The sequence below is a fragment of the Actinomadura sp. DC4 genome (assembly GCF_030406325.1).
Lineage (GTDB): Bacteria > Actinomycetota > Actinomycetes > Streptosporangiales > Streptosporangiaceae > Actinoallomurus.
In genome coordinates, this window is sequence record NZ_JAUEQY010000008.1 from 1 (window position 1) to 115343 (window position 115343).

A 115343-nucleotide genomic window follows, 5' to 3' on the forward strand; every position below is an offset into this window, starting at 1 on the left:
ACGTCGCCCAACAACTCAACGCCCGACCACGCAAAACGCTCGGCTGGCAAACCCCAGCCGAGCGCCTGCGTGATCTACTGACAGCCACATAGGCCATCAGGTGTTGCGAGGACCCCGAGAATTCGCCATCCTGGCGGGGCCTTCGCGTTCCGGACGCCTCAGATGAGGTCCCACGGGACCGACTCGTACGCCTCCGTCACCGTCTTCATGAACTCCTCCGAGACCGGCAGCCGCAGCTCGTTCACGCGCCCGACCGCGGCGACGCCCCGTGAGTTGGTGACGAACACCGCTTCGCACGACTCCAGGTCCGCGATCCGCACCGGCCCCCGCCGTGAGGGCACGCCCCGCGCGGGCAGGGCCTGTTCGAGGAGCTGCATCGTGATGCCGTCCAGCGCCGGCGCGTCCGGCCAGATGACCGAACCGCCGTCGTAGCAGCCGAGATTGGTGACCGAGCCCTCGGAGATGACGCCGTCCGCGTCGACCAGGAGCGCGTCGTCGAACCCCGCGCGCTCGGCGCGGCGCCCGTAGTAGATCTGCCCGAACGTTCCGGCGTGCTTCACCTGGGGGACCGGACGCTGGTAGATCGCCGTCTGCAGGCTCTGCGGCGAAGAGGGCGGATCGTCCGGCGGGCGTACGACGACCATGATCGAGGGAGCGTCGTCCCCCGCCGGCCAGAAGACGCTGACCCGTACGCCGGCGTCCGGGGTGTCGCCGAGCGCGTGGCGGATGCGGTCGCGGACCAGCACGGCGTCGATGCCGGCCCCGAACAGCACGTTGCCGGCCGCGTCGAGCCGGGCGAGGTGGAGGTCCATCCCGCGCGTCCGCCCGCCGCGTACCTGCATGACGGTGAAGTGACCGTAGTTGACGACCGCGGGCCGGGCCAGCTCCTCGGCCGTCGCGGGATGACCGTTGATCTCGATGCGCGGAAGGGCCGTCACGGCGTCCACGGTAGCGCCCGCGAGGCTTCCGAACGGCCCTGCGAGAATCGGATCCGATGTACCGACTCCTTTTCACAACGCTGCTGCGCCGTCTGCCCGCCGAGACCGTGCACCGGCTCAGCTTCCGTGCCCTGGGTCTTCTCGCCGCCGTGCCCGGCGCGCTGCCGCTGCTCCGCCGCCGGAGCAGGCCCCGCGACGCCGCGCTGCGGGTGCGGGCGCTCGGCCTGGACTTCCCCAGCCCCGTCGGGCTCGCCGCCGGTTTCGACAAGGACGCCGAGGCGTACGAGGCGCTGGGCGCGTTCGGCTTCGGCTTCGTCGAGATCGGCACGGTCACCGCGCGGCCGCAGCCGGGCAACCCCAAACCGCGGCTGTTCCGCCTGGTCAAGGACCGCGCGATCGTCAACCGGATGGGCTTCAACAACGAGGGCGCGCGAGCGGCCGCCGACCGGCTGCGCGGCCGGCGCACGGTCATCGTCGGGGTCAACATCGGCAAGACCAAGGTCGTCCCGGAGCACGAGGCGATCGCCGACTACGTGGAGAGCACCGAGCGGCTCGCCGCACTCGCCGACTACCTCGTGGTCAACGTCAGCTCGCCGAACACCCCCGGCCTGCGCGACCTCCAGGCCGTCGAGCACCTCGAACCGCTGCTCAAGGCGGTACGCGCCGCGGCCGACCGGGCGACCCCGCGGCGCGTGCCGCTGCTGGTGAAGATCGCCCCGGACCTCGCCGACGCCGACATCGACGCGATCGCCGACCTCGCGCTCACGCTCGGCCTCGACGGCATCATCGCGACCAACACCACGATCTCCCGCGACGGCCTGGCCGGCCGCAACGTCGAGGCGGCGGGCGCCGGAGGGCTGTCCGGCGCGCCGCTCAAGGCCCGGTCCCTCGCGGTTTTGCGCCGTCTGCGCGAGCGCGTCGGCGACCGGCTCGTCCTCGTCTCGGTCGGCGGCATCGAGACCGCCGACGAGGCGTGGGAACGCCTCCAGGCCGGCGCGACGCTCGTCCAGGTGTACACCGGCCTGATCTATGGCGGTCCGTCCTGGCCTCGGCGGATCAACCGGGGCCTCGCCGGCCGGCTGCGCGGCGAGGATCGTACGACGGCCTGACCATGACTCGGTCGACAGCTCGTCAAATGCCTTGATCCGGTGCCCGCCCGACATCACTCTTTCCAATGAGGAGGAGCGGTGCCTGGACGAGGTGCTTCCGTGGCCGGTGCGTCGGCGCAAGCCCGCTATCGGAGGCTGCGGGCCGAGTACCGGCAGGAACGGGTCCTCGCGCGGCTCGTGCTGGCGGGCGTCGCGGGCTCCATGACGGCCGGGGTGTTCGGCTGGCTTCGGGGGATGTCCGTCGCGCTCGGGCTGCTGCTCGCGCACTCCCTCTTCCTGCGGGTCAGGCCGGACGCGGTCACCCGCTGGCGGCGCGGCGCCGCGGCCGAGCGGCGTACGGGCCGGCGGCTGTCGCGGCTGGACCCGGCCTACTTCCACGTCCTTCACGACCGGGCGCTGCCGTCGGCGTCGCGGGCCAACCTGGACCACCTCGTCGTCGGCCTCACCGGCGTCTACGCGATCGTCTCGCGCCGATTGCCACCGCTCACCCGCCTGCGCGTGGCCGACGACCGCCTGTGGGCCGGGCCGCGCCCGATCGATCGCCTCCCGATGATGGCGAGGAGCGCCGCCCGTACGGTCGGAGAGCGCCTGTCGGCCGATCTCGGCCGGCGGATCGAGGTCGACGTCATCGTCGCGGTGCACGGCGGGCGGATGCCGCACCTGGGGATCACGATCGCCGGTGTCACCCTGCGGCGGGCGAAGCGGGCGCGGCGCCTCATCCAGCGGCGACCCGCGATCCTCACGACGGCTCAGGTCACGGCCATCGCCGCCGCGGCGGAGCGGATACTTCCCCCAATGATCGACGTCTGACGAAAAACCGGCACGCTTTGTGACGGATTAGTACGCTCAGCGCAACAGACCGAACCCGATTCGCAGCTGAGGGGAACCGTCATGGCGGGCCGTATCGTCGTCTTCGGCGCCACCGGCTACACCGGGACGCTCACCGCGCGGGCCCTCGTCGCCCAGGGCGCGCGGCCGGTCCTCGCCGGGCGGGACACGACGGCCCTCGCCGCTCTTGCGGAGGAGCTCGGCGGCCTGGAGACGGCGCGGGCCGACGTGGAGGAACCGCGTTCGGTACGCGCGCTGGTGGAGCACGACGACGTCCTGGTCACGACGGTCGGCCCCTTCCTGGAGTACGGGCACGCCGCGCTGGACGCTGCGGTGGACGCCGGCGCGCACTACATCGACTGCACCGGCGAGCCGCCCTTCGTACGCGAGGTCTTCGAGTCGTACGGGCCCAAGGCCCGGTCCGCGCTGATCACCGCGTTCGGCTACGACTACGTGCCGGGGAACCTCGCGGGCGCCCTGGCCCTCGACCGGGTCGGCGAGGACGGCTTCCGCGTCGACGTCGGTTACTTCGTCGGCGGCGGCGACCTGTGGCGCGGGCTGACCGCGGGCAGCCTGCGGTCGGTCGCCGGGGTGGCCACCGCCCAGATGTACACCTTCCGGGGGCGCATCCACGACGAGGCCCGCCCCCGGGTCCGCGACTTCGAGGTGGGCGGGCGGTCGCGGATCGGCCTGTCGATCGGCGCCTCGGAACACTTCGCCCTGCCCGCGTCGTATCCGGCGCTGTACGAGGTCAACGTCTATCTCGGCTGGTTCGGCCGGGCCACGCGGCTGGCCGCACGCGGGCGGGCCGGCGCGATCGGCGCGAAGGTCGGTCTGGGCGCGCTCGCACGCCTCGCGGGACGGCGGCGGAGCGGGAAGAGCACCCTGACGTCGCGCATCGTCGCGGTGGCGTACGACGCCGAGGGTGCGCTGCTGACCGACGTGCACCTTTCCGGTGGGGATCCGTATGAATTCACCGCCGGCGCCCTTTCCTGGGCCGCCTGCCAGGCCGCGCAGGGAAAGGTGGAATCGGGTGCTCTCGGGCCGGTCGCGGCATTCGGTCTTTCCGAGCTGGAGGCGGGCTGTGCGATGGCCGGAATCGCCCGCGTCACCGGCTGACGTACGCCGGCCCGTTCTGGAGTCCTGCCTGCGGGTGCATAGGGCGTACAACGCGGTCAAAGGAGTCCATAAGCCTGGAAAGCTTGGCTTATAGCTATAAAGAATTGTTTTTCTCGGGCGCTTCCCTGTAAGGGCGGTAATAATCTCCGTTGGTTCTTCGAAAACTGTTGAAGAAGTGACGGAAAAGGCTTTAACTTCAGCGCCATGGAAGACCGGCTTTTGGTCGAGGCGCTGCGGTCGCGTGATCCGATCGCGATGGGTTCGGTCTACGACGACTATGCCGAGCGCCTCTATGACTTCTGCTGGTTCCGGCTGCGCAACCGCGACGCCGCCCAGGTGGCGTTCCGCGACACGCTGATGTGCGCCGAGTCCCACATCGGGCGGCTGCGGGCGCCCGCGAGGTTCGCCGCCTGGCTCTACGCGCTCGCCCGCATCGAGTGCCGGCGCCGCCGTCCGGCCGGCCGGGTCCATCCCGACCTGACCGTGGCCCGGCACGACCAGGACGACGTCGACCTGCGCCTGATGGCCTGGCGCGCGGTCACCGGCCTGCCATCGCTCAGCCGCGAACTGCTCGACCTGCGGCACCGGCGCCACCTCGACGACGCCGAGGTCGCCCTCGTCCTCGGGCTGCGGCCGCGGGAGGTCGGCGAGCTGTTCCGCCAGGCGGGCGTGCTGCTCGAGGCCGCCCTGGTCGCCGAGATCCTCGCCCACGACGGCCTGGACGGCTGCGCACGCCGCGCGGCGATCCTGCGGCCACGGGTCCGGGAGATCGACGACGACCTGCGGGAGGCGCTCGTACGCCACTCGCTCGAATGCCCCGGGTGCGCGCGGCACCTGCCGGACAACATCGCGCCGGGCAAGGTGTACGACCTGCTGCCGCGCGCACCCCTGCCGCCACCGCTGCGCGCGCAGGTCATGAACTGCTTCACCGACCCCGAGCTGGCCGGCTACCGGCTGTTCGCGGCGGCGCGGGTGTCCCGCTTCGCCGCGAACGGCTTCCCGCTGCAGCCGGGCGCGGGCCGTACGGCCGCGTTCCGCCGCGCCGTACACGACCCCAGCGGCGCACACGGCTGGGCGCGCGCCCTCACCGCGATGGCGGGCGCCGTGCTCGCGGCGGTGGTGGCGACGGCTCTGTGCGGCTACTTCGGCAGGGAGTCCTCACACGGCTCTCACGGGGTCGTCGCCGCGCCGCCGGGTCCGCGCGCGCCCAGCCCCAGCCCGGCGCCCCCGGGACGGCCCGGAGGGACCCGCCCGGTGGCGGCGGCGCTGCCGCTGGGCCCGACCGGCCCGACCGGGATGGCCGGGCCGGCCGTCGTGCTGGGGGAGGTGCCGCCAAAGGAGTTCCTGCGGGCCGCCGCCGTGCTCGGCGTCTCTCCAGCCCGGCTGACGCTCCCGCCCGGTGGCACAGGCGTCCTGTGGCTGACCGCGAGCTCGGCGGCCGTGCCGTGGCGGGCGACCGGCGCGGGGCCGCTGCGCCTCAGCACGGCCGGAGGCACGCTGGGGCCCGGCGAGGCACAGAGCGTCGTGGTACGCGCGCCGTACGTGGGGCCGGGGGCGGAGGTGATCACGTTCTGGCCGGGCGGCAGGCAGGTCGAGATCGCCTGGGGCGGGCGGGTGGCGCCGCCGCCTTCGTCGTCGCCCCCGCCACCGTCCTCGACGCCCACATCCGAGCCGACGCCGGCCCCGACACCGCCGCCGCCCAGTACGAGCGGGCCACCGTCCTCACAGCCGACACCCACCGATACCGCGGCGCCCCCGCGCTCCGACCCGCCCGCGCCGGCCCCGTCCCCGTCTGGATCGGGCGGGTGACGGCCGGTCGAGAGGTATGGCGAGAAGGTGCCGATCTTCTCCTGTCCGTACGAGCCGGGTCTCGCCGAAATCCGAGACGCAGCCGTGGATCAGTCACCTTCCGGGACGTGAGTGACGGCCGCCACCGCGTGGCGCCGGTGTTTTCACAGCGTCGCCAGTGGTAACCCTTCGTGTTGGCCCGCTTCCGTCGGGCGTAGCTCCGGGGGGAGAATTTGGCAGGTTCTCATCGGCGCGGGCGAACGCTCGGCGCCCTCGTGTTCGGCGTGCTCGCGGTCACGGTGCTGCTCGCCGCCCCCTCCACCGCCGACCCGGCACCGAGCGCGCGTGACCTGGCCAAGAGCAAAAGGGACGTACGCGCCCGCGCCGCCGAGGTCGGCAAGATCAACGCCGCGCTGGCGCTCGCCGACGGGCGGCTCGACGACCTGAACGACGAGGCCGAGACCGCCGTCGAGCGCTTCAACGGCGCTCGCGCCCGGCTCGAACAGGCCGACCGCGACTACCAGGCCGCGCTCGGCCGCTCGGCGAAGGCCCGCGACCGGCTGGGGCAGACCCGGCGCGACGTGGCGGCGTTCGCCGCGCGCGCGTACCGAAGCGACAACGGCTACCCCTCGCTCGTGGCGGTCCTCGGCGGCAGGGGAGGGCCGGCCGGGTTCCTGGAGCGCGCGTCGTTCATGCAGGTCCTCGCCAACCGGAAGAACTTCGCCCTGGACCAGGAGAAGGCCGCCCACGGCATCGCCGACATGTTCGAGAAGCAGTCGCGGCGCGCGCTGGGGACCCAGCGCGAGGCCACGCGCGCCACCGCGGCGGCACGCGAGGCGGCGAGCGCGGCGGTGGCGCATCAGCGGGCGAGCGTGAAACAGATCCAGCAGCACAAGTCGGGGCTGGTCGCGGCGCTGGGCCGGGCCCGGGCGCGCGCCGCCGGACTGCGGCGCGCCCGCGAGGCGGCCCTGGCGCAGAAGGAGGCGGCGCCCATGGGCGGGGCGCCGCAGGCCGCCCCCGCCGCCCTGCCCAAGGGGTCCGCGCTCGGCTCCGTGGCCGCGCGCGCCGCGCTCAAGTGGCTCGGCACCCCGTACTCCTGGGGTGGAGGCACGCCGGCCGGCCCCTCGCTCGGCATCGCCCAGGGCGCGCGCACCGTCGGCTTCGACTGCTCGGGTCTGGTGACGTACGCCTGGGCCCGGGCCGGTATACCGCTCACGCACTACGCGACGGCCCAGTACAACTCCGGGCCGCACCCCACGCGTGACCAGCTCCGCCCGGGTGACCTGGTCTTCTTCGCGCACAACCCGACGAACCCGAGCACGATCCATCACGTCGGGATCTACATCGGCAACGGTCAGATGGTCGAGGCTCCGTTCACCGGGGCGCGCGTACGGGTCTCGAACGCCTTCCGCCCGGACTACGCGGGAGCCACCCGGCCGGCCGGACCTCGGTGAGAACTCAGTGGTCCTGCGCTCGCTTGAAGGAGCGCTCGATCTCGACCTCGGCGTCCTTGCGGCCGGCCCAGCTCGCACCCTCGACCGACTTGCCCGGTTCGAGGTCCTTGTAGACCTCGAAGAAGTGCTGGATCTCCAGCCGGTCGAACTCCGGCACGTGGTGGATGTCGCGCAGGTGTTCCATCCGGGGGTCGGTGGCCGGCACGCACAGCACCTTGTCGTCGCCGCCCGCCTCGTCGGTCATGCGGAACATGCCGACCGTACGGCAGCGGATCAGGCATCCCGGGAACGTGGGCTCCTGGAGGAGGACGAGCGCGTCGAGCGGGTCGCCGTCTTCGCCCAGCGTGTTGTCGATGAAGCCGTAGTCCGCCGGGTACTGCGTGGAGGTGAACAACATCCGGTCTAGGCGGATTCGTCCGGTTTCATGGTCCATCTCGTACTTGTTGCGTTGTCCCTTGGGGATCTCGATAGTGACGTCGAATTGCACAATGTCCTCCGCTCCCCGGGGCGGGCCGAGGTCGTTCTGGTTGGATGTTGGCGTTATAAGGATGTCGCACGTCACTAGTGCTGCGGCGATGAGAGGGGCGTTAAGGTGCGGAGGCCCGAGCGCGCCGTGGCCATGATCACACTGGCGCTGCTGAACGTCTTCCTGGTGACCGCTGCCCTGGCAGTGGTGAAGCTCACACCGGATCGTGCCCTCGCGCTGAGACCGCCGACCGTGGCCGACCGGGCGATCGTCTCGGCGGCCGCGCCCCCGCTGGCGCCGGTCGGCGCGACCGCGCCGCTGCCCGCCTCGGGCTCACTGGCGTCGCGGCTGGCCGGGCCGATGCAGGCGTCGGGGCTCGGCGCGAACCTCAGCGGCACGGTCATCGACGCCCTGAGCCACAAGACGCTGTTCAGCAGCGGCGCCGACCTGCCGGCCGTACCCGCGTCGACCACCAAGCTGACCACCTCGGTCGCGGTGCTCGCCTCGGCCGGCCCGGACCACCGGATCACGACGAGCGCGGTCCGCGCGGGCAACGACGTGGTCCTCGTCGGCGGCGGCGACCCGACGCTGACGACCTCGGCGAGCCGGCTCGCCTACCCGCGTCCGGCGACGCTGACCGACTTGGCCAAGCAGACCGCCGCGGCGCTCAAGACCGCGGGGGTACGGCGGGTCGCGGTCGACTACGACGTCTCGGCCTACCAGGGCAGCCGCTCGGGTCCCGGCTGGAAGCCGGGCTACTTCGCCGAGGGCGACGTCGCCCCCGTCTCCGCGCTCGAGATCGACGAGGGCCGGGTCGCGCCGGGCGTGCCCGGCCGCGTCTCGGACCCGCCCTCGATCGCCGCCTCGGCGTTCGCCCGCGCCCTGAGCCGGCAGGGTGTGAGCGCCCACCTCGGCATGCGCCGGGTCGCGCCGAAGGGCGCCCAGCGCCTCGGCGCGGTCCAGTCCCCGCCGATCTCCGCGCTCGTCGAGCGGCTGCTGACCGACAGCGACAACGACATCGCCGAGGCGATGGCCCGTCAGGTCGCGATGAAGCTCGGCCGCCCGCCGACCTTCGAGGGCGGAGCCGCCGGCGTACACGACGTGCTGGCCGGCCTGGGGGTCGCCTCCGGCATCGACACGGTCGACGGCAGCGGCCTGTCCCCGCGCAACCGGATCACGCCCGGCGGCCTGGCCCGGCTCCTCGCCCTGGCCGCCTCGTCGGCCAAACACCCCGAGCTTCGTACGGTGATGTCCGGAATGCCGATTGCCGGGTTCTCCGGGACCCTCGCGAACCGCTACAGCGTGGGCACGGCGGCCAACGGGCGCGGGGTGGTCCGCGCCAAGACCGGCACGCTCGACGGCGTGAACACCCTGGCGGGCGTGGTCGACGACGCGGACGGGCGGCTGCTGACGTTCGCGTTCATGGCCAACAAGGTCCAGTCGCCGGCGGCGGCGCTGGCCGCCCTCGACACGCTGGCCGGAACCCTCGCCGGCTGCGGCTGCCGCTGATCGACACCGTGTGATCGATCAGCGGCCCGCCCGGGAGTTCATCGAAGGTTCTCGGGCGTTGGAGCTTGTGAGGCATGCTCCCCAGGCGATCGGGGACGTACCGTTAGGTGGAGAGCCCGGCCGGAGAGGGTTGTAATGCCAGCATCCATGATCGACTGGAACGTCGCCGTTCAGACGGGGACCCGTCTTGTCCGCCCGGGGCCGCAGGTCAGCCCCAAGGAGGCGCGTCAGGTCGTCGCCGAGCTCCGTGAGCTCTCCGGCGTGGCCCAGGGCCACGTCCGCGAGTTCACCGGGATGGACGGCGGCATCGACTCGTCTCCCGCCAAGGTCGTCGACCGGCCCGGCTGGATCCAGGCCAACGTCGACGGTTTCCGCGTCGTCCTCGAGCCGCTGATGGAACAACTCCAGGCCCGCCGGGGCGGCGGCCTGCTCGGTGGCGGCGCCGGCGGCGCGGTCATGCAGGCCGTCGGCTCGCGCGTGACCGGCATGCAGGTCGGCGCGATCCTCGCCTACATGGCGAGCCGCGTCCTCGGCCAGTACGAGCTGTTCCTGCCGCCGGACCCCACGGGCCGCGCGCCCACGGGCCGGCTGACGCTCGTCGCGCCCAACATCGTCGGCGCGGAGCAGGAGCTCAAGGTCGACAGCCGCGACTTCCGGCTGTGGGTGTGCCTGCACGAGGAGACCCACCGGGCCCAGTTCGCCTCGGTCTCCTGGCTGCGGGCGTACGTCCAGGACCAGATGACGGCGTTCCTGCTCGCCTCCGACCTCGACCCCGGCGCCCTGCTCGACCGGCTGCGCGGTGTCGGCGAGGCGGTCGCGGACGCCGTACGCGGCGGCGAGGGCAACCTCATCGACGCGATCCAGACTCCCGAGCAGCGCGAGATCCTCGACCGCCTGACCGCGGTCATGACGCTGGCGGAGGGCCACGGCGACTACGTCATGGACGCGGTCGGCCCCGAGGTCGTGCCGAGCGTCGCCGACATCCGGGCCAAGTTCCAGCACCGGCGGGAGGGCGCGTCACAGGTGGACCGCGCGATCCGCCGCCTGCTGGGCCTGGAGATGAAGATGAAGCAGTACGCGGAGGGCTCGCGCTTCGTCAACGCGGTCATCGACCAGGTCGGAATGGACGGCTTCAACCGCGTCTGGACCTCGCCCAACACGCTCCCGACCCACACCGAGATCAAGGACCCGGCGCTGTGGGTGGGCCGCGTGATCGGCAAACCGGAGCTCCCGCCCGCGGAATGATCCTCGATGTTGCGTGAGAAGCGTGAGGCGCCTCACGCAACAATGGGGGTGTGGGACCTGATCCGGCGGTCGCGGCGGTACGCCTCGCGGTCCGCCGTACCCTCGCCGCGGTCGAGGCGGGCGACCTCGTGCTCGTCGCGTGCAGCGGCGGGGCCGACTCGCTCGCCCTCGCCGGGGCGCTGGCGTTCGAGGCGGCCAGATCCGGCCACCGCGCCGGCGGGCTGACCGTCGACCACGGCCTCCAGGACGGCTCCGCTGAGCGCGCCGCCGGCGTCGTGGCCACCATGGCCGCCCTGGGGCTCGACCCGGCCGAGGCGCGGACCGTCACCGTCGGGTCCGACGGCGGCATGGAGGCCGCCGCGCGTACCGCCCGCTACACCGCCCTGGACGAGTCCACCGCACGTCACCGGGCCACCGCCGTCCTCCTCGGGCACACGCTCGACGACCAGGCCGAGACGGTGCTGCTCGGGCTCGCCCGCGGCTCCGGGGCCCGCTCGCTCGCCGGCATGGCCGCCGTCTCAGGGCACTACCACCGCCCCCTGCTGGACCTCGGCCGCGACCTCACCCGCCGCGCCTGCCTCGCCATGGGCCTGGCCCCCTGGGACGACCCGCATAACGAGGACCGCGCGTACGCCCGCGCCCGCGTCCGCGCGGACGTGCTGCCCGCCCTGGAGACCGGCCTGGGCCCCGGCATGACCGCCGCGCTGGCCCGCACCGCGCGGATGCTCCGCGACGACGCCGACGCCCTCGACGACTGGGCGGCCCGTGCACTGGAGGAGGCGGGCGGGCCGGAGGCGCTGGACGTGCACGTGCTGGCCGGGCTGCCCCGTGCCGTCCGCACGCGCGTGCTGCACCGTACGGCGATCGCCGCCGGCAGCCCGCCGGGCGCGCTCGCCGCGGTGCACGTCGAAGCGGTGGAGGCCCTGGTCACCGCGTGGCACGGCCAGTCGCACGTCGACCTCCCCGGGCGCGTACGGGTCTGGCGGAGGTATGAAAAGCTGCTCTTCGGGCCATCCCAAATGGGTGTTTCATCCCAGTGATTTGTTCTGCTATCGGTGAACACGGGAGTGGCGGCGACATGGCCGCGCGATCTAGAAGGGTTTTTTGGTGGACGAAGCGGACATGCGGGCGGACCTCGAGAAGGTGCTCATCCCGGAGGCCGAGCTCCAGGCCAAGATCCGGGAGCTCGCCGCGCAGGTCGACAAGGACTACGAGGGGCGGGACCTCCTGCTCGTGGGAGTTCTGAAAGGCGCGGTGATGGTCATGGCCGACCTGGCCCGCGCGCTGCACTCCCCGGTGTCCATGGACTGGATGGCGGTGTCCTCGTACGGCTCGGGCACCAAATCGTCCGGCGTCGTGCGCATCTTGAAGGATCTCGACTCCGACATCATGGGCCGCCACGTGCTCATCGTCGAGGACATCGTCGACTCGGGCCTCACCCTTTCCTGGCTGCGCAGCAACCTCGAATCCCGTGGCCCGGCCTCTCTCGAGGTCTGTACGCTGCTGCGAAAGCCCGAGGCCGCCAAGATCGAGGTCGGCGTCAAGTACGTCGGTTTCGACATCCCGAACGAGTTCGTGATCGGTTACGGGCTCGATTACGCCGAGCGTTACCGGAATCTGCCGTTCGTGGGGACGCTTGCCCCGCACGTCTACGGTGGAAGTGGGGAACAAGAGGCTTAGCCTCGTACGTTCCTAGTTGCGAAGTGGGGCGCCGGACGTCGTGCTGCGGTCTTCCGTGACTCCGGTGTACCTTCGTTATCTCAGGCTCCTTGCGGGCCACACTAAGGAAGGCCGCCTCGGCGGGCGTTCGCGCGACGAGGTCTGATGACGCTGGTCAGGAGGGACGGGGCCCCATCGCGGGGCGCCGCATAAATGGATCTGAAGCGCTACTTTCGCGGGCCGTTGCTCTGGATTCTGGCCTTCGGGGCGCTGGTACTCCTCGTCATGTACGGGATCAATCCCGGTGGCTCGTACGAGAAGGCCGACACCTCGAGGGTCGTACAGGCCATCCAGAACAACGAGGTGACCTCCGCCCAGATCATTGACAAAGATCAGCGGATCGAGGTCAAGCTCAAGAACGGCAAGCAGCTGCAGGCGTCATGGGTCGACGGCCAGGGCCTCGACCTCGCGCGGCAACTGCAGACCAAGGCCGCGGCCGGGCAGATCAAGAGCTACACGGTCTCGGTCCCCAAGCAGAACGTCTTCCTGAGCCTGCTGTTCAGCTTCCTGCCGATCGTCGTCGTCGTGCTGATCTTCCTGTTCATCATGAACCAGATGCAGGGCGGCGGCTCCCGGGTGATGAACTTCGGCAAGTCGCGGGCGAAGCTGGTGACGAAGGACACTCCGAAGACCACGTTCGCCGACGTGGCCGGGGCCGACGAGGCCATCGAGGAGCTCCAGGAGATCAAGGAGTTCTTGCAGAATCCGGCCAAGTTCCAGGCCATCGGAGCCAAGATTCCCAAGGGCGTGCTGCTCTACGGCTCACCCGGTACCGGCAAGACGCTGCTCGCCCGCGCCGTCGCCGGCGAGGCGGGCGTGCCCTTCTACTCGATCTCCGGTTCGGACTTCGTCGAGATGTTCGTCGGTGTCGGCGCCTCCCGCGTGCGCGACCTGTTCGAGCAGGCCAAGGCGAACGCGCCCTCGATCATCTTCGTGGACGAGATCGACGCCGTCGGCCGGCACCGTGGTGCCGGGCTGGGCGGCGGGCACGACGAACGCGAGCAGACGCTCAACCAGCTGCTCGTCGAGATGGACGGCTTCGACGTCAAGGGCGGCGTGATCCTGATCGCGGCGACCAACCGGCCCGACATCCTCGACCCGGCGCTGCTGCGCCCGGGGCGGTTCGACCGGCAGATCGTCATCGACCGGCCGGACCTGGAGGGCCGCAAGGGCATCCTGCGGGTTCACGGCCGCGGCAAGCCGTTCGCGCCCGACGTCGAGCTCGACACGATCGCGCGTCGGACGCCGGGCTTCACCGGCGCCGACCTGGCCAACGTCATCAACGAGGCGGCTCTGCTGACGGCCCGTATGGACCGCAAGCAGATCGACATGGACACCCTTGAGGAGTCCATCGACCGCGTCATGGCCGGCCCGGAGCGCAAGAGCCGGGTCATGTCCGACCGGGAGAAGAAGACGATCGCCTACCACGAGGGCGGCCACGCCCTGGTGGCGCACGCGTTGCCGAACGCCGACCCGGTGCACAAGATCACGATCTTGTCCCGCGGGCAGGCGCTGGGCTACACGATGACGCTCCCGATGGAGGACAAGTTCCTGGCGAGCCGCTCGGAGATGCTCGACCAGCTCGCCATGCTGCTCGGCGGCCGTACGGCCGAGGAGCTCGTCTTCCACGAGCCGACGACCGGCGCGGCCAACGACATCGAGAAGGCCACCTCGATCGCCCGGAAGATGATCACCGAGTACGGCATGAGCGAGCGCCTGGGCGCCCGCAAGTTCGGCGAGGGCAACGGCGAGCCGTTCCTCGGCCGGGACATGTCGCACGCCCGTGACTACTCCGAGGAGATCGCGTCCGCGATCGACGACGAGGTCCGGCGTCTGATCGAGGCCGCCCACGACATCGCGTGGGAGATCCTGGTCGAATACCGCGACGTGCTCGACGATCTCGTCCTCCAGCTCATGGACAAGGAGACCTTGTCCAAGAACCAGGTCATCGACATCTTCGCGCCGATCGAGAAGCGGCCGGCCGCCCCGTCCTACAGCGGGTACGGCAAGCGGCTTCCCTCGGACCGTCCGCCGGTGCTGACGCCCAAGGAGCTCGCGCTCATGGGGCCGAAGGACGTACAGGATCTGACGCAGGGCAACGGCAGCGGAAGCTCCCGTAGCACTGCGGCGGACCACGAGGAGCAGGACGACCGCGAAGGCCCGGCGTGACCCCAGCTCCAGAGCCGCACGGACCGCCGATCGACCAGGCACGCGTCGAGAAGGCGGTCCGCGAGATCCTCATCGCGGTCGGGGAGGACCCCGACCGCGATGGTCTTGTCGACACTCCGGCCCGGGTCGCCCGCGCGTACGCCGAGCAGCTCGCCGGCATGCGCCAGCGCCCGGAAGACGTCCTCAGCACGGTGTTCGACGCCGATCACGACGAAATGGTGATCGTCAAGGACATCGAGGTCTACAGCCTCTGCGAGCACCACCTCGTGCCGTTCCACGGGGTGGCGCACGTGGGCTACACCCCCAACGAGAAGGGCCAGATCACCGGGCTCTCCAAGCTGGCCCGGCTCGTCGACGTCTACGCCCGGCGCCCGCAGGTGCAGGAGCGCATGACCTCGCAGATCGCCGACGCCCTGGTCGACGTGCTCAAGCCTCGCGGTGTCATCGTCGTCGTGGAGGCCGAGCACCTGTGCATGACCATGCGCGGGGTCCGTAAGCCCGGTGCCAAGACGCTGACGTCGGCCGTACGCGGCGACTTCCGCGACGAGCCGAGCACCCGCGCCGAGGCGATGAGTCTCATCCTCGGCCGCTGACCACGCGCGAACCAACGTCCCTGACTCAACGTCGAACAAAGAGTCTGCGGTGTTACCGTGACTCGGGGACACGTCGCCACAACCGCCTGTTAAATCGGGCAAAGTAAAATAGTCAAGATCACGTGCGGCGGATATCCGGCTGACTACGCTGTGGGGCCGTGATGGTGGTGGAGTCGAAACGTAAGACCTCGGAGCTCCCCGAAGGCGAGGGGCGCGAGGCGGTTCAGGAACGTCGTCGTCAGCGCCGCTGGGTTCCGGCGGTCGCCGGCTGGATGACGTTCCTCATCGGGCTGCTCGACGCGCTCGGCGCCCTGCTGCCCGAGTGGCACCGCCGCATGGTCCGCGTCGACGAGTTCGTCCCCGGCGCCGTGAACAACGCCGCCCGTACCGCGACCCTGGTCGCCGGCGTGCTGTTCCTCCTGCTCTCACACGGCCTGCGCCGCCGCAAGCGCCGCGCCTGGCGCGCGGTCGTGGGGCTGCTCGCCTTCACCGTCTTCTCCCACATCGTCAAGGACTTCGCGATCTCGGCGATCGTGGCCGCGGCGATGCTCGCCGCGCTGGTCTACCTCCGTGAGGAGTTCTACGCGACCGGCGACCCGCGCACGCGCTGGCGGGCGCTGTGGGTGGGATCGTTCCTCGCCGCGTTCAGCGTGGCGCTCGGGCTGCTGTTCATCGCCCTCAACTCCGGCGGCCTGGACCACAACTACCCCTTCCCCGACCGGCTGGAGCACGTCATCGGCGGGCTGTTCGGCGCCACCGGGCCGGTGACATTCGTCTCGGACCGCAAGAACGACCTGTTCAGCCTCATGCTCGGCTCGCTCGGCCTGTTCACCGGCCTGATGACGGCCTTCTTGTTCCTGCGGCCCGCCGAGCCCGCCCCGTCACTGTCCGCCGAGGACGAAGAACGCATCCGCGCGCTCCTCGACCGCCAGGGCGCCCGCGACTCCCTGGGCTACTTCTCCCTCCGCCGCGACAAGAGCGTGATCTGGTCGCCCACCGGCAAGGCCTGCGTGACCTACCGGGTGGTGTCCGGGGTGATGCTGGCGGGCGGCGACCCGATCGGCGACCCGGAGGCCTGGCCCGGCGCCATCGAGGCCTTTCTGGAGGAGGCGGCCCGGCACGCCTGGGCGCCCGCCGTCATGGGCTGCAGCGAGCTCGGCGCCGAGATCTGGTGCCGCGACTCCGGGCTGTCCGCGCTGGAGCTCGGCGACGAGGCGATCGTGGACGCGGCGGAGTTCTCCCTCGACGGCCGTACGATGCGCAACGTCCGGCAGATGGTCAACCGCGTGGGCCGGCAGGGATACGTCGCCGAGATCCGCCGGGAGAAGGACTACGAGCCGGATGAGCTGCGGTCGTTGTGGGAGCGGGCCGGGACCTGGCGCGGCACCGACAACGAGCGCGGCTTCTCGATGGCGCTCGGCCGGGTCGGCGAGCCGGGGGACGAGGAGTGCGTGTTCGCCACCGCGACCAAGGACGGCGAGCTGCACGCCATCCTGCACTTCGTGCCCTGGGGCACCGACGGGCTCTCCCTCGACCTCATGCGCCGCGACCGTTCCGCCCAGCCGGGCCTCAACGACTTCCTGATCGTCGAGGCGATCAAGGCCGCGCCCGACCTCGGCGTCAAGCGCGTGTCCCTCAACTTCGCGGTCTTCCGCGCGGCGCTGGCCCGCGGCGAGCGGATCGGCGCCGGCCCGGTGCTCAAGGCCTGGCGCGGCCTGCTGGTCTTCCTGTCGCGGTGGTTCCAGATCGAGTCGCTGTACAAGTTCAACGCCAAGTTCCAGCCGGTCTGGCAGCCGCGGTTCTTCGTCTACCCGAGCCTCAACGACGCCCCGCGAATCGCGCTGGCGGCACTGGAGGCCGAGGCGTTCATCGTGTGGCCCCGGCTGCGCATCCCGGGCCTCAAGCGCCCGCCGAAGCGCACCCTGCCCTCGCCCTGACGCCCGCACCCGCGCAGGCCTCGGGCCTGTCCCGAGGTCTCCTCGCAGCCGGACAGCGAGACTTCGGGACAGGCCCTAGGCTGATCGGTATGACCATGAGCATCGACGGCCTGCCCAGCCCTGGGCGCTGTCTCGTCATGGGCGTGGTCAACGTGACCCCCGACTCCTTCTCCGACGGCGGGACCTATTTCGACCACCGGGCGGCGATCCGGCACGGTCTGGACCTCGTACGCGACGGCGCGGACATCGTCGACGTCGGCGGAGAGTCCACCCGGCCCGGTGCCCAGCGGGTCTCCCTCCAGGAGGAGCTCCGCCGGGTCATCCCGGTGATCGAGGCGCTCGCCGCCGAGGGCGTACCGGTCAGCGTGGACACCATGCGGGCCGAGGTGGCCGAGCTGGCGGTCGCGTCCGGCGCCCGGCTCGTCAACGACGTCAGCGGCGGGCTGGCCGACACGGCCATGTCGCGCGTGGTGGCCAAGACCGCCGTGCCGTACGTCGTGATGCACTGGCGCGGGCACAGCCACGACATGGACACCCGCGCCGTCTACGCCGACGTCGTACGCGAGGTCACCGACGAGCTGCGCGCCCGCATCGGTGCGATCGTCCGCGAGGGCGTCGACCCGGCCCGGCTGATCGTCGACCCGGGGCTCGGCTTCGCCAAGCGGCCCGCGGACAACCACAACTGGACGCTCCTGGCGCACCTCGACGCGCTCGTCGAACTCGGGCATCCGGTGATGATCGCCGCCTCCCGCAAACGCTTCCTCGGCCGGCTGCTCGCCGCGTCGGACGGCACCCCGCGGCCGTTCGCCGAGTCCGACGACGCGACCGTTGCGATCACCGCCCTGGCCGCGGCGGCGGGCGCCTGGTGCGTACGCGTGCACAACGTGCGTCCCAACGCCGATGCCGTGCGCGCCGCCGCCGCCTGGGGGGCCGCCGCCTCCCGTACGGAGGAAACGTGACCGAGATCGACGTGAGCGCGGTGGAGGCGGTCAACGCCGAGTTCTACGCCGCCTTCGAGTCCGCCGACCTCGACCGGATGGGCCTGGTGTGGGCGGACGGCCCGCAGGCGGAGGAGGTCGTCTGCGTGCACCCCGGATGGCCGCTGCTGCGCGGCCGGGGCACGGTCCTGCGCTCCTGGGCGTTGATCATGGCGAACACCCCGTACATCCAGTTCGTGCTCACCGACACGCAGGTGCGCGTCTCCGGTGACCAGGCGATCCTCACCTGCTCGGAGAACATCATCACCGCGGTCGAAGAATCCGCGAACGCGCTCACGTCCGGAGGAAGCGTCGTGACGACCAACGCGTTCATCCGTACGGACGAGGGCTGGCGGATGTGGCTGCACCACGGTTCGCCGGTGCTGAACCGTGAAGAGGACGGCGAGGATGAGTGACCGGATAGCCCTGACCGGGCTGCGCGCCCGCGGACGCCACGGCTGCCTGCCGGCCGAGCGTGAGCTCGGCCAGGAGTTCGTGATCGACGTCGTCCTGGGCCTCGACACCCGCCCGGCCGCCGCGGGCGACGATCTGTTGCGTACGGTGGACTACGGCGCACTGGCCGACCGGTTGGTCGCCGTGGTCGAAGGTGAGCCCGTCAACCTCATCGAGACTCTGGCCGACCGCCTCGCGGCGCTGTGCCTCGATCCGCCCCAGGTCGAGGAAGTGGAGGTCACCGTGCACAAGCCGAGTGCTCCCGTGCCGCACCCCTTTTCCGACGTTGCCGTGACCATTCATCGGAGCCGCCAATGACGACATCCACGGAGAAGCGCCACACCGTGCTCTCCCTCGGCAGCAATCTCGGCGACCGGCTGGACAATCTCCAGGAGGCGATCGACGCGCTGTTCGACGCCCCGGGGCTGGACTTCATCGCCCTCTCGCCGGTCTATGAGACCAAGCCCGTCGGCGGCCCCGAGCAGGGCGACTTCCTCAACGTCGTGATCGTCGCGAACAGCCGTGTCGCGCCCGAGTCGCTGCTCGAACGCGTCCTGGCCATCGAGGACGCCATGGACCGTACGCGCGACGTCCGCTGGGGGCCGCGCACCCTCGACATCGACATCGTGACGATGGGCGACGTGACCTCGGACGACCCGGACCTGCTCCTGCCGCACCCCCGTGCGGGCGAGCGCGCCTTCGTGCTGCGGCCGTGGTGCGACCTCGAACCCGAGGCCACCCTGCCGGGCCGGGGCCGGCTGACCGACCTGCTGCCGGACGTGGCCGACCAGGACCTGCGCCGCCGCGACGACCTCTCCCTCCAGCCGCCCGCGTGAAGCCGACCCGTCTTTCCGTCCTGGCCGTCGCCCTGATCGTGGCGGCGGTGCTCACGTGGTCGGTGGTGCGCTTCCTGTACGGTTCGCTGCCGCTCCTGCCATGGACGATGGTCCCGTCGCTGCTGCTGCTCGCCCTGGGTGAGCTGTACACCGCGCTGGTGACGCGGGCGCGCATCCGGCGCCGCCCGGGCACCAAGCCGATCGAGCCGCTGGTCGCCGCGAGACTGGCGGCGCTGGCGAAGGCGAGCGCGCACGGCGCGGCGGTGCTGGCCGGCGTCTTCGGCGGCATGGTGATCTACCTGGCCTCGTCGCTGGACAAGCCGACGCCGCGCCGCGACTTCTTCGTGAGCGGCGGCACGGTGTTGGCGGCCGCGGCGCTGATCGTCGGCGCCCTGATCCTCGAACACGCCTGCCGTGTCCCCAAGGGCCCCGAGGACGAGGACGAACACCACTCGGCCTCGCGCATCTGATTCCGTCACCGCCGTCGCGTAGCGTTTTCTTCGGCGACGGCAGGAGGCTGTGGATGGCATCGGGTGACGACCTTCGTACGATCGCGCTCGCGCTGCCCTCGGCGGAGGAGCGGCAGACCTGGGGGAGCGCGACCTTCCGGGTACGCGACAAGATCTTCGTGATCATGTCCGAGGACGGCAGCGGGGCGAGCGTGAAGGCGACGAAGGACGAGCAGTCGGCGCTGCTCGCCGAGGATCCGGAGACGTTCACCTACCCGGCGTACGTCGGGCACCACGGATGGGTCGGCGTCGACGTCGAGCGCATCGGCCTCGACCACCTCCGCGAGCTCGTCACCGAGGCCTGGCGCATGACGGCCCCGAAACGCGTGGTCAAGGACTTCGACGCTTAGCGCCTGTCCCGCTGTACGACGCCGCGCCGCGTTGTCGTCGGTCGCCGGCCGAACCAGGCCGACTTCCTCCTTCGCCTTGCGAGACGCCGCCTGGACGCCGCTCGCCACGGACGGGGACTGCGAGCCAGGCCCTAGCCCACGGTCTCGTCGAGGTGGTCGGCGTAGTACTCGATCGCGCGGCGATACGCCCGTACGTGCCCGTCCTCGCTGGTGGCGGCCAGTGCCTTGAGGAGCCCGCGTACGGCCTCACGAGGCTCGCCGGCGCTGTACAGCGCCATGGCCAGGAAGGCCTGCAGCGCCGCGTCGCCGGCGAACTCCTCCAGGCCCCGGCGCAACGTCGTCAGCGCCTCGTCACGGCGGCCCAGGACCCGGAAGGTGCTCCCCAGCCCCAGCCAGGCTCCGTGCCGGTCCTCCGGCGAGAGCCCGGCGCCGCTCAGCGCCCGCTCGTAGAACGGGACGGCCTCCGCCTCGAGCCCGAGCACGTCGTGCGCCCAGGCGGTCTGGTAGGCGATCTCGGCGTCCTGCGGATGCCGGTCCGCCAGGGTCAGCAGCCGCTCGCGCGCCTGCGCCGGCTGTCCCTGTTCTCGCAGGTGTACGGCCTCGGCCAGCGCCGTGTCACGTTCGTCGCTCACGCCGACGTACGCTGCCAGCCGCGGGCCGCCGGTGGCAAACCGCCCGGCGGCCCGGGGACGGCGGTCAGCCGGTGGCGAAGTCGGGGTCGAAGGTCGCAGCGGCGACCTTCATGACGTACGGGGCCTCCGCGCCGTCCTTGTTCCCGGTCGGGTTGAGGGAGTAGACCAGCACGCGGCGCAGGTCGCGGGTGGCGAACATGCCGCTCGTGTAGCCCGGCCGCGAACCCGTCTTGCCCCAGCCGGTCAGGCCGTTCGGCAGCGTCGACTTCATCAGGCCGGCGCTGTAGCAGGCCTGGCCCGCCTCCGGGCCGATGTTGCAGTTCTCCGTGCCGGCGTACTTCACCTTCGGGACGGTGAACATCTCATCCAGCTCCGACCGCGGCACCAGACGGCCCTGGAAGATCGCCGAGATGAACCTGGCCAGGTCGGCGCTGTTGGAGATCAGGCCGCCCTCCGCCCACGGGAACGGGCTCTGCTCCGACACGTCGTGCAGGGTGGTCGTCCCGTCCTTGGTGACCGCGACGTACCCGTGGGCGTGCGGGCCGGGCAGCCGGGGGTCGTGACGGTCCAGGACGTACGTGTTGCGCAGGGACAGCGGCGCGATGACGCGCTTCTCGACCTCGTGCGCGTACGAGTGGCCGGTGATCCGCTCGATCAGCAGGCCGGCGATGTAGTAGTTCGTGCCGTTGTAGTCCTGCAGTGTGCCGGGGGCGAACTCCATGGGGTGCGTGACCGCGTCCGCGACGATCTGGCGCGGGGTCCAGCTCTCGAGGCGGTGGTCCACGAACCACTGGGCGTCGCCCGCGCCGAGGTCGCCGCCCGGCAGTCCGCTGGTGTGGTTGAGCAGCTGGCGGATGGTGATCGTCGGGTACGAGGCCGACAGCAGCCCGGGCAGGTAGTGCTGTACCGACTTGTCCAGGTCGACGCGGCCCTCCGCGGCGAGCTGGAGCGTCACCACCGCGGTGAAGACCTTGGAGATGCTGCCGACGCGGAAGTTCCCGTCGGCGGCGACGGGCTTCCCGGTGCGGATGTCCCGTACGCCGGATGTGCCGCTCCACTGCCCGCCCGGTCCGGTCACGTTGACCAGGGCACCGGTCACGATGGAGTTCGGCAGACCGGCGATGGCGTCCTGCATGACGGCCGGGTCGAGGGGAGGCAGCGGGTCGGTGCTCCCGAGGGCGGGAGTGGCGGCGAGCGCCGTGCTCGCGAGGGCGAGGACCGTGCCGATGGCGGCGAGATGTTTTCTCATGGGCCTTATCGTGCGGCTCCGGGGCGGTCGAGCGGATCGCCGGGCGCACCGATCTTGGAGGCTCGCCCGCACGAGCGAGACGGGCCCCGCATCTCCGTCGTACGGGCGAGGCGCGGCGCGCCCACCTCGCCGGATACTGGGGCCGTGCGCATCTCCCGACAGCGGATCATCGACGCCTACCTCCCCGACGCCGTCGTCGCGCTGCTCGTCCTCGCCGTGCTCTACGCGCCCCTCGTGATCCCGCGCGCCAGCCAGCCCGGCCCCTTCTCGCCGTGGGCCTGGGTGCTCATGGCCACTTCGGCGCTGCCGCTCGTCTGGCGGCGGCGGGCACCGATGCTCTGCATCGCTGTCATCTTCGTCTCGCTGGTCGCCTACAACGTCGTGCACCACGTGCCCAACCAGCCGATCGCCTGGGGCCTCCTCGTCGCGGCGTACTCCATCGCCTGGGGCGGCCGTCGCTCGCAGCAGGTCATCGTCCTGGTCATCATGGGCTGTACCGCCCTCGTCATGTCCAAGAGCCTCACCACCAGCATGATCGGGCTGCTCACCACCACGTGCGCCTACATTCTCGGGATCATGGCCCGGCGGCGGGAGATCCGGCTGCAGGCCCTCGCGCGAAGGGCCGGCGAGATGGAGCGCGAGCGCGAACTGGACCTCGCCCGCGCCGCGACCGGCGAGCGTGCCCGGATCGCCCGCGACATGCACGACATCCTGGCCCACGCCGTCAGCCTCATGGTCGTCCAGGCCGAGGCCGGGCCGGTCGTCGTACGGACCGATCCGGAGCGCGCCGAGCGTGCCTTCGACGCCATCGCCGGCGCCGGCCGCGACGCGATGGTCCAGCTCCGCCGCATGCTCGGCGTCCTCAAGGACGAGGGGGAGGAGAAACCGCGGGCGCCGCAGCCCACGGTCGCCGGTGTGCCGGACCTCGTGGCCCAGGTCGGCGGGACCCCCGGCCTGAACGTCGAGCTCCGGACCTCGGGCGATCCGCACCCGCTGACCGCCGACGCCGAGGTCGCCGCGTACCGGATCGTGCAGGAGGCCCTCACCAACACGGTGAAGCACGCCGCCGCGACCCGGGCGACCGTACGCCTCGACTGGACCGACGCCGAGCTCCGGATCACGGTCACCGACGACGGGTGCGGGGAGAGCGGGCCGCCGGGGTACGGACTGGTCGGCATCCGCGAGCGCGCCGCGGCCTGCGGGGGCACCGCCGAGGCGGGCCCGATCGAGGGAGGCGGTCACCGGGTGACCGCCGCGTTGAGGGTGGGCGCGTGAGCATTCGCGTGGTGATCGCCGATGACCAGGAGCTCGTACGCAGCGGTTTCGCGATGATCCTGGAGGCGCAGCCGGACATCGAGGTGGTCGCCGAGGCCTCCGACGGGAACGCCGCGCTGGCCGCCGTACGCGAGCACCACCCGGACGTCGTCCTCCTCGACATCCGCATGCCGAACCTCGACGGCATCGAGGCCGCCCGCGTCGTCTGCGCCACGACCGACTGCCGGGTACTCATGCTGACGACGTTCGACCAGGACGACTATGTGTACGACGCGCTGTACGGGGGAGCGAGCGGCTTCCTGCTGAAGGACGTCCGCCGCGACGACCTCGTGCACGCGGTACGCGTCGTGGCCGCCGGCGAGTCGCTGCTGGCCCCGACGATCACCCGCCGCCTGATCTCGGACCTGACCGCGCGCCGCCCCCGCCCGAGCACGTCCCAGGGCCTGGAATGCCTGACGACCCGCGAACGTGAGACGCTGAAGCTCCTGGGCCGCGGCCTGTCGAACGCCGAGATCGCGGTCGCCATGGTGGTGAGCGAGCACACGGTGAAGACCCACGTGAGCAACGTCCTCGGCAAACTCGGCCTCCGCGACCGAGTCCAGGCCGTCATCGCGGCGTACGAGTCGGGCCTGATCTCCCCAGGCGCGGCGTAGCTACTTGTCGACGTCGCCGACGACGAAGAACATCGAGCCCAGGATGGCGATCATGTCGGCGACCAGGTTGCCGGGCAGCATCTCCGTCAGCACCTGCAGGTTGTTGAACGACGCCGAGCGCAGCTTCAGCCGCCACGGTGTCTTCTCGCCCCGGGACACGAGGTAGTAGCCGTTGATGCCCAGAGGGTTCTCCGTCCAGGCGTACGTGTGGCCCTCCGGCACCTTCAGGACCTTCGGCAGGCGCTGGTTGATCGGGCCCTGCGGCAGGGACGCGAGCTTCTCCACGCACGCCTCGGCCAGGTCCAGTGACACGTACACCTGCTCCAGCAGGCACTCGAACCGGGCCAGGCAGTCGCCCTCGGTGCGGGTCGGGACGCGGAGCACGTCGGCCAGTTCGCCGTAGGCGAGGTACGGCTCGTCGCGGCGCAGGTCGAAGTCGACGCCGGCGGCGCGGGCGATCGGGCCGGACACGCCGTACTGCTCGATCTGCTCGCGCGTCAGCACGCCGACGCCGCGGGTGCGGGCGCGGAAGATCTCGTTGCCCATGATGAGCCGATCGATCTGGGCGACCCCGCGGCGTGCGGCGGTGACGGCCTCGGTCACGCGGCCCAGCCAGCCCGCCGGCAGGTCCTCCTTCAGGCCGCCGACGCGGTTGAACATGTAGTGCATCCGGCCGCCGGAGATCTCCTCCATGACCCGCTGCAACTGCTCGCGTTCGGTGAAGGCGTAGAACATCGGCGTGATCGCGCCGATCTCCAGGGGGTAGGAGCCGAGGAACATCAGGTGGTTGAGCACCCGGTTCAGCTCGGCGAGGAGCGTACGGGCCCAGACCGCGCGTACCGGCACCTCCATGCCCAGCATCCGCTCGACCGCCGTGACGACGCCCAGCTCGCTGGCGAACGCCGACAGCCAGTCGTGCCGGTTGGCCAGCACGATGATCTGCCGGTAGTCGCGGACCTCGAAGAGCTTCTCCGCCCCCCGGTGCATGTAGCCGATGATCGGCTCGGCGGCGGAGATGCGCTCGCCGTCGAGGGTGACCTTCAGGCGCAGCACGCCGTGTGTCGAAGGGTGCTGGGGGCCGATGTTGAGCGTCATGTCCTCGGTCGCGAGGTCCTTGACCCCGGCCCCCACGCCAACGATGCGCTCAATACTCACAAGGCCCATCGTGCCACGCCGGGTCTCGCGGAATGCCTCCCCGTTGAGGTTGACTTGTCCGCGTTGGCGGCAACGCTGACTTCTACGCCGTAAGACGGCCGGGAATCCGGCTGAGCCGTACCGAGGGGGAGAGCACGCCCCATTGCTAGCCTGGGGACCCTCGCCCACGCCCACGACCACGAGAGGGGAGCGGCGTCCCTGCTCCGGCACACCACCGCCCGGAGCACACACGCCCGATGCCCGATGAACGCTGGTGATCCCTACCCGGTCCCGGGCGAGCCACAGGACCTGCCGCCGGGCAAACCGCGCATTCTGCCGCACGGCTCACTGGCGGTGCCACAGCGCGGTCCGCTGCCCCCGGCGCCCGCGCCGAGCGGTCCGTCGGGGCCCTCGCCCGTGCCGATCGGCGGCCGGGCCGAGCAGGCCTTCGACCCGCCGTCCGGGATGACCTGGGCCCGCGTGTCGCCCCGGCTCACCTGGCACCGGCGCATCGCCGTGCTGCTGTGGGCCCTCCCGGTCACGATCATCGGCGCGTTCGTCCTCTCCCGCATGAGCGGGCTGCTCGGCGGCCTGATCTGGCTCGCGGTGATCGTCGTCGGCTGTGGGATGGGCTGGATCGTGGCCGAGCTGGTCTACCGCTCGTGGGGTTTCGCCGAGCGCGCCGACGACCTGCTGGTCACGCACGGCTTCTTCGTCAAGCACCTCGTCGTCGTGCCGTACGGCCGCATGCAGTACGTCGACGTGACGGCCGGGCTGCTGGAGCAGTGGCTGGGCGTCGCGACCGTACGCCTGCACACCGCCGCCGCGGCCACCGACGCGCGTATCCCCGGTCTGCCCGCCCGCGACGCCGCCGTCCTGCGTGACCGGCTCGCGCAGAAGGGCGAAGCGAGGTCGATCGGCCTGTGAGCATGGGACCGCCCTACGGGCCCCCGCCCGGCCACCGGCCCCCGTACGGACCAGGACCGCCCGGCTCATACGGCCCGCCCGGCCCGTACCCCTACGGTCCCCAGTACGGTCCACCGCCCAAGCCCCCGGTGCACTTCTCCCAGGGCGTCCACCGCCTGCACGCCTCCACCGCGGTGATCAACGCCCTGTCCGCGCTGGTGATCGTGTTCGTGCTCGGCGGCTACTCACTGCTGATCACCCAGACGGCGACCGGCATCGGCCTCGTGCTGACGCCGCGCTCGCTCGCGCGGTTCGTGCTGGTCATGATGCCGGTCACGGCCGTCGCGGCGATCGTGGGCTTCTGGACCTGGTGGTCGACGAAGTTCCACATCGCCGGCGACGACCTCGTCGTGGAGACCGGCATCCTGCGCCGCCGCAGCCGCCGGGTACCGCTCTCGCGCGTCCAGGCGGTCGACGTCGTACGCCCCCTCGTCACCCGCATCTTCGGCCTGGCCGAGGTACGCGTCGAGCTGGCCGGAGGCGACGAGGCGGAGACCAAGTTCCGCTACCTCTCCCGCGCGCTGGGCGAGCAGCTGCGCGCCGAACTCCTGGCCCGCGCCGCCGGACTGCCCGGCCACACGCCCGAGGCGCCCGAGCGGCCGTACTGGCGGGTCGGTTTCGGCTCGCTGCTCGGTTCGCAGCTGCTCAAGCTGCCGGTGATCGGCGGGCTGGCCCTGTTCGTGGCGCTGCTGGCGTTCGGCGTGGTGTTCGGCGAGCTGAGCGTCCTGGCCGCCGCGCTGCCCGTGCTCCTGGGCCTGGCGCGCGGCGTGATCGCCCCGCTGGTCATGCACACCAACTTCAAGGCCGCCCTGTCACCCGACGGCCTGCGGCTGCGCTACGGGCTGATGGAGACGCGGATGCAGACCGTGCCGCCGGGCCGGGTGCAGGCCGTACGCGTGATCGAGCCGCTGCTCTGGCGCGGGTACGGCTGGGCGCGGCTGGACGTCACCGTGGCCGGGTACGTCGGCGACCGGCAGGTCCTGTCCTCGGTCCTGCTGCCGGTCGCGCCCCGGCACGTCGTCTTCCAGCTCGTCGGGCTGATCTTCCCGGGCATCAACGCCGAGGCCGTGCCCCTGCTGCCCGCGCGGCGCTCGTGGCTGCGCTCGCCGTTCGGCAAGGGCGCGGCAGGCACCGACGACGCGATCTTCGTCACCCAGCGCGGCCGGATGTGCCGCCGCCTCGACGTGATCGCCCACGCGCGGGCGCAGAGCGTACGCCTGACGTCGGGGCCGCTGCAGCGGCTGCTGGGCCTGGGCACCGTCCACGTCGACGCGCCTCCCGGCCCGGTCCAGGTCACCGCGGAGAACCGCGACCTCGGCGAGGCGCGGGCGATCGTGGAGTCCGCCGCGGGCCGCGCGTACCGGGCCCGCGCCGCCGACCAGCGCACCGACCGATGGGCGACCTGAACATGCGCTATGACCCGTGGTCTCCGGACTTCGTCGCCGACCCGTACCCCGCGTACGCCGAGCTGCGCCGCGACCGGCCCGTCTTCTTCGACGAGCCGACCGGCCAGTGGGTGGTCACGCGCCACGAGGACGTCAACGCGCTGCTGCGCGACCGCCGCCTCGGCCGGTCCTACCTCCACGTCGCCACGCACGAGGAGTTCGGCCGGCCGGACGAGCCGGAGTTCCTGGCGCCGTTCTGGAGCCTCGTCCGCGCGGGCATGCTCGACGTCGAGCCGCCGGACCACACCCGGCTGCGGCGGCTGGTCTCCAAGGCGTTCACACCGCGCATGGTCGAGGGCCTGCGGACCCGCATCCGCGAGCTGGCCGGGGACCTGGCCCGGGGCCTGGCCGAGCGCGGCGGAGGCGACCTGCTCGCCGAGGTGGCCGAGCCCCTGCCGGTGACCGTGATCGCCGAGATGCTCGGCATCCCCGAGGCGGACCGCCCGCTGCTGCGCCCCTGGTCGGCCCAGATCTGCGGCATGTACGAGCTGGACCCCGCGGACGACGTCCAGCGCACGGCGGTCCGCGCGTCGGAGGAGTTCTCGGCCTGCCTGCGCGACCTGGCGAGGCACACGAAGGGCGACAACCTGATCGCCGCGCTCGCCGCCGTCGAGGGCCTGACCGAGGACGAGCTGGTCGGCACCTGCGTGCTGCTGCTCAACGCGGGCCACGAGGCGACGGTCAACGCCACCGGGAACGCCTGGTGGGCGCTGTTCCGCAACCCGGACCAGCTCGCCCGCCTGCGCGCCGACCACGGCCTGATCCCGACGGCGGTCGAGGAGCTCCTGCGCTACGACACCCCGGCGCCGATGTTCGAGCGCTGGGTGCTGGAGGACGTGGAGGTGGCGGGCGTACGGGTGCCGCGCGGCGCGGAGGTGGCCCTGCAGTTCGCCTCGGCCAACCGCGACCCGGAGGTCTTCGCCGACCCCGGCGCCCTGGACCTGTCCCGCGACCCGAACCCCCACATCGGCTTCGGCGCGGGCATCCACTTCTGCCTGGGCGCGCCCCTGGCCCGGATCGAACTGGCCGAGTCGATGAGCGCCGTCCTGCGCGCGGCCCCGGACCTGCGCCTGACGGCCGAGCCGAAGTGGAAGCCGGGCTTCATCTTGCGTGGCCTGGAGTCGCTTCCCGTCGAGGTATGACGGAGGTCAGATTCCCAGTTTCGCGCCTACATGGGCAATGGTCGCCGTGCAAAGTTCTGGCACCAGCCGAAAGTAGGCGCGGCCGGGTCCTGGAGTGAACCGACCGTGCAGATCGAAGATCCGTACTGTGCCGTCGAAGTCCTCGAACATGCAGAGCCGCTTGCGGGTCTCGCTTTCGGGAGTCACCTTTGATCGCCAAGTGGGTTCATGCGTCCGCTTCGGATCCCAGTCGCCGATGGCGTCGTTGATCCGGCGGAGTTCGTACGCGGCCGGCACGACCCAATCCGACCTGAGATCGTGCATTTGTCGTTCTGTACGTGGGAGGAAGCGGAGGTGGGGGAAGATGACGCCGCGTGCCGCCCAGAGCTCTGCGCCATGCTTGAGATTCGGTAAGCCTGCGCGATCGAACCAGGCCCGGTGAGATTCCGCGTGCAGGAGCGTGGCCGCGTGGCGCACGTCGACGGCTTCTTCGATTAAGACCGGCTCGCCGTCAGGAGCGGCGGTGAGCACTTTTCGATTCGCTCGAACCCATGAGTTGTCCCAGAGCGGGTCGACGAGCAGGCTGACCACGATGCCATCCAGAAGGTGGGCGGCGCGCATGGCCATCGCGATCTGTCCATACCAGGAATATTCGACTCCGCCCGCCTGGCCAGGAGGGGTCTCGGCGCTGGACGGGGCACGATTCTGCAGACTGCGGATCTGCCGTCCGAAGTCGACATTCGCGGGCTGAGCGGCCCACTCTGCGAAGTAGTAGCCGGGAGCGAACTCTACTCCTTCAGACTCACCTCAGAGATGAGCGCGACGTCCCGTCGCCACTTGGTGATCCCCCTGAGCATGTGGACGAACCCTCGCAAGGCCTTGTCCACTTCCTCCCGACGCTGAGACGTCAGACAGGACAGCTCGTTGAGGAACAACAGGACGCGCACGCGAGAGCCTTTCGCCGGGGGAGCGCGGAGTGGTCAGTCCAGAAGCTGGTCGAGCGAGCGATCCCACTCGTCGAAGAATCCCGGTGGCCAGTGGGAGAGCATCCCGTCGGACCCGATGACCGGGCTCGTGATCTCGATGATCCCGTCGGCGTCCCGCTGAAAGTAGTGCAGCCGCACGTCTCCGGCGGAGAGGAGCCCGCGTTTCACCGAGAGTCGGACGCCGTTGAGGATGTGGTCGCTGTGCGTCTCGACGATCACCTGAGCGCCGGCCGCCGCGGCGGCGCAGGTCAACTTGGCCATGGCGCTTTGACCTTGCGGGTGAACGTGCGCTTCCGGGTTCTCAAGCAAGATCATCGATCCCGGCTGCGCCGTCAGGCAGGCGATGACGATCGGGAGCACGTAGGTCAGCCCGAACCCGACGTTGGTCGGCCGGCGCTGATTCGTCGTCAGCCGTCGATGGCGAGTGAACTGGAAGCCGAGCCGGACGAGATCGGTCTGTTCGATCGCCGTGGCTTCGATCTTGACCCCGGGGCAGATCTCGCCCATCCAGGCCTCGGCCTGGTCGAGGAGCCGAGGTGAGGCCCGGGGGTGGTGGAGCCTCGCGGATGCGACCGCCCGATCTTGATAGTGCCGCAGATAGTCGGTGGTGTATTCGCCGCGGGTGCCGAGGAAGCCCCGTCGTACGGACATTTCATGCGACCGGGGATACGTCGCGGCAGGGTTGATGCGGTCGGCCCGGAGATATTGGAAGCCCGGGTTGAACAGAGTGAGGTCGGTCTCGTCTTCCGGGTTCGCCTCCCGGAAGACGGTGGGCGGCTCACAGAAGGTCAGCGAAAGGAGATCATCCTCGCGCCCATAGCCGGCCCGCCACTCGTAGGATCCAGAATCTGTCCCCAGACCGAACCCGATTTCGGGATTCTTGCCGTCTTTGGTGTCGTAGTCCTCGTGGAGGATGTCCTGGCCGGTGCCCAGTTCGACGAGCTCGCCGTTGAGTGGAAGCCCACCTGGCCTGCTGTCCGGGTAGTCGCCGTAGTCATCGAGCAGCCCTGCGGCGTTCGCCTGACGTAACAGCGCGATGGCCTGGAGGACCGTGCTCTTGCCGGAGGAGTTGAGGCCGGAGAGCAAGGTGTAGTGCCCCAAGGGGATGTTCGCCGAGGCGAACGCCTTGAAGTTGGTGATGGACAGCCTGTCGATCAACCGATGACCCCTCTGAACAGTGCCTCCACGGCGGCGAAGCGGTAGCGGACCTTCTCCACGTCACCTGTTCCCACGGAGACGGCCTGCTGGAACCTACTGTCGTCCATCAGGTCGGCGAATCCGTCCTGGACCAGGTCACCGGCGTTCAGCAGTGAACCCAGCCCATCCGGCCCCAATCTCGCCAGATTGACCGAAATCGCTTCGAACAGTGCTTTGTTGATCGGGGAACGATACTGCTGCCCGCGAAATCGCTTGCGGAAGGCGTGTTCCTTAAAAAAGAAGGAGGCCGCCGCCATCGCAGCGCGGAACTCGTCCTTGAGCTGATGAAGTTCCGATTCGCCCAATACGTGAGTCGTTTCATGGCCTGCCGGAGGAACGCGTCCAGGTCTCCACGCCGGTACTCGGCAGGATCAGTAAGACGGAAGGCAAGGAATCGCAAGACCATCTCACGGTCGGCCATCCGATCGGGCTTGACGCTGCGGTGCGTCGCGTGCAAGAACGCCTGGCCCTGTGCGAGTTCACGCAGTAGCTCGCGCGCTCGGCCCGGGATCAGCGCGTGCCGTAGCTCCTGCGGGGTGAGCGGCCGGCCGCCGGTGTTGATACGAGCGAAGATGTTGAACTTCACCGGCTCGGGTGTGCCCGCCCGAATCAGATGGATGATCAGCTCGGTCTCATCGATCCGGGTCTGCAGCCCGCCGGGCAGATCGTTGTACTCGAAGCCGTCGTACGGCAGGTACTCAAGGCCGCTCAGCTTCAGCGGCTCGGCGTCGACGGTATCGGGATCAACGAAGCGCGCAATGGTGGTGAGGCGCTGGATGCCGTCGACGATGGCCCAGCTCTCCTCGCCGCTCTCCGCTGCGTAAAGCGTGGGTAGCGGGATACGGAGAAGCAGGGACTCGATCAACCGGCTCTGCGCTTCGGCACTCCAGATCCCGGCGATGCGCTGGAAGTCGGGGGCAAGATCGAGTACTCCGCGACGGAGCCGAGCCAGGAGAAGATCGACCGTCATGGTGCGGGTCTGAACGTCGATCAGCGCGGGGTCGAACGGCTCATCGATCAGGTGGTCCGATTGCTCCTCGAGCTCGACGCCGGTACTCCGGCCTTTGTCGTCGTACTCGACTGCAATTTCAACATCCTCGGGGCTCTCGTTCACTCCGCTCGCGCCGATCCTTCCTTTGAGCAGGCGGCACCCGGGCTGGGCGGTTATCGGGCAACAGTAGTGGCGCCGTCGCTCATCTTGCGTGGCCTGGAGTCGCTTCCCGTCGAGCTGTAACGGCCAGGACGCGCGGCACCGGGACGCCGACCGTCTGGACCAGCCAGCCGAAGCCGCCCAGGCCCTCGCGGTCGATGAGTTCGGCGTCCTCGCCCGCCGCGCGCAGGGCCTGGAGGTAGCCGCGGGCGTCCGTACGGGCCAGTTCGAGCGGCGGGCGGGTGCCGTGCAGGCCCAGGGCGCGCAGCGAGGCGCGCTGGGTGGTCAGCAGGGTGCCGTCGGCTCCGGCGCCGACGCCCGCCTCGGCGCAGGCGTCCAGCGCGACGTGGGCCGTGATGTCGCACGAGCCGTCCGGGATCGGGGACACGCACCGGCCGTCGCGGTAGCCCGTGAGCGTGCCGTACACCGGGCGTCCCTCGCGTTCGTGGGCGTAGTCGATGGCCAGGGCCATGCCGCCGCGCATCCGTTCGATCACCGAGGCCCAGGCGGCGCAGCGGTAGCGGCCGATCTCGGCGCGGTCGCCGAGTTCGCCCAGCGGCCACCAGCGTTCGAGCCACTCGGTGTCCTCGCGGGAGGGAGCGGACCCGTGCAGCTCGGCGCCGGTGCTCGGGTCGACCACGACGAGCCGCGGCCCCGAACCGGTCAGCTCGACGACGTCGAGCGGCACGTTGTCGAGCCATTCGTTCGCGATGACCAGACCGGTGATGGAGTCGGGGAGGGCGTCGCGCCACTCGATGGCCGGGGTCAGCCCGGCGGGACGCGGGGCGACCTCGACGGCGATCGGGTGGAGCCGGCCGCCCAGGCCCGCGGCGGGCGCGATCTCGGCGAGCAGCTCGCCGGAGCCGGCGCCGACGTCGACCAGGTCGAAGCGCGCCGGATGGCCGAGCGTCTCGTCCACCTCGGCGACCAGCCGGGCCATCGCCTGCGCGAACCGCTGCGAGGCGTGCACCGAGGTGCGGAAGTGGGCCGCGGGGCGTTCGCCGCGTGTGTAGAAGCCGCCCGGCCCGTACAGCGCTCGCTCCATGGCCGTTCGCCATCCGACCTGACTCACGTCTTCGACCGTATCGCGTGCCCCTCAGGTCGTACGCGGGTTCCGCCCTGGGTTTGACGCGCGGCGGCCGAACGGAAAATACGCTTGGGCGATGTTCGCCCGACTCTTCGCCTGGCTGAGGCGGCACCAGCGGCCGGTGGACCTGGTCCTGATGCTGCCGTTCGGCCTCATGGGCGTGCTGGTGCGGTCCCGGTACGTCGACATGACGACGAGCGGCCTTCCCCGCGAGGTCCCGCTGGACATCCACCTGCCGCTGGCCGCCGCGATGTGCCTGCCGCTGATCTGGCGGCGCCGATGGCCGCGGGCGGTCTTCGCGATCCTCGCCCTCGCGGCGCTCGTGCAGTGGCTCATCGGCATCAACATCGCGGCCTGCGACTTCACCGTCATGGTCGCGATGTACACCATCGCGGCGCAGTGCGCCTTCCGGTGGGCGCTCGCGGCCCTGCTGGTCTCCGAGCTGGGCATGGCCATGGCCATCTACCACCTGATCGAGCAGCCGCACCCCGAGGACACCTGGAAGTCGCTCGTCCCGTTCTCGATCATGATCGGGGCGATCTGGCTGGGCGGGCTCTACATCAGCACCCGCCGCAAGTACACCCTGAGCCTGGAGGAGCGCGCCCGCAGGCTCGAACGCGAACGGGACGCGCAGGCCGAGGTCGCCGCCGCCGCCGAGCGCGCCCGGATCGCGCGAGAGCTGCACGACGTCATCGCGCACAGCATCAGCGTGATGGTCATCCAGGCCGACGGCGCGGCCTACACGGTCGACACCGACGCCGCGCGGGCCCGCCGGGCGATGGAGGCGATCGGCGCCACCGGCCGGCAGGCGCTCATCGAGATGCGCCGCATGCTCGGTGTGCTCCGTGAGGACGGCGCGGCCACGCTCGCGCCGCAGCCGGGCGTCGAGCAGCTGTCCGACCTGGTCGAGCAGATCCGCACCGCCGGGCTCCCGGTGGAGTTCGAGGCGGAGGGCGAGGCCCTGTCGATGCCACCGGGCCTGGAGCTGACCGTCTACCGGATCGTCCAGGAGGCCCTGACGAACGTCCTGAAGCACGCCGGTCCGGCGGCCGCCGCGTGGGTCGCGCTGCACTACGGTGATCGGGCGATCGAGGTACGGATCCGCGACGACGGGCGAGGCGCGACCTTCTCCGACGGACGCGGGCACGGCCTGGTGGGCATGCGCGAGCGTGCCGCGGTCTACGGCGGGCACGTGAGCGCCGAGCCGGTGCCGGGCGGCGGCTTCGAGGTCATCGCGCGGCTGCCGGTGAAGGAGGAGGTCAAGGCGTGAGTATCCGGGTGCTGCTCGTGGACGACCAGGAGCTCGTACGAACCGGATTCCGGATGGTCCTCGACGCACAGGAGGGCATCGAGGTGGCGGGCGAGGCCGCCGACGGGCGCGCCGCACTGGAGGTGCTGCGCTCAACGTCGGCCGACGTCGTCCTGATGGACGTGCGCATGCCGAAGATGGACGGGATCGAGGCGACCCGGCACATCTGCGCGGCCCCCGACTCGCCGAAAGTGATCATCTTGACCACCTTCGACCTCGACGAGTACGCCTTCTCGGCGCTCAAGGCCGGCGCCGCGGGGTTCCTGCTGAAGGACGCCGGGCCCGAGCAGCTCATCGAGGCGATCCGCGCGGTCAGCTCGGGCGAGGCCGTCGTCGCGCCGAGCACCACGCGCCGGCTCATCGACCGGTTCGTCCAGCACATCCCCGACGAGCAGGAGCAGGGGGAGACCGCGCTCGACACGCTCACCGCCCGTGAGGGCGAGGTGCTGAAGCTCGTCGCGCGCGGCATGTCCAACGGCGAGATCGCCGCCCGGCTGTACGTCTCCGAGGCGACGGTGAAGACGCACGTCGGACGGATCCTCAGCAAGCTGGGCCTGCGGGACCGGGTGCAGGCGGTCGTGTTCGCATACGAGACGGGCCTCATCAGAAGCGGACAGAATGATGACTGAGAGTAACGATTTCATTACGTGAGGCGGCGATCCATTGTCGTTCACACACTGTGTCTGGATAACTACCGTACGTGTCGACCGCACACTGGGCGGTCACGAATCTCCATGTACGGGAGGATTCACGTGCTCAAAAAGCTCACCGCGGCCGGGATCGTTGCGGCCGCCGCCTCGGGTGCTCTGCTCATGGCCGCTCCTGCGAACGCCGGCATCGACACCAGCGGCGACGGCGGCATTCTCTCCGGCAACCAGATCATTGCGCCGGTGTCCATCCCCGTGAACGTCTGCGGCAACTCCGTCGCGGTCCTCGGTATCAGCGGAGCGGGCTGCCGCGGCGGCGCCTCGGTCGGGGCTCCGTTGCACCACCACGGCTACCACCACCCCTGGGACTCCTGACCGGCCGCCGGCCTTCGCGGGCGGTCACACCCCCCGAATGGAGACCCCCGCACGGATCACCGTGCGGGGGTCTCCGTACGTCTCAGGTCGTACCTGCGTCACCACGACGGGCGACGTGACGCTGGCCGCGAGGCCGATGGCAGGGACTCCGCCCATCCCTAACTTTGGTCACGTTCCCCCCAGTGACCAAGGAGTCATCGTGACCAGCACCGTGATCCACGCCCCACCCGCCGTCGTCGCCACAGACGTGACCAAGGTGTACGGCTCCGGGGACGCCGCAGTCCACGCGCTCCGCGGCGTCAGCGTGGGGTTCGCGAAGGGCGCGTTCACCGCGATCATGGGGCCCTCGGGCTCCGGCAAGTCCACGCTCATGCACTGCCTGGCCGGGCTGGACACGGTGGACCAGGGTTCGGTGACCCTCGGGCAGGTCGAGATCACCAAGCTGTCCGACCGGCAGCTGACGCACCTGCGCCGCGACCGGGTGGGCTTCGTCTTCCAGTCGTTCAACCTCCTGCCGACGCTCACCGCCGAGCAGAACCTCCTGCTCCCGCTGGAGCTGGCCGGCCGCCGCCCCGACCGGCAGTGGATGGACCACGTCGTCGACACCGTCGGGCTCCGCGACCGGCTGTCGCACCGGCCGGGCGAGCTGTCCGGCGGCCAGCAGCAGCGGGTGGCCTGCGCACGCGCCCTGCTGCACCGGCCCGAGGTGATCTTCGCAGACGAGCCGACCGGGAACCTCGACTCCCGCTCCGGCGGCGAGGTGCTCGGTTTCCTGCGCTCCTCGGTGCGCGAGATGGGACAGACCATCGTGATGGTCACCCACGACCCGGTGGCGGCCTCGTACGCCGACCGCGTGGTGTTCCTGCGCGACGGGCGGATCACCGCCGAGATCTTCCAGCCGACGCCGGAGTCGGTGCTCGACGCGCTGAAGCGGCTGGAGGCCTGAGGTGCTGAAGACGACGTTGGCCGGCCTGCGCGCGCACCTGATGCGGCTGACCCTGACGGCGCTCGCCATCACCCTGGGCGTCGGTTTCGTGTCCGGCACGTTCGTGCTCACCGACACGGGCCAGGCGGGCTTCGACCAGCAGTTCACCGCCTCCGCCGACCGGGTCTCGGTCGCGGTGCTGAAGAAGCGCGGCGCCCCCGATGACGCCGTCATCCCTACCGCACTGCTCACCCGGCTCAAGGTCCTGCCCGGCGTCCAGGACGCGCAGGGCCAGGTACGCGGCGACGCGCCCCTGATCGGCAAGGACGGCAAGGCGTACGGCGACTTCCCGACGCTCGGCCTGTCGATCCCCACCGGCCCGCTCCAGCGCTACCGGCTGTCCTCCGGGCACCTGCCGACCGACGCCGGCGCGGTCGTGCTCGACACCAAGACCGCCCGGCGCAACGACGTCAAGGCCGGCGGCACCGTCAAGGTGCTCGACCGACAGGGCCGCCCGCGCTCGTTCACCGTGGCGGGCCTGATGGACTTCGGCGTCGACCAGGACATCGGCCTCCGCGGCGCGGTCGGCTTCACCCCGCCCGTCGCCGCCGAGATGACCGGCGCGCGCGGTTTCACCGAGATCGACCTCAAGGCCGCTCCGGGCATCGGTGACGAGCGGCTGCGCGCCGCGGTGGCCGCGACCGCGGGCGGGTCCTATGACGCGGTCACCAGCGCGCAGCTCGCCAAGCGGCTGGCCGCCTCGTCCGGCGTGTCGGCTGCCCAGCTCGCCCTGTTCTTCCTGGCCTTCGCGATCGTGGCGCTGTTCGTCTCGGCGCTCGTGATCTACAACACCTTCAACATCCTGATCGCCCAGCGGACGCGGGAGATGGCGCTGCTGCGCTGCGTCGGCGCGACGCGAGGACAGGTCTTCCGCGGAATCCTGACCGAGTCGGTGGTGGTCGGGTTCGTCGCGTCGGCGCTCGGCGTGCTCGTGGGCGTCGGCCTCGGCGCCGGGGGCGCCGCCCTCTTCTCCGCCGCGGACAACGCGCCGATGGGCCCGCTGACGGTCTCGCCCACCCCGGTGATCGTCGGCATGGTGGCCGGCATGGTCATCACGCTGGTCGCGGCCCTGCTGCCGGCCCGCGCCGCCACGCGTGTGCCCCCGATCGCCGCGCTCAACCGTCAGCTGGAGGGGCCGGTCACGGGCCGGGCGGGCATCATCCGCATCGTGATCGGCGGGCTGGCCATGGCCGCCGGCGTCGGGCTGACCGGGCTGGCGCTGGCCTCCGATCCCGGGCCGCAGGCGTTCCTGACGGTGCTGGCCGGCGGAATGGTGACCTTCTTCGGCATCGTCGCGCTCAGCCCGCTCATCGTGCGGCGGCTCAGCACCATCGTGGGCTGGCTGCCCGCACGTTTCATGGGCGTGCCCGGCCGGCTCGCGCGGGAGAACGCCGGCCGCAACCCCAAGCGCGCCGCGATCACGACCATCGCGCTCACCGTGGGCGTCACGCTGATGACCACCTTCTCGGTCGCGCTGGCCTCCCTGCAGGCGACGGCCGAGGCCAGGCTCGCCGAGCACTTCCCGGTCGACTACCAGCTCGTGACGCAGGTCGGCAGCGACCGGCTGATCCCCCGGCAGGTCGCCGCCGACCTGCGGGCGAAGCCGCAGCTCGCCAGCGTGATCGAGCAGCGTGAGGCGTCCGGCACCCTCGCGGGGCAAAAGCGGGACATCGGCACGCTGTCCGCCGGCTCGCTCGGCCACTCGATCAAGCCGAAGGTCGTGGCCGGCTCGGTCACCGACCTGGCGCCGGGCACCGTCGCGCTGGGCGAGGACGAGGCCAAGAGCCTCGGCGTCGGGGTGGGGCGGCGGCTCGGCCTGAAGACCGGTACGGGCGTCATCCCGCTGAAGGTCGCGGGCGTCTTCGCCGACGACGAGCCGATCCCGTCGATCACCATCGCGGAGAAGGACTTCGACCACGCCTTCGGTGCCAAGGACGACGAGAAGGTCGCCATCATGGCCAAGAAGGGCGTGTCGGCGGACGAGTCCCGCCGGGTGGTCGATCAGGCGACTGCGGCCTACCCGATGATCAAGGTGGCCAGCCTCACCGACATCAAGGCGCAGTTCACCGACGCGCTGAACCAGTTGTTCGTCCTGTTCGGAGCGCTGCTCGGCCTGGCGATCCTCATCTCGCTGATCGGCATCGCGAACACGCTGACCCTGTCGGTGGTCGAGCGCATGCGGGAGTCGGCCCTGCTCCGCGCCCTCGGGCTGACGCGTCAGGGGCTGCGCTGGATGCTGTCGCTGGAGGCGGTGATCATGGCGGTGATCGGCGCGCTGCTGGGCGTGGTCCTCGGCACCGGCTTCGGCTGGGCGGCGCTCGGCGTCAGCTTCGACGGCGCCGTGCTGGGCTTCCCGGTCTTGCGTATCATCGCGTTCGTCCTGGTCGCGGGCCTGGCCGGGCTGCTCGCGGCGGTGATCCCGGGCCGCCGGGCGGCACGGGCCTCCATCGTCGAGTCACTCGCCGGCGACTGAGGGCTACCGCTTGTCGGCGGCGTGTGGAGACAATCTTCACGCGCCGCCGTCGCGGTGCCGGCGGGGGTCAGTACGGGCCCGCGGGTAGGCTGGGCCGGACCGTCCGGTACCCCCGTAAGGACTGGAACGAACGTATGACCGCTTCTGACCAGCGTCCGGGGCGCCTCTCCGTGGGCGTGGTGGGCGCCGGCCGCGTCGGCTCGGCCCTCGGCCGGGCCCTCGGCCTCGCCGGCCACCGGGTCGTCGCCGCCTCCGGAGTCTCCGACGCCTCCCGCGAACGCGCCGCGGACCGCCTGCCCGGCGTCCCCCTCCTGCCGGTGCCCGAGGTCGTCGCCGCCGCCGACCTCGTCCTGCTCACCGTGCCCGACGACGCACTGTCCTCGCTGGTCGGCGGCCTGGTGAGCACCGGCGTCGACGTGCGCGGCAAGCTCCTCGCCCACACCAGCGGGCGGCACGGCGCCGCGGTCCTGGAGGCCGCCACGCGCGCCGGCGCGCTGCCGCTCGCGCTGCACCCCGTGATGACCTTCACCGGCCGCCCCGACGACGTCGAGCGGCTCGCCGGGATCTGCTTCGGCGTCACCTCGCCCGACCCCCTGCGCCCGGTGGCCGAGGCCCTCGTGGTCGAGATGGGCGGCGAGCCGGTCTGGATACCCGAGGACCGGCGCACGCTCTACCACGCGGCCCTGGCATCCGGCGCGAACCACCTGGTCACGTTGGTGGTCGAGTCGATGGACCTGCTCGGCCGCGCCGGCGTCGACAACCCGGGCCGGATGCTCGGCCCACTGCTCGGCGCCGCCCTGGACAACGCTTTGCGGCTCGGCGCGAAGGGGCTGACCGGCCCGGTCGCCCGCGGTGACGCGGGGACGGTCGCGGACCACGTCGCCGAGCTCGGCCGCGTCTCGCCCGAGGCGCGCGGAGCGTACGTCGCGCTGGCGCGGCTGACCGCCGGGCGCGCGCTGGACGCGGGCCTGCTCAAGCCGGACGCCGCCGAGCGGCTGCTGGACGTGCTCGCCGAGGAGCGCCGTCCGGACGCCGACGAAGGGAACCACCCATGACCCTCGTCATCGCCCGTACGCGCGAAGAGCTCGCGGCGGCCCGGGACTCGTTCGGCACCATCGCGCTCGTGCCCACGATGGGCGCGCTGCACGAGGGCCACCGCTCGCTGATCCGCCGGGCGCGCGGGCTGGCGAACACGGTCGCGGTGAGCATCTTCGTCAACCCGCTGCAGTTCGGGCCCGGCGAGGACCTCGACCGCTATCCGCGTACGTTCCCCGAGGACCTGGCGATCTGCGCGGAGGAGGGCGTGGGGCTGATCTTCGCGCCGACCGTCGAGACGATGTACCCCGAGAACGGGGACGGCGGCGTGACCGTCAGCTCCGGCGAGATGGGCACGGTCGTCGAGGGCGTCACGCGGCCGGGCCACTTCGACGGCGTGCTCACGGTCGTGCTCAAGCTGTTCAACCTGATCCGCCCGGACATCGCGGTCTTCGGGGAGAAGGACGCCCAGCAGCTCGCGATGATCCGCCGCATGGTCACCGACCTGAACGTCCCGGTGTGGATCGACGGCTGCCCGACCGTACGCGAGGAGGACGGGCTGGCGCTGTCGAGCCGCAACCGGTATCTCTCGTCGGCGGAACGCGTCACGGCGCTGTCGTTGTCGCTGGCGCTGCGGATGGGCGCGACGGCTTCACCGGACGGCCCGGCCAAGATCCTTTCGGCCGCGCGCGTCGTCTTGGAGGAGGCGGCCGAGACCGAGCCGCCGCTCGAGCTCGACTACGTGGTGCTGGTCGACCCGACGACGTTCCACGAGGTCGGCGAGGAGCACGTCGGCCCCGCCGTCCTCGCCGTCGCCGGCCGGGTGGGGTCCACGCACCTGATCGACAACATGCCGCTCTACCTGGCGCCCGCGCCGTCCACGGAGTCCTGATGTTCCGCACCATGTTCAAGTCGAAGATCCACCGCGCCACGGTCACCCAGGCCGACCTGCACTATGTGGGGTCGATCACGATCGCCGAGGACCTGATGGAGGCGGCGGACCTGCTGCCGGGCGAACAGGTGCAGGTGGTCGACATCGACAACGGCGCCCGCCTGGAGACGTACGTCATCACGGGCCCGCGCGGCAGCGGTGTGATCGGCCTGAACGGCGCGGCGGCCCGTCTCGTGCAGCCGGGCGACCTGGTGATCATCATGAGCTACGCGACGATGACGGACGCGGAGGCCCGCGCGTACGACCCCAAGGTCGTGCACGTGGACCGGGACAACCAGATCATCGCCCTGGGCTCCGACCCGGCCGAACCCGTGCCGGGCGCCGAGACCGTACGCGGGGACGTCGTCCACCGCTGAGGCCGCCTCCGGAGACCAGGGGTGTAACCGGGAGTTAACCGGCCCCCTGAGGAATCGGGCACACCGGAGACGAGTTAGAGTCAGTTTGACGAGAACTCGCCTCCCCCCAAGGAGGGGCCTCATGCTCCCTCGACGCCTCACCGCCTCCGACCCCGGCTGGACCATCGACACCGACATCGTCGTGATCGGATCCGGCATCGCGGGTCTCGTCGCGGCGCTGCGGGCACGTACGGCCGGACGGGTCCTGCTCGTCACCAAGGCCCTCCTGGACGACGGCTCGACGCGCTGGGCGCAGGGGGGCATCGCGGCGGCACTCGCCCCCGGTGACTCGCCCGAGGAGCATCTGGAGGACACGCTCACCGCCGGAGTCGGCGTCTGCGACCCCGAGGCCGTACGCGTGCTGGTGACCGAAGGGCCGCAGGCGGTCCGCGGGCTGATCGAGATCGGCACCGACTTCGACCGCGACCGAGACGGGCACATCGCGCTCACCCGCGAGGGCGGGCACCTGAAGCGCCGGATCGCGCACGCCGGCGGGGACGCCACCGGGGCCGAGATCAGCCGGGCGCTGCTCGCCGCCACCAAGGACGCCGGCATCGAGGTCGTCGAGCACGCCCTGGCCCTCGACCTCCTGGTCGAGGACGGCCGCGCGGCCGGCGTCACCCTGCACGTCATGGGCGAGGGGCAGCGCGACGGCGTCGGAGCCGTACGCGCCCGTGCCGTGGTGCTCGCCACCGGCGGTCTCGGGCAGGTCTTCGAGGCCACCACCAACCCCGAGGTCTCCACCGGCGACGGGCTGGCGCTCGCGCTGCGGGCCGGAGCCGAGGTCGCGGACGTGGAGTTCGTGCAGTTCCACCCGACGGTCATGTGGCTCGGGCCGGACGCCAAGGGCCGGCAGCCGCTGATCTCCGAGGCGGTACGCGGCGAGGGCGCCTTCCTCGTCGACGGCTCGGGCGAGCGGTTCATGACCGGGCGCCACCCGCTCGCCGACCTGGCCCCGCGCGACGTCGTCGCGAAAGAGATCATGAAGCGGATGCGCGAGACCGGCGAGCCGTGTGTCTACCTCGACGGCCGCAACCTCGGACCGCGCATCTGGGCGCAGAGATTCCCGACGATCCTCGCCTCGTGCGAGCGGCACGGCATCGACCCGGTCAACGAGCCGATCCCCGTCCTGCCCGCCGCGCACTACGCCAGCGGCGGCGTCCGTACCGACCTGTGGGGGCGCACCTCCGTCCCCGGCCTGTACGCCTGCGGTGAGGCCGCCTGCACCGGCGTGCACGGCGCCAACCGGCTCGCCTCCAACTCCCTCCTCGAAGGGCTCGTCTTCGCCGAACGCATCGGGCAGGCACTGCCCGGCGATCTCGGTGCGGGAGCCCCGGCGCCATCGGGGGCCGCCGGGGCACCCGCACCGGCACTCCTGGACCCGGCCGTACGCACCGAGGTGCAGCACATCATGACGACCGACTCCGGCGTGCTCCGGAACGGTCCAGGCCTCGACCGCGCCGCCACCGCGCTCGCGGCGCTGGCGGACCGTACGACCGACCGGCCGTGCACCGAGGCATGGGAGGCCACGAACCTCCACACGGTCGCGACCCTGATCGTCGCGTCGGCGCGCGAGCGGGAGGAGACACGCGGCAGCCACTGGCGCTCGGACTTCCCCGACGTCTCCGAGGACTGGCGCGGCCACCTCGTCTCGACGCTGACCGGCGAGACGCTCACCACGACGTTCCGGAGGGGCGCATGATCGAGCTGGATCCACAGGTTGTGGACGGCATCGTCGGTACGGCACTGGCCGAGGACGGCGAGACCGACGTCACCAGCGAGCCGATCTTCCCGGTCGACGCGACCGCGAGCGCGGACGTGGTGACCCGGCGCGCGGGCGTCGTGGCGGGCGTGCCGGTCGCGGCGGCCGTGTTCGAGAGGCTCGGGCTGTCGGTCAAGCCGGTCGCCTCCGACGGCGATCGGGTGGCGGCCGGCGACGTCCTGCTGTCCGTCGAGGGGCCGCTGCTCGGCCTGCTGCGCGGCGAGCGCACCGCGCTGAACTTCCTCACGCACCTGTCCGGCATCGCCACCGTCACGCGGCAGTGGGCGGACGCGATCGAGGGCACCGGAGCGAAGGTCCGCGACACGCGCAAGACGCTGCCCGGGCTGCGGGTCCTGCAGAAGTACGCGGTCCGCTGCGGCGGCGGCGTCAACCACCGCATGTCCCTGCAGGACGCCGCGCTCATCAAGGACAACCACGTCGCGGCGGCCGGCTCGGTCACCGCGGCGTTCAACGCCGTACGCGCTCCCGGCCTGCACGTTCAGGTGGAGTGCGACACGCTGGAGCAGGTACGCGAGGCGCTGGAGGCGGGCGCGACGTCGATCCTGCTCGACAACATGAGCGTCGCCGAGATGACCGAGGCCGTACGCCTGACCGGAGGGCGGGCCGCGCTGGAGGCCAGCGGAGGCCTCACGTTGGACGGGGCCCGAGATGTGGCCGAGACCGGAGTCGACTACCTTGCGGTGGGAGCGCTGACGCACTCCGCGCCTGCTCTCGACATCGGCCTTGACCTCATCCCGCGGGGACCTGATGCTGCTAACGATCGACGTCGGTAACACCCACACCGTGCTCGGCCTGTTCGAAGGCGAAGAGGTCATCGAACACTGGCGGATCAACACCGACGCTCGACGCACCGCCGACGAGATCGCGGTCGTGCTCCAGGGGCTCGTCCAACAGAGTCCGCTCCTCGCCGAGACCGACATCAGCGGCATCGCGCTCTGCTCCACCGTCCCCTCGGTCCTGCACGAGATGCGGGAGATGTGCCGCCGCTACTACGGCGACGTCGCCGCCGTGATCGTCGAACCGGGCGTCAAGACCGGCGTTCCGGTGCGCATGGACAATCCCAAAGAGGTCGGCTCCGACCGCATCATCAACACGCTGGCCACCACGCACATCTACGGCGGCCCGGCGGTCGTGGTCGACTTCGGCACCGCCACGACGTTCGACGCGGTCTCGGCCAAGGGGGAGTACGTCGGCGGCGCGATCGCCCCGGGCATCGAGATCGCGGTCGACGCGCTGTCCAAGCGCGGCGCGCAGCTGCACAAGGTCGAGCTCGTACGGCCCCGCAGCGTCATCGGCAAGAGCACGGTCGAGGCGTTGCAGTCGGGCATCATCTTCGGCTTCGCCGGGCAGGTCGACGGCGTGGTCGAGCGGATGTCGGAGGAGCTGGCCGACAACCCCGAGGACGTCACCGTGGTCGCCACCGGCGGCCTCGCGCCCCTGGTCCTGGACGAGGCCCGCACCATCGACGCGTACGAGCCCTGGCTCACCCTGATCGGCCTGCGCCTCGTCTACGAGCGCAACGTGGGCGTCTCGGCCCCGTAGCACCGGAACCGGCCGGCCCGGGGGACGGCGGAGCCGGCCGCGGTACGCCGCCGGTCAGCGGCTGATGACGTCGAACTCGCGCACGCACCTGTTCACGCCCCCCGCCGCCGGACCTGGAGCCCTCGGGGGCGAGCGCCCGCGGCGCGATCGGTTCGCCGGGGCGGGGGAGCGGTCGGTAGCCTTGCGGATCGTGAACGAGTCGCATGAGGATCTTCCGGAGCAGATGCGCATCCGCCGGGAAAAGGCGGAGCGGCTGCGTGAGAGCGGGGTGGACCCCTATCCCCTGGGCTTCCCCCGTACGACCATGATCGCGAAGGTCCGCGCGGACCACCCCGATCTGGAGCCCGGGACGTCCACGGGTGAGAAGGTCGGCGTCGCCGGTCGCGTCATGCTGGCCCGCAACACCGGCAAGCTCTGCTTCGCGACGATCCGTGACGGCAGCGGCGACATCCAGATCATGCTGTCCCTCGCCAACGTCGGCGAGGAGGCTCTGGAGTCCTGGAAGCGCGACATCGACCTCGGCGACCAGGTCGGCGTCGAGGGCGAGGTCATCACGTCCAAGCGCGGCGAGCTGTCGATCATGGCCGACCGGTTCGCGCTCACCTCGAAGTGCCTGCGGCCGCTGCCGGAGAAGCACGCCGGCCTGACCGACCCCGAGGCCCGCGTACGCCAGAGGTATGTCGACCTGATCGTCAACGACGACGCCCGGCGCATGGCCCGGCTGCGCAGCGACACGGTCCGGGCGATTCGCGACCACATGAACGCCCAGGAGTACCTCGAGGTCGAGACCCCGATGCTCCAGCGCATCCACGGCGGCGCGGCCGCGCGTCCGTTCACGACGCACATCAACGCCTACGACATGGACCTCTACCTGCGCATCGCGATCGAGCTGTACCTCAAGCGGCTCGTCGTCGGCGGCATCGAGAAGGTCTACGAGATCAGCCGCAACTTCCGCAACGAGGGCGCCGACTCCTCCCACAACCCCGAGTTCACGATGCTCGAGGCCTACCAGGCGTACGGCGACTACGACACGATCGCCACCCTGACCAGGGAGATCTACCAGGCCGCGGTGGTGGCCGCCCTGGGCACCACGGTCGTGGAGCACGAGGGCCAGGAGATCGACCTGGGCGGGGACGCCTGGCCGCAGGTGACGCTGTACGACGCGGTGTCGGCCGCGGTCGGCGAGGAGCTGACCACCGAGACGCCGATCGACCAGGTCCGCAAGTTGTTCGACCTGCGGGAGCTGGAGCACAACCCGGCGTGGGGCCAGGGCCGGCTGGTCCAGGAGCTCTTCGAGGAGCTGGTCGAGCACACACTCGTCCAGCCGACGTTCGTCCGCGACTATCCGCTGGAGACCTCGCCGCTGGCCCGTACGCACCGGTCCAACCCGCTGCTGACCGAAAAGTGGGATCTGATCGGCTTCGGTACGGAGCTGGGTACGGGTTACTCGGAGCTGATCGACCCGATCGAGCAGCGCCGCCGCCTGACGGAGCAGTCTCTGCTGGCGGCAGGCGGCGACCCTGAGGCGATGCAGCTCGACGAGGACTTCCTGCGGGCACTGGAGTACGCCATGCCCCCGACGGGCGGTGTCGGCATCGGCATCGACCGTATGATCATGGCCTTCACCGGCAAGAACATCCGCGAGACGATCCTGTTCCCGCTGGTCAAGCCCGAATAGGCCCTACGGCGTCGCGCCGGGGTTCACACCGACGACGATCGTGGCGAGCAGGCCGTGTTTCAGCGCGGGCGCGTGGGCGTGGGCCGGGCGGAGCTTGAGCAGGCCCGCGCTGCCGCCGTTCTGGTAGATGCCGTCCTCGTCCAGCGGCGTGCGGTGGGTCGTGTTGATGGCGTACGGCTGGAGCTCGGCGACCTCCTCGGTGACCCGCTCGTCGAAGAAGAACTGGCCGGTGTGGGCGACGTGCCCGCCGGTGTACTTCCCGCCCGAGACCCTGCCGCCCAGGTGCACCTTCGCGTGGATGTGGATGGCGCGGCCGATGTACCAGCCGGGGTACAGGGTGCGGAACTCCACGACGCCGTGCCGGTCGCTGGTCTGGACGCCGCGCAGGAAGGTCAGGTCGTCGCTCGGCTCGACGTGGCCGCCGCCGGGAGGCGGACCGGACGGCGGGGGCGAGCCGGGCGGCGGGCCACCCGGTCCACCCGGTCCACCCGGTCCACCCGGTCCACCCGGTCCACCGGGCCCGCCCGGGCCGCCGCCGTTGCCGCCTCCGACGCCGAGCGCCGTGTAGCCGGAGTACTCCCCGAGCGCGTCGGTGTGCCAGATGTCCAGCGCGGCGTGCGGGATCGGCGCGCAGGTGGCGGCGTTGACGATGGTGGCGCGCAGGAGGACCGGCACGCCGTCCTTGTGCTCGGTGACGTCGCGGCGGAACAGCTCGTAGTCGAGGTAGTACGGGCCCTCCGTCAGTTCGGGGGCGAGCACGCAGTCCGGCCGCGCCGCCGAGCCGGACGGCGGGTTCGCCGTGGCCCAGGCCGCCGCGCGGCTCGCCGCCACGACCCCGGCCGCGCCCAGGCCCGCGCCGCCGAGCGCGGTCAGCGCCCGGCGGCGGTTCATGTGTTCGCGGCTCTCATCGCGCTCTTCCTGGTCATCGCGCTCGTCCATGCGCCGGCCACCCTTCGTTCTGACACGGGGATTGACGGTCTGTCGACCGTCAGCGGCGGTGACGCTAATCGCGGCAGATGAGAAAACGATGAGACGAATCTGAGATTCGCCGGGCGGCGCTCAGGCGACGTTGAAAGGACTGCAGCCGCTGTAGTACCGGGTCGTCGTGAGGGTCACCCTGACGTGGATGGACGCACACGTCTCATAGTGCTTGCCCGCGACCGCGGTGAAGGTCGGCGTCGCCCAGTTCGTCGTCGTCGCCAGTGCCGTGCAGGAGGTCTCGGCCGCGTTGCACTTGTAGAGCGTGAGGCTGTCGACGGTGGCGCCGGCGTCGAACAGGTTCACGTGGCCACTGACCTGGCCCTCCAGGTCGTACGTGCAGACGGTGGCGACGATGCCGTCGCCGAGGATCGAGGTGCAGGTGATGGGCGGCGTCGCGTGGGCGGGGGCCGCGAGGGGAACGGACGCCGCGGTGACGATGACGGCGCCCGCGAGACCGGTGGCTAAGTGACGCATGAGACCTCCTGTTGCCGAGGGGAGTCTCAAGTCTGCGCGTGGCGCCGGGACGCGGCCCAGCGGCTGACCGGACCTGGCTAGCGGAGTAACGGCGAGCGGATCACCGCGCGAGCGTGTCGGACGCGGCTAGCCGAGCCGTACGGGAAGCTCCGCGAGGCCGCGCAGGATCAGGTTGTTCTTGTACTTCGGGGGGCCCGGAACGGGAGCGACACCCCGCCGTACGAGCGCGGTCAGGGCGATCTGTCCCTCGACGCGGGCCAGTGGCGCGCCGAGGCAGAAGTGGATGCCCTGGCCGAACGCCAGGTGACGGGGCGCCTCGTTCACCCAGCGGGTCAGGTCGAGGCGGTCGGGGTCGGCGAACACCTCCGGGTCCCGGTTGGCCGCGCTCAGCAGCAGCATCACCATCTCGCCGCGGCGGATCGGCTGCCCGGCGACCTCGGTGTCCTCCAGCGCGGCGCGGACGCTGAGCTGGACCGGCGGGTCGTACCTCAGGAGCTCCTCCACGGCCGCGGCGGCCGAGCCGAGGTTGGCGCCGAACCAGGCGAGCTGGTCCGGCGCCCGCAGCAGCGCCAGCGTGCCGTTCGCGATCAGGTTGACGGTCGTCTCGTGGCCGGCGACGAGCAGCAGGATGCAGGTCGCCACCAGGTCGTCCTCGGAGAGCTCCTCGATGGCGGCCAGGCCGCTCAGCAGGTCGTCGCCGGGCGCGGCGCGGCGCCGGGCGGCGAGCTCGCGGAAGTAGGCGCCGAACTCCGCCCGCGCCTGCTCGCGCCGGGAGAGATCCTGCTCAGGGATGAGGAAGTCCGGGTCCAGGCCGCGGGCGAGCGCCTCGGACCAGCCGCGGAAGCGGTCGTGGTCCTCCGGCGGCACGCCGAGCATCTCGCTGATCACGATGACCGGCAGGGGATGGGCGAGCGTGGAGATCAGGTCGACCTCGCCGGACGGTACGGCCAGGAGCTCGTCCACGAGGGCGGCGACGCGGGGACGGAGGCGTTCGACCAGCCGCGCGGTGAAGGCCCGGCTGACGAGCCGGCGCAGCTTCGTGTGCTCGGGCGGGTCGAGCACCAGGAACGACCGTGCCCGCCGCGGAGGGAGCCGGCCCGAGCCCTCCAGCCCGTCGCCGTGGCCGAACCGCGGGTCGCGCAGGACCCGCGTGCACACCGCGAAGGACGGGGAGACCCACAACCCGGCCGGCGTCCGCTGCAGCGGGCCGCCCGCGCGCAGGTCGCGATAGTGGGCGTACGGATCGGCGCGGAACTCCGGGGCGAAGGGGTCGAAGCCGAGAACGGCGCGTACGTCCATAGGGCCTCCCTCAGTGCAGCAGGTGGTGCGCGGAGTACTCGATCCGCTCGCGGGCGCGCATCAGCAGCGCCGGGATCTCCCGCTCGGCCGCGTCGGTCAGGCGCATGGTCGGGATGGACACGCTGATCGCGTCGCGGGCCGGCCGCTGGAGCCGGAGGACGACGCCGAAGCAGCAGATCCCCGGGCTGTTCTCCTCGTTGTCGACGGCGTAGCCGCGCTCGCGTACGCGCCGCAGGTCCTTGGCGAGGGCGTCGTGGTCGGTGATGGTGTGCTCGGTCTGGCGTTCGAGCTCGGCGGGCAGGGCCGGGTCCGTACGGTCGGCGAGCAGCGCCTTGCCCAGCGCGGTGCTGTACGCGGGCATCCGCCGCCCGACGCGTACGACGGGCCGCAGGTCGTGCCGTGACGGCCGGGAGGAGAGGTCCACGACGTCGACGTCGTCGAGCCGGCCGAAGTGCACGGTCTCACCGGTCGCCTCGGCGAGCCACTCGAGCGTCTCGTGGGCCATGCCGACGACGGGGTCGCCGTCGATGTAGGACGCGCCGACGAGCAGCGCCCGCATCCCGATGCGATAGAGGGTGCCGGTGGGGTCGGTCTCCACCCAGCCGAGCTGGACGAGTGTGCGCAGTAGAGCGTAGAGACTGCTCTTCGGATAGCCCAGCTCCTGCTGGATCGCGGTCAGGCTGTACATGCCGCCCTGACGGGCGAAGAAGTCGAGCAGTGCGACGGTCCGCATGGCGGACTTGACGCCCGGCCCGGTCGAATCGGACGAGTCCATCCCAGCCTCTCTAGAGCGCCCGGCATACGCCGTGCTCACCCGAGATCCGGCGATCACACCGGAGCCGGACCACAGCCTAGTCCGCCCCAGATCTGTTCAGATATGCGAACAGTGGCTATGGTTATGGACACTTTGAGGTCGCACCCATCGGAGGAACCCCCATGGCCAAGATCGTTCTAGACCAGGTCGACAAGGCCTACAGCAACGACGTGAAGGCGGTGAACAACCTCAGCCTGGAGATCGAGGATGGGGAGTTCATGGTGCTCGTCGGCCCGTCGGGCTGCGGAAAGTCGACCGCTCTTCGAATGATCGCCGGCCTGGAGGACATCACCGGCGGCGAGATCTCCATCGGCGACCGGGTGGTCAACGACCTCGCGCCGAAGGACCGCGACATCGCCATGGTGTTCCAGAACTACGCGCTCTACCCGCACATGACCGTCGAGCAGAACCTCGCGTTCGGCCTCCAGCTCCGCGGCACCTCGAAGGCGGAGATCAAGAAGCGCGTCGGCGACGCCGCCAAGATGCTGGGCCTGGAGCAGTTCCTCAAGCGCAAGCCCGCCGCACTCTCCGGCGGCCAGCGGCAGCGTGTCGCGATGGGCCGGGCGATCGTCCGCGAGCCGCAGGCGTTCCTGATGGACGAGCCGCTGTCCAACCTCGACGCCAAGCTCCGCGTGTCCATGCGCGCCTCGCTCAACCAGCTCCACGAGCGGCTCGGCGTAACGACGGTGTACGTCACGCACGACCAGGTCGAGGCCATGACCCTCGGCGACCGCGTCTGCGTGCTCCGCGAGGGCCTCCTGCAGCAGGTCGACACCCCGCAGAACCTCTTCGACAACCCGGTGAACCTGTTCGTCGCCGGCTTCATCGGCTCGCCCGCGATGAACTTCGTCACCGCCGAGCTCGTACGCGACGGCGGCACGGCCCGGGTGAGCTTCGCCGGCTATGAGCTGCCGGTCCCGGCCGAGGTGTTCACCAACAAGCCGGGCCTGGAGGACTACGTCGGCCGTTCGCTCATCCTCGGCATCCGCCCGTCCGACTTCGAGGACTCCGGCCACAGCGGGCAGGACTGGCCGATCATGGCGGTGCACGCGGACGTCACCGAGGAGCTCGGCAGCGAGATCAACGCCATCTTCACGATCGACGCCCCGCCGGTCGAGCACAAGGACACCGCCGACCTCGCCAAGGACGAGGACGAAGAGGACTCCGCGATCCCGCTGACCGACAACAAGGCCCTGTGGACCGCCCGCGTCAACGCGCGCTCGCGCGTACGGCCGGGGCAGTCGCTGGAGCTGGCCGTCGACACGACGCGCCTGCACTTCTTCGACCCCGAGAGCGGCCTGGCCGTCGGCCACCCGGAGGCCGCCACGATCGAGCCCGTCAGCGCCTGAGTCTCGACAGAAGGGGCGGATCCGTGGGGTTCGCCCCTTCTTTGCGCTCCGGACGCCCTCAGGCGGCTCTCAGGCCGCGTTCAGGCGGACTCACGGACGACGAGGGACGGTGTCAGCACGAGCTGCCGGTGCTCGTGGTCGCCGGAGGCGCCGGACTCGGCGAGGGCCAGCTCGGCGGCGGTCCAGCCGAGCTCGTGCCGCGGCTGGCGCACGGTCGTCAGCGGCACGACCGACGTGCCGGCGAGTTCGATGTCGTCGTAGCCGACCACGCAGATCTCGCCGGGCACCTTGACGCCGGACCGGTGCAACTCGTTGACCAGGCCGATGGCCAGCAGGTCGTTGGTGCAGAACACCCCGGTCGGCAGGGGGTCGAGCTCCAGGAGACGCCGCGCCGCGTCCTTGCCGGCGGTGGGCGTCATGTCGCTGCGGATGAGCGTGGCCATGTCATGGTCGGGCACCCCGGCGGCACGCGCGACGGCCTCGGCGCCGGCGTAGCGATCGCGGATGGGCTCCTGCAGCAGCGGCCCGGTCACGATGGCGAGGCGCCGGTGGCCCCGGCCGAGCAGGTGGTTGATCGCGATCTCGCCGCCCGCGACGTGGTCGACCCGCGTGGAGCAGACGCCGTCGTACTCACGGCGGTCGAGGACGACGACCGACAGGCCGCGGGCGTGGAGGTCGGCGATGCGGGCGGGGTCGAGTCCGACCGGCGTGATGATCACGCCGCTGACGCGCTGCTCCTCCAGGAAGTCGAGACAGCGGCGCTCCTTCGCCTGGGAGCCGTCGCTGGTGCACCAGACGGCGTCGAAGCCGTCGGTGTTCATCGCCGCCGCGGCACCGCGCGCCAGATCGGTGAAATAGGGGTTGGCGAGGTTCTCGAGGACGACCCCGAACGTGCGGCTGCGGCCTTGGCGGAGCCGCCGGGCGCTCTCGTTCCGTACGAAGCCGAGCTCGCCGATGGCCGCCTGTACGCGCTCACGGGTAGCTTCGGCCACCAGGTTTGGCCGGTTTAGGACATTCGAAACTGTCCCAACGGAGACACCTGCACGCATCGCCACATCCCGGATGCTGACGGGCGGCACGCTCTCTTCCTCTCCCGTGACACAGTTTTCGCAGGTTAATAGCTGCGAAGAACTGTTTCCGATGTGTTATGTAGCGGGGCGTTTCCATGCGGCTACACGTCGTAACATTCGAACGCTTGACGGTCCGGATCCGGCCGCCTAGCGTTCCGGATCGAAGCCTAGCTTGAAACGATTCACGATCTTTGCCGGGATCGTTATCGAAGGGATGGGGGCGAGAGGCGTACCGATGACCCCTCCCGATCTTGTGGATTCCGGTCCCGGTCGCACCGCCGGGACGTTTCCTCGCGCACCCGGGGCTACGTCCCTTCAGGAATCCCCAACGTATGAATCGTTACTGGAGTTCCCCGGTCGCGCAGCCGAATCGGCACATGCGGCCACCTCCGGTCAAGCGCGCAAGGCCTACCCGTGCCCATGCGGCACCCCGCCGCATCCCCGTAGTCATCACCAGGGACGAGGGAGGACGGAGTGGAACAGGCCACACTGACACGCCGTGGCACCGACGATCCGCGACTGAGCGAGGACGAACTCCGGTTGCTCGCGCAGATCGCCACCGGTGTCACCGCAGATGTGGCAGCGCGGAAGCTTGAACTCAGCGCGCGGACGCTACGGAGGCGACTGCGATCGATATGTGATCGGCTCAACGTGAACACCCCCATCGAGGCAGTCGTGTGGGCGGCACGACGGCAGTTGATCTGACAGCGGGAGATCCGAGTGGGAGTACGGCCGCCCGCGAGCATTCGGGCGAGCGGCCGCTAGGGTCACCTGTTTGTGGAGACAGCTATCCGTCGCGCCCGGACAACGGACGTACGGGCGATCCGGCGGCTGGTCGACATGTACGCCGGTCCAGGCCGGCTGTTGGCCAAGCCGACCGTGACGCTCTTCGAGGACGTCCAGGAGTTCTGGGTCGCGGAGGATCGGGAGACCGGCGCCGTCGTTGGCTGCGGCGCGCTCCACGTGATGTGGGAGGACTTGGCGGAGGTCCGTACGGTCGCGGTCGATCCGGCGTGCCGCGGCCACGGAGTAGGGCATCGTATCGTCGCGCGCCTCCTGGAGACCGCGCGCGAACTCGAGGTCCGGCGCGTCTTCTGTCTCACCTTCGAGGTGACCTTCTTCTCCCGGCACGGGTTCCGCCGGCTGCAGGGCAGCCCGGTGGCGCCCGAGGTCTACGAGGAGTTGCTGCGCTCCTACGACGACGGAGTGGCGGAGTTCCTCGGCCTCGATCGGGTCAAGCCGAACACCCTGGGCAACACCCGCATGTTGCTGCACCTGGAAGGTGGTCGATGAGTCACTACCCGGAGCCGGTCGAGTCGCTCGCCCTCGCTCCCGTCTCCCGCCGTGCCGCCGCCCGCGTCATCGACGCCGGGCTGCTCGGCATCGTGGGCTTCGCGCTCATCCTGCCCTTCATGATCGCCGCCGTCGGCCTGAACGAGCCGGGCAGCCACGGCAAGGACGGCGGCGTGTGGTCCGGCCCGGCGGTCTTCGGCTGGATCCTCGTGGTCGCGATCCTGCCGTTCGCGTACGAGGCGGTGCAGCTCGCCCTGTGGGGGCAGACGCTCGGCAAGCGCGTCATGAGTTTGCGGGTGCTCGCCGAGAGCGGCGTGCCACTGGTGCCGGCGCAGGCCGTCGGGCGGGCCGCCGTGAACAACGTGCTCTATCTCTTCGGCTGCGGAGTCGGCACGGTGATGGCCTACCTCTGGGCGATCTGGGACGAGCCGCTGCACCAGGGCCTGCACGACCGGCTGGCCGGCACGGTCGTGGTCGACGACCGCGACTTCGAGGACGTCGGCGCACGCAGCGCCGATCAGCAGGGGACCACCGTCATGAGGCGGGAGAACCCATGACGGACAGGACCGTGACCGTGCTCGCGGAGCCGGCGCAGCGTCTGGTGGCCCGCCTGGTGGACACCCTGATCGTCGGCGTCCCGATCGGCACGGCGGCGACCGAGCTCTTCACGCGCGAGACCGCGCAGACGGTGGTCGCGCCGCTCGCCTTCGCGGCCGTCTACCTCGTCTACGAGGCGGTGCAGCTCGCCCTGTGGGGCCGTACGGTCGGCAAACGGCTGACGGGCATCCGCGTCGTCTCCGCCGACGGCTCGCGGCTGCGGGTCAGCCAGGCGCTGGTGCGGTCGGCGATCTACGCCCTGCCGCCGGCCGCGCGGCCGGTGCCGGTCCTCAACATCCTCGCGGGGATCTTCTGGCTCGCCGAGATCGGGCTGCTGTTCGAGGGCGAGCACCGGCAGGCCCTGCACGACCGGGCCGCCGGCACTCTGGTCATCGACACCCGCCCCCGGCCGGCCCCGGCCGCCGAGGCCGAGGACGTGCCCCTCTCCGAGGTCTGAGGCTCACATCAGGCGGAGCTGGTGGTCGCGCGGCTTGCGGCGCGCGGAAGGCTCGGAGCGGGTGACGTACTTGCCCGGGATGGCGCCCAGGAACGGCGACGGCTCGCGGCGCCGCGAGCCGGACAGATAGAGGGACGACCGCGCGCGGGTCATGCCGACGAAGAACAGGCGGCGCTCCTCGGCCTCGTCGGTGTCCGGCAGGCGCATCGGCAGCAGCCCGTCCTCGCACCCGACGATGAACACCACCGGGAACTCCAGGCCCTTCGACGCGTGCATCGTCAGCAGCGCGATCCGGTCGGCGCGCGGGTCGAAGGCGTCGACCTCCGCCCCGAGGGCCAGCTCGCTCAGGAACTCCTCCAAATCCTCGCCGCACCGGGCGGCGAGCGGGCCGAGCAGGTCGGCCGCCGTACGGAGGACGGTCTCGTCGTGGATCTCGGTGAGCGCGCCGACGGCGGCGCGGAGGCGCTCGGTGAGCGGCCCGCCGTGGTGCCGCAGCTCGTGCGCGAGGTCGCGTACGCCGGGGCGCTTCACGAGCCGGTCGTGCGAGCGCTTCTGGTACGGCATGCCGGCGCGGGTGAGAGCCTCCATGACCGGCTCGGCCTGGGCGGAGGAGCGGTAGAGCACCGCGATGTCGGAGAAGTCGAGATGGTCCTCGTGGTGGCCGTCCGCGCGCCCGGAGTCGAGGGAGTGAAAGGAGGCGCCGCCCAGGAGCCGGTCGACGGTCGAGGCCACGAACTCCGCCTCGGCCTGCGCGTCGGCGCTCTCGTGCACGCGGATGAGCCGCTCGCCGGAGCGCTGGGGGTCGAGCTCGCGGTCGGGTACGAGGCTGGTCACCCGGATCGCGCCGACGGCGCCGTGCACGATCGCGGGGGCGGAGCGGTAGTTGCGGGTGAGCAGGACGGTCGTCGCCTCGCGGAAGTCCTCGGCGAACCGGAGGAAGAAGCCGACGTCGGCGCCGCGGAACGCGTAGATCGCCTGGTCGGGGTCGCCGATCGCGGTGAGGTTCCCGTCCTCGGCGGCGAGCAGGCGCAGGAGGGCGTACTGCGTCTCGTCGACGTCCTGGTATTCGTCGACGCTGATCCACGGCCAGCGCTCGCGGTAGTGCGCGACGAGGGCGGGGTCGCCGGAGAGCAGGCCCACGGGCACGCGCAGCAGGTCGGTGAAGTCGGCGAGCCCGCGGTCGCGCAGCCGCTTCTCGAACGACTCCCGCTCCTCGGTGCCCTCGCCGGCGTCCGTACGGGGGCGGTCGAAGTCGGCGAGGAGCTTCTTGGCCTCCTTGTCCGAACCGGTCATCTCCCGGGCGATCTCCAACCGCTCGGCCTCGTCGGCGATGCGGAAGTCGGCGGGAAGGCCGGCGGCCTCATGGTGCTCGCGGAGGATCACGGCGCCGAGGCCGTGGAACGTCGCGACGGTCAGGCCGTCCGCCCGTCCGGGCAGGAGCGCCCCGAGGCGCTCGCGCATCTCCTCGGCGGCGCGGCGGGTGAACGTGATCGCCAGGCACTGCTCCGGCCGTACGCCGCGCTCGGCGACGAGATGGGCGATCCGGTGGGTCAGGGTCCGGGTCTTCCCGGTGCCGGGGCCCGCGATGATCAGCAGCGGGCCGCCAGGGTGCGCGGCCGCCACCCGCTGCTCCGGGTCCAGGCCGTCCAGCACGGAGCAGTTCTCCGCCTCAGCCGCCTCAGCGGCCTCCAGGATGTCCTGCTGCCCCTCGATCGGTGGTTCAGAATGTGCGGCCGTCTCGGCGCCGTGGGAAACATCCTCCGCCGTCTCCCCGTCGCCGTTCTGTTCGCCCGGCTCAGGCCCGTACGCGGCCTCTGAGCGTCTCTCAGCGGCCTTTCTCGTCTCCGGGGCGCTCTCGGGCAGATCGAACAGCCCGAAGTCGTCGGGAGCGCCGAGCAGGCCGACGGCGCCTTTGCCCTCACGCCGGAGCTCGCCCGGCTGGAAGAGCCGGATCTCGCCGTACTCCCCGTCGTAACCGGCGTCCCGGATGACGTCGCCACGCCGTAGCCGGCCGATCGCCTCGGCGAGGAGCTCGCCGCCGGCGTCGCGTACGTCGTCGAGCGGCACGTCGTCCAGGATCGACAGCTCGGGGCCGAGCGAGGACACCAGCTCGGCGATGTGGCCGAGAACCGACTTCGAGCGCGGGCCGACGCCGCGGATCTCACTGACGATCTCGGGCAGGGGGACCAGGTTGCGGAAGTCCGCCGCGCCCTCGGGCCGCCGGCCCTCCGGGTGGGCGGCGAGATCGTCGACGCGGCTGAGGACGCCGACCGTCAGCGGGCGCCCGCACGACGGGCAACGGCCGCCCTGTTCCTTTGTCTCGCCCGGCTCGAGGCGTACGCCGCATTTGCGGTGACCGTCGAGGTGGTATTTCCCTTCCTCCGGAAAGAACTCCACACTCCCGCGGTAACCGTCACCGGTTTCGAGCGCGGCGCGCAACGCGTAGTAGTCCATCTCCGTGTCGAACATCGACGCCTCGCGCGCAAGTGCGGGAGGGGAGTGTGCGTCGGAGTTGCTGACGAGTCGGTAGCCGTCCAGGGAGGGCACCCGCCAGTTCATCAGGGGGTCCGAGGAGAGACCGGTCTCGACGGCGAAGATATGGGAGGCGAGATCGTCGTAGCAGTCGGCCACCGCGTCAAAACCGGACTTGGAGCCGAGAACCGAGAACCACGGGGTCCACACATGCGCGGGAATCAGGTACGAGCCGGGGTCGCTCTGCAACGTGATCTCGAGCAGATGACGCGAGTCGAGACCGAGTATCGGGCGGCCGTCCGACGCCAGATTGCCGATCTTCGCTAGGGCCGCCGTGATGCGCTCCGCCGCCTGAAACGACGGCGCATAAAGGAGGTGGTGCACCTTCCGCGTGCGTTCACCCTTTTTGTAGATGGTCGAGATCTCGACGGAGAGTTGAAAACGAACCGGTTGACGGCAGGCGGGCGGTAGTGTTCGGCTCACCCGGCGTTCGAGGTCGGGACGCAGCCGGAACAGCCCCGGTTCTGCGGGCACGAGGTTCTCGCGCAGCTCCTCCATCCACGCGGGATGCGTGAAATCCCCCGTGCCGACGACCGAGACGCCTTTGCGTCCGGCCCACCACGCCAGGTGTTCAAGGTCACAGTCCTTGCTGCAGGCGCGGGAGTATCGGGAATGGATATGAAGGTCCGCGTAGAACGTCACGTCGTCGCCCGTCGTCTCTCAGATCGCCCACCCTGCCGCATTGGATCCTGTCATGCTCGGGGTCTTAAGATCGCCGGATCGCGACGACCGATGGATTCCGTGGTGCATGTTCGCTGCTCATGATCCCGTCACACGTGTCGCGCACGGCCGGGTAACGCATTCCGTAGTCGTCGCTGACTGTTAAGTGGCGGTACGTGAGGGTTATTCGGAGCGATACGAGCGTGTTGGTGGTGCCGTGACCCCTCCTGGCTTTTCGGACAGGCTCGGGCCGGTACGGCCCGGCGGTGCCGGCCTCGTCGTGACGCTGTGCTGACAACTCGCCGCAGCGTAGCGACGCTCCCGCCCGGACCTGTGAATCGGGGTCGCCACAAGGCGTACGGACCGGATGTCGTGAGGGGGTCCGGCCGGAAAACCGGGCCGCCGCGTGTCCCCCAAGCCGCTGCGAGACAATTCAAGGGCAGGGGCCGCGCGCACCCAGACGGCTTGGGGGACGAGGTCCGATAACGCGAGAACGGAAGGCATGCGCCGATGTGGAACGACCTTGCTGCGCTCGTCCCCCCTCTCACGGTGGCCGCCGTGTTCTTCGCGGGCGTGTTCTGGGTGGTGCGGAGAGAGATGGGCGGTAAGCGGAGGCGGGAAGACGCACCGGAGAAGCGCCGCTCGGACCAGTAAGCTCCCTGCGGCCGGATCGATTGCCGGTGATTACGCACCGTAACGCACGTGCTAAACTTCCAGTGATGGAATTGTCATCGGGAGCCATGGAGGTATATCTTTGGCAACCGAATGCAGTTTGCTCCGGTGAAAGGTCAGTCTCCATGGCAGAGCAGATCATTAAGCGCCTCATCGACGACATCGATGGGGGGGAGGCAGAGGAGACCGTTCAGTTCTCTCTCGACGGCGTCCCCTATGAGATCGATCTGAGCAGCACCAACGCTAAGAAGGTGCGGGATTCTCTGGCGCCGTTCGTGGAGCACGCGCGGAAGGCCGGTGGGGGGGCCGCCGGCGGCCGCCGGCGTCGTAGTCGTGCAGCGTCGAGTCGCGAGCGCAGCGCGGATATCCGCGCTTGGGCCAAGGCGCGTGGCATCAAGGTCAACGAGCGCGGACGCATCCCGGCGACTGTCGTCGAGGAGTACGAGCGCGCGCACTGATCGAATACAGCTGCGGTGAAACGGTCCGTCGTCCGGCCTATGGGGCGGCGGGCCGTTCGCTTGCGGCGTACGGGGAACATCACGGCCCCGCGCGGTAGTTGGATGAGGATGAACGGGCTTGGCCCGGGGAACGTCTTCCGTTGGGACTACCGAGTGGCGGCGTCCGCCGGGCGGGCTAGCATGCGGAAGGACAGGGTCGGACATGCCGACCCTGGCCCAACCGCTCTGTGAGGAGCGACGAGATGTTCGAGAGGTTTACGGACCGCGCGCGGCGGGTTGTCGTCCTGGCTCAAGAAGAGGCCAGGATGCTCAACCACAACTACATCGGCACCGAGCACATCCTCTTGGGCCTCATCCACGAGGGCGAGGGGGTTGCCGCCAAGGCTCTGGAGAGCCTGGGCATCAGCCTCGAAGCCGTGCGCCAGCAGGTCGAGGAGATCATCGGCCAGGGGCAGCAGGCGCCTTCGGGACACATCCCGTTCACTCCGCGGGCTAAGAAGGTCCTTGAGCTTTCGCTGCGTGAGGCGCTGCAGCTCGGTCACAACTACATCGGGACCGAGCACATCCTGCTCGGCCTCATCCGCGAGGGTGAAGGTGTGGCCGCCCAGGTGCTGGTGAAGCTGGGTGCCGATCTGAATCGCGTGCGCCAGCAGGTGATCCAGTTGCTGCACGGATACCAGGGCAAGGAGCCCGCGTCCTCGGGCGGGCCGTCTGAGGCCGCTCCGTCGACCTCCCTTGTGCTGGACCAGTTCGGCCGCAACCTGACGCAGGCCGCGCGCGAAGGCAAGCTCGACCCGGTGATCGGGCGCGAGAAGGAGATCGAGCGGGTCATGCAGGTGCTGTCCCGCCGCACCAAGAACAACCCGGTCCTGATCGGTGAGCCCGGCGTCGGTAAGACGGCCGTGGTCGAGGGGCTGTCCCAGAAGATCGTCAAGGGCGAGGTTCCCGAGACGCTCAAGGACAAGCAGCTCTACACGCTCGACCTGGGCGCGCTGGTGGCCGGTTCCCGCTACCGCGGTGACTTCGAGGAGCGCCTGAAGAAGGTGCTGAAGGAGATCCGCACCCGCGGCGACATCATCCTGTTCATCGACGAGCTGCACACCCTCGTCGGGGCGGGTGCGGCCGAGGGCGCCATCGACGCCGCCAGCATCCTCAAGCCGATGCTGGCCCGCGGTGAGCTCCAGACGATCGGCGCGACGACCCTCGACGAATACCGCAAGTACCTCGAGAAGGACGCGGCCCTTGAGCGCCGTTTCCAGCCGATCCAGGTGGCCGAGCCGTCGCTCAGCCACACGATCGAGATCCTCAAGGGCCTGCGCGACCGCTACGAGGCGCACCACCGCGTGTCGATCACCGACAGCGCGCTGGTCGCCGCGGCCCAGCTCGCCGACCGCTACATCAGCGACCGGTTCCTGCCGGACAAGGCGATCGACCTCATCGACGAGGCCGGCTCGCGCATGCGCATCCGCCGCATGACCGCGCCACCGGACCTGCGCGAGTACGACGAGAAGATCGCCGACGTGCGCCGGGACAAGGAGTCCGCGATAGACGCGCAGGACTTCGAGAAGGCCGCCGCGCTGCGCGACCGGGAGAAGCAGCTTCTCCAGGCCAAGGCCCAGCGTGAGAAGGAATGGAAGGCCGGCGACATGGACGTCGTCGCCGAGGTCACCGAGGAGCTGATCGCGGAGGTTCTCGCGACGGCGACCGGCATTCCGGTCTTCAAGCTCACCGAGGAGGAGAGCGCCCGCCTGCTTCGCATGGAGGACGAGCTCCACAAGCGGGTCATCGGCCAGAACGACGCCATCAAGGCGCTGTCCCAGTCGATCCGGCGCACGCGCGCGGGTCTGAAGGACCCCAAGCGTCCCGGTGGGTCGTTCATCTTCGCCGGTCCGTCCGGTGTCGGTAAGACCGAGCTGTCCAAGACGCTGGCCGAGTTCCTGTTCGGCGACGAGGACGCGCTGATCCAGCTGGACATGTCCGAGTTCATGGAGAAGCACACGGTCTCGCGGCTGTTCGGGTCTCCGCCTGGATACGTCGGCTACGAAGAGGGCGGGCAGCTGACCGAGAAGGTCCGCCGCAAGCCGTTCTCCGTGGTCCTGTTCGACGAGATCGAAAAGGCCCACCCCGACATCTTCAACTCCCTGTTGCAGATCCTCGAGGACGGGCGCCTGACGGACGCCCAGGGCCGCGTGGTCGACTTCAAGAACACGGTCGTGATCATGACGACCAACCTCGGCACGCGCGACATCTCCAAGGGCCTGTCGGTCGGCTTCGCACGGGAGAACGACCTCCAGGGGTCCTACGACCGGATGAAGTCGAAGGTCAACGAAGAGCTCAAGCAGCACTTCCGGCCGGAGTTCCTCAACCGTGTCGACGACACCGTCGTGTTCCACCAGCTCACCCCGGCCGAGATCATCACGATCGTCGATCTGATGATCGCCAAGGTGGACGAGCGTCTCAAGGACCGCGACATGGGCATCGAGCTGCGCCAGGATGCCAAGGACCTGCTGGCCGAGCGTGGCTACGACCCCGTGCTGGGCGCCCGGCCGCTGCGCCGGACCATCCAGCGCGAGATCGAGGACAACCTGTCGGAGAAGATCCTCTACGGCGAGCTGCACGCCGGCGAGATCGTGATGGTCGGCGTCGAGGGCACCGGCGAGACGGCGAAGTTCACCTTCGTCGGCGAGCCCAAGCCCGAGCCGGTCCCGGCCCCGGCGACCGCCGGCGAGCCGGTCAACCACCCGTAAGGTCATCCGAAGGCCCCGCGTTCCTCACCGAGGAGCGCGGGGCCTTCGCCTTGCCGCCTCAGGCCCTCACCCGTGACGCCCTGGCGGCCGGCTCGCCGGACGCACGCGCCGTCGATCACCGAACGTGACGCGAATCGCGCACATCGGGAGATGACATGGAAGGCCGCGGCGCCCCCGCCTCTCGCCACGGAGTGAATCGTGGGTGGGGTGTGCGGGTCGGTCGTCGCGGGGCGGATCGTGGGTGGGGTGTGCGGGTCGGTCGTCGCGGGGCGGTCGGTTGTCGCGGGGCGGTCGTCCGGTCACCGCGCGGCGGCCGTCGTCCGCGAACGTCGTCAGCCCTGCGGGTAGACCTCGACGTCGGCATGATGGCCCGTGGTCTTGGCCAGCCTCGCGTCGCTTGTCACCAGCGGGCAGTCCAGAGCCTCGGCCAGTGCCACGTAGGAGGCGTCGTAGGCGGTGACGTTGTCGCGGAGCGCCCAGATGCGATCTGCCAGGCCCGTCATCGAGTAGCGGACGATACGAAGGTCCTGGAACTCGTTTCGAGCGTCTTGGGCACGGTCGGCGCCGAGCTTCCTGCCGCGTACAAGGCCGCGAAGCCCACTCAGGAATTCGACGTCGAGCAGATGGGGTGCGTGCAGCTGGGCTGCCGCCAGGCGCGACAGGAGCGCGTGGCTCGGGTGGCGTGCCTGGAAGGCGTGGAGGAGCGCCGAGGAGTCGGGGACGACGGGCGTCACTCGCGCCGCCCTTCGTCCAGGGCGGTGAGGATGTCATCCACCGTCGGTCCCTCGTCCCGTGCCCGCCTGGCCGCCCGGGCGAAGACGTCGGCCTGGGTGGGGTGCCGCGCGATGTCCATGATCTGGTTCAGCAGGTATTCCGACACAGAGAGACCCTCCGCCGCGGCCCGCGCCCGGACCGTCGCGTGAACGTCGTCCGGAACGTTGCGGATCTGCAGATTCTTGGACATGCCTCAAGCGTACATGCGTGATGCATGCAGGCCATGCATCACGCATGCGATCAGCTCGGAAGGGCGTAGCGGCCGTCTTCCAGGGGGTCGACCAGGCCGTCCTCGATGAGGGCGGCCAGGGCGCGCTCGCGCTGCAGGGCGTCGTCCCACACGTCGTCGAGGGCGGGCTTCTCGACCGGGCCGGTGGACTTGCGCAGGACGGCGAGCAGGCGGCCCCGGCACTGGCGGTCGGTGCCCGCGTAAGCCTGGCCCTTGCGGGGCGGCCCGTCGTACGGGGGCTTGCCGGACAGCCGCCACGTGCAGTCGTTCGCGATCGGGCAGTCGGCGCAGCGGGGCGTACGGGCCGTGCAGACCAGCGCGCCGAGCTCCATGACCGCCACCGACCACAGGGCGGCCACGGGCGGGTCGAGGGGGAGCAGCGTCTCCGCCAGGCGTACCTCGGCGGTCGTCTGGGCCTTCGGCGGGTACTCCACGCCCGTCACCGCACGGGCCAGGACCCGCCGGACGTTGGTGTCCAGGACCGCGTGCCGGCGGCGGTAGGCGAAGCTCGCCACGGCCGCGGCCGTGTAGGCGCCCACGCCGGGAAGGGCCCGCAGCTCGTCGTAGTCGGACGGAACCACGCCCTCGTGGCGCTCCGCGATGGCCCTCGCGCTCGCGTGGAGGTTGAGGGCGCGCCGGGGGTACCCGAGGCGGTCCCAGGCGCGTACGGCCTCGCCTGGGGGCTCTTTGGCCAGTGCGGCGGGGTCGGGCCAGCGGGTGAGCCACGCCTCGTAGGCGGGCAGCACGCGGACGACCGGGGTCTGCTGCAACATGATCTCGCTGACGAGTACGGCCCACGGGGAGGCGCCGGGGTGCCGCCACGGCAGGTCGCGGGCATTCGCGGCGTACCACGTCAGAACGGGTTCGGTGTATCTGGGCTCATGCATGACGCAATCGATCCTGGCACGGCGGGTCGCGACAACTCGCCATGATCGAAAAAGCATACTGAACGTATGGACGCAGACACCGACCGTAGCGAACGTCTGGACGCCGAAGACGATCTCGAACAGGGCGACGTGGAGGCGTACTGGCGCCGCCGGGTCTACGTCCTGGCCGGCGGGATCACCCTGATCGGCCTGGTGGCGTGGGCCTGCTCGGGCTCGGGACACAAGCGTTCGACGGCCCAGGTGCGCAACGCCGCCGCCACCGTGAGCCCGCAGGCCGCCGCCGCGCCCGCGGTGACGCCGACGGCGACCGTGACGGTCACCGCGTCGCCGGCCGGCGTCGTGCCGCCCAAGCGGCGCGCGGGCGACCAGTGCGACGCCGGAGACGTCGTGGTGGGCGTCACGCCGTCCGGGACGGTCTTCAAGGGCAAGGAGCACCCGAGGTTCGGGCTGAGCGTCGTGAACACCGGGAGACGGCCGTGCACGTTCGACGTGGGCCCGAAGGCACTGGTGATCCGCATCACGTCCGGCCCGGACCGCGTGTGGTCCTCGGCGCAGTGCGTGAACGGCGGCCCGAGCCTGCAGCGGCTCCAGCGGGGCGTGCCGTACCTGGCCACCCTCGACTGGGACCGCAAGCGGTGCACGGGCGGCTCGCACGCCGCGCCGGGCACGTACGTGATCTCGGTGGGTGCGCCGGGGATCAAGACCCAGCGTGAGGTCTTCCGCCTGCGCTGAGGCTCTGTGCGGCTCAGACGTAGCGTTCGAGGATGGAGGACTCGGCGAGCCGCGACAGGCCCTCACGGACGCTGCGAGCGCGCGCCTCGTCGACTCCGCCGACGCTCTGGAGGTCGTCGATGCCGGCGGCGAGGAGCTTCTGCAGGCCGCCGAAGTGCTCCACGAGCCGTTCGACCACCAGGCTCGGCATGCGGGGGACCTTGGCCAACAGGCGGTAGCCCTTAGGGCTCACCGGGATGTCGAGCGGGTCGTTTCCGGAGAACGCGAGGACCTCGGCCACCGTGGGCAGGTCGAGCAGCTCGGTGGCGGACAGCCCGTTGAGGGAGGCCAGCACCTCGGCGACCGGGCGCGGGCCGCGCTCCTCGGGGACGTAGTCGCGGACGATCAGCTCGCGGTCGATGTCGACGCCGGAGACCAGCTCGTCGAGCTGGAGGGACAGCAGGCGGCCGTCGGTGCCCAGCTCCACGACGTAGCCGTTGATCTCGTCGGCGATGCGGCGGACCATCTCCAGGCGCTGGACGACCGCGCTCACGTCACGCACGGTGACGAGATCTTCGATCTCCAGGGCCGAGAGGGTGCCGGCCACCTCGTCCAGGCGGAGCTTGTAGCGCTCCAGCGTGGCCAGCGCCTGGTTGGCGCGGGACAGGATCGCGGCGGAGTCCTCCAGGACGTAGCGCTGGCCGTCGAGGTAGAGCGCGATGATGCGCATCGACTGGCTGACGGACAGCACCGGGAAGCCGGTCTGGCGGGCAACCCGCTCGGCCGTGCGGTGGCGGGTGCCGGATTCCTCGGTCGGGATCGTCGGGTCGGGCATGAGGTGGACGCCGGCGCGCACGATGCGGGTGCAGGTGCTGTCGATCACGATCGCGCCGTCCATCTTGGCCAGCTCGCGCAGGCGCGTCGAAGAGAACTCCACGTCGAGCTGGAAACCGCCCGTGCACAGACCGGCGACGATCTTGTCGTATCCCAGCACGATCAGGCCACCGGTGTGGCCGCGCAGGATGCGTTCGAGCCCGTCGCGGAGCTGCGTACCGGGCGCGACGGCGGCAAGGGTTGCGCGCCGTCGCTCGTCTTTACCCTTGTCATGTGCTGGCACGTGACCCCCGGAGGTCGCTGGACGGCGGTCAGTTTATCGGTGAACGTGCCCGGCCAGCCTCCTCCCCTCGACCCAAAGTGGACAGCTCCTAGTCATGCTCCAGGACCACTCGAGGCAAACGCGATGTCTAGTGCTGACCAGACGGCGTCCGTTTCCATCACCTGCATACCCTCCTCTGTGACTATCGTGCCTGTCGCCCTTTTGGTCGGGTCCAGCGAGCCCGCCGGGACGATCGCGCGGCGGTAGCCGAGGCGTGCCGCCTCCGACATGCGCCGCTTCGCCGCCTGCACGCCGCGTACCTCCCCGGCGAGCCCGACCTCCCCGAAGGCGACCAGGTCAGAGGGGAGAGCCAGGTCGTTCGCGGCCCCCGTCACGGCCAGCGCGACGGCGAGATCGACGGACGGCTCGCCGAGCCGTACGCCGCCGACCGTCGCCGCGTAGACGTCGCGGTCGTGCAACTTGATGCCCGCGCGTCGCTGGAGCACCGCGAGCATCATCGCGACGCGCGAGGAGTCGAGCCCGGAGGTCATGCGGCGCGGGTTGGCCAGCGGCGAGGGCGCCACGAGGGACTGCACCTCGGCGACGAGCGGCCGCCGCCCTTCGAGCGTGACGGTCACGCAGGTGCCCGGGGCGGGCTTCTCCTGGCGGGTGAGGAACAACCCGCTCGGGTCGGGCAGCCCCACGATGCCCATCTCCGACAGGTCGAAGCAGCCCAGCTCGTCGGTCGGCCCGTAGCGGTTCTTCACCGCGCGGATCATGCGCAGGCGGCTGTGGCGGTCGCCCTCGAAGTAGAGCACCACGTCGACCAGGTGCTCCAGCACGCGCGGCCCGGCGATCGAGCCGTCCTTGGTCACGTGGCCGACCACGACGGTCGTGATGCCGCGCGCCTTGGCGACGCGGATCAGGTTGGCGGCGACTTCACGGACCTGGCTGACCCCGCCCGGCGCGCCGTCGATCTCGGCCGAGCCGATCGTCTGGATGGAGTCGACCACGATCAACTCGGGCGCGACGGAGTCGATCTGGCCCAGCACGGCCGACAGGTCGGTCTCGGCGGCGAGGTAGAGCTTGGCGGCGACGGCGCCCACCCGGTCGGCGCGCAGGCGCACCTGCTCGGCGGACTCCTCGCCGGTGATGTAGAGCACGGGGCCGCGCGCGGCGTGCAGGGCGGCGACCTCCAGGAGCAGGGTCGACTTGCCGATGCCGGGCTCGCCGGCCAGCAGCATCACCGCGCCGGGCACCAGGCCGCCGCCGAGGACCCGGTCCAGTTCGTCCAGGCCGGTCGCCGAGGTCTGCGCGGCCTGCACGTCGACCTCACCGATCGGCCGCGCCGGGGCGGTCACCGGCCCGGCCGTGACGACCCGCGCCGGTTTGGGCGCACCCGCGACGTCGACGGTGCCCCAGGCCTGGCACTCGCCGCAGCGGCCCACCCACTTGGAGGTCTGCCAGCCGCACTCGGCACAGCGGTACGCCTGTTTCACGGTTTTGGCCATGGGGGCGACCGTACGCGAGGGGACTGACAGGTCGGAGTGACGATGGTGGCGCTGGGTAAAACCGTGACTACGGGCGGCGTCGCGGATCGCCCGCCCGACCGCCGCCGGTGACCCGCCCGGCCAGGTGGGGGCGGGCACAGGGGGAGGGCTTTGATGCGCAGGTGGATCGCGCTCGCGGCAGTTCTACCGATCCTCGCCACCGCCCCACCGACGCAAGCCGCCTCGGGCGGAACCCCGACGTCCCGTACGGCTGATGCCTCCGCGTGGCCCGCCGCGTACGTCGGCATGAGGGCGCAGGCGGCGGTGGGCGCCGTCCCGCCGCGAGCCGCCTCGCGGGCAATCCTGGCGGCCGGCGCCTTCGCGCGACCCGCCGGGCCTGGGCGGGATGACGGGGCGATCGGGTCCGTGCCGGGTGACCGGGTGGGAAGTCCGGCGGCCGGGGGGAAATACGTGGCGCTCGGGGACTCCTTCACCGCCGGGCCGTTGATTCCCCGTAACCACGGGAAGCCGTTCGCCTGTCTGCGGTCCGATCACAATTACCCCTCCCTCGTCGCGCGCGCCCTGCACGCCGGGGAGTTCGTCGACGTCAGCTGCAGCGCCGCGACCACCGCCGAGATGTTCCGGCCGCAACGAGTGCTGCTCGGCAGCAATCCGGCGCAGCTCGACGCCGTCACCCCCGACACCGCGCTCGTCACCGTCGGGATCGGCGGGAACGACGTCGGGTTCAGCCGCACCCTCTACACCTGCGCCGGGCTCAGCATCACCTCGCCCAGGGGTGCGCCCTGCATGAGGCACTTCGGGAACACCCTCAACGAACGCGTCGCCGCCACGGCGCCCCGGATCGCGGCCATCCTCAAGGCCGTCCACGAACGCGCGCCACGCGCTCTCGTGCTCGTCGTCGGCTACCTCCGGATCCTGCCCTCCGCCACCGGCTGCTGGCCCGCGGTCCCGGCCTCCGCCGGCGACGTCCCCTACCTCGACCGCGTCGAGCGGTCCCTCAACCGGATGCTCGCCGAGGAGGCCCGGCGCGGCGGCGCGCTCTTCGTGGACGACTACCGCGGCGGTACCGGGCACGACATGTGCTCGACCCGCCGCTGGGTCGAGCCGATCCTGATCACCCACGCCGCCGCGCCCGTGCACCCCAACGCGATCGGCATGCGGGTCGTCGCGGCCAGAGTGGTGGCCACGTACGCGGCGACACGGGCCACCGCCGCACGGTGATCAGTAACGCCGCCACCACAGATTGACGGCGTAGTCCACCTCACACCCGGGGAAACCGGCCAGGAACTCCGTGGCCAGCGCGTCCGGGAACTCGATCCTCAGCACCGCCTCCAGTGACGACCGGTCCGAGAACCGCCAGTTCATGTCGATCGGCGTGCAGGAGAAACCCTGCCGCGTCCAGAAGCGCGCCACGGCCTCCGGGTCATAGGACGGCAGCCAGCGGCGGAACCATGACCCGAACGTCGACCTCGTCGCGTCGTTGTCGATCACGAACGCCGCGCCGCCGCGGCGCATCACCCGGCGGAGCTCGGCGAGGCCGGGTTCGCAGCCCGGCCCGAAGAAGTACGCCCAGCGGGCGTGGGCGACGTCCACGGAGGCGGACGGCAGGGGGAGGGACTGCGCCGCGCCCACGCGTACGGTGACGTCCGGAAGCCCCGCCACCCGGCGGCGCGCCGCCGACGCCAGGCCCTCGTGCGGCTCGACGCCCATGACCTTCGCCGCCGTACGAGCGAAGCGCGGGAGGTGGAAGCCGGTGCCGCAGCCGATGTCGAGCACGGTCGCGTCGTCCCAGGTACGGACCGCGCGCATGGCGTCCTCGATGCGCCCGTCCGGGTCGGCGGCGAGGTTCTCCAGCTCGTACACACGGGGGGCGTTCCAGATGTTCGGGCTGGGCACGGCTCCGGCAGCGATCACTATTCCACGGTAAACGCGTGGGGTATCCCACAACGTTCCGGGCCACGGAACGCATAGGCTTGCCGATTGTGGAAGAAGTCCTCCAGGTACCCGACGCGCCGATCGTGCTCTCGACGGCATCCGTCTACCCGGAGAAGACCCCTGCCGCCTTCGAGATGGCCGCGCAGCTCGGGTACGACGGCATCGAGATCATGGTGATGACCGACCCGGCCAGCCAGGACATCGATGTGATGCGGCGGCTGTCGGACTACCACCAGGTGCCGATCCTGGCCGTGCACGCGCCCTGCCTCCTGCTCACGCAGCGGGTCTGGGGCCGCGAGCCGTGGGGCAAGCTCGTGCGCTCGAAGGACGCCGCCGAGAAGCTCGGCGCCAAGGTCGTCGTGGTGCATCCGCCGTTCCGCTGGCAGCGGGAGTACGCGCGGGAGTTCGAGCAGGGCATCGCGCGCATGCAGGAGGAGACCGACGTGGTCTTCGCGGTGGAGAACATGTTCCCCGTACGCGCGCGCAAGAACGAAGTCGGCATGTACGCCCCGCACTGGAACCCCGTCGACCAGCCGTACCCCAACGTCACGGTCGACCTGTCGCACACGGCGGTCTCCGGCTCGGACCCGCTCGCGATGGCCGACGCGCTCGGCGACCGGCTCGCCCACCTGCACCTGGCCGACGGCATCGGCGTCGTCAACCGCGACGAGCACCTGGTGCCCGGGCGCGGCAACCAGCCGGCCGCCGAGATGCTGGAGCGCCTCGCCGCCCAGCGCTACGCCGGACAGGTGGTCGTCGAGATCAACACGCGCCGCGCGACAGGCCGTGACCAGCGCATCGACGACCTGGCGGAGTCTCTGGCCTTCACCCGGCTGCATCTCGCCGCGGCACGTCCGGCGGGCTCCTGGCGGGTGAACTCCGAGGGCGAGGTCTCCCCGTCTTGACGTCCCCCGCCTCGCGCGACCAGGTGACGCCGCCGTCCACGCGCCGACCCGGACGCCGGCCGGGGCAGTCCTCCTCACGGGATGACATCCTGTCGGCGGCCCGCGTGCTGTTCGGCGAGCGCGGGTACGACAAGGCCTCGATCCGGGCGATCGCCGGCGCGGCCGGGGTGGACCCGGCGCTGGTGCATCACTTCTTCGGCACCAAGGAAGACCTCTTCGCCGCCGCGATGGCCTTCCCGGTCGACACGAACATGATCATTCCGCTCGTCCTCTCCGGCCCTCGCGAGGGGATCGGCGAGCGCCTCGTGCGCATGGTGCTGAGCCTGTGGAGCGATCCACGGCTGAGGCCGCAGTTCGTCGGCATCATCCGGTCCGCGACGACGAGCGAGATGGGCGCGAACCGGCTGCGGGAGTTCGTCTACTCCCAGGTGCTCACGCGGGTGGCCGAGGAGCTGGACGTCCCCCGGCTCAACATCAACGCGGTGGCCGCGCAGATCGTCGGCGTCCTCATGCTCCGCTACGTGCTGGAGGTCGAGCCGATGGCCTCGGCGTCGGAGCAGGAGCTCACCGAGCTCCTCGCCCCCACGATCCAGCGCTACCTGAACGGCTGACCCCGTCCCTCTTCCGCGGTTGACGTTCGTCCTTTCACGGGCATAAATTCAACACATGGTGAGTTGTGCTGTAGAGGTGAGCGACCTCCGCGTCGAACGCGGGGGTCGTGAGGTCGTACGGGGCCTGACGTTCGAGGTTCCGCGCGGCTCGGTCGTCGGGCTGCTCGGGCCGAGCGGCTGCGGCAAGACCACACTGATGCGGTCCGTCGTCGGCGTGCAGATCGTCGCCGGCGGCACCGTGACCGTGCTCGGCCACCCGGCCGGCAGCCGCGCGCTGCGCCGGAGAGTGGGGTACGCCACGCAGAACCCCGCCCTGTACGCCGACCTGAGCGTCCGGGAGAACCTGCGTTACTTCGCGTCCGTGCTGGGCGCGCCGCGCGCCGACCCGGACCGCGTGATCGAGGAGGTCGGGCTCGGCGACGCGCGCGACCAGACCGCGGTCAGCCTGTCCGGCGGGCAACTGCACCGGGCGAGCCTGGCCGTCGCGCTGCTGGGCGCGCCGGAGCTGCTCGTCCTCGACGAGCCGACCGTCGGCCTGGACCCGGTGCTGCGCGTCGAGCTGTGGGCGCTGTTCCACGAGCTGGCCGCCCGCGAGGTGACGCTGCTGATCTCCAGCCACGTGATGGACGAGGCCGCGCGCTGCGAACGCCTGCTGCTCATGCGCGAAGGCACGCTTCTCGCCGACGACACCCCCGAGGCCCTGCGCGCGAGCACGGGGACCGACGACCTGGAGGACGCCTTCCTTCGTCTGGTCCAGGGACAGGAGACCGTCGTATGAGCCTGACGATCACGCTCGCGACGACGCGGCGCATCCTCAACCAGCTCCGCCGCGACCGCCGCACGCTGGGCCTGCTCATCGCCGTGCCGAGCGTGCTGATGATCCTCCTGCGCTACGTCCTCGACGCTCCGGGCGCCTTCGACCGGTTCGGGCCGATCCTCATGGGCGTGTTCCCGTTCATCGTGATGTTCATCGTGACGAGCGTCGGCACGCTGCGCGAACGCACGAGCGGCACGCTCGAACGCCTGATGACGACGCCGCTCGGCAAGCTCGACCTGCTGCTGGGGTACGCCCTGGCCTTCGGGGTCACCGCGCTGGTGCAGGCGGCGATCGTCGGCACGATCGCGCTGACCTGGCTCGGCCTCGACCTGCGGGGCCCGGCGTGGACGCTGTTGCTCGTCACGCTGCTCGACGCGTGGCTGGGCATGGCGCTGGGGCTGTTCGCGAGCGCGTTCGCGCGTACGGAGTTCCAGGCGGTGCAGTTCATGCCGGCGTTCGCGCTGCCGCAGCTGCTGCTCGCCGGCCTGTTCGTCCCGCGCGGGCAGATGTCGACCGTGCTGCAGTGGGCCGCCGATGTGATGCCTCTCTCATACGCCGTCGAGGCGATGCAGGAGCTCACCCGGCATCCGGACGTCACCGGCACGCTCGTACGCGACGTCGCCGTCATCGCCGGTTGCGCACTGCTCGCGCTGGTCCTGGGGGCCGCGACTCTCCGCCGCCGGACCACCTGAAGGGTGCCTTAACCTGGGGTGGATCGGGACAGTGTGGTCCCTGCCGAGAGGGGGAAGGTTGCTCCGCCAGGTCGTGTTGGCCGCCTCGCGCAGCGGCGGCGTGCGCAAGCTCGTCGAGACCGCGCCGTACACCAGAAGCGTTGTGAAGAGGTTCGTCGCGGGAGAGTCCGTGACCGATGCCCTCGCAGTCACCGAGCAGCTCATCGCCGACGGGCTGCTCATCACCCTCGACCATCTCGGTGAGGACACCGTCGAGACCGCCCAGGCCGACACCATCACGAGCCGCTACGAAGAGCTGCTCGGCCGGCTCGCCGAGAACGGATCCGGCGCCCGCGCCGAGGTCTCGGTCAAGCTCACCGCGCTCGGCCAGCTCCTCGACGACGGGGAGAAGGTCGCGCTGGAGAACGCCCGCCGGATCTGCGCCGCCGCGCGCGAGGCGGGTACGACCGTGACCCTCGACATGGAGGACCACACGACGGTCGACTCGACGCTGCGCGTCCTGCGGGAGCTGCGCGAGGAGTACCCCTCCACCGGCGCGGTCATCCAGTCCTACCTCCGGCGCGCCGAGGAGTACTGCGCGGCGCTCGCGGATGAGGGCTCGCGGGTCCGGCTGTGCAAGGGCGCCTACAGCGCGCCCGACTCGGTCGCCTTCACCGGTCGCGACGAGGTCGACAAGTCCTACGTCCGCTGCATGAAGGTGCTGATGGGCGGCCGCGGCCACCCCATGCTGGCCACGCACGACCCGCGGCTCATCGAGATCGGCGGCTCGCTGGCCACACTGCACGGGCGCGAGCACGACGCCTTCGAATACCAGATGCTGTACGGCATCCGCCCGAACGAACAGCGACGGCTCGCCGCGCAGGGCGCGCAGGTGCGCGTCTACGTCCCGTACGGCGAGCAGTGGTACGGCTACCTCATGCGGCGGCTGGCCGAGCGCCCCGCCAACATGGGCTTCTTCCTCCGGTCGCTGGCGACCAAGTCCTGACCGAGACGGACCGCCCCCGAGCCGGGGCGGTCCGCGGTCAGCGGGTCAGGCGCCGAAGTAGGCGCGGATGAGGGTCTGGTCGATGACGCCGCCGCCGGCGTCGGTGGCCCGTACGCGCAGCGAGACGGCCTGCCCCTTGCCTGCCGGGGGGAGCTTCGCGGAGTACTTCCCGTCCGTTCCCGACACGCTCGCCGGCCGCCAGGTCGTGCCGTCGTCCAGCGACGTCCACAGCTGCAGGCCCGTGGCCTTGGCCGTGGCGGCGCCGGCGACACGGGAGACGCTGAACGTCGCCGTGTCACCGTTCGGGTGGTTGAGCAGGTCCAGCGGCAGCCGGTAGTCCACCAGCAGCAGCGGGAGCCGCTCTTCGACCGGGTCGCTATGGAAGGTCCACGACGTCGAGGTCTTCGTGGAGACCGGCAGGGCCGCGGAGGCGTCGAGGTCGTAGCGCAGGCGGTACGTCCCGGCGGTGGCCGGCACGCCGAAGTCGCCGTACGGAGTGGTGGTGGTGCCCTCCAGGGTGTCGCCCGCGTAGAGCCGCATCGTGCGGCTGCTGACGGCGTCCCACTCCGGCATGCCGGTCAGGCAGTCGAAGCCGTCGGGCAGGTCCTGCAGGTCGACCAGCTCGACGTGGATGTTGCCCCGGCTGCGAGTGCTCGCGCCGGGCGCGCATTCGCTCGGCGAGACGCCCGTCGCGGAGTAGGGTCCCGGCCGGAACGGCTGGCGCACCCACTCGTCGGTCTGGGTGCTGCCCGGTGTGTACCTCCGTACCGGCAGCTCGGTGACCCAGAGCCCCCGGCCGAGGTTCGGCAGGACGGCCTCCTCGGCCCACTGGAGGCCCGGTTCGGCGCTCACGTGGTCCGTACGCGTCGAGCCGCCCGTCACGTCGCTGATGCCCTCCGACACGAGGAATCCGGCGGGGTCGAGGCCGTACCGGACCTCGCCGACCGGGTCCTTGACGTCCCCGTTGATCGTGCCGAACCGCTGGTCGACGCGGGCGAGGCTCTTCGGGTCGACCTGGTAGTCGACCGACGCCGGCACGCTGGGCCCGAGGTCGTGCAGGATGTCGTCGACGGTCGCGCCGCCGTCGGTGAGACGGGTGTAGGCGTACACCCGCATGGCGCCGGTGCGCGGGGCGGCGATCGGGACCGTGTAGACGTCCGGCGAGCCGTCGAAGCTGAACACCGAGGCGGCCCAGGTGTCCTCGCCCAGCGTCCGCTCGACCTGGAGGCCCGTCGCCGAGCCGGGGTCGACGCTCATGCCGGGCGCCGACAGGCGGAGGGGCCGGGCGTGGGAGGCGTCGAGCGGCAGGGTCACGTCGGCGTTCACGGTCAGCTCGGCGCTTCCGGCGAGGGCCGCGCGCTCCGCACCCGCGGTCGTGTCGTCGATCTCGCCGAGGACCAGGTACCGCCCGGAGGGCACGGTGAGCCGCGCCGTCCCGTCGGCGTCGAGAGATACGTCGGACGAGAAGAGCGTGTAATCGTCCAGGTCGACCACGCTGACCCAGCCGGACATGGCCCCGTCCGGAGTGCCCGGAAGCGCCGTGGCCTTCATCGTCAGCGTGTGGGTCTCCGGCTCGGCGTACGCGCCGACCGGTGTGCGCAGCGCGACGCCGTCCGCGCGAGCGGTCACGACGCCGCTCCAGGCGCCGCCGGTCGTGAGCCGCCTCGGGTCGAGCGACAGGTCGGCCCCGGCCGACCCGCCGGCCGGCACGGTCACCGTGGCGGGCAGGGAGAGGGCCGCGGCGGCCGTTCCGTGGCTGTCGGCGAGCGTCGCGGCCAGCCGCAGCGTCACCGGGCTCTTCCCCGCGTTCGTCCAGGTGAGCCTCTTTGTGAGGGGCGCGGTCGAACCGTGCGGAATCGACCCGAACGCCGCCGTCGCCTGGTCGCCGGTGACCGTCGCGATGGCCGCCGCGCCGACGTCGAGGCGTCCGCTGCCGACGTCGTAGACGGTGCCGGGGACGGCGTCGGCGGTGGAGACGAGCGCGGCCTTCAGCCGGGCCGGGTCCCAGGACGGGTGTTCCTGCAGCAGTGCGGCGGCGGCCCCCGCGACGTGCGGGGTGGCCATCGAGGTGCCGCTGGCGGAGGTGTAGTTCGCGTCGATGATGTGGCCCATCGACGTGCCGGCGGCGCGGGCGGCGACGACGTCGACGCCCGGCGCGGCGATCTCCGGCTTCAGGACCCTGCCGCCGCGGCTGGAGAAGCTCGCGACCTTGTCCTGGGCGTCGACCGCGCCGACCGTGAGGGCGGAGGCGGCGAAGCCGGGCGACTCGATGGAGTCCGGCTCCCCGTCATTGCCGGCGGCGATGACGAACAGGGTGCCGTCCGCGGCGGTCAGGTCGTCGACGGCCTTGGTCACGGGGTCGTTCGCCGGGTCGTCGGAGAAGCCGCCGAGGCTCATGCTGACGACCGGCGCCTTGGCCGCCGCCCACTCCATGCCGGTGATGACGCCGGACTCGCTGCCGTAGCCGTTGTCGTCCAGGACCTTGCCGATCAGCAGGTCGGCGTCAGGGGCGACGCCGCGGCGCTCGCCGTTCGCGGCGGCGCCGGTGCCCGCGATCGTCGCGGCCACGTGCGTGCCGTGCCCGTACCGGTCGACGGTGTCGGCGGACTCGGAGAAGTTCTTCTGCTCCGCGATCCGGCCCTTGAGATCCGGGTGCGTCGCGTCGACGCCGGTGTCGAGGACGGCGACCTTGACGCCCTTCCCGGTGGCGCCCGCCTTCCAGGCCGCGGGCGCGCCGATCTGGTCCAGGTTGTGGTCCAGGGCCTGGACGTGGACCCTCCGGTCCAGCCAGACGTGCCGTACGCCGGCCTGGGTCATGGTCTTCGGCGCGAGGGCCTGCTTCTTCGGCTGCCGTACGGCGACGGCGCCGATGCTGGACAGCGTCCGGCCCGCGGCCAGGGCGCGGACCCCCGTGCCGTTCTGCACGATCAGCGGCAGGTCGGCCCGGTGCGCGTCGTCGTCGCCGTCCTTGATCAGCGTGGTGACGTCGAACAGCGCCGGGTCGTACACGCGGCCGATCTTCGCGGCGACGTCGAGCGGGACGACCCGCACGTCACCGTCCGGCCGGATGTCCTTGCGGAAGATCACCGACCGGCGTCCCGCCCCGGGCCGTACCGAGACGAGCGGCGGCCGGCCCGACTGCGTGTTCACCTTGACGACGTCCCCGGTCAGCAGGGTCACCGTCCACGAACGGCCGGGCGCGAGCTTCGGTGGAGAGGCGGGAGCGGCGGCGCTCGCCACCGCGGGAAGGCCGGCGATCACCAGTCCCGCGAGAGCGAGGGCGGCACCTGCTCTGGATCTACTCATGCGGCGTCCATCTCATCGACGACAGCGGTCAGTGAGAATTGGCCGCGAACCGGCATTTCTTTCCGGTGATTTCGAGCGGATTCCGTACGGGCAGGTGAGGACCGGGGTACCGGGCTCGATACGCTTCGTGAGGTGACAGGAGAGACGAAGTGATCGCGATTCTGGGTGCCGGCAAGATGGGCGAGGCGCTGCTGAGCGGCGTGCTCCGGGCCGGGCGGCGCCCCTCCGACCTGCTCGTCACGGCGCGGCGGGAGGAGCGCGGTGCGCTGCTGCGCGAGCGGTACGGCGTCGAGGTCGCCACCAACGCCGACGCCGCGCGTACGGCCGACACGCTGGTCCTCGCGGTCAAGCCGCAGGACATGGCGACGCTGCTGGAGGAGCTCAAGGGACACGTCCCGGACGGCCGCCTGGTGATCTCGATGGCGGCCGGCATCCCGACCGCGTTCATCGAGGAGCGGCTGCCGTCGGACGTGCCGGTCGTACGGGTCATGTCCAACACACCGGTGCACGTGGACGAGGCGATGAGCGTGCTCTCGGCCGGCACGCACGCGACCGAGGAGCACCTGAAGCTCGCCGAAGAGCTGCTCACCCCGGTCGGCAAGGTGCTGCGCATCCCCGAGTCGCTGCAGGACGCCGCGACCGCGCTGTCGGGCAGCGGCCCCGCGTACTTCTACTACCTCGTCGAGGCGATGGTCGACGCGGGCATCCTGCTCGGCATGCCGCGGGCGGCGGCGCTGGAGATGGTGATCCAGTCGGCGGTGGGCGCGGCGGTCATGCTGCGCGACTCCGGCGACCACCCGGTGATGCTGCGCGAGGCGGTGACCTCACCGGCCGGGACGACGATCTCGGCCATCCGCGAGCTCGAACGCCACGGCGTGCGCGCCGCCGTCATCGAGGCGATCGAGGCCGCCCGTGACCGGGGCCGTGAGCTGGGCAGCGGCTGACCGGCCGCGCATCTTTTCCCGCCGGGTTGAACCGAACGGGCGCGGCAGCCGTGCGTTGTGTATGGGCCTACTACTTCGACTGGCCGTCTTCGCCGGACTCGGCGTAGACGCATACGTGCACATCAAACTGGCCGGCGACGCGGGCCACACCGGGACCATCACGGCGAGCACGCTGTTCTGGGTCCAGGGCATCCTGGCCGGTGTCGTGGCCGTCCTCGTCCTCGTCCGCCCGCGTCCCGTGCCGTACCTCATCGCGTTCCTGGTGGCGGCCAGCGCCCTCGGCGCGGTGCTCCTCTACCGGTACGTGGACGTGGGCACCCTCGGCCCGCTGCCGGAGATGTACGAGCCGGTCTGGTACACGGACAAGGTTCTCGCCGCCGTGGCGGAGGCCGTCGCGACGGTGGCCGCCGCGATCGGCTTCGCCGTCACCGCGAAGACACCGGGCGCGGTTGGCGCCGGCCGCCGCCGGTCCGTCGACGCCTGAGGTCTCGGCCGGGCGCCCGGCGCCCGGCCGAGCCGCTCTTCAAGCGGCGAGCAGTCCCATCGCCTCCTTCGCGGCCGTGACCGTACCGGCGGCCCTCTCCCGGGCCCGCTCGGCGCCGTCGCGCAGGATCGCCTCCAGGGTCGCGGGGTCGGCCGAGAGCTCGGCGTGGCGGCGCTGCAGGGGTTCGAGCAGGGCGATGACCGCGTCGGCGGTGTCACGCTTCAGCGCCCCGTACGAGCCGGGCGACAGGTCCGCGACCGGGGTCCCGGTGCAGGCGGACAGGATGGACAGCAGGTTGGACACCCCGGGCTTGGCCTCGGGGTCGAACTCCACCGAGGTGCCCGAGTCGGTGACCGCCCGCATGATCTTGCGCCGGACCACGTCGACCGGGTCGAGCAGGAAGATCGTCCCCGGCGAGTCGACCGACTTGCTCATCTTCGCGACCGGGTCGGCCAGGTCCATGACCCGCGCGGCCGCCGGCGGATGGACGGCGTGGGGAAGCGTGAACACCGGGCCGTACCGGTTGTTGAACCGCGTCGCGAGGTCGCGCGTCAGCTCGACGTGCTGCGCCTGGTCGGCGCCGACCGGCACGTCGGTCGCCTGGTAGAGCAGGATGTCTGCGGCCATCAGCGCCGGATAGGTCAGCAGCGACAGGCGTACGGCGGACTGCCGCGCCGACTTCTCCCGGAACTGGATCATCCGCTGCATCTCGCCGTAGTGCGCGGTGCTCTCCAGCAGGTAGGACAGCTCCGCGTGGGCGGGCACGTTGCTCTGCAGGAAGAGCAGGCAGCGGTCCGGGTCGAGGCCGGCCGCGACCGCGAGGCCGGCCAGTTCGAGCGATCGTTCACGCAGCAGGGCGGGATCGTGCTCGCTGGTGAGGGCGTGCAGGTCCGACACGCCGAACACGCAGTCGGCCGCCGGCAGCAGCCGTACGGACGGGAGGAAGGCGCCGAGCAGGTTGCCGAGCGTGGGCCGCCCGGACGGGGTGAAGAGGCTGAGCACGCGCTTCATGGTTACTCCTGGGAGCTGAGCCGCCCCGGGAGCACAGAAAACGGCCGCCGGGGCGGCGGCCGTTGTCGTAATGCGCAAGGACGGGGACCGCCGTCAGGCGGCCCACCAGCTCTGTGACAGAGGTCCTCGCACGAAGCCGAGAATATCAGGGGGAGTTCAGGCGGCCTCGGTGACGGAGTCGACGCCGACGACCTCGCGGATGAAACGCCCGGCCTCGCGCATCGCCTCGTCGGCCTCGGGGAGCATGCGGTTGAAGATCTGGAAGACGTGCATCTGGCCCGGCCAGATCTGCAGGTCGAACGGGCTGCCGGCCTCGTCCAGCACCTCGGCCAGGGCCTCGGCCTCGGCGCGCAGCACCTCGATGCCGCCCACCTGGATGAGAAAAGGGGGAAGCTCCTCGCTCGGACAGGTCAGGAGCGACAGCCGTGGATCGGTCCAGTCTCCCGCCCCGACGTAGAGCCGGCCGAACCTCGTCGCGACCGCGGGGTCGATGTACGGGTCGTGGCGGCGCATCTCCGAGGCCATGGCCAGCTCGCCGGTGAGGTCGACCCAGGGGGAGAAGAGCACGACGCCGCCGGGCGAGGGCAGGCCCGTACGGCACGCCTCGGCGGTCAGCGCGGTCGCGAGGTGGCCGCCGGAGGAGTCGCCGGCCACGATGATGTGCTCGGCGGGGACGCCGCGCGCCAGCAGCAGCCGGTACGCGTCGAGGCAGTCCTCGAACGCGGCCGGAAAGGGGTGCTCGGGCGCCAGGCGGTAGTCGGGGACGAGTACCGGCAGCCCGGTGTCCATCGCGAGCCGCGCGGTGATGACACGGTGCGTACGGGGGGAGCAGATGGCGTAGCCACCGCCGTGGAGGTAGAGGATCGCGCCCTGACCGGTCGAGCGGCCGGGGGAGCGCAGCCACTCGCCGCGTACGGCGCGTTTGACGCCGGGGTCCTCGACGCAGGGGTCGATGATCGGCTCGACGCTGACACGCGGGTCCGGCCGCAGGCAGCGCGAGCCGGCTCCGAGCAGGGAACGCCAGAACCGGATCGTGGCCGACCGGCCCTTGATCCGCCCGGCGAACGGCCGGACCCCGAGGCGCACGGCCGTGGTCAACACTCGACTTTGCGAGCTCGGGGTCCGTGCGAACGGGGGGAGTTGTACTTCTTTCGCAGAATCCACCGCAACCGCCTCCTGTGCCAGGAGTCACCTACCTTGTTAGATGCCCCGGCAGACCGGATCGTTCACGTCACAAATCGGTTGAGTTATCAGATGTAAGACATTTAACATGCCTGACATCTGGCATGATCACAAGGTGTGACGACACTCGAACCGGTTCCACGGCCGTCGGCCGTCGAAGCGGTGATCGACCAGATGCAGAGGCAGCTCACCTCGGGAACCTGGTCGGTCGGAGACCGGATTCCCGGTGAGTACGACCTGTCCGCCCGGCTGCGGGTCAGCCGGCCGGCCGTCCGCGAGGCCATCCGCGCGCTGAGCCACATCGGCGTGCTGGAGGTCCGCCGGGGCGACGGCACCTACGTCCGCAGCGCCGTCGATCCCCGCCCGCTGCTGCGCCGCTTCGAGCGCGCCACGCTACGGGACGTGTTCGAGCTCCAGCAGGCCTACGACGTGCAGGCGGCGAGCCTCGCCGCGCGGCGCCGTACGCCGGATGACCTCGTGCGGCTCGGCGCCCTGCTGGAGGACCGCGACGCGGCGGAAGATCCGGAGGAATTCGGCGGAGCCGATGTGCGCTTCCACATCGGTGTGGCGGAGGCGGCCCACAACGTCCTGCTGGTCGAGGCCTTCCGCTACTTCCAGAGCCGGCTGCGCGAGTCCCTGAGCGCCGTACGGCTGGACGGCGAGCTGCCCGACGCCGGTCCCGCCGCGCACCGCGCGGTGGTGGAGGCGATCGCCGCACGCGATCCGGACGCGGCCGGGCGCGCCGCCGAACGCATCACCGTGCCCACGCTCGACGCGCTGGAGGCGCTACTTTGAGGCGATACGCCGGTGTCATCCTGATCGTTCTGGTCGCGCTCAACCTGCGGCCGGCCGTGGTCGCGGTCGGGCCGCTGCTGCGGCAGATCCAGCACGATCTCGGACTCTCCGGCGTGGCCGCGGGCGCTCTCACGACGCTTCCGGTGCTGTTCTTCGGCGCGTTCGGCCTGGCGGCGCCGCTGTTCCGGCGCAACCTGCGCGGTGAGGTGCTCCTCGTCACGAGCATGTTCCTGCTGGTCGTCGCGCTGCTCGCCCGGGTGGTCCCGGTGCAGGCGGCACTGTTCGGCGGCGCGCTGCTGGCCGGCATCGCGATCAGCATCGGCAACATCGCCGTCCCCTCGATCATCAAGCGGGACCACCCACAGGCCATCACGACGGTCACTGCGGTCTACACCGTCGCGATCACCGCCGGCGCCGCGATCTCCTCCGCCGTCGTCGTACCGCTGGAGCACGCGGCGCACTCGAGCTGGCGGCTGCCGCTCGTCCTGCTGGCCATCCCGGCCGCCGTGGCGGGAGTCGCCTGGCTGCCCCGTCTGCGCCACGGAGCCCCGGCCGCGGTGGCGCCGGAGGGCGGCTCACCACGCGTGTGGCGCTCCGCGCTCGCCTGGCACGTCACCGGGTTCATGGGCCTGCAGTCGATGCTCGCCTACGTCACCTCCGGCTGGCTGCCGACGATCTGCCAGGACCGAGGTCTCAGCGAGGCGGCCGGCGGCTACGCGCTCGGGCTGACCAGCCTGCTCCAGGCGGTCGGGGCGTTCCTCGTCCCGGTGCTGGAGCGGCGGTTCCGCGACCAGCGTCCCCTGGTCGGGATCGTCGCCGCGCTCTGCATCGTCGGCTTCAGCGGCACGGTGTGGGCCCCCGCGGGTTCGGTCTGGGTGTGGATCGTGGTGCTCGGCCTCGGTCAGGGCGTCGGGTTCGCCACCGCGCTGTCGTTCATCGGCCTGCGGGCCTCGGACACGCACGTGACGACGCAGCTCTCCGGCATGGCCCAGGGGATCGGGTACGTCATCGCGGCGCTCGGCCCGCTCGCCATCGGGGCGGTGCACGACGCGACCCACGGCTGGAGCGTTCCGGCCGTGCTCGTGCTCGCCGTCTCGGTCGTCATGCTGGTGCCGGGCCTGAGCGCGGGGCGCGACCGGACGATCGGCGACGAGAGCCTGTCCGGGGAGGCGCGGACGTCCGTCGCGCGTTGATCCGGATATGGACACGGAACTCGCGTTGCGCCCCGTCGGTGAGAACGACCTGGCCGTGCTGGAGCGGCTGACCCAGGACCCGGAGTCCTCCGGTGAGTTCGCGTGGTTCGGCTGGACCGATCCGTACCGCTATCGCCGCAGGTGGGCCGAGGACGGCCTGCTCAGCGACGATGACGGCGCGCTGATGGTCCGGCGGGGAGACGAGCGGCTCGGTTTCGTGGTCTGGCACCGCCGGCAGACGGGCCGGGCGTCCCACTGCCTGTCCGTGGGCATCGGGATGCTCCCCGAGGCGCGCGGCCGCGGATACGGCACCGAGGCGCAGCGGCTCCTGGTCCGCTACCTGTTCGCGCACACGACGGTCCACCGGATCGAGGCCGACACCGAGGTGGACAACCTGGCGGAGCAGAAGGCACTGGAGAGGGCCGGGTTCAGCCGCGAGGGCGTGCTGCGTGCGTTCGGCTGGCGGGACGGCGCCTGGCGCGACGGCGTGGTCTACGGCGTCCTCCGTACGGACCCCGCCGTGTAGGGCCTTAAACGCGCGTGGGACGGCGGACCAGTTCGCCGCCGCAGTTCGGGCACACGTGGGTCAGCTTCCGGGTGCAGGACGCGCAGAACGTGCATTCGTAGCTGCAGATATAGGCCAGGCCGTTCGCGAACAGCGGTTCGTCGCAGCGCTCGCAGGTGGCGCGCATCTCCAGCCCCATGCCCGCGGAGCCTACCGGTACCGTGACCAACATGGACGAACGGAGCGAGCAACACGATCCGAATGACACGGCGGCCTCGCTCCAGGTCTTCTGGGACGAGCGCCTCACGTCGTACGACTTCGGCCCCGAGCACCCGATGAACCCCGTACGCGTCGACCTCACGATGGCACTCGCCCGCGAACTCGGGGTGTTCGACGCGCCCGGCGTGTCCGTCGAGGGGTTCGAGCCGGCCGGTGACGACCTGCTGCGCCTCGTCCACGACCAGGCCTACATCGACGCCGTACGCGCCGGGCGGCCCGACCCGGCACGCGGCCTCGGCCTGGCCGACAACCCGGTCTTCCCCGGCATGCACGACGCGACGGCACTGGTCGCGGGGGCGACCGTGGCCGCGGCGCGCGCGGTGTGGAACGGTACAGCGGCGCACGCCGCCAACGTCGCCGGCGGCCTGCACCACGCGATGCGCGGCGCCGCGTCCGGCTTCTGCGTCTACAACGACCCGGCCATCGCGATCGCCTGGCTCCTGGAGCAGGGCGCGCGGAAGGTCGCGTACGTCGACGTCGACGTCCACCACGGCGACGGCGTCCAGGCGGCCTTCTACGACGACCCGCGCGTGCTGACCATCAGTCTGCACGAGACGCCGCGCACGCTGTTCCCGGGCACGGGCCTGCCCCAGGAGACCGGGGCCGGTTCCGCCGTGGGCACGGCGGTCAACGTGGCACTGCCGCCGGGCACCGACGACAAGCACTGGCTCCGCGCCTTCGACGCGGTCGTCCCGCCGCTGCTGCGGGAGTTCGCCCCGGAGGTGCTCCTCACCCAGCAGGGGTGCGACAGCCACGAGCTGGACCCCCTCGCACACCTGTCGCTGAGCGTCGACGGCCAGCGCGCCGCGTACCGCGCGCTGCACAGGCTGGCCCATGAGACGGCCGGCGGGCGTTGGATCCTCGTCGGCGGAGGCGGGTACGAGCTGGTCCACGTCGTCCCGCGCGCCTGGACCCACCTGCTGGCCGAGGCGGCGGAGCGGCCGATCCCGCCGGAGACGCCCACGCCGCAGGCCTGGCGTGAATACGTGCGCGAACGCACCGGAGCGCGGGCTCCGGAACGCATGACCGATGGATCCGAACCGGAGGTGTGGACGTGGGCGAGCGGGTACGACCCGGCGAATCCGGTGGACCGGGCGGTGCTGGCGACGCGGAAGGCGATCTTCCCCGAGCACGGCCTGGATCCCCTGCAGTGACGGAGGTGCCGACCCGTACGGAACTGCGCGACCACCTCGTCCGTACGCTCATCGCCGGCGAGGTGGCCACACCCAGGCAGAACAACCTCCTGCACTACCGGCGGATGGCGGCGGGCAAGCCGTACTACCAGTTCGGGCTGGAGCTGGAGCGCGCGTGGACCTTCGAGGAGATCTTCGCGCTGATGGTGAAGAAGTGCGGGATCGACCCGGACCCGTCCCACGTCTACGGGGACGACACGATCGACCCGGAGCTCACGATCGACGCCCTGGACGCGATGGGCGATCGGATCGCCCAGGCCGCGGAGCGCCGCGAGACGGTGCTGCTCGCCACCGGGCACCCCTCCGGGCTGTTGCCGGTGTACCTCGCCGTGGCGCGTGAGTTGGCCGAGCGCGGCTGTGCGGTTCTGACGCCTGCGGCGGGCTGGTCGTATGAGGTCGACACGCCCCAGGGGCCGCGAACCCGCCAGATTCGCTACATCGACCGCGTGGCCGTACTTTCAGGCGGCGGAGCGCTGCACCATACACATGATCCCCACCCGATGCGTGCGATTCTGGAAGAGCTAACCGTAAACTCGACAGTATGGCCGGATCTGGCCATAGCGGACCACGGCTGGGCGGGGGCCGCCGGGCAGGCGGGCGTCGCCACGGTCGGGTTCGCCGACTGCAACGATCCGGCGCTGTTCGCAGGGGAGGCCGAGGGGAAGGTCCATGCCGTCGTACCGCTGGACGACAACGTGCCGCCGCACTACTACACGCCGCTCACTGTGTATCTTTTGGCACGTTCGGGCCTGATTGATTGAACTCCCCTCTTGCGACTACAGATTCACGATTTACGCTGGAGAAAGTACACGGCCGTGATCAAAGTCACCGCAAAGGTCTGACGCGCGGCGTGTGGAAGAGGGCGTCCGATGAGCTCAGGCGAGCGACCTCTCAGCGAGGTCAGGTTCCTGACTGTGGCCGAGGTGGCTGCGGTGATGCGGGTGTCCAAGATGACCGTATACCGCCTCGTTCACTCAGGAGAACTACCGGCGATTCGCGTGGGACGTTCGTTCCGCGTACCGGAGCAGGCTGTCCACGACTATCTGCGAGACGCGTTCATCGAAGCGGGCTGACCCTCCTACCGCACGGGGGGTTGCCGAGCCCGCGACCGACGGGCGTACTGGCGGCGGTACCCTTGGGCTTCGGGCTGTGCCCGCCAAGGGTGCTGATCGCCTGTCTCCTGCCGACCACCTAGTGAGGGTTTCGTGGGCTCTGTCATCAAGAAGCGTCGTAAGCGCATGGCCAAGAAGAAGCACCGCAAGCTGCTGAAGAAGACACGCGTCCAGCGCCGTAACAAGAAGTAACTTCTCGTTGAGGTAGCCGTAAGGCCTGGGGGGCAGTGTGTCATCCATGCGTCCCTCGGCAAGCGGATCGCGTACCTCGGGTACGGCCCGGGTGGTTCTGGTCACCGGTGTGTCCCGTTTTCTCGGGGCACGGGTCGCGGACACTCTTCAGGCCGATCCCAGCATCGAACGGGTCATCGGCGTGGACACCGTCGCGCCCACGATGCCGCTCGGACGCACCGAGTTCGTCCGTATCGACATCCGCACGCCGAGTATCGCCAAGATCATTAACGCGGCCGAGGTCGACACGGTCGTGCACCTCAACCTCGTGACGATGACGTCCGCCGCGCGGATGAAGGCCAAGGAACAGAACGTCATCGGCACCATGCAGCTGCTCGCCGCCTGCCAGCGGTCGGCGGCGATGCGCAAGGTCGTGGTCCGCTCGTCCGCGGCGGTCTACGGCTCGTCCGGGCACGATCCGGCGGTCTACACCGAGACCGACGAGCCGGTGCTGCCGCCGACGTCCGGCTATGCCAAGGACGCGGTCGAGGTCGAGGGGTACGTCCGGGGTCTGGCCCGGCGCCGCTCCGACCTGACCGTGTCCGTGCTGCGCTTCGCCAACTTCCTCGGGCCGCACGTCGACTCGCCGCTGAGCCGTTACTTCCACATGCCGGTGGTCGCGACGGTGTTCGGCTTCGACCCCCGGCTGCAGTTCATCCACGAGGACGACGGCGTCGAGGTGCTGCGCCGGATGGCGGTCGAGGACCACCCCGGCACGTTCAACGTGGCCGGCGACGGCGTCGTACTCCTCTCGCAGGCGCTGCGCCGCGGCGGCCGGCCGATCATGCGGCTGCCCGCGCCCGCCCTGCAGGCGCTGGGCGACGTCGGCCGTCGTTTCGGCGGGCTCAAGGGTTTTTCTCCCGAGTTGCTCCGTTGGCTGACGTACGGCCGGGTGCTCGACACCGAACTACTCGCCAAGGAGCTTTCCTGGCGTCCGAAATACAGTTCGGAGGAGGCCTTTGCCGATTTCGCCGATTCGCAAGGTCTCGGTCAGGGTCTCCCTCTTGATCTCTTCGACCGATTGACCAGCGTCGTAGGGGGCAGAAGGTGAATCACGACCCTGTGGAGGAGGCGAGACCGAAAATGCGGCCAGAAGCGCAGGTAATTCCACTCAACACTGACGCTGCTGACCGACTCGCCCAAGAACAGGGCGGTTTCGAGCACGCGGTCGCCTCCGCGCTGCGCTTCGTCCGCCGCCGGCTGGCCGGCGACTACGAGGTCGACGAGTTCGGCTTCGACCCCGAGCTCAACGAGGGCCTGCTGCTGCCGGCGCTGCGCCCGCTGTACGAGCGCTGGTTCCGCGCCGAGATGACCGGTCTGGACAACGTCCCCTCCACCGGCCCCGCACTCGTCGTCGGCAACCACTCGGGCACGCTGCCGATCGACGGCGTGATGCTGCAGGTCGGGCTGCACGACCACCATCCGGCCCACCGCAACCTGCGACTGCTCGGCGCCGACCTCGTCTACCAGATCCCGGTGCTGGCCCACCTGGCACGCAAGAGCGGGCACACGCTGGCGTGCCAGGCCGACGCGACGCGGCTGCTGTCGAAGAACCAGCTCGTCGGGGTCTTCCCCGAGGGCTTCAAGGGCGTCGGCAAGCCGTGGAGCGAGCGCTACAAACTGCAGCGCTTCGGGCGGGGCGGCTTCGTGGCCACCGCCCTGCGCGCGCAGGTGCCGATCGTCCCGTGCGCGATCGTCGGGGCCGAGGAGATCTATCCCAAGATCGCCGACCTGAAGCCGCTCGCCCGGCTGCTCGGCCTGCCGTACTTCCCGGTGACCCCGACCTGGCCGCACCTGGGCCTGCTCGGCCTGCTGCCGCTGCCGTCCAAGTGGCTCATCGCCTTCGGAGAGCCGATCCGCACCGATGAGTACGACCCGGCCCAGGCCGAGGATCACATGACCGTCTTCAACCTGACCGACCAGGTACGCGAGACGATCCAGAACATGCTGTACGACGTGCTCCGCCGGCGCGGCCCCGCCTTCTTCCGCGCCTGACCTGAAGCGCGCTCGTGCCGGTGCCCAGGGCCCGCAGAAATCCGGGAACAAGGAGCCTCTGTCCGGGCAAGTAGGAGAGGACGTACCCCCTCTCCGCAGAAGAGCCGCATGACGAAAACGAGTCAGCGGTGATCACCGAGGCGTTCCCCGACGCCGAGGCCATCGCCGCCTCCCTTGCCGATCCCGAGCGATTCACGGTGCTGTACCAGCGGTATGCCGGCGAGATCCACCGCTACGTCGCCGCTCGTCTCGGCCCGGACACGGCCGATGACCTGATGGCCGAGACGTTTCTGGAGGCGTTCCGGCACCGCGGGCGATACGACGCGGAGCGCGCGGGCGTACGACCCTGGCTCTACGGGATCGCCACCAACCTCATCGGCCGCCAGCGCCGCTCGGAACTCCGTTTCTACCGCGCCATCGCGCGGACCGGCGTGGATCCATCGGTCGAGCCGATGGAGCCGGTGATCGACCGGCTTTCCGCCGAGAGCATGCGCGGCGATCTCGCGGCCGGAATGGCCCGTCTCAACCAGGGTGAGCGTGACGTGCTCGTCCTGGTCGCGGGAAGCGGCCTCGCCTACGAGGAGGTCGCGCAGGCATTGGGTGTCTCCGTCGGAACCGTCTCGTCCCGACTGTTCCGCGCCCGTAAGAAGATGCGCGCGACGCTGGAGGTGCGCGGTGGACGAGCTTGAGCTGATCAAGCACAGGTACGAGCGCGTCGCACCGCCCCGGCCGGGCGTACTCGACTCCGGTCAGGCGCGGCTACTCGACGCCATGAACTCACCGCGGCGCGCCCCGGCCGGCCGTCGCACCGTGTTGCGCCTCGCGGCGGTCGCGACCGCCGTCGTGGCGCTCGTGGCCGGGCTCTCGGCGGTGCCGGACCGGGATCGCGGCACCGCTCCGGCCGGCAGCCCGGCGGTGCGGCTCGCTCAGCGTGCCGAGACGGTGGCGCGTAACGAACCGCTGGTGACGATGGGCGCGCATCAGTGGATCTACGTGCGGAGCATGCAGCGCTACACCACGAGCAGGCCCGAACGGCGCGTCGTGGAGTCCTGGATCCGCATGGACGGTAGGCGATCGCCGGCGAACCGGCTGCCCCTCGCGGTGCACGGCACCGTGCTGGCCGGCATGCCCGAAGACCCGGGTGCGGCGCTCACCCGGATCTACGCGGAGGTGGACCGCATCCGGGCGCGGCCCGAGCCGAAAGGACGCGTGACGGAGTACGCCGCCGGGATCATGGGCGTGCCACGTGACACGGCGGTGTTCGACTTCGTCACCCGGCTGCTCGACGCCTATCCCGTCACACCACGCGTGCAGGCCGCGCTCTACGGCGCGCTGTCCCGGCTGCCCGGCGTCGGAGTGCTGCCGGACGCACAGGACGCCGCGGGCCGCCACGGCATCGTCCTGTACATCGCCACGAGCGACGACTCGCGGCTCGAACTGATCCTCGACCCCCGGACCTACCGCTACCTGGGACTACGCGACGTCCTTACCCGCGGCGGGGCCGGAGAAGTCATCTACTGGACGGCGCGACTGTCCGCCCAGCCCGTCGTACGACCTGGAGAACGTCCTTGAAGATCAGGTATGCGGCCATGGCCGTAGTGCTCGCCCTGGTGACAGGCTGCTCCAGCGGCCAGGCCGGGTCACCCGGCCGCGCCGGCGCCGACGTGGCGGACGCGACCGTGCGGATCAGCGCGTCCGGGCAGAAGGTGCGTCCCGACCAGGGCGTCACGGTGACCGCGTCGGGCGGGACGCTGCAGGCCGTCACGGGCGCCATCGGCAGGTTCAGCGCCGACCGTACGTCGTGGAGGACGACCTGGGCGCTGAAACCCGGCAGCGCGTACAAGGTGACGGCCACCGCGAAGAACGTCAGGGGCAAGGTCAGTACGGTCAGCAGCACGTTCCGTACGGAGAGGGCACCACGAACGGTCGGCATCGCGAGCGTGACGCCGGCCGCGGGAGAGAAGGTCGGCGTCGGAATGCCGGTCATCGTCGACTTCACCGGGCCGGTGGCCGACCGGGCGAACGTCGAGAAGGCGCTGGAGGTCACGTCGGGCAAGGGGGACGAGGGCGCCTGGAGCTGGATCTCCGACCGCCGGGTGGTGTACCGCACCAGGAAGTACTGGCACCCGCACCAGAAGATCGCCTTCACCGCGCACCTGACCGGCGTGCGAGCGGCCAAGGACACCTACGGCGTGCGCGACTTCACCCGGTCCTTCACCATCGGCGCCTCGAACGTCACGGTGGCGAACGCCAAGACCCACTCCATGACGGTCGATCACGACGGCACCGTGAAGAGGTTCAAGATCAGTACGGGTGCGGGCACGAGGGCCGACACCATCACGACCAACGGGATCCACCTGACCCGGGAGAAGCGGCCTGTGGTGACCATGACGGCGACCTGCACGAAGGGCTCGCCCGGCTGCGACTACTACCAGGAGCGGGTCGAGCTGGCGGTGCGGATCACCGTCGGTGGCGAGTACGTGCACAAGAGCGTCGGCGAGTACTACTACCTGGGCCGGCAGAACGCCAGCCACGGCTGCGTCCGCACGTCTCCGGCGGGAGCCCGCTACTTCTATGACATCTCCCAGCGAGGCGACATCGTGGACGTGACACACACGACGCGACGTTTCGCCGACGAGCCGTACGCCGATGACTGGAAGTTCTGGACCCGGTCGTGGACACAGTGGCTGGCGGGCAGCGCACTTCGCGGAGGCTCACGCGCTTGACCTTCAGGCCGACGCCAGGACACGGTCGATCGCCGCCCGGCCCGCGGGTCCCCACGTCACCTTTCCGCCGGGCTGCCCCAGTTCGCCGGCCCGGCCGATGTCGATGAGGCCCATGCCGCGCAGCACCGCCCATCCCTTCGCGCGGCGGATGGTCGCCTCGTCGACGTCCCCGTAGGCGGTGAGGAACCGCCCGGCGGCGCCTTCGGGGAGGAGCACCCACGCGGCCGAGAGGTCCGTCGCCGGATCACCGGCGCACATGTCCCCGAAGTCGAGCACGCCCGCGAGCGTGCCGTCCGCGACGACGACGTTCGCCGGGTGCAGGTCGCCGTGGAGCCATACCGGGCGGCCCTGCCACTCGGGTGCGGAGACGGCCTCGTCCCAGACCTGCCGGGCGCGGTCGGCGGCACGGAATCTCTCGTCGGGGTCGAGCGTGAGCGTGTTCAGGGGAACTCCGCGTATCGCGCCGGCCGGCGCGTCCGCGGGCGCGTCCTGATGGAGCGCCCTCAGAAAGCGTGCCAGGCCGTCCGCCGCATGGTCGGCGCGGGCGATCGGGGTCCGGTCGGCCGGTTCGCCGGGAACCCAGGCCGCGATGGTCCACGGCCGCGGGAAGCGCGCCGACGGCTCGCCGATCCGTACAGGAGCGGGCACCGGAAGTGGGAGGCGGGAGGCCAGGACGGGCAGCCATCGGTACTCGTTGCGCAACAGGGACGGCGCGCGCGGTGTCAGCGGGATGCGTACGGCCAGCTCCTCCCCGAGCCGCCACAGGCGGTTGTCCCACCCGCCGTCCACCTCACGCAGGCTCAGCTCCGCCAGGTCCGGATGCTGCTCGCGCACCAGGGCGCGTACGAAGTCCTCGTCGATCGTGAAGCCGTCCACGCCCCTCACCCAACCACCGCGCTTGACCTGGAGCGCGCTCTAAGGTGCAGCCTGGGAGACATGGAGAAGAGAAATCTGGGACGACAGGGCCTGAGCACTTCGGCGATCGGCCTGGGTTGCATGGGGATGAGCTGGGCGTACGGCACACCCGACGACGACGAGTCGATCGCGACCATCCACCGCGCGCTCGAGCTGGGCTGTGACTTCCTCGACACCGCCGAGGCGTACGGGCCGTGGACCAACGAGAAGCTGCTCGGCCGCGCGCTGAAGGGCCGCCGTGACGAGGTGGTCATCGCGACCAAGTTCGGCTGGGAGTACGGCCCGGAGGGGCAGCGGCTCGGCCCGAACAGCAAGCCCGCCCACATCCGTGAGGTGGTGGACCAGCAGCTGGAGCGCCTGGGCACCGACCACATCGACCTGCTGTACCAGCACCGGGTCGACCCGGAGGTCCCGATCGAGGACACCGCCGGCGCGGTCGGCGAGCTGGTCGCGGCCGGGAAGGTCCGCTACTTCGGCATGTCCGAGGCGTCGGCGGGGACGATCCGCCGGGCGCACGCGGCGTTCCCGGTCTCGGCGCTGCAGACGGAGTACTCCCTGTGGGAGCGCGGCCTGGAGGAGGAGATCCTGCCGACGCTGCGCGAGCTCGGGATCGGCCTGGTGCCGTACTCCCCGCTGGGCCGCGGCTTCCTGACCGGCGACGTACGCCGCGCGGAGGAGTACGGGGACGACGACTACCGGCGCAACGACCCGCGCTTCCAGGGCGCGAACTACGACGTCAACGTGAAGGCGGCCGAGACGGTACGCGCGGTGGCCGGGCGGAAGGGCGTGACGCCGGCGCAACTCGCGCTGGCCTGGCTGCTGGCGCAGGGCGACGACGTCGTGCCGATCCCGGGAACCAAGCGCCGTACGCGGCTGGAGGAGAATCTCGGCGCGGCGGACGTCACGCTGACCGAGGCCGAGCTGGCCGAGCTGGAACTCCCGGTCTCCGGTGAGCGCTACCCCGAGGCGATGCTCCGCCTCATCGAGCAGGGCTGATCGTGCGAGCCCCGTCCGGGTCGTAGCTTTTAGTGGCGGACCGGGTGCGGAGCGTCGTAGTCATGCGATAAAGTGTTCGAGAGTAATGACCGGGAGCGAAGGGGGAGCGGCGGTGGGTGAGGTTTCGCAGTGGCCGGACCGCCGACCCGGTCCCTCACTTGGTGTGGCGTTGGCCGAGGTGGAAATACCGGCGCTGACCGACGAGGAGTTGGTCGATGTGCTGGCGGCTTGGCGGCGGCAGGCCTCGTGGGCGCAGGCGGGCGAGCTTGCCGCCGTCGCGGAGCTGGCGCGCCGGCGTGAGTCCGGCTCCTCGCGCGGCGAGTTTGCCTCCGCCGAAGTGGGGCTGGCGCTGGTGATCTCGCCACGTTCGGCCGACGCGCACCTGGACCTTGCCCGGGCACTCACCGACCGGCTGCCGTTGACGCGGGAAGCTTTGGCGGAGGGCCGGATCGACCTGACGAAGGTCCGTGTGATCGTGCAGGGTACGCGCGCCGTCGATGCCGAGACGGCCCGCGCGGTGGAGCGGCGGGTGCTGCCCGACGCCGGTGATGTGACGCCGGGCCGACTGCGTGCCCGCGTGCAACGCGTCGTGATCGCCTTGGATCCATCGGGTGCGGAGAAGCGCCGCGAGGCATCTGAAGCCGAACGTCACATCGACTGCTACGACACCGGGAACGGCACCGCTGTCTTCGGCGGCGTGCACCTGCCGGCCGGTCCCGCGATCGCCGCCGACAACCGGCTGCACGCCATCGCCAAAGCGCTCAAGGCCGACGGCGACGTCCGTACGCTGGACCAGCTATCGGCGGACGTCTTCCTCTCGCTGCTGCTGGGCACCCACCCGGCCTCCGGCCTGCCCACCACCGAGCTGACCGCCGCCCTCGCCGAGGCCGCGTTGGATGCCGCCGGTGCCCGTTCGGCCGGTGACGGCGCGCGCGGGCCAGGGGAGTCGGGTGCTGTGGCCTCGCGTGTCGAGAGCGTGGACAGGCGATCGGAGCGGGGCGAGGTCGGTCGTTCTTCCGTCGCGGATGCCGGTGCGGGTGCTTTGGCGTTGGAGCGGGCGGTCGGTGACCAAGTCGGTACTGTGCACCTGACCGTGCCGCTGGCGACGATGCTCGGCCTGTCCGCCGAGCCGGGACAGGCTGCGGGGTACGGGCCGCTCACGGCTGAGGTCGCCCGCCAGATGGCCGCGGTGGCATCAAGCCCGGCCACCCGCTGGTGCGTTACCGTCACCGGCGCGGACGGCGAGCCGCTGCACCACGGCCATCTGAACTACCGGCCACCGGCCGCGATGGCGCACGTGGTCCGGGCACTTCAGCCGACTTGCCGCTTCCCCGGCTGCACCCGTCCGTCTCGCGATTGTGATCTGGACCACCGCGTTCCGTACGAGCAGGGCGGTGCGACGTGTCCGTGCAACCTGCAGCCGCTGTGCCGCCGTCACCACCGCACCAAGGCGGCGAAGGGATGGACGGTCACCCAGAGTGCGGATCGTCTCGCCTGGACGACCCCGGCGGGAAAGACCTATCGCACCGAACCGGAACGACCGTCGTCCGCGGCTGCCCGCCGCTCGATCCGAAGATCGCCGGTAGAGACCGGATGGCAGCGATGCCTGGGATCGTCGGTAGAAGCGGGATGGCAGCGATGCGTGCTCGACCTTCCCCGCAGCCACCGATCTTCGATGCCGCTCTTGCGGTGAGATGGCTGGTCTGTGGGCATGGCTGAGCTTGGCGGCGAGCAGGGCCTTACCCGTCGTCTTGCCGCGAACAGCGTCGCACGGTCGTCGCTGCGTTCAAGCGGCGCTACCCGGAGAGCCGCTCCGGGTGATCGCGCGGACAGTGCTCGGCGTAGGCATAGGACTGGTCTCCGCGGGCTTGGCCGTCGCCCACTTCACCGGCCTCCACCGCCAGAGGAACGTTCACATCCGGGGCAGCGGGACGTCGAGACAGACCCTGGGTTCCGGGTTCAGCGGCGGTGGTGGCGGCGGAGCGCGACGCCCGCCGCGACGCCGCCGACCAGGGCGCCGGTGCCGGCCGCGGCGGGCAGGGCGACCATCGTGACCTTGCGGCCCGTACGGAAGTCGTGCACCGGCCAGTCGTGGTCGCGGGCGTGGTCGCGCAGGTCACCGTCCGGGTTGACCGCGTGCGGGTGGCCGACCGTGGTGAGCATCGGCAGGTCGTTGTAGGAGTCGCTGTAGGCCGAGCAGCGGGCCAGGTCCAGGCCCTCGTTGCGGGCCAGCGCGCGTACGGCGCCCGCCTTGGCCGGACCGTGCAGCAGGTGGCCGACCAGGCGCCCGGTGTACACGCCGTCCTCGGTCTCGGCGACCGTGCCCAGCGCGCCGGTCAGGCCCAGGCGGTGGGAGATGATGCGGGCCAGCTCGACCGGGGTGGCGGTGACCAGCCACACCTGCTGGCCGGCGTCGAGGTGCTTGAGGGCCAGCGCCCGCGTGCCGTGCCAGATGCGGTCGGCCATCTTCTCGTCGTAGATCTCCTCGCAGAGGCTGACGAGCTCCTCGACGCGGCGGCCCGCCACGAACGCCAGGGCCGCCTCGCGGGCGGTGCTGATGTGCTCGGCGTTCTCCGCGCCGCGTACGCGGAAGGAGGCCTGGCCCAGGGCGAACATGGCCAGGTCGTGGAAGGTGAACAGCTTGCGCGCGGCCAGGCCGCGGGCGAAGTGGTAGATCGAGGCGCCGCGGATGAGCGTGTTGTCGACGTCGAAGAACGCGGCGGCGTTCGGGTCCGGGTCGATCGGTGTGTCCGGAGCGGCGGCCGCAGCGGCGGCCTCGCCCGCGAGTTCGTCGGCTACCTCGTCGTCATCGCTCCATGGCCACAGTCGACGCATGCCACGAGGGTAACCAGCATTCGCCCGATGTGATTCGGCAGGCCCGCGCGCGGCGCGTCGCGCTTCTCCCCATCAGGTGGTGGACCTGCGAGAACGGCGATAAGTCAGCGAATGTCGGCGGGGAAGACCCGCGCCAGGGAACGCGTGGCGCGGTACTGCAGAGCCTTGATCGCGCCGGTGTTCTTGCCCATGATCTCGGCGGTCTCGGCCACCGACAGACCCTGCAGGAAGCGCAGGACCACGCACTCGCGCTGTTCCGAGCCGAGCTCCAGGACCGCGGAGAACAGCGCGCGGTGGGTGAAGGAGTCGAGCACGGCGCCCTCGGGGCCCTCCTCCCACCGGTCGAAGTCCTGGAGTTCGGCCGTACAGACCTCCAGGCGGTACCGGCCGGACTTGAAGTGGTCGAGCACCAGGTTGCGGGCGATGGTCACGAGCCACGCGCCGAAGTCCTTGCCCTGCCAGGTGAACACGCTCATCCGCCGCAGCGCCCGCAGGAACGTCTCGCTGGTGAGGTCCTCGGCTAGGGCGTGCGTCCCGACCCGGTAGTAGACGAAGCGGTAGACGAGGTCGACGTACCGGTCGTAGAGGAGGCCGAACGCGTCGGTCTCGCCCGCACGGGCGCGGAGGACCACGTCGCGCAGCTCGGTATCGGAGACCGCGGCGCCGGAGGCACCGAGAGTAAGGCTGCGCATGCAGTCCTCCTCGGCGGCGGCACGATCACGGGACGTGTCGGAACATGTTAGATACGTGTGAGTAGCGTGGCAATGGTGGTGCAGAGGTAAACGTCACCCTTTATCCGCTCTTTGCGGTTATGACGGGGCTCTTCGTTACCCGTCCGCCCGCACGATCGGGCACCATGGGGGGCGATGGTCAACGTCGCTCTGGCGCTTCTGGCGACCCTCGCGGCCCTCGGAGGCGCCGGGTTGCTGCTTTCGCGCACCCTGCCGGACCGTCGCATGTACCTCCTCGCCTGGTGCGGCACGCTTCTCGCGCTGGGCATCGCGCTGGGCTCGATGACGATCGGCTTCGCGTCGGGCTTCCGGCCGGCGCTGCTGCGCTCCATGGAGCTGTTCGGCTCGCTGATCGCCCCCCTGACCCTGGCCCTGGGCGTGGTCGAGCTCATCGCCCGTACGGTGCAGGCGCGCTTCGCCGCCCGGCTCATCGCCGCCTCGTACGTCATCGTCGCCGTCGTCATCATCCTGCTCGACCCGATCATCGGCACCTTCGGCAAGAGCCTGCCGAAGGTGACCGGTCACTACTCGTCGCTGCCCGGCCTCGTCCTCGACGGGGCGCACATCTTCGCGGTCGTCTCCCTCGTGTCCTGCGTCGCGGTCACCGCGGTGCGGGGAAACAAGCGCGACCGCAAGGCGGCCGAGGCCATGATGACCCTCGCCATGGTCGCGCTCGCCGGGGTGCTGATCGTCGCCGCGATGCGCAGTCTCCTGCCCGGCCCGCTCGCACCGCTCGCGCTGGGCGGGGCCGCCGCCCTCATCTGGTTCGGCGCCTCCCGGCTGCCGGGCGCCATCAATGACCACGACCAAGACCAGGAACCGGAGCCGTACGAGGACATGTCGCGCTTCCGCAAGCAGCCCTACGACGACGGGCAGTACGACAACACCGGACCCCGCCGCCGGCCGCCGCAGCAGCACCCCCAGAACAACGGCGGATACGAGCGGCAGAGGTACGAGCAGCAGCCGTCGTTCGCGCCGCCCGCCGCGATGCCGATGCCCCAGCCCGGTCCGCCGCTGGCACAGAGCATGGGCCAGTACGGCCGGATCATGATCTACACGCTGATCGACGGGCACGGCGACGCCTTCGACCGGCTGGCGGCCGAGGTCGCGCACAACGTGCGGCAGACCGAGCCGGGCACGCTGGTGTACGCCTGCCACACCGTCGACAACGCGCCCAACCAGCGGTTGTTCTACCAGCTCTTCCGCGACGCGAACTCAGTGGAGATGCACACCCGGCAGCCGCACGTCCAGAGGTTCGCCCAGGAGGCCAGGGCGCACGTCAGCGGCACCAACGTGATCGAGCTGACCGTCAGCGCGGGCAACATCGCCCAGCAGGCCCCGCCCCGCCCCGAAGGGCCGCCGCAGGGCCAGCCCGTACGCTGGCAGCATGGCTGAAGATCCGCGCATCCTCCTGCTCGGCAAGCCGGGCTGTCACCTGTGCGACGACGCCCGCGCGGTCGTGGCCAGAGTCGCCGGTGAGCTCGGCGTGGGGTGGGAGGAACGCGACATCACCGTGTCGGAGGAGGACACCCGGCTCTACGGGGACCAGATCCCGGTCACGTTCGTCGACGGCGTCCAGCACGACTTCTGGAAGGTCGACGAGACCCGCCTCCGCACCGCCCTGGACGGCTGAGGACCGGCGAGACTAAAGGCGGCTTTCAGCCGCGCGTGAGCGCCGAGGCGCACGATGGCGAATGTCTGTTAGGTCACATCGCCATCCGAAGCGAGAGCAACTTGGAAGGTACGTGCGCCTCCGCGAGCACCCCCGTGAGCAGGGGAATCCGGCCGATCGAAGGTCATCCGCAGGTCCGTCCGCCGGGCTCCCGACTTTGTGCGCGTGTTCACAAGGGCTTAATCTGGAGAAAGTCCAGGCGGTCGGTACGTCGTGTGGCCCAGGGACCATACGGCGGCGATCGCGTGTCGAGCCCCGGAAAAGCAGGCCTGTGACCCGTCGATCCACCCTCGGTGAACGGAACCGCGGCATCCCAGAGGCGACCGTGGCCCGGCTTCCGGTCTACCTCCGAGCGTTGCACGTTCTGGCCGAACGCGGAGTCGCCACCGTCTCCTCAGAGGAGCTCGCGGCGGCCGCCGGGGTCAACTCCGCCAAGCTCCGCAAGGACCTTTCCCACCTTGGGTCGTACGGAACCAGGGGTGTCGGGTACGAGGTGGAATATCTCGTCTACCAGATCTCCCGCGAGCTCGGCCTGACCCAGGACTGGTCCGTCGCGATCATCGGCATCGGCAACCTCGGACGTGCGCTGTCCGGATACGGAGGCTTCGCCTCGCGCGGGTTCCGCATGGCCGCCCTGCTCGACGCCGAACCGGAGATCGTCGGTGAGCCGATCTCGGGGCTCACGGTCGAGCACATCGACGATCTCGAAACGGTCATCAAGGATAATAGGATCTCAATCGCCGTTCTGGCCGTCCCAGCGGCCGCGGCGCAGGCAGTGTGCGATCGAGTGGTGGCGTCCGGTGTGACAAGCATTCTGAACTTCGCCCCTGTCGTACTCTCCGTACCGGACGGTGTCGATGTGCGTAAGGTCGACCTGTCGATTGAGCTACAGATCCTCGCGTTCCACGAGCAGCGCAAGGCCGGCGGTCCGAGCGGCGTGGAGCAGGAGTACCTCGAGGCGGTAGAAGGCCAATGAGCCGTACGAGCAAGAGATCAGCGTGGCCCTCCCCGGGCGAGGTGGTGGCATGAGCAGCATCCTCGTCGTCGGGCTGAGCCATCGCAGCGCCCCGGTCTCCCTGCTCGAGCGCACCGCGGTCACCGCGGACGAGCTCGTCAAACTGCTCCACGACGTGCACCAGGCGACCAGCGTCAACGGCGCCTTCGTCGTCTCCACGTGCAACCGCATCGAGATCTACGCCGACGTGGAGAAGTTCCACGCCGGGGTCTCCTCGATCTCCGAGCTGCTGGCGCGCCACTCCGGCGTCCCGCTGGACGAGCTCTCGCGCCACCTCTACGTGCACTACGAAGAGCGTGCGGTCCATCACATCTTCTCGGTGGCGTGCGGTCTGGACTCGATGGTCGTCGGCGAGGGCCAGATCTCCGGCCAGCTCCGCGCCGCGCTCAAGCTCGCGCAGGCGAACGAGACCGTCGACCGGGCCCTGAACGAGCTGGTCCAGCAGGCGCTGCGGGTCGGTAAGCGCGCCCGCAACGAGACCGGCATCGACCGGGCCGGCGCGTCCCTGGTCAGCGTCGGGCTCGGCCGGGCCGGTTCGCTGACCGGCAAGCGCGCCCTGGTCGTCGGCGCCGGCTCGATGAGCTCCCTGGCCGTCGCCACGCTCGCCCGCGAGGGCATCGGCGAGATCGTCATCGCCAACCGCACCTACGAGCGCGGCGCCCACCTGGCCCGCGCGGCCGAGGTGCCCGCCCGCGCGATCGAGCTCGCCGACGTACGTGCCGAGCTGGCCGGCGCCGACATCGTGGTCTCCTGCACGGGCGCGATCGGCATCGTGATCACCCCCGACATGATCGAGGGCCCGGTGTTCCTGCTGGACCTGGCCCTGCCGCACGACGTGGACCCCGCCGTACGCGAGCTGTCCGGCGTCACCCTCGTGGGCCTGGACGACCTGCGCGAGACCGACGACGCGCCGGCCGTGGCCGACACCGAGGCCGTACGCCGGATCGTCTGCGAGGAGGTCCAGGCCTTCCAGCTCGGGCTGATCGCGGCCACGGTCGCGCCGACCGTGGTGGCGCTGCGCAGCAAGGCCGCCGAGGTGGTCGACGCCGAGCTGGTCCGGCTGGGCGGCCGGCTGCCCGGCCTGGACGACAGGGCCCGCGACGAGGTCGCCCAGACGGTGCGCCGCGTCGTGGACAAGCTTCTGCACGCGCCGACCGTACGGGTCAAGGAGCTGGCGGCCTCGCCCGACGGCGACACCTACACCGAGGCGCTCCGCGAACTCTTCGATCTCGATCCGAAGACGCCCGAAGCGGTCATACGGGCGGAGGACGTCCTGTGAGGAGCGGTGAGCGACCCATGAAACTCCGCTTGGGTACGCGGCGGAGCCTGATGGCGATGACGCAGTCGGGCCTGGTCGCCGCCGACCTCACCGCCCGTACCGGCGTCGAGGTCGAGCTCGTCGGCGTGACCACCGAGGGCGACGTCTCCAAGGCCGACCTGGCCCAGATCGGCGGCACCGGCGTCTTCGTCAACGGGCTGCGCGAGAAGGTGCTGTCCGGCGAGGTGGACTTCGCCGTGCACTCCCTGAAGGACCTGCCCACCGCGCCGGCCGAGGGGATCGCGCTGGCCGCGGTCCCGCCGCGCGACGACCCGCGCGACGCCTTGTGCGGGCCGGCCAAGCTGGCCGACCTGCCCCGCGGGGCGCGGATCGGCACCGGTTCACCGCGCCGGATGGCGCAGCTGCGCGGGCTCCGGCACGACGTGGACGTCGTGCCGATCCGCGGCAACGCCGACACTCGCCTGCGCAAGGTGACGGACGGTGACTACGACGCGGTCGTACTGGCCTTCGCGGGCCTGGTGCGGATCAACCGGCTGGAAACGGTTTCGGAGATCTTCGACCCGGGGCTGATGCTGCCGGCGCCCGGCCAGGGCGCGCTGGGGATCGAGTGCCGGGCCGACCGTACGGACCTCGTCGAGCTTCTCGCGACGCTCGACGACCCGGCCAGCCGGGCCGCCGTAACGGCGGAAAGAGCCCTGCTCGCGGAGCTTGAGGCGGGTTGTTCAGCCCCCGTCGGCGCATACGCTGCGTTGGAAGAGCGAACACTACATCTGATCGGGGTCGTTGCCGGGTACGACGGTGAACGACAGATCCGGTTGTCCAAAAGCGGCCACCCTGACACGGCCGAGCGGCTGGGGCGCGATCTCGCGGCCCGGATGATCGCCGAGGGGGCCGACCAGTTGATGGGGGAGCGCACATCTTGAGCCCCGCGAGCAAGAGCCCGGCCGCCACGAGCGGTACGGCCCGGCCGGGTAAGCGGCCGGCCGGCCAGCCGGGCAGAGTGGCCTTTGTCGGTGTCGGCCCGGGAGATCCGGAGCTGCTAACGCTGAGGGCCCTGCGCCTGCTCCGCGCGGCCGACGTCATCGTGGTCCACGAGGCGACGGCCTCGGCGTTCCGCGAGCACTTCAACGCGTCCGCGGAGGTCGTGGAGCCCGGCACGGTCAACCCGGTCACGCTGGCCCGCTCGGGCCGGCTGGTGGCACGGGTCTTCGTCGGCGACCCGGGGATCGGGTCGGTCATGACCGACGAGGCCAAGGCGTGTGTCAAGGGACGCGTGCCGTTCGAGATCGTTCCTGGCATCTCGGCCGTCAGCGGCGTGCCCGCCTACACCGGCATCCCGCTGACCGACGGCAAGCACCGCGACGTCATGGTGGTCGACGCACAGGAGGGCGGCGTCGACTGGAGCGCGTACGCCGGCGCGGCGACCCTGGTGATCATCGGCGCGGAGAACACCATGGGCGAGGTGGCCAAGGGCCTGATCGCCGCCGGCCGCCCCGACGCGACGCCGGTCGCGGTGACCTCGATGGGCACCACGACGGAGCAGTACACCGTGTCCTCCACGCTCGCCCGCGTGGCCCCGGACACCAAGCACCTCGACGCGCCGTCCCTGATCGTGGTCGGCGACGTCGTCGGCTGGCGCGACAAGCTGTCCTGGTTCGAGACCAAGCCGCTGTTCGGCTGGCGGGTGCTCGTGCCGCGGACCAAGGAGCAGGCCGCCTCGCTGTCCGAACAGCTCCGCTCGTACGGCGCGGTGCCCGAGGAGGTGCCGACGATCTCGGTCGAGCCCCCTCGCACTCCGCAGCAAATGGAACGTGCCGTCAAGGGTCTCGTCACCGGGCGTTACGAGTGGGTCGTCTTCACCTCCGCCAACGCCGTACGCGCCGTGCGCGAGCGGTTCGAGCAGTACGGCCTGGACGCCCGCGCCTTCGCCGGGCTCAAGGTGGCGGCGGTGGGCGACCAGACGGCGGCGTCGCTGGTGGAGTTCGGCATCCGGCCCGACCTGATGCCCGCCGACCAGCAGTCCTCCGAGGGCCTCCTCGAGGTCTGGCCGCCGTACGACAAGGACCTGGACCCGATCAACCGGGTCCTGCTGCCGCGCGCCGACATCGCCACCGAGACGCTCGTGGCGGGCCTGACCGACCTCGGCTGGGAGTGTGACGACGTCACGGCCTACCGGACCGTACGCGCCGCGCCGCCGCCGCAGCCGATCCGCGAGGCGATCAAGGGCGGCGGCTTCGACGCCGTGCTCTTCACGTCCTCCTCGACGGTCCGCAACCTCATCGGCATCGCGGGCAAGCCGCACAACGTGACCGTGATCGCGGTGATCGGCCCGCAGACCGCGAAGACGGCTGAGGAGTACGGCCTGCGCGTTGACGTGATCGCGGACAAACCGTCCGCGAGCGCCCTCGCGGAGGCGGTTTCGGAGTACGGTGCCAAGCGTCGGGCCGCTCAGGTCGAGGCCGGCGACCCGCTGCGCAAGCCGAGCGAGATGCGTCGCGGAGCCCGCCGCCGTAAGTGATTTTGATCTGCCGAGAGAGAGCTTTGCCGTGACCGCGCAGTTCCCCGTCGTACGTCCCCGGCGGCTCCGCCGTACTCCCGCGATGCGCCGGATGGTCGCCGAGACCCGGGTGCGCCCGGCCGATCTCGTCCAGCCGCTCTTCGTCAAGGAGGGCATCTCCGAGGCACAGCCGATCTCGTCCATGCCGGGCGTGATGCAGCACACGAGGGACACCCTGCGCAAGGCCGCCTACGACGCCGCGGAGGCCGGAGTAGGCGGGCTGATCCTGTTCGGTATCCCGGCGGTCAAGGACGGCCGGGGTTCCGGCGCCGACGACCCGGCCGGGATCGTGCAGAAGGCCCTGCGTGACCTGTCCTCCGAGGTCGGCGAGGCCACGGTCCTGATGGCCGACCTCTGCCTCGACGAGTACACCGACCACGGGCACTGCGGCATCCTCACCAGCTCCGGCGAGGTGGACAACGACGCGACGCTGGAGCGCTACGCCTCGATCGCGGCGGCCCAGGCCGCGGCGGGTGCCGAGGTCGTCGCGCCGAGCGGCATGATGGACGGTCAGGTGGGCGTGATCCGCACCGCCCTCGACCACGCCGGCTACTCCGGGGTGTCGATCATGGCGTACGCCGTGAAGTACGCCTCGGCGTTCTACGGCCCCTTCCGCGAGGCCGCCGAGTGCGCACCGCGGTTCGGCGACCGGGCGGCCTACCAGGAGGACCCGGCCAACGCCGAGGAGGCCCTGCGTGAGGTCGCCCTCGACATCGACGAGGGTGCCGACATGGTCATGGTCAAGCCGGCGATGACCTACCTCGACATCGTGCGGCGGGTCCGCGAGTCCGTACGCGTGCCGGTGGCGGCCTACCAGGTCAGCGGGGAGTACGCCATGGTCGAGGCGGCCGCCGCCCAGGGCTGGGTGGACCGGCGCCGGATCATCGACGAGACCCTGACCTCGATCCGCCGCGCGGGCGCGGACATCGTGCTGACCTACTGGGCCACCGAGGTCGCACGGTCGCTCACTGACTGATGAGGCCGGGTCGGCCTCCGTTCGACCCGAGCCCACAGCGCCCTGAGATCCTCTCGCGGCGCCCTATCACACCGCTCTTAAGCGGCTATGAAGCGTGCCCGTCATTTCGGTCAGGTCACGTGTTCGCCGCTATCCCGGGGTTGTTGCGACCGCGCCAGGACCAGGACGTCATCATCGGTGGTAAGAGGTGGAGGGGGAGCGGACATGGTAGGAACTTCCGTCACGAAAAACGCCGCGAAGCGGCAAAAAGTGCAGATAGCGGCCGCGGCTCAGGAGTACGCGGCCCTGGGCTGGCCGTGTTGTCCGGGCGCGCACGCGGCCACGGACGGTGCGCGGGCCTGTTCGTGCGACCGGATCGGCTGCCCGTCGCCGGGCGCGCATCCGGCCTCACAGGTGTGGCAGCTGCAGGCGACGATCGACGCCGAGCGGGTCGGCCAGTGGTGGGCGGCGACGCCCGAGGCCAACATCATCCTGCCGACCGGGCGGGTCTTCGACGTGTTCGACGTACCCGCGCCGGCCGGCCGGCTCGCGCTGGCCCGCATGGCGGCCGAGCAGGTGCCCGCCGGCCCGGTGGCCGCGATGGGGGATGAGCGCCATCTCTTCTTCGTCGCGACCCGCGGCGCGCCGGTGGACGAGGACGAATGGTGGTCCTGCCACCTCGACACCGTCCCCGAGAGCGTGGCAGAGACGCCGGGCATGCGCTGGCACTGCCGCGACAGCTACGTCGTCGTACCGCCGTCCGTGCTGCCCTTCGGTGGCGAGGTGACCTGGGTGAACTCCCCGCAGGACGCAGCGCTGCCCGACCCCGTACGCGTCCTGGAGATCCTCGCGGACGTCTGCGAGTGACACCGGATCCTCCCGGGCGGTATTCCTCTGGGAGACTCGAAGACGTGACTTCGCACCAGATCTCCCAAGCCCTTTTCGACCGGGCCGGCACAGTCGTGCCGGGTGGGGTCAACTCGCCGGTACGCGCGTTCGGCGCGGTCGGCGGAACGCCGCGATTCATCGCCTCCGCCCGTGGGCCCTACCTCACCGACGTCGACGGCAACGAGTACGTCGACCTGATCTGCTCGTGGGGGCCGATGATCCTCGGCCACGCCCACCCGGCCGTGGTCGAGGCCGTACAACGGGCCACCGCGCTCGGCACGTCTTACGGCGCGCCCACCGAGGGCGAGGTCCTGCTCGCCGAGGAGATCGTCGCCCGTACACCGGTCGAGCAGGTACGCCTCGTCAGCTCCGGCACCGAGGCGACGATGTCCGCCATCCGCCTGGCGCGCGGCTTCACGGGCCGCTCCAAGATCGTGAAATTCTCCGGGTGCTACCACGGCCACTCCGACGGGCTGCTCGCCGCGGCCGGATCGGGCGTGGCGACCTTCGGCCTGCCCGACTCCCCGGGCGTCACCGGAGCGGCCACCGCCGACACGATCGTGCTGCCCTACAACGACCTGGCCGCCGTCGAGGAGGCCTTCGCCGAGCATGGCGACCAGATCGCCTGCGTCATCACCGAGGCGTGCCCGGCCAACATGGGCATCGTGCCGCCGGCGGACGACTTCAACCTGCGGCTCAAGGGCGTCTGCGCGCAGTACGGCGCCCTGCTGATCATGGACGAGGTGCTGACCGGCTTCCGGGTGTCCCGATCGGGCTGGTACGGCGTCGACGGCGTGGCCGGCGACCTGTGCACGTTCGGCAAGGTCATGGGCGGCGGCCTTCCTGCGGCGGCGTTCGGCGGCCGGGCGGACATCATGGCGCAGCTGGCCCCGGCCGGCCCGGTGTACCAGGCGGGCACGCTGTCGGGCAATCCGCTGGCCACCGCGGCCGGCCTGACCACGCTGCGGGAGGCGACGGACGAGGTCTACGCCCGCATCGACCGCGCCGCCGCGACGGTGGCCCAGGAGGCGTCGGACGCCCTGACCAAGGAGGGCGTGGAACACCGGCTGCAGGTCGCGGGCAACCTGTTCTCGATCTTCTTCGCCCCGGAGCGGGTACGCGACTTCGCCGGCGCCCAGAGGCAGGACACACGCCGCTACGCGGCGTTCTTCCACGCCGCCTTGGACCGGGGGGTCTATCTGCCCCCGTCCGCGTACGAGGCCTGGTTCTTGTCCGCGGCCCACGACGACGCGGCCCTGGAACGCATCGCCGAGGCCCTTCCCCACGCCGCCCGAGCCGCCGCCGAGGCGGAGTAGGAGGGCGCGCGGAGGCGGCGCGGAACCCGTCGGCGGACCTGCCGTCCGGCCACGGCGAGCCCTTCCGCGCGGCGCGGGGAGTCGCCGAGATGAAGCGACGGTGCGCGCCGCGGCAGACACCCGGCGTCGAAGGCTCGCGACGACGCCACGCGAGGCGGAGCAAGGACGCGCACCGTACGCGGGAACTGGCGGAAATGCGGAGCCGGACGGGCATTCCACCGGCCGTCCGGTGTGGGTGGGTGGGGCGTTTGTTGAGGTGGATGCGAGTGCGCGTTTGCGTTAGCGCGGAGGTACGACGCATGGTTTCGCGCGGCGCCTGATCATGATGCGTACTGCCCTCGCCCGCGTAGGGGCATGTGCAAACCGGTCAGCGCCGGTGCGGTGGGAAGGGTGCTGCCCTCGCCCGCATAGGAACAAGGCCCCCTCCGACCGCCCGGCCGGCGCCCTTGAGCCAGGTCGCTGGGCTCTCTGCACGTGACGCGGGCCGCCGCCGTCGCGGCCGGGCGCGCGGCGGTACCTTGTGCGGCGCCAAGCGGTCGTGGAACACGGTCGTCCTCGCCCGTCCGCGCGCCACTCTTCCCTGCGGCCTGCCCTCGCCGAACCCGGCCGGCCTCGCTCCAGAAAGATCGGCGGGCCGGGTGTCGTGGCCTCGGTTCGGGCGGGCCTCCCGTCAGGGGGCCAGGGCTTCGAGGATCTCCTTGGCGCGGTCGGTGGCCGCCTCGGTGGTGACGTCAGGCGAGCCCACCAGCGGGTCCCAGTTCAGGTCGTAGAACAGTTCCGTGACGCCCAGCTCGCCCAGCCAGGCCGCGTCCTCGCGGATCTGTTCGTAGGAGCCCGACAGCCGGACGCGGTCACCGTGGTCATCCACCGCCTCCTGGCCCGCCCGCACCACGCCCCGTACGACCACGCGGACCTCGGCCGGGTCCTTCCCGGCCTCCTCCGCGGCGGCGCGTACCACGCCGATCTGTTCGTGGATCTTCGTCAGGTCGGTGGCGCTGCGGCTCATCCAGCCCGCGGCCAGGCGGCCGGCGCGCTGGAGGGCGGCGTCGACCGAGCCGCCCAGGAGCACCGGCGGGCCCGGTCTCTGGATCGGTTTCGGGGCCATGCGGCTCGGCGGGATCGTGTAGAGCTCGCCCTCGTAGGAGCTGACCTCGTCCGTCCACAGCGTGTGCAGGGCGGCGAGGTACTCCTCGGCGCGCGCGCCCCGGCGTTCCTTCGACGCGCCGCTGGCGACGAACTCCTCGTCCTGCCAGCCGGTGCCGAGGCCCAGGTCGAGCCGCCCGCCGGACAGGACGTCCAGCGTGGCCGCCTGCTTGGCGAGGTACACCGGCGTGACGAACGGCAGGTTGACCAGCGCGACGCCGAGCCGGATCCGGGACGAGCAGGCGGCGGCGTAGGTCAGCGCGCCCAGAGGATCCAGGACGCTCCGGTACACCGGGGCCATCGCCTCCTTGTCCTCCGGCACCAGCAGGCGGTGGAACGCCCACAGTGACGCGTACCCCAGCTCCTCGGCGCGGCCGGCGAAGTAACCGAGGTTCTCCGGGGTCGCCCATGCGCCCGCCACGGGAGCGCCGAATCCGATCTTCATACCGCCGATTCTTTCAGGGCGTCCATGGCCGCGCCGATCGAGGCACCCGACGGCGGTCGCAGCGGCGCGCGTACGCCCGCATGAGAGATCAGGCACTGCTCGGCCAGCACCGCCTTGATGACGCCCGGCGACGGCTCGGCGAACAGGGCGCGCGTCAGCGGCAGCAGGGCCTCGTGCACGCGGATCGCCCGTACGTTGTCACCGGTGCTCACGGCAGACGACAGAACGGCCATCGAGGCGGGGGCGACGTTGGCGGTCGCCGCGATCCCGCCGGCCGCGCCCAACTGCAGCATCGGGAGCAGGAACGCGTCGTCGCCGCAGAGGACGGTCCCGGCCCCCGCGAGGAGGGTCAGCGTGTCCGCGTCGATGGCTCCGGGGCAGTGCTTGACCCCGGCGACGTGCGAAGAGGCCAGGAGCGTCAGCAGGGTCTGGACGCGCAGCGTCTTACCGGTCCGGTACGGGACGTTGTAGACGATCAGCGGCACTCCGGCCGCGGCGCCGACCGCCGCGAAGTGCTCGACGACGCCCTCGTCGGAGGGGCGCAGGTAGTACGGCACGAGGACGAGCAGCAGGTCGGCGGCCGAGGCGCGCTCCTCGGCCTGCCGTACGGACTCCTCCGTGCCGATCGAACCGGCGCCGACCGTGAGCGGCGTGCCGTGCGCGTCGCTGACCCGGCGGCAGGTCTCGACGACCGTACGGCGCTCGCCGGCGGTCAGCATCGGGGCCTCGCCGGTCGTGCCGAGGGCGACCAGGCCCGCGGCGCCCTGGTCGAGCAGGTGGTGGGCCAGCCGTTCCAGCGAGGCGACGTCGACCGCGCCGCCGGCGGCGAACGGCGTCACGATCGGGACGTGGACGCCCCTCATCGCACGGCCGCCGGCTGTGGGAGAGCGGGCAGGGGTCGGCGGCGCCGCCGTACGCTGCCCAGCGCGACGCCGCCCACGATGAGCAGGGCCGCGACGACGTCGGTCACGGTGATCGGCTCGCCGAGGAACAGCGCCGCCGACGACATGCCGAACGGGGGCACGAGCAGGGAGTACATCGCGACCTGCCCGGCGTCGTAGCGCCGCATCAGCCAGCCCCACGCGCCGAAGCCGACGAGCGTCGAGACGTACGCGACGTAGAACAGCGCGCCGAGGCCGCCGATCGAGACGTGTGCGAGCGCGTGCAGGTCCGCGCGCGGTCCCTCGAAGATCGCCGACAGGGCCAGGAGGGGGAGTGGTGGCACGAGGCTGACCCAGACCATGAACGCGAACGAGTCCGGCGGCTGGGCCTTGCGCAAGCCGATGTTGGCCAGCCCCCACATGCCCGCGGCGCCGATGGCCAGGACGAAGGCGAGCAGCGGGCTGCCCTGGCCGAGCGTCAGGCCGATCAGCGCGATCCCGGCGAACGCCACGACCATCCCCGCCGTCTGCGTACGGCGCGGGCGCTCGCGCAGCATGACCGCGGCGAACAGCGCGGTGAACAGCGCCTGGGTCTGCAGCACCAGCGACGAGAGGCCGGCCGGCATGCCGATGTGCATGCTGATGAACAGCAGGCCGAACTGGCCGACGCCGAGCGGCAGGCCGACGAGCACGAACCACCGCCACGGGATCGCCGGGCGGCGGACGAACAGGATGGCGGGGAAGGCGGCGGCGACGAACCGCACGCCCGCGAAGAACAGGGGAGGCAGCGAGTCGAGGCCGACGTCGATGACGACGAAGTTGACGCCCCAGAGCGCGGCGATCACCACCGCGATGGCGACGTGGCGAGGTTTCATGTGGCCGATGCTGGTCTTACCGACTGTTTAGGACAAGCGACTTTTCTTTACGAAATATGTGTAGTGTTACTACATGCTTGATCTGGACCGGCTCCGGGCACTCAACGCCGTGGCGACGTACGGCTCGGTGAGCGCCGCCGCCGACGTGCTGCACGTCACGACCTCCGCCGTCTCCCAGCAGATGGCCAAACTCGAACGCGAGACGGGGCAGAAGCTGCTCGAACGGTACGGGCGGGGCGTCCGCCTCACCGACGCCGCGACGCTGCTCGCCGCGCACGCCGAGCGCATCCTCGCGATGGTCGAGGAGGCGGAATCGGACCTGGAGGCCCAGCGCGGCGAGGTCGTCGGCGAGCTCGCGGTGGCGGCCTTCCCCACGGCGGCGCGCGGCCTCGTGCCCCCGGCGCTGCGCGCCCTGGCCCAGCAGCATCCGCGCCTGCGGGTCTGCCTGCGCGAGCAGGAGCCGCACTCGGCGGTGCCGCTCGCGGTCCGCGGCGAGGTCGACCTCGGCGTCGTACAGGACTGGTTCAACGTGCCGCTGGCCATCCCGGACGGCCTGGTCAAGTCCTCGCTGGTGGACGACGTCGCCGACGTGGCGCTGCCCGCGAGCCACCCGCTCGCCGCACGGTCCGTGATCGACCTCGGCGAGTTGCACGGCGACGCGTGGATCGCCCAGTCGCCGGGCGCGATCTGCCGCGACTGGCTGGTCCACACGCTGCGCTCGGCCGGGCTGGAGCCGCGGATCGCGCACACGGCCGACGAGTACGCGACGCAGCTCGCGCTGGTCGCCGTGGGACTGGGCGCGGCGATCGTGCCGCGGCTCGGGCGCTGCGACATCCCGGAGGGCGTCCGGATCCTGCCGGTACGCCCCGCGCTGACCCGTCACGTGTACGCGATCTGGCGGGCCGAGGCCGCGCGCCGTCCGGCCATCCGCGCCGCCGTCACCGCGCTCCGCGCGTCCGCCCCGACCCTGACCCTCGCCGAGGCCGGCTGAGCCTCGATCGGTCCGAAATAAGCGGCAAATCCTAGTTATTGACTGAAGCAACGGGGAAAACTTACCCTCCGTAAAGGTCGATCTTGACCGCTCGCCGGCGACCTGGAGGGCTGACCGTGCCGGCACCGTCGTCGCGGTACGACCCGGAGATCTACGCCCGGGTCGTACGGGCCCGGCTGCCCGCCGGCTGGCGGCTCGACCGCGCCGGGACCTGGACGCACGCCGCGCCCGAGGGCGCTCGCCTACGCGACCAGGGCTGGAAGATCCACCTGTCGGCCGTGCCGCCGTCCGCCGAGCGGGTCCTGGACACGGTCACGCCCGTGCTCGCGGAGGCGGGCTGCCCGTTCAAGTTCGCCGCCTCACCGGCCGAGATCGCCCGTCTGACGGGACGGCACTTCGACCGCGCCTCGGCCGGGAAGTTCCTCACCGTCTATCCGCCCGACGACGCCGGCGTGGCGGCGCTGGCCGAGGCGCTGCACCGGGCCACGGAGGGCCTGGCGGGCCCACGCATCCTGTCCGACCGCCCGTACCGGCCCGGCAGCCTGGTGCACTTCCGCTTCGGCGGTTTCGTGCGCAAGGTGCGGCTGGCCGGAAACGGTGTCTACGAGCCCGTCGTGACCGCGCCGGACGGTACGTGCGTCCCCGACCGGCGGTCGGCCTGGTTCGAACCGCCGTCCTGGGCGCCCTCCAGCCCCTTCGGCGAACCGGCCGAGGCTCCTGGGGCCGCACCGCGCGGGGTGCTGATCGGGGACCGGTTCCTGCTGCGCGGCGCCATCCGGCACGCCAACAAGGGCGGCGTCTTCCGCGCCACGGACCGTACGACGGGCCGGGAGGTCGTGGTCAAGCAGGGCCGCCGGTACGTCGAGGTACGGCCTGACGGCGGCGACGTACGTGACCTGCTGCGCAACGAGGCGCGTCTGCTCGGCCGCCTCGCCGCGACGGGAGTCGTGCCCCGCGTCCACGCCCTGATCGAACTCCCCGAGCACGCCTTCCTGGCCGTCGAGGCCATCGACGGCGTGTCGCTGAGCGTCCACCTGCAGCGTCTCCACCGGGGAGGCGGGCCGGACGAGCGTGCGGTCCTGCGTACGGCGGGCAGGCTCGTGGACCTGGTCGCCGCCGTCCACCGCGAGGGTGTGGTCATCCGCGACCTGACCCCGGCGAACGTCCTGGTCCTCCCGGACGGCGACCTGCGCCTGATCGACCTGGAACTGGCCGGCACGCCGGACGAGGACGCCGTCCCCGGCGGCTCCCCGGGCTACGCGGCCCCGGAACAGTGGACCGCCCGGCGCGCCACCCCGGCCGCCGACCTGTACGGCCTGGGCGCGATCCTCTTCGCCCTGACGACGGGCGCCGAGCCGATCCTGGCGAATGACGACCGCGACACCCATCGGCGGCTCGACGACTGGCTGACCCGCGCCGCCCGCGACCTCCCGCTCGCCGCCGCCCTCCGCCCCCTGATCCTGGCGCTGCTGCGGGAGGACCCCGCCCTCCGCCCACCGCTCGACCGGGTACAAGAGGCCCTTCACGAGACCGCCGGCAATGGTTCGGCCGGGGGACGGGGCCATGGCGTCGCCCTGGGGCCGGCAGGGCGGGGGCCCGGGGCCGGGCGTGACGACGTGGAGCGGCTGCTGGGCGACGGGCTCGCGTATCTCGTCGGTTCCGGTGGCCGGGACGTCGATCCGGACCGGCTCTCCGAGCCGGGTGCCGGGCGCTGGTGGCCCGCCGACCTGTTCGGGGCCACCACCGATCCCGGCAACCTCTACTACGGCGCGGCGGGCATCCTCGGCGTCCTCGCGACGGCCCTGCGGCACCGGCCCACGCCCGAGATCCGCACCGCCACCGAACGCGCCGCCCGGCACCTCGAAAGAGCGGCCGCGCGGGAACCTCTCGTCCTGCCCGGCCTGCACTTCGGGCGCTCCGGCACGTACTGGGCGCTCCTCGAAGCGGGCATCGCGCTCCAGGACGAGGACCTCATCGCCCGGACCGCCGACGCCGCCGAGCGGCTCCCCGTCTCCGGGCCGGTGCCGGACGTCAGCCACGGGATCGCCGGAGCGGGGCTGACCGCCCTGCGGTTCTGGCGGCACACCGGCCGGGAGACCTTCCTCGGCCAGGCCGGGGAGTGCGCCGACGCGCTGCTGACGGCGGCCGTCCGTGACGGCGACGGCATCGTCTGGCCCGTCCCGCCCCACCCGCCCCAGTTGCCCGACGGCGCCACCCACCACGGCTTCGCGCACGGCACCGCGGGCATCGCCGCCTTCCTCCTCGACGCGGCCACCGCCACAGGACGCGCCGACTGCCGCGAAGCGGCCGACCAGGCCGGCCGTACACTGCTCGCCGCCACGCTCTGGGGCACGGGCGGCACCGCCCGCTGGAGCGCCGGGCCGGGCGACGACGTGCCCCTCACCGGCTGGTGCAGCGGCGCCGCCGGCGTCGGCGGTTTCCTGGTGCGGCTGTGGCGCGCGACGGGAGCGCCCGCCCTGCTCACCACGGCCGAGGGCGCCGCGGCCGCCGTACGGCACGACATCTGGCAGTCCCGGCCCGTGAACTGTCACGGCAACGCCGGCTCCATCGGCTACCTGCTCGACCTCGCCGACGCGACCGGCGAGGAGTCCTACCGGGACCGGGCGCGCGAGGCCGTCTCCGCGCTCGCCGCCCGCGCGGTGGTCCGCGACGGGCTGCTCCTCACCCCCGACCACACCGGCCTGGAGGTCTTTCCCGGCTGGGGCGTCGGCACCGCCGGCGTCACCGCCGCCCTGCTCCGCCTGGACGGCTCCCCGGTGAGCCTGTTCATGCCGCCGATCGAGGCGGCCCTGAGAACGTGCGGCGCGATGTCGCACCGATCGAGTCCCATCCCCTCAGAAAGGAAACGCCGATGATCACAGCCGACCTGGACGAACTGCAGCGGCTGCCCGAGGAGACCGTGGCCGAGGACCGGACGCCCTGCATCCCCGCCGCGGCGGACCGGGTACCGACCTGGACCACCGTCTGCTGATCTGAGCGACGCGGCCGGGGCTCTCGAATCGGAAAAGGGAGCCCCGGCCCTGTCTTCCGCAACGGCTTCCGCAACGGCTTCTCCAACGCCGCCACCCGGGCGGTCCCCCCGCGCCGGGGGCCCGGTAGTGTTAGGCCGCCATGAAGACCATCGTTCATCTGCTGCGCCACGGTGAGGTGCACAACCCCGAGGGTGTCCTCTACGGGCGCCTGCCGGGCTACCACCTCAGCGACGACGGCCGGCTGATGGCCGAGACCGCGGCCAAGTGGCTCACCGGCCGCGACATCACGGTCCTCTGCTCCTCTCCCATGGAGCGCGCCCAGCAGACGGCCGAGCCGATCGCCCAGGCGCTGAAGCTCCCCGTCTCCACCGACGACCGGCTGATCGAGGCCGGCAACCACTTCGAGGGCCGCACCTTCGGCGTCGGCGACGGTTCGCTGCGCCGGCCCGAGCACTGGCCCTACCTCTGGAACCCCTTCCGCCCCTCGTGGGGCGAGCCCTACGAAGAGATCGCAAGCCGCATGCTGGCCGCCATGGCCGACATACGTGACGCCGCGAGCGGTCACGAGGCGGTGTGCGTCAGCCACCAGCTGCCCATCTGGGTGACCCGCCGCAAGGTCGAGGGCCGCCACCTGTGGCACAACCCGGCCCGGCGCCAGTGCGGCCTGGCGAGCGTCACGAGCGTGACGTACGACGACGGCCGCATCATCAAGGTCGACTACGCCGAACCCGCGGGTGAGCTGTCGCGCCGCCCCAGTGTCCCCGGCGCCTGACCCCTCAGGCACAATAGGACCAAGTACTACGCCCTGTAGTAGTAGGAGTCTCGCCGTGAACCGTCATGTCCTGACCGTGCCGGCCCTGGTTCTTCTCGCCGGCGCCCTCACGGGCTGCGCGGGCGCCGGTGCCGTGCAGAACGGTCCCGGCGGCGAGGCGCGCTATGTGGCGGGCAACGGCGTCAGCGAAGTGATCAAGGATCGCAAGCCCGCGCCCGCCGTCCAGGGCACCACGCTCGACGGCAGGCCGCTCAAGCTGGCCGAGTTCCAGGGCAAGATCACCGTCGTCAACTTCTGGGCGTCGTGGTGCGCGCCCTGCCGTGCCGAGGCGCCGACGATGCAGAAGGTCTACGACGAGACCAAGGCCTCCGGCGTGCAGTTCGTCGGCGTGGACATCAAGGACGGCAAGGACAACGCGCAGGCGTTCCTGCGCACCTTCAAGGTCACCTACCCGAGCCTGTACGACCAGGCGGGCCAGATCGCGCTGGCGTTCCGCGACATCCCGCCCAACGCCGTGCCCTCCACGCTCGTCATCGACCGCCAGGGCAACGTCGCCGCCCGCGCCATCGGCAGCGTCTCGTACTCCCCTTTGAGAGACATCGTCACGCGCCTCGCGGCCGAGAAGTGACCGGGGGGCGGACCCGGTGAGCACGGTGACGAGCGGCTCCCTGGTGCTGGCGTTCCCGGTCGCGGCGGCGGCCGGGCTGGTGTCGTTCCTGTCGCCGTGCGTGCTGCCGCTGGTCCCCGGCTACCTGTCCTACGTCACCGGGATGAGCGGCGTCGACCTCGCGGCGCAGCGCCGTGGGCGGCTGCTGCTGGGCGTGGCGCTGTTCGTGCTCGGTTTCACCGTGGTTTTCGTCAGCGCCGGGCTGGCCTTCGGCGGTTTCGGCGCGCTCCTGCAGCGGCACACGACCGTCCTCACGCGTGTGCTGGGCGCGGTCACCATCGTGCTCGGCCTGGCGTTCATGGGGTTCGTGCCCGGCCTGCAGCGTACGGTCAGGTCGAGCCGGCTCCCGGCCGCCGGGGTGGCGGGCGCGCCGCTCCTCGGCATGCTGTTCGGCCTCGGCTGGACTCCGTGCATCGGGCCGACGCTCGCGGCCGTGCAGGCGATGGCCTACAGCGAGGCGAGCGCCTCGCGGGGGGCGCTGCTGTCCTTCGCGTACTGTCTCGGGCTGGGCGTCCCGTTCCTGCTCACCGCGCTGGCGTACCGCCGGGCGCTGAGCGCGTTCGGCTTCGTCAAGCGGCACTACCAGGCGGTGATGCGCGTCGGCGGCGGCATGCTCGTGGCGATCGGGCTGCTGCTGGTCACCGGGGCCTGGGCGGACCTGACGATCAAGATGCAAGGCTGGGTATCCGGCTTCAACACGGTGATCTGATGAGTGGTGAGCTGGTGACGACGAGCACGGACGCCCCCGAGGCGCAGGCGGCGCCTCAGGCCCCCCGCGAGCGGCCGGAGGGGATCGGCGTCGTGGGCTGGCTCCGCTGGGGGTGGCGGCAGCTCACCTCGATGCGTACGGCCCTGGTGCTGCTGTTCTTCCTGGCGCTCGGCACCGTGCCGGGCTCGTTCCTCCCGCAGCGCGGAGTGGCGCCGGAGAAGGTCAGCCAGTTCTACACCGACCACAAGGCCATCGCGCCGTGGCTCGACCACCTGTCGCTGTTCGACGTGTTCTCGGCGCCGTGGTTCGCCGCGATCTACATCCTGCTGTTCATCTCCCTGTCCGGCTGCGTGCTGCCGCGATCGTGGCAGCACTTCCAGCACATCCGCTCCCGGCCGCCGAAGGCCCCGCGCAACCTCGGCCGTCTCGCCGAGTCCACCTCGTACGAGACCGACCTCGCGCCCGAGGAGGTGCTGGCCGGGGCGGCCGAGGCCCTCAAGGGCCGCCGGTACCGCGTCGACCCGCACGGCGACCACGTCGCGGCCGAGAAGGGCTACCTCCGCGAGACCGGCAACCTGGTCTTCCACCTGGCCCTGCTCGTGCTGCTGTTCTCGGTCGGATCCGGCGCGGCGCTCGGCTACAAGGGCAACGTCCTCCTCACCGAGGGCGACGGCTTCTCCAACACGCTGACCTCCTACGACGCGTTCAAGGGCGGCCGGGCGTTCAGCTCCTCGGACCTGCCGCCGTTCACCGTCTGGCTCGACTCCTTCAAGGCGACCTACCTGCCTGACGGGCCCAACCGCGGTCAGCCGCTCTCCTTCGCCGCCAAGATCCGCTACCAGAACGGCCTCAAGGCGCCGGTGCGTTCCTACGACCTGCAGGTCAACCACCCGCTCGCCATGGACGGCGCGCGGCTCTACCTGCTCGGCCACGGCTACGCGCCGCGGTTCACCGTCCGCGACGGCAAGGGGCAGGTCGCCTTCCAGGGCGCCGTGCCGTTCCTGCCGATGGACGAGGCGACCTACTCCTCCGAGGGCGTCATCAAGGTCCCCGACGCCCAGCCGGACCAGCTCGGCTTCATCGGGCTGTTCTGGCCGACCGCGGTCCCCAACGCCCAGGGCAAGGTCG

General features: G+C 71.0%; 111 protein-coding genes (1 of these 111 running past the window's edge). 80 read left to right on the forward strand and 31 right to left on the reverse strand.

Annotation, left to right across the window (positions count from 1 at the left end):
- Positions 1-158 precede the first annotated feature (158 nt).
- Complete coding sequence (locus QWU11_RS14875) at positions 159-938, reverse strand: aminotransferase class IV family protein (protein WP_290108727.1); 780 nt, start codon at positions 936-938, stop codon at positions 159-161.
- Positions 939-994: 56 nt separating this feature from the next.
- Between QWU11_RS14875 and QWU11_RS14880 the strand changes: the two genes are divergently transcribed.
- The 5 genes from QWU11_RS14880 (at position 995) to QWU11_RS14900 (ending at position 7236) form a co-directional block, all read left to right on the forward strand.
- A complete protein-coding gene (locus QWU11_RS14880; RefSeq protein WP_290108728.1) occupies positions 995-2047 on the forward strand; it encodes a quinone-dependent dihydroorotate dehydrogenase in 1053 nt (350 codons plus the stop codon).
- Positions 2048-2146: 99 nt separating this feature from the next.
- On the forward strand, positions 2147-2857 hold the full coding sequence (locus QWU11_RS14885) for a nuclease-related domain-containing protein (RefSeq protein WP_290108729.1): 711 nt from the start codon (positions 2147-2149) through the stop codon (positions 2855-2857).
- 81 nt (positions 2858-2938) lie between these two features.
- A complete protein-coding gene (locus tag QWU11_RS14890) occupies positions 2939-3994 on the forward strand; it encodes a saccharopine dehydrogenase NADP-binding domain-containing protein (protein WP_290108730.1) in 1056 nt (351 codons plus the stop codon).
- Between the two features lie 204 nt (positions 3995-4198).
- Positions 4199-5803: a sigma-70 family RNA polymerase sigma factor gene (locus QWU11_RS14895; protein WP_290108731.1), complete on the forward strand. Its 1605-nt coding sequence runs from the start codon at positions 4199-4201 to the stop codon at positions 5801-5803.
- A gap of 212 nt (positions 5804-6015) precedes the next feature.
- Positions 6016-7236 (forward strand): NlpC/P60 family protein, encoded by a 1221-nt coding sequence (locus tag QWU11_RS14900; protein ID WP_290108732.1) that lies wholly within the window; start codon positions 6016-6018, stop codon positions 7234-7236.
- Between the two features lie 4 nt (positions 7237-7240).
- On the opposite strand, the gene QWU11_RS14905 is transcribed toward QWU11_RS14900, so the two are convergent.
- A complete protein-coding gene (locus tag QWU11_RS14905; protein ID WP_290108733.1) occupies positions 7241-7723 on the reverse strand; it encodes an inorganic diphosphatase in 483 nt (160 codons plus the stop codon).
- A gap of 105 nt (positions 7724-7828) precedes the next feature.
- Here QWU11_RS14905 and dacB point away from each other — a divergent pair, with 105 nt between their 5' ends.
- From dacB to QWU11_RS14970, 13 genes are all read left to right on the forward strand, one after another.
- A complete protein-coding gene (gene dacB, locus QWU11_RS14910) occupies positions 7829-9211 on the forward strand; it encodes a D-alanyl-D-alanine carboxypeptidase/D-alanyl-D-alanine-endopeptidase (protein WP_290108734.1) in 1383 nt (460 codons plus the stop codon).
- Positions 9212-9358: 147 nt separating this feature from the next.
- Positions 9359-10456: a zinc-dependent metalloprotease gene (locus tag QWU11_RS14915; RefSeq protein ID WP_290109133.1), complete on the forward strand. Its 1098-nt coding sequence runs from the start codon at positions 9359-9361 to the stop codon at positions 10454-10456.
- Between the two features lie 50 nt (positions 10457-10506).
- Positions 10507-11496, forward strand: coding sequence for a tRNA lysidine(34) synthetase TilS (tilS, locus tag QWU11_RS14920; protein ID WP_290108735.1), 990 nt, complete (start codon positions 10507-10509; stop codon positions 11494-11496).
- A gap of 67 nt (positions 11497-11563) precedes the next feature.
- Complete coding sequence (gene hpt, locus QWU11_RS14925; protein ID WP_290108736.1) at positions 11564-12136, forward strand: hypoxanthine phosphoribosyltransferase; 573 nt, start codon at positions 11564-11566, stop codon at positions 12134-12136.
- A 192-nt stretch (positions 12137-12328) separates the two neighbouring features.
- Positions 12329-14344 carry an ATP-dependent zinc metalloprotease FtsH gene (ftsH, locus tag QWU11_RS14930; protein ID WP_290108737.1) on the forward strand — a complete coding sequence of 672 codons (2016 nt, stop codon included), beginning with the start codon at positions 12329-12331 and terminating at the stop codon, positions 14342-14344.
- Positions 14341-14937, forward strand: a complete 597-nt coding sequence (gene folE / locus QWU11_RS14935; RefSeq protein WP_290108738.1) for a GTP cyclohydrolase I FolE — start codon at positions 14341-14343, stop codon at positions 14935-14937. The genes ftsH and folE overlap by 4 nt, the downstream gene beginning before the upstream one ends.
- A gap of 161 nt (positions 14938-15098) precedes the next feature.
- Positions 15099-16874 (forward strand): phosphatidylglycerol lysyltransferase domain-containing protein, encoded by a 1776-nt coding sequence (locus tag QWU11_RS14940; RefSeq protein ID WP_290109134.1) that lies wholly within the window; start codon positions 15099-15101, stop codon positions 16872-16874.
- A 137-nt stretch (positions 16875-17011) separates the two neighbouring features.
- The gene (folP, locus tag QWU11_RS14945; RefSeq protein WP_290109135.1) at positions 17012-17833 is read left to right on the forward strand and encodes a dihydropteroate synthase; all 822 of its coding nucleotides are present in this window, start codon (positions 17012-17014) and stop codon (positions 17831-17833) included.
- Complete coding sequence (locus QWU11_RS14950) at positions 17830-18267, forward strand: nuclear transport factor 2 family protein (RefSeq protein WP_290108739.1); 438 nt, start codon at positions 17830-17832, stop codon at positions 18265-18267. The genes folP and QWU11_RS14950 overlap by 4 nt, the downstream gene beginning before the upstream one ends.
- Entirely contained in the window at positions 18260-18622 is a 363-nt protein-coding gene (folB, locus tag QWU11_RS14955; RefSeq protein ID WP_290108740.1) for a dihydroneopterin aldolase, read from the forward strand. The genes QWU11_RS14950 and folB overlap by 8 nt, the downstream gene beginning before the upstream one ends.
- Positions 18619-19140: a 2-amino-4-hydroxy-6-hydroxymethyldihydropteridine diphosphokinase gene (gene folK, locus QWU11_RS14960; RefSeq protein ID WP_290108741.1), complete on the forward strand. Its 522-nt coding sequence runs from the start codon at positions 18619-18621 to the stop codon at positions 19138-19140. Before folB ends, folK begins: the two co-directional genes overlap by 4 nt.
- Positions 19137-19610: a DUF3180 domain-containing protein gene (locus tag QWU11_RS14965; RefSeq protein WP_290108742.1), complete on the forward strand. Its 474-nt coding sequence runs from the start codon at positions 19137-19139 to the stop codon at positions 19608-19610. The genes folK and QWU11_RS14965 overlap by 4 nt, the downstream gene beginning before the upstream one ends.
- A 53-nt stretch (positions 19611-19663) precedes the next feature.
- Entirely contained in the window at positions 19664-19999 is a 336-nt protein-coding gene (locus QWU11_RS14970; protein ID WP_290108743.1) for an MmcQ/YjbR family DNA-binding protein, read from the forward strand.
- Between the two features lie 131 nt (positions 20000-20130).
- On the opposite strand, the gene QWU11_RS14975 is transcribed toward QWU11_RS14970, so the two are convergent.
- Together QWU11_RS14975 and QWU11_RS14980 are read right to left on the reverse strand one after the other, a co-directional pair.
- On the reverse strand, positions 20131-20631 hold the full coding sequence (locus tag QWU11_RS14975) for a tetratricopeptide repeat protein (protein WP_290108744.1): 501 nt from the start codon (positions 20629-20631) through the stop codon (positions 20131-20133).
- A gap of 64 nt (positions 20632-20695) precedes the next feature.
- Positions 20696-21880, reverse strand: a complete 1185-nt coding sequence (locus QWU11_RS14980) for a serine hydrolase domain-containing protein (protein WP_290108745.1) — start codon at positions 21878-21880, stop codon at positions 20696-20698.
- Positions 21881-22024: 144 nt separating this feature from the next.
- Between QWU11_RS14980 and QWU11_RS14985 the strand changes: the two genes are divergently transcribed.
- A complete protein-coding gene (locus QWU11_RS14985; protein WP_290108746.1) occupies positions 22025-23155 on the forward strand; it encodes a sensor histidine kinase in 1131 nt (376 codons plus the stop codon).
- Positions 23152-23808, forward strand: coding sequence for a response regulator transcription factor (locus tag QWU11_RS14990; RefSeq protein WP_290108747.1), 657 nt, complete (start codon positions 23152-23154; stop codon positions 23806-23808). The genes QWU11_RS14985 and QWU11_RS14990 overlap by 4 nt, the downstream gene beginning before the upstream one ends.
- On the opposite strand, the gene QWU11_RS14995 is transcribed toward QWU11_RS14990, so the two are convergent.
- Positions 23809-24963: an NADH-quinone oxidoreductase subunit D gene (locus QWU11_RS14995; RefSeq protein ID WP_290108748.1), complete on the reverse strand. Its 1155-nt coding sequence runs from the start codon at positions 24961-24963 to the stop codon at positions 23809-23811.
- A 243-nt stretch (positions 24964-25206) separates the two neighbouring features.
- Here QWU11_RS14995 and QWU11_RS15000 point away from each other — a divergent pair, with 243 nt between their 5' ends.
- From QWU11_RS15000 to QWU11_RS15010, 3 genes are read left to right on the forward strand one after another with little or no spacing between them, the layout of a single operon-like run.
- The gene (locus QWU11_RS15000; protein ID WP_290108749.1) at positions 25207-25869 is read left to right on the forward strand and encodes a PH domain-containing protein; all 663 of its coding nucleotides are present in this window, start codon (positions 25207-25209) and stop codon (positions 25867-25869) included.
- 2 nt (positions 25870-25871) lie between these two features.
- Complete coding sequence (locus tag QWU11_RS15005; protein ID WP_290108750.1) at positions 25872-27314, forward strand: PH domain-containing protein; 1443 nt, start codon at positions 25872-25874, stop codon at positions 27312-27314.
- Positions 27302-28495: a cytochrome P450 gene (locus QWU11_RS15010; protein ID WP_290108751.1), complete on the forward strand. Its 1194-nt coding sequence runs from the start codon at positions 27302-27304 to the stop codon at positions 28493-28495. Before QWU11_RS15005 ends, QWU11_RS15010 begins: the two co-directional genes overlap by 13 nt.
- Before the next feature lie 6 nt (positions 28496-28501).
- Here the strand turns inward: QWU11_RS15010 and QWU11_RS15015 are convergent, their stop codons facing one another.
- From QWU11_RS15015 to QWU11_RS15030, 4 genes are all read right to left on the reverse strand, one after another.
- Complete coding sequence (locus tag QWU11_RS15015; RefSeq protein ID WP_290108752.1) at positions 28502-29101, reverse strand: hypothetical protein; 600 nt, start codon at positions 29099-29101, stop codon at positions 28502-28504.
- A gap of 353 nt (positions 29102-29454) precedes the next feature.
- Positions 29455-30618, reverse strand: a complete 1164-nt coding sequence (locus QWU11_RS15020) for a DUF3696 domain-containing protein (protein ID WP_290108753.1) — start codon at positions 30616-30618, stop codon at positions 29455-29457.
- Between the two features lie 145 nt (positions 30619-30763).
- Positions 30764-31771: a DUF262 domain-containing protein gene (locus QWU11_RS15025; protein WP_290108754.1), complete on the reverse strand. Its 1008-nt coding sequence runs from the start codon at positions 31769-31771 to the stop codon at positions 30764-30766.
- 79 nt (positions 31772-31850) lie between these two features.
- On the reverse strand, positions 31851-32879 hold the full coding sequence (locus tag QWU11_RS15030) for an SAM-dependent methyltransferase (RefSeq protein ID WP_354670845.1): 1029 nt from the start codon (positions 32877-32879) through the stop codon (positions 31851-31853).
- A 91-nt stretch (positions 32880-32970) separates the two neighbouring features.
- On the opposite strand from QWU11_RS15030, the gene QWU11_RS15035 reads away from it, so the two are divergent.
- The 12 genes from QWU11_RS15035 to lysX all read left to right on the forward strand — a co-directional run bounded on the left by QWU11_RS15035 (position 32971) and on the right by lysX (position 46068).
- The gene (locus tag QWU11_RS15035) at positions 32971-34164 is read left to right on the forward strand and encodes a sensor histidine kinase (protein ID WP_290108755.1); all 1194 of its coding nucleotides are present in this window, start codon (positions 32971-32973) and stop codon (positions 34162-34164) included.
- Positions 34161-34832 carry a response regulator transcription factor gene (locus QWU11_RS15040; RefSeq protein ID WP_290108756.1) on the forward strand — a complete coding sequence of 224 codons (672 nt, stop codon included), beginning with the start codon at positions 34161-34163 and terminating at the stop codon, positions 34830-34832. The genes QWU11_RS15035 and QWU11_RS15040 overlap by 4 nt, the downstream gene beginning before the upstream one ends.
- Before the next feature lie 123 nt (positions 34833-34955).
- Positions 34956-35225: a chaplin gene (locus QWU11_RS15045; protein WP_290108757.1), complete on the forward strand. Its 270-nt coding sequence runs from the start codon at positions 34956-34958 to the stop codon at positions 35223-35225.
- A gap of 199 nt (positions 35226-35424) precedes the next feature.
- Complete coding sequence (locus tag QWU11_RS15050; RefSeq protein WP_290108758.1) at positions 35425-36171, forward strand: ABC transporter ATP-binding protein; 747 nt, start codon at positions 35425-35427, stop codon at positions 36169-36171.
- Position 36172: 1 nt separating this feature from the next.
- A complete protein-coding gene (locus QWU11_RS15055) occupies positions 36173-38683 on the forward strand; it encodes an ABC transporter permease (RefSeq protein ID WP_290108759.1) in 2511 nt (836 codons plus the stop codon).
- A gap of 134 nt (positions 38684-38817) precedes the next feature.
- The gene (locus QWU11_RS15060) at positions 38818-39738 is read left to right on the forward strand and encodes a DUF2520 domain-containing protein (RefSeq protein WP_290108760.1); all 921 of its coding nucleotides are present in this window, start codon (positions 38818-38820) and stop codon (positions 39736-39738) included.
- Positions 39735-40610, forward strand: coding sequence for a pantoate--beta-alanine ligase (gene panC / locus QWU11_RS15065; protein ID WP_290108761.1), 876 nt, complete (start codon positions 39735-39737; stop codon positions 40608-40610). The genes QWU11_RS15060 and panC overlap by 4 nt, the downstream gene beginning before the upstream one ends.
- A complete protein-coding gene (gene panD, locus QWU11_RS15070; RefSeq protein ID WP_290108762.1) occupies positions 40610-41026 on the forward strand; it encodes an aspartate 1-decarboxylase in 417 nt (138 codons plus the stop codon). The genes panC and panD overlap by 1 nt, the downstream gene beginning before the upstream one ends.
- A 121-nt stretch (positions 41027-41147) precedes the next feature.
- Positions 41148-42767: an L-aspartate oxidase gene (locus QWU11_RS15075; RefSeq protein ID WP_354670846.1), complete on the forward strand. Its 1620-nt coding sequence runs from the start codon at positions 41148-41150 to the stop codon at positions 42765-42767.
- Positions 42764-43621, forward strand: a complete 858-nt coding sequence (gene nadC, locus QWU11_RS47300) for a carboxylating nicotinate-nucleotide diphosphorylase (protein WP_354670847.1) — start codon at positions 42764-42766, stop codon at positions 43619-43621. The genes QWU11_RS15075 and nadC overlap by 4 nt, the downstream gene beginning before the upstream one ends.
- A complete protein-coding gene (locus tag QWU11_RS15080; protein ID WP_290108763.1) occupies positions 43596-44390 on the forward strand; it encodes a type III pantothenate kinase in 795 nt (264 codons plus the stop codon). The genes nadC and QWU11_RS15080 overlap by 26 nt, the downstream gene beginning before the upstream one ends.
- A gap of 190 nt (positions 44391-44580) precedes the next feature.
- The gene (gene lysX / locus QWU11_RS15085; protein WP_290108764.1) at positions 44581-46068 is read left to right on the forward strand and encodes a bifunctional lysylphosphatidylglycerol synthetase/lysine--tRNA ligase LysX; all 1488 of its coding nucleotides are present in this window, start codon (positions 44581-44583) and stop codon (positions 46066-46068) included.
- Positions 46069-46071: 3 nt separating this feature from the next.
- Here the strand turns inward: lysX and QWU11_RS15090 are convergent, their stop codons facing one another.
- From QWU11_RS15090 to QWU11_RS15105, 4 genes are all read right to left on the reverse strand, one after another.
- Positions 46072-47007 (reverse strand): intradiol ring-cleavage dioxygenase, encoded by a 936-nt coding sequence (locus QWU11_RS15090; RefSeq protein WP_290108765.1) that lies wholly within the window; start codon positions 47005-47007, stop codon positions 46072-46074.
- Positions 47008-47127: 120 nt separating this feature from the next.
- Positions 47128-47523 (reverse strand): hypothetical protein, encoded by a 396-nt coding sequence (locus QWU11_RS15095; protein WP_290108766.1) that lies wholly within the window; start codon positions 47521-47523, stop codon positions 47128-47130.
- A gap of 126 nt (positions 47524-47649) precedes the next feature.
- Positions 47650-48822 (reverse strand): cytochrome P450, encoded by a 1173-nt coding sequence (locus QWU11_RS15100; RefSeq protein ID WP_290108767.1) that lies wholly within the window; start codon positions 48820-48822, stop codon positions 47650-47652.
- A gap of 10 nt (positions 48823-48832) precedes the next feature.
- Positions 48833-49597: an IclR family transcriptional regulator gene (locus QWU11_RS15105; protein ID WP_290108768.1), complete on the reverse strand. Its 765-nt coding sequence runs from the start codon at positions 49595-49597 to the stop codon at positions 48833-48835.
- A 161-nt stretch (positions 49598-49758) separates the two neighbouring features.
- On the opposite strand from QWU11_RS15105, the gene ugpC reads away from it, so the two are divergent.
- Complete coding sequence (ugpC, locus tag QWU11_RS15110) at positions 49759-50985, forward strand: sn-glycerol-3-phosphate ABC transporter ATP-binding protein UgpC (protein WP_290108769.1); 1227 nt, start codon at positions 49759-49761, stop codon at positions 50983-50985.
- An 80-nt stretch (positions 50986-51065) separates the two neighbouring features.
- Here the strand turns inward: ugpC and QWU11_RS15115 are convergent, their stop codons facing one another.
- Positions 51066-52064: a LacI family DNA-binding transcriptional regulator gene (locus tag QWU11_RS15115; protein WP_354670848.1), complete on the reverse strand. Its 999-nt coding sequence runs from the start codon at positions 52062-52064 to the stop codon at positions 51066-51068.
- A 465-nt stretch (positions 52065-52529) separates the two neighbouring features.
- On the opposite strand from QWU11_RS15115, the gene QWU11_RS15120 reads away from it, so the two are divergent.
- From QWU11_RS15120 to QWU11_RS15135, 4 genes are all read left to right on the forward strand, one after another.
- Entirely contained in the window at positions 52530-52760 is a 231-nt protein-coding gene (locus QWU11_RS15120; protein WP_141955682.1) for a LuxR C-terminal-related transcriptional regulator, read from the forward strand.
- Between the two features lie 66 nt (positions 52761-52826).
- Positions 52827-53348 carry an amino-acid N-acetyltransferase gene (locus QWU11_RS15125; protein ID WP_290109138.1) on the forward strand — a complete coding sequence of 174 codons (522 nt, stop codon included), beginning with the start codon at positions 52827-52829 and terminating at the stop codon, positions 53346-53348.
- Positions 53345-53905 (forward strand): RDD family protein, encoded by a 561-nt coding sequence (locus QWU11_RS15130; RefSeq protein ID WP_290108770.1) that lies wholly within the window; start codon positions 53345-53347, stop codon positions 53903-53905. The genes QWU11_RS15125 and QWU11_RS15130 overlap by 4 nt, the downstream gene beginning before the upstream one ends.
- Positions 53902-54402 carry an RDD family protein gene (locus QWU11_RS15135; protein WP_290108771.1) on the forward strand — a complete coding sequence of 167 codons (501 nt, stop codon included), beginning with the start codon at positions 53902-53904 and terminating at the stop codon, positions 54400-54402. The genes QWU11_RS15130 and QWU11_RS15135 overlap by 4 nt, the downstream gene beginning before the upstream one ends.
- A 3-nt stretch (positions 54403-54405) precedes the next feature.
- Here the strand turns inward: QWU11_RS15135 and QWU11_RS15140 are convergent, their stop codons facing one another.
- Positions 54406-57432 (reverse strand): UvrD-helicase domain-containing protein, encoded by a 3027-nt coding sequence (locus QWU11_RS15140; RefSeq protein WP_354670849.1) that lies wholly within the window; start codon positions 57430-57432, stop codon positions 54406-54408.
- Positions 57433-58391: 959 nt separating this feature from the next.
- On the opposite strand from QWU11_RS15140, the gene QWU11_RS15145 reads away from it, so the two are divergent.
- Positions 58392-58724 carry an Lsr2 family protein gene (locus QWU11_RS15145; RefSeq protein WP_141955677.1) on the forward strand — a complete coding sequence of 111 codons (333 nt, stop codon included), beginning with the start codon at positions 58392-58394 and terminating at the stop codon, positions 58722-58724.
- Positions 58725-58966: 242 nt separating this feature from the next.
- Positions 58967-61471: an ATP-dependent Clp protease ATP-binding subunit gene (locus tag QWU11_RS15150; protein ID WP_290108773.1), complete on the forward strand. Its 2505-nt coding sequence runs from the start codon at positions 58967-58969 to the stop codon at positions 61469-61471.
- A gap of 332 nt (positions 61472-61803) precedes the next feature.
- Here the strand turns inward: QWU11_RS15150 and QWU11_RS15155 are convergent, their stop codons facing one another.
- The 3 genes from QWU11_RS15155 to QWU11_RS15165 are packed head-to-tail and all read right to left on the reverse strand — an operon-like array spanning position 61804 to position 63361.
- Complete coding sequence (locus tag QWU11_RS15155) at positions 61804-62205, reverse strand: type II toxin-antitoxin system VapC family toxin (RefSeq protein WP_290108774.1); 402 nt, start codon at positions 62203-62205, stop codon at positions 61804-61806.
- Entirely contained in the window at positions 62202-62435 is a 234-nt protein-coding gene (locus tag QWU11_RS15160) for an antitoxin (protein ID WP_290108775.1), read from the reverse strand. The genes QWU11_RS15155 and QWU11_RS15160 overlap by 4 nt, the downstream gene beginning before the upstream one ends.
- Before the next feature lie 50 nt (positions 62436-62485).
- On the reverse strand, positions 62486-63361 hold the full coding sequence (locus tag QWU11_RS15165) for an A/G-specific adenine glycosylase (protein ID WP_290108776.1): 876 nt from the start codon (positions 63359-63361) through the stop codon (positions 62486-62488).
- Between the two features lie 66 nt (positions 63362-63427).
- Between QWU11_RS15165 and QWU11_RS15170 the strand changes: the two genes are divergently transcribed.
- Complete coding sequence (locus tag QWU11_RS15170) at positions 63428-64093, forward strand: hypothetical protein (protein WP_290108777.1); 666 nt, start codon at positions 63428-63430, stop codon at positions 64091-64093.
- A gap of 13 nt (positions 64094-64106) precedes the next feature.
- Here the strand turns inward: QWU11_RS15170 and disA are convergent, their stop codons facing one another.
- Both disA and radA read right to left on the reverse strand, forming a co-directional pair.
- Positions 64107-65189: a DNA integrity scanning diadenylate cyclase DisA gene (gene disA, locus QWU11_RS15175; RefSeq protein WP_290108778.1), complete on the reverse strand. Its 1083-nt coding sequence runs from the start codon at positions 65187-65189 to the stop codon at positions 64107-64109.
- A gap of 92 nt (positions 65190-65281) precedes the next feature.
- Positions 65282-66679 (reverse strand): DNA repair protein RadA, encoded by a 1398-nt coding sequence (radA, locus tag QWU11_RS15180; protein ID WP_290108779.1) that lies wholly within the window; start codon positions 66677-66679, stop codon positions 65282-65284.
- A gap of 450 nt (positions 66680-67129) precedes the next feature.
- Between radA and QWU11_RS15185 the strand changes: the two genes are divergently transcribed.
- Positions 67130-67900 (forward strand): SGNH/GDSL hydrolase family protein, encoded by a 771-nt coding sequence (locus QWU11_RS15185; RefSeq protein WP_290108780.1) that lies wholly within the window; start codon positions 67130-67132, stop codon positions 67898-67900.
- Here QWU11_RS15185 and QWU11_RS15190 read toward each other — a convergent pair whose 3' ends face one another.
- Entirely contained in the window at positions 67901-68593 is a 693-nt protein-coding gene (locus QWU11_RS15190; RefSeq protein ID WP_290108781.1) for a class I SAM-dependent methyltransferase, read from the reverse strand.
- Positions 68594-68661: 68 nt separating this feature from the next.
- Between QWU11_RS15190 and QWU11_RS15195 the strand changes: the two genes are divergently transcribed.
- The 5 genes from QWU11_RS15195 (at position 68662) to QWU11_RS15215 (ending at position 72624) form a co-directional block, all read left to right on the forward strand.
- Positions 68662-69519 (forward strand): sugar phosphate isomerase/epimerase, encoded by an 858-nt coding sequence (locus QWU11_RS15195; protein ID WP_290108782.1) that lies wholly within the window; start codon positions 68662-68664, stop codon positions 69517-69519.
- Positions 69516-70130 (forward strand): TetR family transcriptional regulator, encoded by a 615-nt coding sequence (locus tag QWU11_RS15200; RefSeq protein WP_290108783.1) that lies wholly within the window; start codon positions 69516-69518, stop codon positions 70128-70130. Before QWU11_RS15195 ends, QWU11_RS15200 begins: the two co-directional genes overlap by 4 nt.
- A 76-nt stretch (positions 70131-70206) precedes the next feature.
- The gene (locus QWU11_RS15205; protein ID WP_290108784.1) at positions 70207-70908 is read left to right on the forward strand and encodes an ABC transporter ATP-binding protein; all 702 of its coding nucleotides are present in this window, start codon (positions 70207-70209) and stop codon (positions 70906-70908) included.
- Positions 70905-71639, forward strand: a complete 735-nt coding sequence (locus QWU11_RS15210) for an ABC transporter permease (protein WP_290108785.1) — start codon at positions 70905-70907, stop codon at positions 71637-71639. Before QWU11_RS15205 ends, QWU11_RS15210 begins: the two co-directional genes overlap by 4 nt.
- Positions 71640-71697: 58 nt before the next feature.
- The gene (locus QWU11_RS15215; RefSeq protein ID WP_290108786.1) at positions 71698-72624 is read left to right on the forward strand and encodes a proline dehydrogenase family protein; all 927 of its coding nucleotides are present in this window, start codon (positions 71698-71700) and stop codon (positions 72622-72624) included.
- 45 nt (positions 72625-72669) lie between these two features.
- On the opposite strand, the gene QWU11_RS15220 is transcribed toward QWU11_RS15215, so the two are convergent.
- Entirely contained in the window at positions 72670-75930 is a 3261-nt protein-coding gene (locus QWU11_RS15220; protein ID WP_290108787.1) for a S8 family serine peptidase, read from the reverse strand.
- 149 nt (positions 75931-76079) lie between these two features.
- On the opposite strand from QWU11_RS15220, the gene proC reads away from it, so the two are divergent.
- Together proC and QWU11_RS15230 are read left to right on the forward strand one after the other, a co-directional pair.
- Positions 76080-76874, forward strand: a complete 795-nt coding sequence (gene proC, locus QWU11_RS15225; RefSeq protein WP_290108788.1) for a pyrroline-5-carboxylate reductase — start codon at positions 76080-76082, stop codon at positions 76872-76874.
- 115 nt (positions 76875-76989) lie between these two features.
- Complete coding sequence (locus tag QWU11_RS15230; RefSeq protein ID WP_290108789.1) at positions 76990-77358, forward strand: hypothetical protein; 369 nt, start codon at positions 76990-76992, stop codon at positions 77356-77358.
- Between the two features lie 39 nt (positions 77359-77397).
- Here QWU11_RS15230 and trpS read toward each other — a convergent pair whose 3' ends face one another.
- Together trpS and QWU11_RS15240 are read right to left on the reverse strand one after the other, a co-directional pair.
- Positions 77398-78369, reverse strand: coding sequence for a tryptophan--tRNA ligase (trpS, locus tag QWU11_RS15235; protein WP_290108790.1), 972 nt, complete (start codon positions 78367-78369; stop codon positions 77398-77400).
- A gap of 156 nt (positions 78370-78525) precedes the next feature.
- The gene (locus tag QWU11_RS15240; RefSeq protein WP_290108791.1) at positions 78526-79467 is read right to left on the reverse strand and encodes an alpha/beta hydrolase; all 942 of its coding nucleotides are present in this window, start codon (positions 79465-79467) and stop codon (positions 78526-78528) included.
- A gap of 201 nt (positions 79468-79668) precedes the next feature.
- On the opposite strand from QWU11_RS15240, the gene QWU11_RS15245 reads away from it, so the two are divergent.
- From QWU11_RS15245 to QWU11_RS15255, 3 genes are read left to right on the forward strand one after another with little or no spacing between them, the layout of a single operon-like run.
- A complete protein-coding gene (locus tag QWU11_RS15245) occupies positions 79669-80346 on the forward strand; it encodes a FadR/GntR family transcriptional regulator (protein WP_290108792.1) in 678 nt (225 codons plus the stop codon).
- Positions 80343-81539: an MFS transporter gene (locus QWU11_RS15250; protein ID WP_290108793.1), complete on the forward strand. Its 1197-nt coding sequence runs from the start codon at positions 80343-80345 to the stop codon at positions 81537-81539. Before QWU11_RS15245 ends, QWU11_RS15250 begins: the two co-directional genes overlap by 4 nt.
- Positions 81540-81546: 7 nt before the next feature.
- Positions 81547-82065: a GNAT family protein gene (locus tag QWU11_RS15255; protein ID WP_290108794.1), complete on the forward strand. Its 519-nt coding sequence runs from the start codon at positions 81547-81549 to the stop codon at positions 82063-82065.
- Between the two features lie 4 nt (positions 82066-82069).
- Here the strand turns inward: QWU11_RS15255 and QWU11_RS15260 are convergent, their stop codons facing one another.
- A complete protein-coding gene (locus QWU11_RS15260) occupies positions 82070-82243 on the reverse strand; it encodes a DUF1272 domain-containing protein (RefSeq protein ID WP_290108795.1) in 174 nt (57 codons plus the stop codon).
- 31 nt (positions 82244-82274) lie between these two features.
- Here QWU11_RS15260 and QWU11_RS15265 point away from each other — a divergent pair, with 31 nt between their 5' ends.
- From QWU11_RS15265 to QWU11_RS15305, 9 genes are all read left to right on the forward strand, one after another.
- Entirely contained in the window at positions 82275-83477 is a 1203-nt protein-coding gene (locus QWU11_RS15265; protein WP_290108796.1) for an acetoin utilization protein AcuC, read from the forward strand.
- Complete coding sequence (locus QWU11_RS15270) at positions 83474-84277, forward strand: phosphatase (protein WP_290108797.1); 804 nt, start codon at positions 83474-83476, stop codon at positions 84275-84277. Before QWU11_RS15265 ends, QWU11_RS15270 begins: the two co-directional genes overlap by 4 nt.
- A 108-nt stretch (positions 84278-84385) precedes the next feature.
- Positions 84386-84589 carry a helix-turn-helix domain-containing protein gene (locus QWU11_RS15275; protein ID WP_026414196.1) on the forward strand — a complete coding sequence of 68 codons (204 nt, stop codon included), beginning with the start codon at positions 84386-84388 and terminating at the stop codon, positions 84587-84589.
- 132 nt (positions 84590-84721) lie between these two features.
- Positions 84722-84820: an AURKAIP1/COX24 domain-containing protein gene (locus QWU11_RS15280; RefSeq protein ID WP_012854759.1), complete on the forward strand. Its 99-nt coding sequence runs from the start codon at positions 84722-84724 to the stop codon at positions 84818-84820.
- Positions 84821-84866: 46 nt separating this feature from the next.
- Positions 84867-85910, forward strand: a complete 1044-nt coding sequence (locus tag QWU11_RS15285) for an NAD-dependent epimerase/dehydratase family protein (protein WP_290108798.1) — start codon at positions 84867-84869, stop codon at positions 85908-85910.
- A 32-nt stretch (positions 85911-85942) separates the two neighbouring features.
- A complete protein-coding gene (locus QWU11_RS15290) occupies positions 85943-86854 on the forward strand; it encodes a lysophospholipid acyltransferase family protein (RefSeq protein WP_290108799.1) in 912 nt (303 codons plus the stop codon).
- Between the two features lie 128 nt (positions 86855-86982).
- A complete protein-coding gene (locus tag QWU11_RS15295) occupies positions 86983-87543 on the forward strand; it encodes an RNA polymerase sigma factor (protein WP_290108800.1) in 561 nt (186 codons plus the stop codon).
- Positions 87530-88426: a CU044_5270 family protein gene (locus QWU11_RS15300; protein ID WP_290108801.1), complete on the forward strand. Its 897-nt coding sequence runs from the start codon at positions 87530-87532 to the stop codon at positions 88424-88426. Before QWU11_RS15295 ends, QWU11_RS15300 begins: the two co-directional genes overlap by 14 nt.
- On the forward strand, positions 88423-89580 hold the full coding sequence (locus QWU11_RS15305; protein WP_290108802.1) for an Ig-like domain-containing protein: 1158 nt from the start codon (positions 88423-88425) through the stop codon (positions 89578-89580). The genes QWU11_RS15300 and QWU11_RS15305 overlap by 4 nt, the downstream gene beginning before the upstream one ends.
- 3 nt (positions 89581-89583) lie before the next feature.
- Here QWU11_RS15305 and QWU11_RS15310 read toward each other — a convergent pair whose 3' ends face one another.
- Positions 89584-90456, reverse strand: a complete 873-nt coding sequence (locus QWU11_RS15310; protein WP_290108803.1) for an aminoglycoside phosphotransferase family protein — start codon at positions 90454-90456, stop codon at positions 89584-89586.
- Positions 90457-90516: 60 nt separating this feature from the next.
- Here QWU11_RS15310 and QWU11_RS15315 point away from each other — a divergent pair, with 60 nt between their 5' ends.
- On the forward strand, positions 90517-91491 hold the full coding sequence (locus tag QWU11_RS15315; protein WP_290108804.1) for an aldo/keto reductase: 975 nt from the start codon (positions 90517-90519) through the stop codon (positions 91489-91491).
- A gap of 178 nt (positions 91492-91669) precedes the next feature.
- Positions 91670-93184: an HNH endonuclease signature motif containing protein gene (locus QWU11_RS15320; protein WP_290109139.1), complete on the forward strand. Its 1515-nt coding sequence runs from the start codon at positions 91670-91672 to the stop codon at positions 93182-93184.
- A gap of 266 nt (positions 93185-93450) precedes the next feature.
- Here QWU11_RS15320 and QWU11_RS15325 read toward each other — a convergent pair whose 3' ends face one another.
- Positions 93451-94326, reverse strand: a complete 876-nt coding sequence (locus QWU11_RS15325; protein ID WP_290108805.1) for an HAD-IB family hydrolase — start codon at positions 94324-94326, stop codon at positions 93451-93453.
- 104 nt (positions 94327-94430) lie between these two features.
- Positions 94431-95018 (reverse strand): sigma-70 family RNA polymerase sigma factor, encoded by a 588-nt coding sequence (locus QWU11_RS15330; protein WP_290108806.1) that lies wholly within the window; start codon positions 95016-95018, stop codon positions 94431-94433.
- 174 nt (positions 95019-95192) lie between these two features.
- On the opposite strand from QWU11_RS15330, the gene QWU11_RS15335 reads away from it, so the two are divergent.
- From QWU11_RS15335 to hemL, 9 genes are all read left to right on the forward strand, one after another.
- Positions 95193-96452: an antibiotic biosynthesis monooxygenase gene (locus QWU11_RS15335; protein ID WP_290108807.1), complete on the forward strand. Its 1260-nt coding sequence runs from the start codon at positions 95193-95195 to the stop codon at positions 96450-96452.
- Complete coding sequence (locus tag QWU11_RS15340; protein WP_290108808.1) at positions 96445-96690, forward strand: glutaredoxin family protein; 246 nt, start codon at positions 96445-96447, stop codon at positions 96688-96690. Before QWU11_RS15335 ends, QWU11_RS15340 begins: the two co-directional genes overlap by 8 nt.
- A gap of 268 nt (positions 96691-96958) precedes the next feature.
- Positions 96959-97705 (forward strand): redox-sensing transcriptional repressor Rex, encoded by a 747-nt coding sequence (locus tag QWU11_RS15345; protein WP_290109140.1) that lies wholly within the window; start codon positions 96959-96961, stop codon positions 97703-97705.
- 49 nt (positions 97706-97754) lie between these two features.
- Positions 97755-99023, forward strand: coding sequence for a glutamyl-tRNA reductase (locus QWU11_RS15350; RefSeq protein WP_290108809.1), 1269 nt, complete (start codon positions 97755-97757; stop codon positions 99021-99023).
- Between the two features lie 17 nt (positions 99024-99040).
- Positions 99041-99946, forward strand: coding sequence for a hydroxymethylbilane synthase (gene hemC / locus QWU11_RS15355; RefSeq protein WP_290108810.1), 906 nt, complete (start codon positions 99041-99043; stop codon positions 99944-99946).
- A 77-nt stretch (positions 99947-100023) separates the two neighbouring features.
- On the forward strand, positions 100024-101541 hold the full coding sequence (locus QWU11_RS15360; RefSeq protein ID WP_290109141.1) for a uroporphyrinogen-III synthase: 1518 nt from the start codon (positions 100024-100026) through the stop codon (positions 101539-101541).
- A gap of 28 nt (positions 101542-101569) precedes the next feature.
- Positions 101570-102556 carry a porphobilinogen synthase gene (hemB, locus tag QWU11_RS15365; protein ID WP_290108811.1) on the forward strand — a complete coding sequence of 329 codons (987 nt, stop codon included), beginning with the start codon at positions 101570-101572 and terminating at the stop codon, positions 102554-102556.
- A gap of 204 nt (positions 102557-102760) precedes the next feature.
- Positions 102761-103402: a bifunctional DNA primase/polymerase gene (locus tag QWU11_RS15370; protein WP_290108812.1), complete on the forward strand. Its 642-nt coding sequence runs from the start codon at positions 102761-102763 to the stop codon at positions 103400-103402.
- Positions 103403-103446: 44 nt separating this feature from the next.
- A complete protein-coding gene (gene hemL, locus QWU11_RS15375) occupies positions 103447-104739 on the forward strand; it encodes a glutamate-1-semialdehyde 2,1-aminomutase (protein ID WP_290108813.1) in 1293 nt (430 codons plus the stop codon).
- A gap of 670 nt (positions 104740-105409) precedes the next feature.
- Here hemL and QWU11_RS15380 read toward each other — a convergent pair.
- From QWU11_RS15380 to QWU11_RS15390, 3 genes are read right to left on the reverse strand one after another with little or no spacing between them, the layout of a single operon-like run.
- Positions 105410-106327: a TIGR03619 family F420-dependent LLM class oxidoreductase gene (locus QWU11_RS15380; protein ID WP_290108814.1), complete on the reverse strand. Its 918-nt coding sequence runs from the start codon at positions 106325-106327 to the stop codon at positions 105410-105412.
- On the reverse strand, positions 106324-107190 hold the full coding sequence (locus QWU11_RS15385; RefSeq protein ID WP_290108815.1) for a dihydrodipicolinate synthase family protein: 867 nt from the start codon (positions 107188-107190) through the stop codon (positions 106324-106326). Before QWU11_RS15385 ends, QWU11_RS15380 begins: the two co-directional genes overlap by 4 nt.
- Positions 107187-108083 (reverse strand): EamA family transporter, encoded by an 897-nt coding sequence (locus tag QWU11_RS15390; protein ID WP_290108816.1) that lies wholly within the window; start codon positions 108081-108083, stop codon positions 107187-107189. Before QWU11_RS15390 ends, QWU11_RS15385 begins: the two co-directional genes overlap by 4 nt.
- Positions 108084-108156: 73 nt before the next feature.
- Here QWU11_RS15390 and QWU11_RS15395 point away from each other — a divergent pair, with 73 nt between their 5' ends.
- From QWU11_RS15395 to QWU11_RS15420, 6 genes are all read left to right on the forward strand, one after another.
- Positions 108157-109074 (forward strand): LysR family transcriptional regulator, encoded by a 918-nt coding sequence (locus tag QWU11_RS15395; RefSeq protein ID WP_290108817.1) that lies wholly within the window; start codon positions 108157-108159, stop codon positions 109072-109074.
- Positions 109075-109190: 116 nt separating this feature from the next.
- A complete protein-coding gene (gene lanL, locus QWU11_RS15400) occupies positions 109191-111950 on the forward strand; it encodes a class IV lanthionine synthetase LanL (protein ID WP_290108818.1) in 2760 nt (919 codons plus the stop codon).
- 256 nt (positions 111951-112206) lie between these two features.
- A complete protein-coding gene (locus tag QWU11_RS15405) occupies positions 112207-112839 on the forward strand; it encodes a histidine phosphatase family protein (protein ID WP_290108819.1) in 633 nt (210 codons plus the stop codon).
- 55 nt (positions 112840-112894) lie between these two features.
- On the forward strand, positions 112895-113467 hold the full coding sequence (locus QWU11_RS15410; RefSeq protein WP_290108820.1) for a TlpA disulfide reductase family protein: 573 nt from the start codon (positions 112895-112897) through the stop codon (positions 113465-113467).
- A gap of 16 nt (positions 113468-113483) precedes the next feature.
- Positions 113484-114215 carry a cytochrome c biogenesis protein CcdA gene (locus tag QWU11_RS15415; protein WP_290108821.1) on the forward strand — a complete coding sequence of 244 codons (732 nt, stop codon included), beginning with the start codon at positions 113484-113486 and terminating at the stop codon, positions 114213-114215.
- A protein-coding gene (locus tag QWU11_RS15420) for a cytochrome c biogenesis protein ResB (RefSeq protein WP_290108822.1) crosses the window boundary here: on the forward strand, positions 114215-115343 show its 5' portion. The gene runs 476 nt beyond the window's last position; 1129 of the gene's 1605 nt are visible here — the first part of the coding sequence; its start codon is at positions 114215-114217; its stop codon lies beyond the right edge, outside the window. The genes QWU11_RS15415 and QWU11_RS15420 overlap by 1 nt, the downstream gene beginning before the upstream one ends.

Excerpts from the sequence above, each read along its gene's own strand:
- QWU11_RS15075 (WP_354670846.1), top strand. The coding sequence starts at position 41,148 with ATGCTCCCTCGACGCCTCACCGCCTCCGACCCCGGCTGGACCATCGAC.
- QWU11_RS15160 (WP_290108775.1), bottom strand. The coding sequence starts at position 62,435 with ATGTCCAAGAATCTGCAGATCCGCAACGTTCCGGACGACGTTCACGCG.
- QWU11_RS14940 (WP_290109134.1), top strand. The coding sequence starts at position 15,099 with ATGGTGGTGGAGTCGAAACGTAAGACCTCGGAGCTCCCCGAAGGCGAG.
- QWU11_RS15170 (WP_290108777.1), top strand. The coding sequence starts at position 63,428 with ATGGACGCAGACACCGACCGTAGCGAACGTCTGGACGCCGAAGACGAT.
- QWU11_RS14980 (WP_290108745.1), bottom strand. The coding sequence starts at position 21,880 with ATGAGAAAACATCTCGCCGCCATCGGCACGGTCCTCGCCCTCGCGAGC.
- QWU11_RS15350 (WP_290108809.1), top strand. The coding sequence starts at position 97,755 with ATGAGCAGCATCCTCGTCGTCGGGCTGAGCCATCGCAGCGCCCCGGTC.
- QWU11_RS15090 (WP_290108765.1), bottom strand. The coding sequence starts at position 47,007 with ATGGACGAGCGCGATGACCAGGAAGAGCGCGATGAGAGCCGCGAACAC.
- QWU11_RS14915 (WP_290109133.1), top strand. The coding sequence starts at position 9,359 with ATGATCGACTGGAACGTCGCCGTTCAGACGGGGACCCGTCTTGTCCGC.
- QWU11_RS15370 (WP_290108812.1), top strand. The coding sequence starts at position 102,761 with ATGGTAGGAACTTCCGTCACGAAAAACGCCGCGAAGCGGCAAAAAGTG.
- QWU11_RS15380 (WP_290108814.1), bottom strand. The coding sequence starts at position 106,327 with ATGAAGATCGGATTCGGCGCTCCCGTGGCGGGCGCATGGGCGACCCCG.
- QWU11_RS15405 (WP_290108819.1), top strand. The coding sequence starts at position 112,207 with ATGAAGACCATCGTTCATCTGCTGCGCCACGGTGAGGTGCACAACCCC.
- panC (WP_290108761.1), top strand. The coding sequence starts at position 39,735 with ATGACCCTCGTCATCGCCCGTACGCGCGAAGAGCTCGCGGCGGCCCGG.
- QWU11_RS15000 (WP_290108749.1), top strand. The coding sequence starts at position 25,207 with ATGAACGCTGGTGATCCCTACCCGGTCCCGGGCGAGCCACAGGACCTG.
- folP (WP_290109135.1), top strand. The coding sequence starts at position 17,012 with ATGGGCGTGGTCAACGTGACCCCCGACTCCTTCTCCGACGGCGGGACC.
- QWU11_RS15290 (WP_290108799.1), top strand. The coding sequence starts at position 85,943 with ATGCGGCCAGAAGCGCAGGTAATTCCACTCAACACTGACGCTGCTGAC.
- QWU11_RS15390 (WP_290108816.1), bottom strand. The coding sequence starts at position 108,083 with ATGAAACCTCGCCACGTCGCCATCGCGGTGGTGATCGCCGCGCTCTGG.
- QWU11_RS15080 (WP_290108763.1), top strand. The coding sequence starts at position 43,596 with ATGCTGCTAACGATCGACGTCGGTAACACCCACACCGTGCTCGGCCTG.
- panD (WP_290108762.1), top strand. The coding sequence starts at position 40,610 with ATGTTCCGCACCATGTTCAAGTCGAAGATCCACCGCGCCACGGTCACC.
- QWU11_RS15145 (WP_141955677.1), top strand. The coding sequence starts at position 58,392 with ATGGCAGAGCAGATCATTAAGCGCCTCATCGACGACATCGATGGGGGG.
- QWU11_RS15150 (WP_290108773.1), top strand. The coding sequence starts at position 58,967 with ATGTTCGAGAGGTTTACGGACCGCGCGCGGCGGGTTGTCGTCCTGGCT.
- QWU11_RS15315 (WP_290108804.1), top strand. The coding sequence starts at position 90,517 with ATGGAGAAGAGAAATCTGGGACGACAGGGCCTGAGCACTTCGGCGATC.
- QWU11_RS15135 (WP_290108771.1), top strand. The coding sequence starts at position 53,902 with ATGACGGACAGGACCGTGACCGTGCTCGCGGAGCCGGCGCAGCGTCTG.
- QWU11_RS15340 (WP_290108808.1), top strand. The coding sequence starts at position 96,445 with ATGGCTGAAGATCCGCGCATCCTCCTGCTCGGCAAGCCGGGCTGTCAC.
- QWU11_RS14895 (WP_290108731.1), top strand. The coding sequence starts at position 4,199 with ATGGAAGACCGGCTTTTGGTCGAGGCGCTGCGGTCGCGTGATCCGATC.
- QWU11_RS15015 (WP_290108752.1), bottom strand. The coding sequence starts at position 29,101 with ATGGCCATGCGCGCCGCCCACCTTCTGGATGGCATCGTGGTCAGCCTG.
- QWU11_RS15335 (WP_290108807.1), top strand. The coding sequence starts at position 95,193 with ATGGTCAACGTCGCTCTGGCGCTTCTGGCGACCCTCGCGGCCCTCGGA.
- hemC (WP_290108810.1), top strand. The coding sequence starts at position 99,041 with ATGAAACTCCGCTTGGGTACGCGGCGGAGCCTGATGGCGATGACGCAG.
- QWU11_RS15165 (WP_290108776.1), bottom strand. The coding sequence starts at position 63,361 with ATGCATGAGCCCAGATACACCGAACCCGTTCTGACGTGGTACGCCGCG.
- QWU11_RS15105 (WP_290108768.1), bottom strand. The coding sequence starts at position 49,597 with ATGGACTCGTCCGATTCGACCGGGCCGGGCGTCAAGTCCGCCATGCGG.
- QWU11_RS14970 (WP_290108743.1), top strand. The coding sequence starts at position 19,664 with ATGGCATCGGGTGACGACCTTCGTACGATCGCGCTCGCGCTGCCCTCG.
- QWU11_RS15260 (WP_290108795.1), bottom strand. The coding sequence starts at position 82,243 with ATGGGGCTGGAGATGCGCGCCACCTGCGAGCGCTGCGACGAACCGCTG.
- QWU11_RS15100 (WP_290108767.1), bottom strand. The coding sequence starts at position 48,822 with ATGGACGTACGCGCCGTTCTCGGCTTCGACCCCTTCGCCCCGGAGTTC.
- folB (WP_290108740.1), top strand. The coding sequence starts at position 18,260 with ATGAGTGACCGGATAGCCCTGACCGGGCTGCGCGCCCGCGGACGCCAC.
- QWU11_RS15255 (WP_290108794.1), top strand. The coding sequence starts at position 81,547 with ATGGACACGGAACTCGCGTTGCGCCCCGTCGGTGAGAACGACCTGGCC.
- QWU11_RS15275 (WP_026414196.1), top strand. The coding sequence starts at position 84,386 with ATGAGCTCAGGCGAGCGACCTCTCAGCGAGGTCAGGTTCCTGACTGTG.
- QWU11_RS15265 (WP_290108796.1), top strand. The coding sequence starts at position 82,275 with ATGGACGAACGGAGCGAGCAACACGATCCGAATGACACGGCGGCCTCG.
- QWU11_RS15325 (WP_290108805.1), bottom strand. The coding sequence starts at position 94,326 with ATGCGTCGACTGTGGCCATGGAGCGATGACGACGAGGTAGCCGACGAA.
- QWU11_RS15395 (WP_290108817.1), top strand. The coding sequence starts at position 108,157 with ATGCTTGATCTGGACCGGCTCCGGGCACTCAACGCCGTGGCGACGTAC.
- QWU11_RS15285 (WP_290108798.1), top strand. The coding sequence starts at position 84,867 with ATGCGTCCCTCGGCAAGCGGATCGCGTACCTCGGGTACGGCCCGGGTG.
- QWU11_RS15035 (WP_290108755.1), top strand. The coding sequence starts at position 32,971 with ATGTTCGCCCGACTCTTCGCCTGGCTGAGGCGGCACCAGCGGCCGGTG.
- QWU11_RS15330 (WP_290108806.1), bottom strand. The coding sequence starts at position 95,018 with ATGCGCAGCCTTACTCTCGGTGCCTCCGGCGCCGCGGTCTCCGATACC.
- QWU11_RS15140 (WP_354670849.1), bottom strand. The coding sequence starts at position 57,432 with ATGGAGGAGCTGCGCGAGAACCTCGTGCCCGCAGAACCGGGGCTGTTC.
- QWU11_RS15005 (WP_290108750.1), top strand. The coding sequence starts at position 25,872 with ATGGGACCGCCCTACGGGCCCCCGCCCGGCCACCGGCCCCCGTACGGA.
- QWU11_RS15220 (WP_290108787.1), bottom strand. The coding sequence starts at position 75,930 with ATGAGTAGATCCAGAGCAGGTGCCGCCCTCGCTCTCGCGGGACTGGTG.
- QWU11_RS15130 (WP_290108770.1), top strand. The coding sequence starts at position 53,345 with ATGAGTCACTACCCGGAGCCGGTCGAGTCGCTCGCCCTCGCTCCCGTC.
- QWU11_RS15210 (WP_290108785.1), top strand. The coding sequence starts at position 70,905 with ATGAGCCTGACGATCACGCTCGCGACGACGCGGCGCATCCTCAACCAG.
- QWU11_RS14890 (WP_290108730.1), top strand. The coding sequence starts at position 2,939 with ATGGCGGGCCGTATCGTCGTCTTCGGCGCCACCGGCTACACCGGGACG.
- QWU11_RS15385 (WP_290108815.1), bottom strand. The coding sequence starts at position 107,190 with ATGAGGGGCGTCCACGTCCCGATCGTGACGCCGTTCGCCGCCGGCGGC.
- ugpC (WP_290108769.1), top strand. The coding sequence starts at position 49,759 with ATGGCCAAGATCGTTCTAGACCAGGTCGACAAGGCCTACAGCAACGAC.
- QWU11_RS15010 (WP_290108751.1), top strand. The coding sequence starts at position 27,302 with ATGGGCGACCTGAACATGCGCTATGACCCGTGGTCTCCGGACTTCGTC.
- QWU11_RS15060 (WP_290108760.1), top strand. The coding sequence starts at position 38,818 with ATGACCGCTTCTGACCAGCGTCCGGGGCGCCTCTCCGTGGGCGTGGTG.
- QWU11_RS15095 (WP_290108766.1), bottom strand. The coding sequence starts at position 47,523 with ATGCGTCACTTAGCCACCGGTCTCGCGGGCGCCGTCATCGTCACCGCG.
- trpS (WP_290108790.1), bottom strand. The coding sequence starts at position 78,369 with ATGAAGCGCGTGCTCAGCCTCTTCACCCCGTCCGGGCGGCCCACGCTC.
- folK (WP_290108741.1), top strand. The coding sequence starts at position 18,619 with ATGACGACATCCACGGAGAAGCGCCACACCGTGCTCTCCCTCGGCAGC.
- radA (WP_290108779.1), bottom strand. The coding sequence starts at position 66,679 with ATGGCCAAAACCGTGAAACAGGCGTACCGCTGTGCCGAGTGCGGCTGG.
- ftsH (WP_290108737.1), top strand. The coding sequence starts at position 12,329 with ATGGATCTGAAGCGCTACTTTCGCGGGCCGTTGCTCTGGATTCTGGCC.
- QWU11_RS14880 (WP_290108728.1), top strand. The coding sequence starts at position 995 with ATGTACCGACTCCTTTTCACAACGCTGCTGCGCCGTCTGCCCGCCGAG.
- nadC (WP_354670847.1), top strand. The coding sequence starts at position 42,764 with ATGATCGAGCTGGATCCACAGGTTGTGGACGGCATCGTCGGTACGGCA.